The organism is Pseudoxanthomonas sp. 134C1, assembly GCF_057773065.1.
In genome coordinates this window covers 1-112,835 of sequence record NZ_JBYMTH010000011.1, presented here as the reverse complement: position 1 = coordinate 112,835, position 112,835 = coordinate 1, and the positions used below count along the sequence as shown (strand labels likewise).

The 112,835-nt window shown below is 67.1% G+C and carries 103 protein-coding genes, 2 tRNA genes and 1 pseudogene (1 of these 106 running past the window's edge); 52 read left to right on the top strand and 54 right to left on the bottom strand.

The window, feature by feature from the left end; genetic code table 11:
- Window positions 1-708, bottom strand: partial view of an alpha/beta hydrolase gene (locus AC3DEZ_RS17730; RefSeq protein WP_488389415.1) — the 5' portion only. It extends 222 nt beyond the left edge of the window; only the first 708 of its 930 coding nucleotides appear in the window; the start codon lies at window positions 706-708; its stop codon lies off the left edge, out of view.
- A gap of 15 nt (window positions 709-723) precedes the next feature.
- The gene (locus tag AC3DEZ_RS17725) at window positions 724-1,323 is read right to left on the bottom strand and encodes a TetR/AcrR family transcriptional regulator (RefSeq protein ID WP_488389414.1); all 600 of its coding nucleotides are present in this window, start codon (window positions 1,321-1,323) and stop codon (window positions 724-726) included.
- Between the two features lie 222 nt (window positions 1,324-1,545).
- Between AC3DEZ_RS17725 and AC3DEZ_RS17720 the strand changes: the two genes are divergently transcribed.
- The 11 genes from AC3DEZ_RS17720 to AC3DEZ_RS17670 all read left to right on the top strand — a co-directional run bounded on the left by AC3DEZ_RS17720 (window position 1,546) and on the right by AC3DEZ_RS17670 (window position 13,049).
- The gene (locus tag AC3DEZ_RS17720; protein ID WP_488389413.1) at window positions 1,546-2,646 is read left to right on the top strand and encodes a Glu/Leu/Phe/Val dehydrogenase dimerization domain-containing protein; all 1,101 of its coding nucleotides are present in this window, start codon (window positions 1,546-1,548) and stop codon (window positions 2,644-2,646) included.
- Between the two features lie 39 nt (window positions 2,647-2,685).
- Window positions 2,686-3,858, top strand: coding sequence for an acyl-CoA dehydrogenase family protein (locus AC3DEZ_RS17715; protein WP_488389412.1), 1,173 nt, complete (start codon window positions 2,686-2,688; stop codon window positions 3,856-3,858).
- Window positions 3,859-3,974: 116 nt separating this feature from the next.
- Window positions 3,975-5,150, top strand: coding sequence for a thiolase family protein (locus AC3DEZ_RS17710; RefSeq protein ID WP_488389411.1), 1,176 nt, complete (start codon window positions 3,975-3,977; stop codon window positions 5,148-5,150).
- A 195-nt stretch (window positions 5,151-5,345) separates the two neighbouring features.
- Entirely contained in the window at window positions 5,346-5,705 is a 360-nt protein-coding gene (locus AC3DEZ_RS17705) for a hypothetical protein (RefSeq protein WP_447102513.1), read from the top strand.
- A gap of 153 nt (window positions 5,706-5,858) precedes the next feature.
- Window positions 5,859-6,236, top strand: coding sequence for a hypothetical protein (locus AC3DEZ_RS17700; protein ID WP_183637134.1), 378 nt, complete (start codon window positions 5,859-5,861; stop codon window positions 6,234-6,236).
- A gap of 123 nt (window positions 6,237-6,359) precedes the next feature.
- Complete coding sequence (locus AC3DEZ_RS17695) at window positions 6,360-7,967, top strand: carboxyl transferase domain-containing protein (RefSeq protein WP_488389410.1); 1,608 nt, start codon at window positions 6,360-6,362, stop codon at window positions 7,965-7,967.
- Between the two features lie 3 nt (window positions 7,968-7,970).
- On the top strand, window positions 7,971-8,720 hold the full coding sequence (locus AC3DEZ_RS17690) for an SDR family oxidoreductase (protein WP_488389409.1): 750 nt from the start codon (window positions 7,971-7,973) through the stop codon (window positions 8,718-8,720).
- 154 nt (window positions 8,721-8,874) lie between these two features.
- Window positions 8,875-9,408 carry a bactofilin family protein gene (locus AC3DEZ_RS17685; protein ID WP_488389408.1) on the top strand — a complete coding sequence of 178 codons (534 nt, stop codon included), beginning with the start codon at window positions 8,875-8,877 and terminating at the stop codon, window positions 9,406-9,408.
- A gap of 3 nt (window positions 9,409-9,411) precedes the next feature.
- Complete coding sequence (locus AC3DEZ_RS17680) at window positions 9,412-9,777, top strand: hypothetical protein (protein ID WP_447102517.1); 366 nt, start codon at window positions 9,412-9,414, stop codon at window positions 9,775-9,777.
- A gap of 73 nt (window positions 9,778-9,850) precedes the next feature.
- Complete coding sequence (locus tag AC3DEZ_RS17675; protein WP_488389407.1) at window positions 9,851-11,545, top strand: Hsp70 family protein; 1,695 nt, start codon at window positions 9,851-9,853, stop codon at window positions 11,543-11,545.
- Between the two features lies 1 nt (window position 11,546).
- Entirely contained in the window at window positions 11,547-13,049 is a 1,503-nt protein-coding gene (locus tag AC3DEZ_RS17670) for a J domain-containing protein (protein WP_488389406.1), read from the top strand.
- A gap of 5 nt (window positions 13,050-13,054) precedes the next feature.
- Here AC3DEZ_RS17670 and AC3DEZ_RS17665 read toward each other — a convergent pair whose 3' ends face one another.
- From AC3DEZ_RS17665 to AC3DEZ_RS17655, 3 genes are read right to left on the bottom strand one after another with little or no spacing between them, the layout of a single operon-like run.
- Window positions 13,055-13,306, bottom strand: a complete 252-nt coding sequence (locus tag AC3DEZ_RS17665; protein ID WP_488389405.1) for a DUF6587 family protein — start codon at window positions 13,304-13,306, stop codon at window positions 13,055-13,057.
- A gap of 1 nt (window position 13,307) precedes the next feature.
- Window positions 13,308-15,158, bottom strand: a complete 1,851-nt coding sequence (gene feoB / locus AC3DEZ_RS17660) for a ferrous iron transporter B (protein WP_488389404.1) — start codon at window positions 15,156-15,158, stop codon at window positions 13,308-13,310.
- A complete protein-coding gene (locus AC3DEZ_RS17655) occupies window positions 15,155-15,400 on the bottom strand; it encodes a FeoA family protein (RefSeq protein ID WP_447105261.1) in 246 nt (81 codons plus the stop codon). The genes feoB and AC3DEZ_RS17655 overlap by 4 nt, the downstream gene beginning before the upstream one ends.
- Window positions 15,401-15,509: 109 nt before the next feature.
- On the opposite strand from AC3DEZ_RS17655, the gene AC3DEZ_RS17650 reads away from it, so the two are divergent.
- From AC3DEZ_RS17650 to AC3DEZ_RS17610, 9 genes are all read left to right on the top strand, one after another.
- Complete coding sequence (locus AC3DEZ_RS17650; RefSeq protein WP_488389403.1) at window positions 15,510-16,310, top strand: enoyl-CoA hydratase-related protein; 801 nt, start codon at window positions 15,510-15,512, stop codon at window positions 16,308-16,310.
- A 54-nt stretch (window positions 16,311-16,364) separates the two neighbouring features.
- A complete protein-coding gene (locus tag AC3DEZ_RS17645) occupies window positions 16,365-16,757 on the top strand; it encodes a VOC family protein (RefSeq protein WP_488389402.1) in 393 nt (130 codons plus the stop codon).
- A gap of 51 nt (window positions 16,758-16,808) precedes the next feature.
- On the top strand, window positions 16,809-18,800 hold the full coding sequence (locus tag AC3DEZ_RS17640) for an acetyl/propionyl/methylcrotonyl-CoA carboxylase subunit alpha (protein ID WP_488389401.1): 1,992 nt from the start codon (window positions 16,809-16,811) through the stop codon (window positions 18,798-18,800).
- Window positions 18,797-19,414: a hypothetical protein gene (locus AC3DEZ_RS17635; RefSeq protein WP_488389400.1), complete on the top strand. Its 618-nt coding sequence runs from the start codon at window positions 18,797-18,799 to the stop codon at window positions 19,412-19,414. The genes AC3DEZ_RS17640 and AC3DEZ_RS17635 overlap by 4 nt, the downstream gene beginning before the upstream one ends.
- On the top strand, window positions 19,411-20,304 hold the full coding sequence (locus AC3DEZ_RS17630) for a hydroxymethylglutaryl-CoA lyase (RefSeq protein ID WP_488389399.1): 894 nt from the start codon (window positions 19,411-19,413) through the stop codon (window positions 20,302-20,304). The genes AC3DEZ_RS17635 and AC3DEZ_RS17630 overlap by 4 nt, the downstream gene beginning before the upstream one ends.
- Window positions 20,301-22,898, top strand: a complete 2,598-nt coding sequence (locus AC3DEZ_RS17625; RefSeq protein ID WP_488389398.1) for a sensor domain-containing protein — start codon at window positions 20,301-20,303, stop codon at window positions 22,896-22,898. The genes AC3DEZ_RS17630 and AC3DEZ_RS17625 overlap by 4 nt, the downstream gene beginning before the upstream one ends.
- A 67-nt stretch (window positions 22,899-22,965) precedes the next feature.
- Window positions 22,966-23,736, top strand: coding sequence for an SDR family NAD(P)-dependent oxidoreductase (locus AC3DEZ_RS17620; RefSeq protein ID WP_488389397.1), 771 nt, complete (start codon window positions 22,966-22,968; stop codon window positions 23,734-23,736).
- A gap of 111 nt (window positions 23,737-23,847) precedes the next feature.
- Window positions 23,848-24,414, top strand: a complete 567-nt coding sequence (gene yeiP / locus AC3DEZ_RS17615) for an elongation factor P-like protein YeiP (protein WP_447102529.1) — start codon at window positions 23,848-23,850, stop codon at window positions 24,412-24,414.
- A 70-nt stretch (window positions 24,415-24,484) separates the two neighbouring features.
- Window positions 24,485-24,946, top strand: a complete 462-nt coding sequence (locus AC3DEZ_RS17610) for a GNAT family N-acetyltransferase (protein WP_488389396.1) — start codon at window positions 24,485-24,487, stop codon at window positions 24,944-24,946.
- 3 nt (window positions 24,947-24,949) lie between these two features.
- Here the strand turns inward: AC3DEZ_RS17610 and AC3DEZ_RS17605 are convergent, their stop codons facing one another.
- The 3 genes from AC3DEZ_RS17605 to AC3DEZ_RS17595 form a co-directional block, all read right to left on the bottom strand.
- A complete protein-coding gene (locus AC3DEZ_RS17605; RefSeq protein ID WP_488389462.1) occupies window positions 24,950-26,809 on the bottom strand; it encodes a DUF7844 domain-containing protein in 1,860 nt (619 codons plus the stop codon).
- A gap of 47 nt (window positions 26,810-26,856) precedes the next feature.
- Window positions 26,857-27,156, bottom strand: a complete 300-nt coding sequence (locus AC3DEZ_RS17600) for a DUF2388 domain-containing protein (RefSeq protein ID WP_488389395.1) — start codon at window positions 27,154-27,156, stop codon at window positions 26,857-26,859.
- Between the two features lie 120 nt (window positions 27,157-27,276).
- Window positions 27,277-28,665 (bottom strand): FAD-binding oxidoreductase, encoded by a 1,389-nt coding sequence (locus AC3DEZ_RS17595; RefSeq protein WP_488389394.1) that lies wholly within the window; start codon window positions 28,663-28,665, stop codon window positions 27,277-27,279.
- Between the two features lie 192 nt (window positions 28,666-28,857).
- Here AC3DEZ_RS17595 and serA point away from each other — a divergent pair, with 192 nt between their 5' ends.
- Both serA and AC3DEZ_RS17585 read left to right on the top strand, forming a co-directional pair.
- Entirely contained in the window at window positions 28,858-30,099 is a 1,242-nt protein-coding gene (serA, locus tag AC3DEZ_RS17590) for a phosphoglycerate dehydrogenase (RefSeq protein ID WP_488389393.1), read from the top strand.
- An 87-nt stretch (window positions 30,100-30,186) separates the two neighbouring features.
- Window positions 30,187-30,870, top strand: a complete 684-nt coding sequence (locus AC3DEZ_RS17585; RefSeq protein ID WP_488389392.1) for an HAD family hydrolase — start codon at window positions 30,187-30,189, stop codon at window positions 30,868-30,870.
- Window positions 30,871-30,901: 31 nt separating this feature from the next.
- Here the strand turns inward: AC3DEZ_RS17585 and AC3DEZ_RS17580 are convergent, their stop codons facing one another.
- Window positions 30,902-31,426: an NUDIX hydrolase gene (locus AC3DEZ_RS17580; protein ID WP_488389461.1), complete on the bottom strand. Its 525-nt coding sequence runs from the start codon at window positions 31,424-31,426 to the stop codon at window positions 30,902-30,904.
- 209 nt (window positions 31,427-31,635) lie between these two features.
- Between AC3DEZ_RS17580 and AC3DEZ_RS17575 the strand changes: the two genes are divergently transcribed.
- From AC3DEZ_RS17575 to mtnC, 5 genes are all read left to right on the top strand, one after another.
- Complete coding sequence (locus tag AC3DEZ_RS17575) at window positions 31,636-33,108, top strand: amino acid permease (protein WP_488389391.1); 1,473 nt, start codon at window positions 31,636-31,638, stop codon at window positions 33,106-33,108.
- 116 nt (window positions 33,109-33,224) lie between these two features.
- On the top strand, window positions 33,225-34,649 hold the full coding sequence (locus tag AC3DEZ_RS17570; RefSeq protein WP_447102536.1) for an amino acid permease: 1,425 nt from the start codon (window positions 33,225-33,227) through the stop codon (window positions 34,647-34,649).
- Between the two features lie 59 nt (window positions 34,650-34,708).
- Window positions 34,709-35,353 carry a methylthioribulose 1-phosphate dehydratase gene (locus AC3DEZ_RS17565; protein WP_488389390.1) on the top strand — a complete coding sequence of 215 codons (645 nt, stop codon included), beginning with the start codon at window positions 34,709-34,711 and terminating at the stop codon, window positions 35,351-35,353.
- Window positions 35,354-35,446: 93 nt separating this feature from the next.
- The gene (locus tag AC3DEZ_RS17560) at window positions 35,447-36,007 is read left to right on the top strand and encodes a 1,2-dihydroxy-3-keto-5-methylthiopentene dioxygenase (protein WP_488389389.1); all 561 of its coding nucleotides are present in this window, start codon (window positions 35,447-35,449) and stop codon (window positions 36,005-36,007) included.
- 87 nt (window positions 36,008-36,094) lie between these two features.
- On the top strand, window positions 36,095-36,793 hold the full coding sequence (mtnC, locus tag AC3DEZ_RS17555) for an acireductone synthase (RefSeq protein WP_488389388.1): 699 nt from the start codon (window positions 36,095-36,097) through the stop codon (window positions 36,791-36,793).
- Window positions 36,794-36,945: 152 nt separating this feature from the next.
- On the opposite strand, the gene AC3DEZ_RS17550 is transcribed toward mtnC, so the two are convergent.
- The 11 genes from AC3DEZ_RS17550 to AC3DEZ_RS17500 all read right to left on the bottom strand — a co-directional run bounded on the left by AC3DEZ_RS17550 (window position 36,946) and on the right by AC3DEZ_RS17500 (window position 46,823).
- Window positions 36,946-37,542 carry a YdeI/OmpD-associated family protein gene (locus AC3DEZ_RS17550; protein ID WP_488389387.1) on the bottom strand — a complete coding sequence of 199 codons (597 nt, stop codon included), beginning with the start codon at window positions 37,540-37,542 and terminating at the stop codon, window positions 36,946-36,948.
- Window positions 37,543-37,624: 82 nt separating this feature from the next.
- Entirely contained in the window at window positions 37,625-39,292 is a 1,668-nt protein-coding gene (locus AC3DEZ_RS17545; RefSeq protein WP_488389386.1) for a calcineurin-like phosphoesterase C-terminal domain-containing protein, read from the bottom strand.
- A gap of 83 nt (window positions 39,293-39,375) precedes the next feature.
- Window positions 39,376-39,978 (bottom strand): bifunctional phosphoribosyl-AMP cyclohydrolase/phosphoribosyl-ATP diphosphatase HisIE, encoded by a 603-nt coding sequence (gene hisIE, locus AC3DEZ_RS17540; protein WP_488389385.1) that lies wholly within the window; start codon window positions 39,976-39,978, stop codon window positions 39,376-39,378.
- Window positions 39,968-40,744, bottom strand: coding sequence for an imidazole glycerol phosphate synthase subunit HisF (gene hisF / locus AC3DEZ_RS17535; protein WP_488389384.1), 777 nt, complete (start codon window positions 40,742-40,744; stop codon window positions 39,968-39,970). Before hisF ends, hisIE begins: the two co-directional genes overlap by 11 nt.
- Window positions 40,738-41,505 (bottom strand): 1-(5-phosphoribosyl)-5-[(5-phosphoribosylamino)methylideneamino]imidazole-4-carboxamide isomerase, encoded by a 768-nt coding sequence (gene hisA, locus AC3DEZ_RS17530; RefSeq protein WP_488389383.1) that lies wholly within the window; start codon window positions 41,503-41,505, stop codon window positions 40,738-40,740. The genes hisF and hisA overlap by 7 nt, the downstream gene beginning before the upstream one ends.
- On the bottom strand, window positions 41,505-42,104 hold the full coding sequence (hisH, locus tag AC3DEZ_RS17525) for an imidazole glycerol phosphate synthase subunit HisH (protein ID WP_488389382.1): 600 nt from the start codon (window positions 42,102-42,104) through the stop codon (window positions 41,505-41,507). Before hisH ends, hisA begins: the two co-directional genes overlap by 1 nt.
- Window positions 42,101-43,174: a bifunctional histidinol-phosphatase/imidazoleglycerol-phosphate dehydratase HisB gene (gene hisB / locus AC3DEZ_RS17520; RefSeq protein WP_488389381.1), complete on the bottom strand. Its 1,074-nt coding sequence runs from the start codon at window positions 43,172-43,174 to the stop codon at window positions 42,101-42,103. Before hisB ends, hisH begins: the two co-directional genes overlap by 4 nt.
- Window positions 43,171-44,280: a histidinol-phosphate transaminase gene (gene hisC / locus AC3DEZ_RS17515; RefSeq protein ID WP_488389380.1), complete on the bottom strand. Its 1,110-nt coding sequence runs from the start codon at window positions 44,278-44,280 to the stop codon at window positions 43,171-43,173. The genes hisB and hisC overlap by 4 nt, the downstream gene beginning before the upstream one ends.
- On the bottom strand, window positions 44,277-45,569 hold the full coding sequence (gene hisD, locus AC3DEZ_RS17510) for a histidinol dehydrogenase (protein WP_488389379.1): 1,293 nt from the start codon (window positions 45,567-45,569) through the stop codon (window positions 44,277-44,279). Before hisD ends, hisC begins: the two co-directional genes overlap by 4 nt.
- Window positions 45,566-46,480, bottom strand: coding sequence for an ATP phosphoribosyltransferase (hisG, locus tag AC3DEZ_RS17505; RefSeq protein WP_488389378.1), 915 nt, complete (start codon window positions 46,478-46,480; stop codon window positions 45,566-45,568). Before hisG ends, hisD begins: the two co-directional genes overlap by 4 nt.
- A gap of 10 nt (window positions 46,481-46,490) precedes the next feature.
- Window positions 46,491-46,823 (bottom strand): YerC/YecD family TrpR-related protein, encoded by a 333-nt coding sequence (locus tag AC3DEZ_RS17500; protein ID WP_488389377.1) that lies wholly within the window; start codon window positions 46,821-46,823, stop codon window positions 46,491-46,493.
- A gap of 186 nt (window positions 46,824-47,009) precedes the next feature.
- On the opposite strand from AC3DEZ_RS17500, the gene AC3DEZ_RS17495 reads away from it, so the two are divergent.
- On the top strand, window positions 47,010-48,815 hold the full coding sequence (locus AC3DEZ_RS17495; RefSeq protein WP_488389376.1) for a sensor domain-containing diguanylate cyclase: 1,806 nt from the start codon (window positions 47,010-47,012) through the stop codon (window positions 48,813-48,815).
- Between the two features lie 82 nt (window positions 48,816-48,897).
- Here AC3DEZ_RS17495 and hisS read toward each other — a convergent pair whose 3' ends face one another.
- Window positions 48,898-50,292: a histidine--tRNA ligase gene (gene hisS / locus AC3DEZ_RS17490; protein ID WP_488389375.1), complete on the bottom strand. Its 1,395-nt coding sequence runs from the start codon at window positions 50,290-50,292 to the stop codon at window positions 48,898-48,900.
- 125 nt (window positions 50,293-50,417) lie between these two features.
- On the opposite strand from hisS, the gene AC3DEZ_RS17485 reads away from it, so the two are divergent.
- Window positions 50,418-50,494: transfer RNA gene (locus AC3DEZ_RS17485), tRNA-Pro, on the top strand.
- A 228-nt stretch (window positions 50,495-50,722) separates the two neighbouring features.
- Here the strand turns inward: AC3DEZ_RS17485 and AC3DEZ_RS17480 are convergent.
- Window positions 50,723-51,652, bottom strand: coding sequence for a hypothetical protein (locus tag AC3DEZ_RS17480; protein ID WP_488389374.1), 930 nt, complete (start codon window positions 51,650-51,652; stop codon window positions 50,723-50,725).
- A complete protein-coding gene (locus AC3DEZ_RS17475; protein ID WP_488389373.1) occupies window positions 51,649-52,992 on the bottom strand; it encodes a glycosyltransferase family 2 protein in 1,344 nt (447 codons plus the stop codon). The genes AC3DEZ_RS17480 and AC3DEZ_RS17475 overlap by 4 nt, the downstream gene beginning before the upstream one ends.
- A gap of 630 nt (window positions 52,993-53,622) precedes the next feature.
- Between AC3DEZ_RS17475 and pgaA the strand changes: the two genes are divergently transcribed.
- The 5 genes from pgaA (at window position 53,623) to AC3DEZ_RS17450 (ending at window position 60,603) form a co-directional block, all read left to right on the top strand.
- Entirely contained in the window at window positions 53,623-55,647 is a 2,025-nt protein-coding gene (pgaA, locus tag AC3DEZ_RS17470; protein WP_488389372.1) for a poly-beta-1,6 N-acetyl-D-glucosamine export porin PgaA, read from the top strand.
- On the top strand, window positions 55,647-57,518 hold the full coding sequence (gene pgaB / locus AC3DEZ_RS17465; protein WP_488389371.1) for a poly-beta-1,6-N-acetyl-D-glucosamine N-deacetylase PgaB: 1,872 nt from the start codon (window positions 55,647-55,649) through the stop codon (window positions 57,516-57,518). Before pgaA ends, pgaB begins: the two co-directional genes overlap by 1 nt.
- Before the next feature lie 2 nt (window positions 57,519-57,520).
- Window positions 57,521-58,768: a poly-beta-1,6-N-acetyl-D-glucosamine synthase gene (gene pgaC, locus AC3DEZ_RS17460; RefSeq protein WP_488389370.1), complete on the top strand. Its 1,248-nt coding sequence runs from the start codon at window positions 57,521-57,523 to the stop codon at window positions 58,766-58,768.
- On the top strand, window positions 58,765-59,232 hold the full coding sequence (pgaD, locus tag AC3DEZ_RS17455; protein WP_488389369.1) for a poly-beta-1,6-N-acetyl-D-glucosamine biosynthesis protein PgaD: 468 nt from the start codon (window positions 58,765-58,767) through the stop codon (window positions 59,230-59,232). The genes pgaC and pgaD overlap by 4 nt, the downstream gene beginning before the upstream one ends.
- Before the next feature lie 93 nt (window positions 59,233-59,325).
- Window positions 59,326-60,603 carry a CynX/NimT family MFS transporter gene (locus AC3DEZ_RS17450; protein ID WP_488389368.1) on the top strand — a complete coding sequence of 426 codons (1,278 nt, stop codon included), beginning with the start codon at window positions 59,326-59,328 and terminating at the stop codon, window positions 60,601-60,603.
- A gap of 95 nt (window positions 60,604-60,698) precedes the next feature.
- On the opposite strand, the gene AC3DEZ_RS17445 is transcribed toward AC3DEZ_RS17450, so the two are convergent.
- The 11 genes from AC3DEZ_RS17445 to AC3DEZ_RS17395 form a co-directional block, all read right to left on the bottom strand.
- Complete coding sequence (locus tag AC3DEZ_RS17445; protein ID WP_488389367.1) at window positions 60,699-61,958, bottom strand: glutamate-5-semialdehyde dehydrogenase; 1,260 nt, start codon at window positions 61,956-61,958, stop codon at window positions 60,699-60,701.
- 35 nt (window positions 61,959-61,993) lie between these two features.
- A complete protein-coding gene (gene proB / locus AC3DEZ_RS17440) occupies window positions 61,994-63,136 on the bottom strand; it encodes a glutamate 5-kinase (protein WP_488389366.1) in 1,143 nt (380 codons plus the stop codon).
- A gap of 22 nt (window positions 63,137-63,158) precedes the next feature.
- Window positions 63,159-63,419 carry a YciI family protein gene (locus AC3DEZ_RS17435; RefSeq protein ID WP_488389365.1) on the bottom strand — a complete coding sequence of 87 codons (261 nt, stop codon included), beginning with the start codon at window positions 63,417-63,419 and terminating at the stop codon, window positions 63,159-63,161.
- A gap of 32 nt (window positions 63,420-63,451) precedes the next feature.
- Window positions 63,452-64,750, bottom strand: coding sequence for an argininosuccinate lyase (gene argH / locus AC3DEZ_RS17430; RefSeq protein WP_488389364.1), 1,299 nt, complete (start codon window positions 64,748-64,750; stop codon window positions 63,452-63,454).
- The gene (gene argC, locus AC3DEZ_RS17425; RefSeq protein WP_488389363.1) at window positions 64,747-65,724 is read right to left on the bottom strand and encodes an N-acetyl-gamma-glutamyl-phosphate reductase; all 978 of its coding nucleotides are present in this window, start codon (window positions 65,722-65,724) and stop codon (window positions 64,747-64,749) included. Before argC ends, argH begins: the two co-directional genes overlap by 4 nt.
- A complete protein-coding gene (locus AC3DEZ_RS17420) occupies window positions 65,721-66,338 on the bottom strand; it encodes a GNAT family N-acetyltransferase (RefSeq protein ID WP_488389362.1) in 618 nt (205 codons plus the stop codon). Before AC3DEZ_RS17420 ends, argC begins: the two co-directional genes overlap by 4 nt.
- 1 nt (window position 66,339) lies before the next feature.
- Window positions 66,340-67,656: an acetylglutamate kinase gene (locus AC3DEZ_RS17415; RefSeq protein ID WP_488389361.1), complete on the bottom strand. Its 1,317-nt coding sequence runs from the start codon at window positions 67,654-67,656 to the stop codon at window positions 66,340-66,342.
- An 18-nt stretch (window positions 67,657-67,674) separates the two neighbouring features.
- On the bottom strand, window positions 67,675-68,760 hold the full coding sequence (locus tag AC3DEZ_RS17410) for an acetylornithine deacetylase (protein ID WP_488389360.1): 1,086 nt from the start codon (window positions 68,758-68,760) through the stop codon (window positions 67,675-67,677).
- Window positions 68,761-68,983: 223 nt separating this feature from the next.
- A complete protein-coding gene (locus AC3DEZ_RS17405) occupies window positions 68,984-70,225 on the bottom strand; it encodes an argininosuccinate synthase (RefSeq protein WP_488389359.1) in 1,242 nt (413 codons plus the stop codon).
- Between the two features lie 67 nt (window positions 70,226-70,292).
- Window positions 70,293-71,306 carry an N-acetylornithine carbamoyltransferase gene (locus AC3DEZ_RS17400; RefSeq protein WP_488389358.1) on the bottom strand — a complete coding sequence of 338 codons (1,014 nt, stop codon included), beginning with the start codon at window positions 71,304-71,306 and terminating at the stop codon, window positions 70,293-70,295.
- Window positions 71,307-71,548: 242 nt separating this feature from the next.
- Window positions 71,549-72,073 carry a hypothetical protein gene (locus tag AC3DEZ_RS17395; protein ID WP_488389357.1) on the bottom strand — a complete coding sequence of 175 codons (525 nt, stop codon included), beginning with the start codon at window positions 72,071-72,073 and terminating at the stop codon, window positions 71,549-71,551.
- Window positions 72,074-72,216: 143 nt separating this feature from the next.
- Here AC3DEZ_RS17395 and cysS point away from each other — a divergent pair, with 143 nt between their 5' ends.
- The 3 genes from cysS (at window position 72,217) to AC3DEZ_RS17380 (ending at window position 75,366) form a co-directional block, all read left to right on the top strand.
- Window positions 72,217-73,596: a cysteine--tRNA ligase gene (cysS, locus tag AC3DEZ_RS17390; RefSeq protein ID WP_488389356.1), complete on the top strand. Its 1,380-nt coding sequence runs from the start codon at window positions 72,217-72,219 to the stop codon at window positions 73,594-73,596.
- Window positions 73,597-73,690: 94 nt separating this feature from the next.
- Window positions 73,691-74,128, top strand: coding sequence for a SufE family protein (locus AC3DEZ_RS17385; RefSeq protein ID WP_488389355.1), 438 nt, complete (start codon window positions 73,691-73,693; stop codon window positions 74,126-74,128).
- Window positions 74,125-75,366, top strand: a complete 1,242-nt coding sequence (locus AC3DEZ_RS17380; RefSeq protein ID WP_488389354.1) for an MFS transporter — start codon at window positions 74,125-74,127, stop codon at window positions 75,364-75,366. Before AC3DEZ_RS17385 ends, AC3DEZ_RS17380 begins: the two co-directional genes overlap by 4 nt.
- Before the next feature lie 22 nt (window positions 75,367-75,388).
- On the opposite strand, the gene AC3DEZ_RS17375 is transcribed toward AC3DEZ_RS17380, so the two are convergent.
- The 9 genes from AC3DEZ_RS17375 to dksA all read right to left on the bottom strand — a co-directional run bounded on the left by AC3DEZ_RS17375 (window position 75,389) and on the right by dksA (window position 86,444).
- Window positions 75,389-76,354 carry a hypothetical protein gene (locus tag AC3DEZ_RS17375; protein ID WP_488389353.1) on the bottom strand — a complete coding sequence of 322 codons (966 nt, stop codon included), beginning with the start codon at window positions 76,352-76,354 and terminating at the stop codon, window positions 75,389-75,391.
- 52 nt (window positions 76,355-76,406) lie between these two features.
- Window positions 76,407-77,351, bottom strand: coding sequence for a hypothetical protein (locus AC3DEZ_RS17370; protein WP_488389352.1), 945 nt, complete (start codon window positions 77,349-77,351; stop codon window positions 76,407-76,409).
- A 103-nt stretch (window positions 77,352-77,454) separates the two neighbouring features.
- Entirely contained in the window at window positions 77,455-78,369 is a 915-nt protein-coding gene (locus AC3DEZ_RS17365; protein WP_447102587.1) for a hypothetical protein, read from the bottom strand.
- 157 nt (window positions 78,370-78,526) lie between these two features.
- A complete protein-coding gene (locus AC3DEZ_RS17360; protein ID WP_488389351.1) occupies window positions 78,527-79,105 on the bottom strand; it encodes a hypothetical protein in 579 nt (192 codons plus the stop codon).
- A 175-nt stretch (window positions 79,106-79,280) separates the two neighbouring features.
- The gene (locus AC3DEZ_RS17355; protein WP_488389350.1) at window positions 79,281-82,679 is read right to left on the bottom strand and encodes a TonB-dependent receptor; all 3,399 of its coding nucleotides are present in this window, start codon (window positions 82,677-82,679) and stop codon (window positions 79,281-79,283) included.
- A 259-nt stretch (window positions 82,680-82,938) separates the two neighbouring features.
- The gene (locus tag AC3DEZ_RS17350) at window positions 82,939-84,009 is read right to left on the bottom strand and encodes a FecR family protein (RefSeq protein ID WP_488389349.1); all 1,071 of its coding nucleotides are present in this window, start codon (window positions 84,007-84,009) and stop codon (window positions 82,939-82,941) included.
- Window positions 84,010-84,052: 43 nt separating this feature from the next.
- Window positions 84,053-84,625, bottom strand: coding sequence for an RNA polymerase sigma factor (locus tag AC3DEZ_RS17345; protein WP_488389348.1), 573 nt, complete (start codon window positions 84,623-84,625; stop codon window positions 84,053-84,055).
- 234 nt (window positions 84,626-84,859) lie between these two features.
- A complete protein-coding gene (locus AC3DEZ_RS17340; protein WP_488389347.1) occupies window positions 84,860-85,309 on the bottom strand; it encodes a nucleoside deaminase in 450 nt (149 codons plus the stop codon).
- Between the two features lie 79 nt (window positions 85,310-85,388).
- Window positions 85,389-86,444 (bottom strand): RNA polymerase-binding protein DksA, encoded by a 1,056-nt coding sequence (dksA, locus tag AC3DEZ_RS17335; RefSeq protein WP_488389460.1) that lies wholly within the window; start codon window positions 86,442-86,444, stop codon window positions 85,389-85,391.
- 96 nt (window positions 86,445-86,540) lie between these two features.
- Between dksA and yidD the strand changes: the two genes are divergently transcribed.
- Genes yidD through AC3DEZ_RS17315 form a run of 4 tightly spaced genes read left to right on the top strand, consistent with a single transcriptional unit; the run spans window position 86,541 to window position 89,621 of the window.
- A complete protein-coding gene (gene yidD / locus AC3DEZ_RS17330) occupies window positions 86,541-86,801 on the top strand; it encodes a membrane protein insertion efficiency factor YidD (protein WP_488389346.1) in 261 nt (86 codons plus the stop codon).
- Window positions 86,801-88,147 carry a dihydroorotase gene (locus tag AC3DEZ_RS17325; protein WP_488389345.1) on the top strand — a complete coding sequence of 449 codons (1,347 nt, stop codon included), beginning with the start codon at window positions 86,801-86,803 and terminating at the stop codon, window positions 88,145-88,147. The genes yidD and AC3DEZ_RS17325 overlap by 1 nt, the downstream gene beginning before the upstream one ends.
- Window positions 88,147-89,046 carry a M23 family metallopeptidase gene (locus AC3DEZ_RS17320; RefSeq protein ID WP_488389344.1) on the top strand — a complete coding sequence of 300 codons (900 nt, stop codon included), beginning with the start codon at window positions 88,147-88,149 and terminating at the stop codon, window positions 89,044-89,046. Before AC3DEZ_RS17325 ends, AC3DEZ_RS17320 begins: the two co-directional genes overlap by 1 nt.
- A complete protein-coding gene (locus tag AC3DEZ_RS17315; protein ID WP_488389343.1) occupies window positions 89,043-89,621 on the top strand; it encodes a hypothetical protein in 579 nt (192 codons plus the stop codon). Before AC3DEZ_RS17320 ends, AC3DEZ_RS17315 begins: the two co-directional genes overlap by 4 nt.
- 46 nt (window positions 89,622-89,667) lie before the next feature.
- On the opposite strand, the gene folE2 is transcribed toward AC3DEZ_RS17315, so the two are convergent.
- The 6 genes from folE2 to efp all read right to left on the bottom strand — a co-directional run bounded on the left by folE2 (window position 89,668) and on the right by efp (window position 95,217).
- The gene (gene folE2, locus AC3DEZ_RS17310; RefSeq protein WP_488389342.1) at window positions 89,668-90,600 is read right to left on the bottom strand and encodes a GTP cyclohydrolase FolE2; all 933 of its coding nucleotides are present in this window, start codon (window positions 90,598-90,600) and stop codon (window positions 89,668-89,670) included.
- A gap of 149 nt (window positions 90,601-90,749) precedes the next feature.
- The gene (locus tag AC3DEZ_RS17305) at window positions 90,750-91,457 is read right to left on the bottom strand and encodes a phytoene/squalene synthase family protein (RefSeq protein WP_488389341.1); all 708 of its coding nucleotides are present in this window, start codon (window positions 91,455-91,457) and stop codon (window positions 90,750-90,752) included.
- A 31-nt stretch (window positions 91,458-91,488) separates the two neighbouring features.
- Entirely contained in the window at window positions 91,489-92,193 is a 705-nt protein-coding gene (locus AC3DEZ_RS17300; RefSeq protein ID WP_488389459.1) for a phosphoglycolate phosphatase, read from the bottom strand.
- 5 nt (window positions 92,194-92,198) lie between these two features.
- Complete coding sequence (gene ubiG / locus AC3DEZ_RS17295) at window positions 92,199-92,927, bottom strand: bifunctional 2-polyprenyl-6-hydroxyphenol methylase/3-demethylubiquinol 3-O-methyltransferase UbiG (protein WP_488389340.1); 729 nt, start codon at window positions 92,925-92,927, stop codon at window positions 92,199-92,201.
- A gap of 74 nt (window positions 92,928-93,001) precedes the next feature.
- Window positions 93,002-94,345 carry a TRZ/ATZ family hydrolase gene (locus tag AC3DEZ_RS17290; RefSeq protein WP_488389339.1) on the bottom strand — a complete coding sequence of 448 codons (1,344 nt, stop codon included), beginning with the start codon at window positions 94,343-94,345 and terminating at the stop codon, window positions 93,002-93,004.
- 305 nt (window positions 94,346-94,650) lie between these two features.
- Window positions 94,651-95,217 carry an elongation factor P gene (efp, locus tag AC3DEZ_RS17285; protein WP_141452420.1) on the bottom strand — a complete coding sequence of 189 codons (567 nt, stop codon included), beginning with the start codon at window positions 95,215-95,217 and terminating at the stop codon, window positions 94,651-94,653.
- Window positions 95,218-95,320: 103 nt separating this feature from the next.
- Between efp and epmB the strand changes: the two genes are divergently transcribed.
- The 3 genes from epmB (at window position 95,321) to AC3DEZ_RS17270 (ending at window position 99,543) form a co-directional block, all read left to right on the top strand.
- Window positions 95,321-96,340: an EF-P beta-lysylation protein EpmB gene (gene epmB, locus AC3DEZ_RS17280; protein ID WP_488389338.1), complete on the top strand. Its 1,020-nt coding sequence runs from the start codon at window positions 95,321-95,323 to the stop codon at window positions 96,338-96,340.
- A gap of 102 nt (window positions 96,341-96,442) precedes the next feature.
- On the top strand, window positions 96,443-98,515 hold the full coding sequence (locus AC3DEZ_RS17275; RefSeq protein WP_488389337.1) for a GGDEF/EAL domain-containing response regulator: 2,073 nt from the start codon (window positions 96,443-96,445) through the stop codon (window positions 98,513-98,515).
- Window positions 98,516-98,874: 359 nt separating this feature from the next.
- A complete protein-coding gene (locus tag AC3DEZ_RS17270) occupies window positions 98,875-99,543 on the top strand; it encodes a hypothetical protein (protein ID WP_488389336.1) in 669 nt (222 codons plus the stop codon).
- Window positions 99,544-100,455: 912 nt separating this feature from the next.
- On the opposite strand, the pseudogene htpX reads toward AC3DEZ_RS17270, so the two are convergent.
- A pseudogene (gene htpX / locus AC3DEZ_RS17265) lies at window positions 100,456-101,338 on the bottom strand (protease HtpX).
- 112 nt (window positions 101,339-101,450) lie between these two features.
- Here htpX and gluQRS point away from each other — a divergent pair.
- The 5 genes from gluQRS (at window position 101,451) to AC3DEZ_RS17240 (ending at window position 104,889) form a co-directional block, all read left to right on the top strand.
- Complete coding sequence (gluQRS, locus tag AC3DEZ_RS17260; RefSeq protein WP_488389335.1) at window positions 101,451-102,374, top strand: tRNA glutamyl-Q(34) synthetase GluQRS; 924 nt, start codon at window positions 101,451-101,453, stop codon at window positions 102,372-102,374.
- A gap of 50 nt (window positions 102,375-102,424) precedes the next feature.
- A complete protein-coding gene (gene phbB / locus AC3DEZ_RS17255) occupies window positions 102,425-103,165 on the top strand; it encodes an acetoacetyl-CoA reductase (RefSeq protein ID WP_488389334.1) in 741 nt (246 codons plus the stop codon).
- 164 nt (window positions 103,166-103,329) lie between these two features.
- Window positions 103,330-103,836 carry a polyhydroxyalkanoate synthesis repressor PhaR gene (gene phaR, locus AC3DEZ_RS17250; protein WP_295383132.1) on the top strand — a complete coding sequence of 169 codons (507 nt, stop codon included), beginning with the start codon at window positions 103,330-103,332 and terminating at the stop codon, window positions 103,834-103,836.
- An 88-nt stretch (window positions 103,837-103,924) separates the two neighbouring features.
- On the top strand, window positions 103,925-104,665 hold the full coding sequence (phbB, locus tag AC3DEZ_RS17245; RefSeq protein WP_488389333.1) for an acetoacetyl-CoA reductase: 741 nt from the start codon (window positions 103,925-103,927) through the stop codon (window positions 104,663-104,665).
- Window positions 104,666-104,718: 53 nt separating this feature from the next.
- Window positions 104,719-104,889, top strand: coding sequence for a hypothetical protein (locus AC3DEZ_RS17240; RefSeq protein ID WP_183637378.1), 171 nt, complete (start codon window positions 104,719-104,721; stop codon window positions 104,887-104,889).
- Window positions 104,890-105,667: 778 nt separating this feature from the next.
- Here AC3DEZ_RS17240 and AC3DEZ_RS17235 read toward each other — a convergent pair.
- From AC3DEZ_RS17235 to AC3DEZ_RS17225, 3 genes are read right to left on the bottom strand one after another with little or no spacing between them, the layout of a single operon-like run.
- On the bottom strand, window positions 105,668-106,198 hold the full coding sequence (locus AC3DEZ_RS17235) for an SRPBCC family protein (RefSeq protein WP_488389332.1): 531 nt from the start codon (window positions 106,196-106,198) through the stop codon (window positions 105,668-105,670).
- Window positions 106,199-106,200: 2 nt separating this feature from the next.
- Window positions 106,201-107,118, bottom strand: coding sequence for a M48 family metallopeptidase (locus AC3DEZ_RS17230; protein ID WP_488389331.1), 918 nt, complete (start codon window positions 107,116-107,118; stop codon window positions 106,201-106,203).
- 20 nt (window positions 107,119-107,138) lie between these two features.
- On the bottom strand, window positions 107,139-108,974 hold the full coding sequence (locus AC3DEZ_RS17225) for a formylglycine-generating enzyme family protein (RefSeq protein WP_488389330.1): 1,836 nt from the start codon (window positions 108,972-108,974) through the stop codon (window positions 107,139-107,141).
- A gap of 86 nt (window positions 108,975-109,060) precedes the next feature.
- Here AC3DEZ_RS17225 and rnd point away from each other — a divergent pair, with 86 nt between their 5' ends.
- The 3 genes from rnd to AC3DEZ_RS17210 all read left to right on the top strand — a co-directional run bounded on the left by rnd (window position 109,061) and on the right by AC3DEZ_RS17210 (window position 111,691).
- The gene (gene rnd / locus AC3DEZ_RS17220; RefSeq protein ID WP_488389329.1) at window positions 109,061-110,146 is read left to right on the top strand and encodes a ribonuclease D; all 1,086 of its coding nucleotides are present in this window, start codon (window positions 109,061-109,063) and stop codon (window positions 110,144-110,146) included.
- A 102-nt stretch (window positions 110,147-110,248) separates the two neighbouring features.
- A tRNA-Ala gene (locus tag AC3DEZ_RS17215) sits at window positions 110,249-110,324 on the top strand.
- Between the two features lie 146 nt (window positions 110,325-110,470).
- Complete coding sequence (locus tag AC3DEZ_RS17210; RefSeq protein ID WP_488389328.1) at window positions 110,471-111,691, top strand: site-specific integrase; 1,221 nt, start codon at window positions 110,471-110,473, stop codon at window positions 111,689-111,691.
- Here the strand turns inward: AC3DEZ_RS17210 and AC3DEZ_RS17205 are convergent.
- The gene (locus AC3DEZ_RS17205; RefSeq protein ID WP_488389327.1) at window positions 111,688-112,668 is read right to left on the bottom strand and encodes a DUF4238 domain-containing protein; all 981 of its coding nucleotides are present in this window, start codon (window positions 112,666-112,668) and stop codon (window positions 111,688-111,690) included. The two genes, AC3DEZ_RS17210 and AC3DEZ_RS17205, sit on opposite strands and share 4 nt — an antisense overlap.
- Window positions 112,669-112,835 lie beyond the last annotated feature (167 nt).

Here is a 112,835-nt window from a genome sequence, read left to right as displayed (position 1 = left end):
CGCGGGACTGGCGATGCGCGGCGCATTGAGATGGGCCTGGAATCCCTCCACGGCCATGCCGGTCAGCGACTCGAATTCGTCGAACAGGCGCGCAGAAAGATGCGCCGCCAGGCCGACGAAACCGCCGAACCGCTGCGCCGCGGCAATCGGGTCGGCCGCCGGCGCGATCAGGATCGCGCGCTCGGCCTTCAGGCCCCGGGCGAGCGCGATCATGGCGGCCGCGCCACCGAGCGAATGCGCCACCAGTGCCTGCACCGTGCCGAAACGTTCGGCGAAACGGTGCAGGACGTCGGCGAACATCGGCAGAGTCGCCCGGTAACCGCTGCTGCGGCCGTGCGCGATCTGATCCAGCGCGACCACCGCGTAGCCCGCGCGGCGCAACGGTTCGACCCACGGCAGCAGTTGCAGCGCGTAGCCCGACCAGCCGTGCGCGAGCAACGCGACCGGCTGGTGCTGCGGGTCGCCCCAGGCGTACCACGTGAGCCGTTCGCGGCCATGGACGAAGGTGTGGACGCTGGCGCCCCAGGTGTCGCTGCGGCGTGCCCGCTCCCGTCCACCGGGCATCGGCGTGCCGAACAGGCGGAAGGCGCGCTGGAGCGTGGCTTCCGGCATCAACCAGCTGCCCAGGGCGAAGGCGGATCGCAGAGGCAGCAGGCGGACATTTTTACGAACGGTCGTGCTTTTTAGCGGCGAAACGACGGCGGCCATGGGGGACTCTCCGGATCAGGCGGCGTAGGAGGCGAACAGGTGGTCGAGCGCCCGCCGGGCCAGGGTTTCGGCCTGGGCGGGATCGTACATGCGGGCGTTGTGCAGCCCTTCGGTGATGGCGAACAGTTGGAAAGCCACCAGCACGGGATCGGTGTCGGCGGCGAACTCGCCGCTGTCGATGCACATCTGCGTGGCCTTGTCGACGACGGCGCGCCACTCGGTCAGCCAGGCAATGACGCGCTCGCGCATCATCCCGGGCCGCGCGTCGTATTCGTTGGCCGCGCCCAGGATCACGCAGCCGTCGGGGTTGGCCCGCACCCAGGCGAACCAGCCTTCCATGATCGCGCGCAATCGCGCCAATCCGCGCGGCTGCCGTAGCGCCGGCGCCATCACCGCTTCGCCGAAGCGGCGTGCGGTCCAGTCCAGCACGGTCAGTTGCAGGTCCTCGCGGGATCCGAAATGGGCGAACACCCCACTCTTCGACATGCCCGCGGCCTGCGCCAATTCGCCTATCGACAAGCCTTCCAGCCCTTGCCGGCAGGCGATGGCATAGGCCCGCTCGACGATCATCTCGCGGGTGGCGGTGCCCTTGCTGGTGGCGGCGCAGAGGTTCATGGGCGGAAAAATAGCACGATCGTTCGCTTAAGTCAGCCGGGCCAGGAGGGGCTCAAAAGCGGGATCCCGTCCACAAACTGCCTCCGGCAGGCCGTATGGATTAGAATGCCCGCCTGCGACGACCACGGCGAGCCGGAAACGTCGCTTTTTTGTTTTGTGAACAAGCGGTTAGCCAAAGCCACCCGGCGTAGCCCGCGGCCCCACGCCGCACCGGAGCCTTAGATGATCTTCGAAACCCTCGACACGTCCGGCCATGAGCAGGTCGTCTTCTGCCACAACCCCGACGCCGGCCTGAAGGCCATCATCGCGGTTCACAGCACGGTCCTGGGTCCCGCCCTGGGGGGCGTGCGCATGCGCCCCTACGCCGACAGCCAGGCCGCGCTGACCGACGCGCTCCGGCTCAGCCGCACCATGACCTACAAGAATGCACTGGCCGGCCTCAATGTCGGCGGCGGCAAGGCGGTGATCATCGGCGACAGCACCGCCGACAAGACCGAGGTGCTGTTCCGCTCGTTCGGCCGTTATGTCGACTCGCTGGGTGGTCGCTACATCACCGCCGAGGACGTGGGCACCGACGTCAACGACATGGAGAACGTCTACCGCGAGACCGAATACGTGGTCGGCGTGCACCAGGTCCACGGCGGTTCGGGCGACCCCGCCCCATTCACCGCGTACGGCGCGCTGCAGGGCCTGATGGCCACCCTCAACCGCAAGTTCGGCAACGAGGAAATCGGCAAGTACAGCTTCGCCGTGCAGGGCCTTGGCCACATCGGCATGGAGTTCGTCAAACTGCTGAAGGAACGCGGCGCCAAACTGTTCGTCACCGATCTCAATCCCAGGCTGGTGGAGTACGCGGTGGAGGAATACGGCGCCGAGGCGGTCAAGCCGGACGAGATCTACGACCTGCCGGTGGACGTGTTCTCTCCATGCGCGCTGGAATATGCGATCAACGCCGAGACCCTGCCGCGCCTGAAGGCCAAGGTCATCTGCGGCACCGCCAACAACCAGATGTCGCACGTCACCGGCGTGGATGCCGCCAAGCGCGGCATCCTGTACGCGCCGGACTACGCGGTGAACGCCGGCGGCGTCATCAACGTGTCGCTGGAAATCGACGGCTACAACCGCGAACGCGCCATGCGCATGATGCGCACCATCTACCACACCGTCGGCAAGATCTTCGATCTGGCCGAACGCGAGAACCTGGCGCCGCAGTACGCCGCCGACCGCATCGCGGAGGCGCGCATCGCCGCCATCGGCAAGCTCAAGCTGCCACTGGGCCGGACCGCGCCACGCTTCATGGGGCATCTGCGCGGAGAGCGTTGATCGCCAGTACCCACAGGCCGCAATAGGAGGGAGGACCGAATGCGACCCGTTTCAATCGCTGCTTTTCCACTTGGCGAGGACATCGACGCGCTGCGCGATGCGGTGCGCCGGTTCGCGGATGCCGAGATAGCCCCGCGCGCCGCGCAGATCGATCACGACAACGTGTTCCCGCAGGACCTGTGGCCCAAGCTGGGCGAAATGGGCCTGTTGGGCATGACCGTGGACGAGGCCTTCGGCGGCAGCGGCATGAGCTACCTGGCCCACCTGGTGGCGATGGAGGAAATCTCGCGCGCGTCCGGATCGGTCGGCCTGAGCTATGGCGCGCACTCGAACCTGTGCGTGTCCAACCTGTTCCTCAACGGCAATGACGCCCAGCGCGGCAAGTACCTGCCGAAGCTGTGCACCGGTGAATGGAAGGGCGCGCTGGCGATGAGCGAGCCGGGTGCCGGTTCGGACGTGGTCGGTTCGATGGGCTGCCGCGCCGAACTGCGCGACGGCGTGTGGATCGCCAACGGCAACAAGATGTGGATCACCAACGGACCGGAAGCCGACGTGCTGCTGGTCTACATGCGCACCGCCGGCAAGGAAGCGGGCAGCAAGTGCATGACCGCCTTCATCGTCGAACGCGGCATGAAGGGCTTCTCCACGGCGCAGAAGCTGGACAAGCTGGGCATGCGCGGCAGCAACACCTGCGAACTGGTGTTCGAGAACTGCGAGATTCCCGCCGCGAACGTGCTGGGCGAAGTCCACCAGGGCGTGAGGGTGCTGATGAGCGGCCTGAACACCGAACGGCTGGTGCTGACCGGCGGCCCGATCGGGCTGATGCAGGCGGCGCTGGACATCACCCTGCCCTACGTGCGCGAACGCCGCCAGTTCGATTCGCCGATCGGCACCTTCGGCCTGATGCAGGGCAAGCTGGCCGACATGTACACCGCGCTGCAGTCCAGCCGCGCGTTCGCCTACCAGGTCGCCCGCGACTACGACGCCGGCCAGGGCTCGCGCGCCGCCGCGGCCGGTTGCCTGCTGCACGCCTCCGAGGCCGCGGTGCAGGTCACCCTGGAAGCCATCCAGGCGCTGGGCGGCAACGGCTACATCAACGAGTTCGACACCGGCCGCCTGCTCCGCGACGCCAAGCTGTACGCCATCGGCGCCGGCACCAACGAAATCCGCCGCATGCTGATCGGCCGCGAGCTGTTCGACGGCCGCGCCTGAACAGGCACCCCACCGCCGCCCGGTGCCCCGGGCGGCTTCCCCCTGTCCAAAGGACCGATTGCTGCACCGCATCGCGAGCGGGATAATCGGGCCACCCCTACACGAGGTTTCGTTTCATGTCCGATATCGTCATCGCCGCCGCCAAGCGCACCGCCATCGGCTCCTTCATGGGCCAGTTCACCGGCGTGCCGACCCCGACCCTGGGCGCGGCCACCATCCGCGCGGCGCTGGAGCAGGCTGGCGTCCCCGCCGCCGACGTGTCCGAAGTCATCATGGGCTGCGTCCTGCCCGCCAACCTGGGCCAGGCCCCGGCCCGCCAGGCGTCGCTGGCCGCCGGCCTGCCGACCGCGGTCGGCTGCACCACCATCAACAAGGTCTGCGGTTCGGGCATGAAGGCGATCATGCTGGGCCACGATCTGATCAAGGCCGGTTCGGCCAGCATCGTCGTCGCCGGCGGCATGGAGTCGATGACCAACGCCCCGCATCTGATTCCGAACTCGCGCACCGGCAACCGCTTCGGCAACTTCCAGGCAGTCGACCACATGGCGTGGGACGGCCTGACCAATCCGTATGACGGCCAGGCCATGGGCGTGTTCGCCGAGGCCACCGCCGCCAAGTACGGCTTCACTCGCGAGGAGCAGGACGCCTACTCGACCGAATCGGTCAAGCGCGCCCAGGCGGCCCAGCAATCGGGCGCCTTCGACGCCGAAATCGTTCCGGTCAAGGTCGCCACCCGCAAGGGCGAGGTCGAGGTGGGCACCGACGAACAGCCGGGCAAGTCCGACCTGGCCAAGATCCCGACACTGAAGCCGGCCTTCAAGAAGGACGGCACGGTCACCGCCGCCAGTTCGTCCAGCATCTCCGATGGCGCTGCGGCGACCATTCTGCTGACGGCCGAGGAAGCCGCGAAGCGCGGGCTGCAGCCGCTGGCGAAGATCGTCGGCCATGCGACCTTCTCGCAGGAGCCGGAATGGTTCACCACCTCTCCGGTGAGCGCCATGGACAAGCTGCTGAAGCAGATCGGCTGGACGGTGGACCAGGTGGATCTGTTCGAGGTCAACGAAGCCTTCGCCGTGGTCGCGATGGCTCCGATCAAGGACCTCGGCATCCCGCACGCCAAGCTCAACGTCAATGGTGGCGCCTGCGCGCTTGGCCACCCCATCGGTGCCTCCGGTGCCCGTCTGGTGGTCACCCTGATCCATGCCCTGCGCCAGCGCGGCGGCAAGCGCGGCGTGGCTTCGCTGTGCATCGGCGGTGGCGAGGCGACCGCCATCGCGGTGGAGATCGTCTGAGCCTTTGGCTCGGCCCGGGCGGTCGCGGCATCCCTTCCGGATACCCGGCCGCTTGCCATTCTGGCGGTTCGGTGGTTGCTTTAACGAAGGTTTGACAAAAATAACCAGCGGACCGCTTGACAGGCGTAACTGGCTTGTCATCATGTTGCAGGCGCGCAATAGCGCGTTGCCTAACTAACGACGAGGAAATGCAACATGACCATGAACAAGGCTCTGATCGCGCTGGCTCTGGGTTTCGCCCTGGCTGCGTGCTCGAACCAGGAACAGGCTGCCGACGCCGCTGCCGACGCCAACGCTGCTGCGACCGAAGCCCAGGCTGCTGCCGACGCTGCCGCCCAGGCTGGCACCGCGACCGCCGACGCCGCCCAGCAGTCGGCCGACGCCGCTGCCACCGCCGCTGACGCTGCTGCCACCGCCGCGACCGACACCGCCGCTGCCGGCACCGCCGCCGCCGCCGACGCTGCTGCCGACGCCGCTGGCCAGGCTGCCGACGCTGCCGGTCAGGCCGCTGACGCTGCCAAGGACGCTGCTGCTCCGGCCGAAGAAAAGAAGTAATCACTTCTTAGCTTCATAGCGTTAAAATTGAAAAAGCCGCCGGTTGATTGGCGGCTTTTTCTGTACCCGGGCCCGGGCACTGGCGCCGCTGCTCCCAGCGGGCAAGGACGCTCACCCGTTTTGCTCTCAACCAAAACCTCACTGGGGATCCAAATGAAGACCAAGTTCTACATCCTGCTGGCCGCCGCCGTCCTGGCCCTGAGCGCCTGCAACAAGAGCGAAACCACCGACGCCGCCGCGACCGACGCCGCTGCCGCCGCCGACCAGGCTGCCACCGCCGCTGGCGACGCCGCGACCGCCGCTGGTGACGCCGCCGCCGCCGCTGGCGACGCTGCTGCTGCCGCCGCCACCGACGCTGCCGCCGCCACCGCCGACGCCGCTGCCCAGGCTGGCGACGCCGCTGCCGCTGCCACCACCGACGCTGCCGCCACCGCCGCCGGCGCCGTGGCCGACGCTGCACAGGCGACCGCCGACAAGGCTGCCGAAGTGGCCGACAAGGCTGACGCCAAGGCTGAAGAAGCCAAGAAGTAATCGTCCGGCCAACGCCGAACACGACAAGGCCCGCGCAAGCGGGCCTTGTTTTTTGCGGCGCGGAAAGTTTGGCTGGCCTGCGGCTTTGTGTTTACATGCCGCCTTTCCCGTTCCGGTCGCCGCATGTCCGCCATCACTACGCAACTCGATCCGCGTTCGCAGGAATTCCTCGACAACGCCGACTACCACCGGGCGCTGGTCGCCGAACTCGATCGCCGTCTGGCGCGGGCCGCGGACGGTGGCGGCGACAAGGCGCGCCAGCGCCACACCGAGCGCGGCAAGCTGCTGGCGCGTGATCGCATCACCGCGTTGCTCGATCCCGGCTCGCCGTTCCTGGAAATCGCGCCGCTGGCCGCCGAGGACATGTATGACGGCGCCGCGCCCGGGGCCGGCATGGTCTGCGGCATCGGCCGGGTGATGGGACAGGAAGTGGTGGTCGTCGCCAATGACGCCACGGTCAAGGGCGGCACCTACTTCCCGATGACGGTGAAGAAACATCTCCGCGCGCAGGAAATCGCCCGCGAAAACCGTTTGCCCTGCATCTATCTGGTCGATTCGGGTGGCGCCTTCCTGCCCCTGCAGGACGAGGTGTTCCCGGATCGCGAGCACTTCGGCCGCATCTTCTACAACCAGGCGCGGCTGAGCGCGGACAACATTCCGCAGATCGCGGTGGTGATGGGCAGTTGCACCGCCGGCGGCGCGTACGTCCCGGCGATGAGCGACGAATCGATCATCGTCAAGGAACAGGGCACCATCTTCCTCGGCGGGCCGCCGCTGGTGAAGGCGGCGACCGGTGAAGTGGTCGACGCCGAGGCGCTGGGTGGCGCGGACGTGCATACCAGCGTGTCCGGCGTGGCCGATCACTTCGCCGAGGACGATCGCGACGCCCTGCAGATCGCACGCCGCCTGGTCGGCAATCTCAACCGCCGCAAACAGGTACCCGTCGCGATACGTGAATCGCGCGCACCGCTGTATCCGGCCGATGAGCTGTACGGCATCGTGCCGAAGGACACCCGCCGTCCGTTCGACATCCGCGAAATCATCGCGCGCATCACCGACGGCAGTGAACTGGACGAGTTCAAGGCGCGCTACGGCAAGACCCTGGTGACCGGCTTCGCCCACCTGCATGGCTACCCGGTCGGCATCATCGCCAACAACGGCATCCTGTTTTCCGAAAGCGCGCTGAAGGGCGCGCACTTCATCGAACTATGCAACCAGCGCGGGATTCCGCTGGTGTTCCTGCAGAACATCACCGGCTTCATGGTCGGTCGCAAGTACGAGAACGCCGGCATCGCCAAGGACGGCGCCAAGATGGTCACCGCGGTCGCCTGCTCCTCGGTCCCCAAGTTCACCGTCGTCATCGGCGGCAGCTTCGGCGCCGGCAACTACGCGATGTGCGGGCGCGCCTATGGCGCGCGCTTCCTGTGGATGTGGCCGAACGCGCGCATCAGCGTGATGGGCGGCGAGCAGGCGGCCAGCGTGCTGGCCACGGTGCGGCGTGACGGCATCGAGGCTGGCGGCGGCCAGTGGGCCGCCGGGGAAGAAGAAGCGTTCAAGGCACCGATCCGCGAGCAGTACGAAACCCAGGGCAGCCCCTGGTACGCGACCGCGCGCCTGTGGGACGACGGCATCATCGATCCGGCCGATACCCGCCGCGTGCTCGGCCTGGGCCTGTCGGCTTCGCTCAATGCGCCGATCGAGCCGGCCCGCTTCGGCGTGTTCCGGATGTAGTCCGTGACCCTTCCCGTCCTGCTGATCACCGGTGGCGGGCGCGGTATCGGCGCGGCCACCGCCCGCCTGGCCGCCGCACGCGGCTACGCGGTGGCAATCAATTACCGTCGCGACGCCACCGCCGCGCAGGCGGTGGTCGAGCGCATCCGCGCCGATGGCGGGCAGGCCGCCGCGTTTGCCGCCGACATCGGCGAGGAGGCGGAGGTCGTGCGCCTGTTCGCGGAAGTGGACGGGACCCTCGGCCGGCTGTCCGCGCTGGTCAACAACGCCGGCGTGCTGGAAACCCAGATGCGGGTCGAAGCCATGGATGCCGCGCGGGTGCGGCGCATCCTGGCGACGAACGTCATCGGCCCCCTGCTCTGCTGCCGCGAGGCGATCCGGCGCATGTCGGTCCGCCATGGCGGCCAGGGCGGAGCGATCGTCAACGTCTCCTCGGTGGCGGCACGCACCGGGTCGCCCGGCGAGTATGTCGACTACGCCGCGTCGAAGGGCGCGGTGGACACGCTCACCGTCGGCCTGGCCCAGGAGGTCGCCGCCGATGGCATCCGGGTCAATGGGGTGCGTCCCGGCTTCATCCATACCGGCATGCATGCCAGCGGTGGCGAACCGGACCGGGTGGACCGGGTCAAGGCATTCGTGCCGATGAAGCGCGGCGGACAACCCGGGGAAGTGGCGCAGGCCATCCTGTGGCTGCTGTCCGAACAAGCCAGCTATTGCAGCGGCACGATCATCGACGTCGCCGGCGGCCGCTGACACCGCCTCTTCAGCTGCGTGAGGAAGGCCTGCACATCACCGACCGGCGCATGAATCCACGCGGATGCGCCGATCAATGGGCAAAGACGGTCACAACCTTGACGCCGGCGAGGCGCGATAGTCGGGCGTTCACATCGCCCGGAGTTGCCGCTTTATGTCCATCTGGAAAGATCAAGGCCCCGCCAAGAAGGATGCCGTTCCGCCGCCGCCGGAACCTTCGCCCGCGCCTGCGCGCGAAGCCACGGCGGTCGCGGATTTTTCCCCGACCGTCAGCAATCCGCCGGGCATGCGCGCCGCACCGGCGCCGGAGCGCGAAGCCAAGGAATCGCTGATCGCCGCGGACCTGACCATCGAAGGCAAGATCGAAGGCGCCGGGCATATCCGCATCGCCGGCAAGTTCAAGGGCGACGTCAACGTGCAGGGCGACCTGACCATCGAGAACGGCGCCAAGTTGAATGGCGGCGTCCGCGCCAAGAAGGTCATCATCGCCGGCGAACTGGAAGGCAACATCGAATCGGCCTCGCGGGTGGAACTGCTGGCGTCCGGCGTGCTGGTCGGCGACGTCAAGGCCGGCTCGCTGACCGTTGCCGCGGGTTCGCGCATGCGTGGCCAGGCCGACTTCGGCTGGGAAGAGGACAAGACCGCCTCCCGCTCCTCCAAGGCGGCCAACGGTGCAGACGCCGGCTGACGCATGAGCAGCCCGCGCCCGGGGATGGCCGGAGCGACCCGCACCTGCCCGCACTGCAAGGCCACCATCCTGGAGAGCGCCGCGATCTGCCCGGCGTGCCGCCACCACCTGCGCTTCGACGAAGCGTCGCTGGCGGCCGCGCGCACGGCGCAGACGGTGGTGCCGCTGAAGGTGGAGGGCAGCGTCCGCCATCCCGCCGACGGCGGTCCCTGGGAGTATTCGGTGGTCATGAGCATCCGCAATGACCGCGGCGAGGAAGTCACCCGCCAGGTGGTCGGCGTGGGCGCCATGCAGCCCGGCGAGCAGCGTACCTTCACCCTCAGCGTGGAGATGTTCCCGCGGTCCGGCGGCCGCGGCCCGCGCCGCTGAACGATCGCTTGGCGTCCCCGCCGTCCCTGCCCTTACACTGATCGCCGATGCAGGGAAGGATCCAGGGGATTGAATGATTGTCGGCATTGATCTGGGGACCACCCATTCGCTGGTGGGGGTATACGGCGAACAGGGCCCGCAGCTGATCCCGAATGCGCTGGAGAACTGCCTGACCCCCTCGGTGGTCAGCGTGGATGACCAGGACGCCATCCTGGTCGGACAGCCTGCCCGCGACCGCCTGATCACCCATCCACAGCGCAGCGTCGCCCATTTCAAGCGCTGGATGGGCACGGATCGCACCACCCGGCTGGGCAAGCATTCCTTCCGGCCGGAGGAACTGTCGGCACTGGTGCTGCGTTCCCTGATCGCCGATGCGGAAGCCCACCTGGGCCGCAAGGTCACCGAAGCGGTGATCAGCGTGCCGGCCTACTTCGGCGACGCCCAGCGCAAGGCCACCCGGATCGCCGGCGAACTGGCCGGCATCAAGGTCGAGCGGCTGATCAACGAACCCACCGCCGCGGCGCTGGCCTACGGTCTGCAGCAGCGCGAGGGCGGCGGACGCTTCCTGGTTTTCGATCTCGGCGGCGGCACCTTCGACGTGTCGATTCTGGAGATGTTCGAAGGCGTGATGGAAGTGCATGCCAGCGCCGGCGACAATTTCCTCGGTGGCGAGGATTTCCTGCACGCGCTGCGCGACGCATGCCTGCAGGATCTCGGCATCGCCGCCGGCACCCTGCAACCGGCCGAGTCCGCGCAACTGCTGCGCCGGCTGGAAACGCTCAAGCGGGAGCTGTCCCACGCCTCCGCCACGGAACACGGCATCGAACTGACGCTGGCCGGACAGCCCCGCAGCTGGCAACTGGACGAAGCCCGCTTCGCCCGGATCTGCGAACCGCTCGTGCAGCGGCTGCGCGCGCCGCTGGAGCGCGCCATGCGCGACGCACGACTCACGCCCGCGCAACTGGACGACATCGTGCTGGTCGGCGGCGCCTCGCGCATGCCGCTGACCGCGCGGCTTGTGTCGCGCATGTTCGGCCGCCTGCCGCTGCGGCACATCAATCCCGATGAAGCCATCGCCGTGGGCGCGGCCATCGCCGCGGGCATGAAGGCCCGCGACGAGAAGCTGGAGGAAGTGATTCTCACCGACGTCTGCCCGCACACTCTCGGCGTGGGCACCAGCCAGCAGACCGCCAACGGCCAGGTCACCAGTGGCATCTTCTCGCCGATCATCCACCGCAACAGCACGGTACCGGTCAGCCGGGTGGAACGCTACCAGCCCCTGCAGGACTGGCAGCGGCAGGTGGAATTCGAGATCTTCCAGGGCGAGAGCCCACGGGTGGAGCACAACGTGCGGCTGGGCAAGATCGGCGTGGCGGTTCCGGCCAAGGCGTCGCACGAGAACCCGGTCGACATCCGCTTCACCTACGACGTCAACGGCCTGCTCCAGGTCGAGGCCACCGTGGTCGCCACCGGCGAAACCCACGAGGTCATCCTGGAACAGAATCCGGGCATTCTTTCGCCCGCCGAAATCCGCGAACGGCTGGCAGGACTGGCGGCGCTGAAAATCCATCCGCGCGACCAGCAGGAGAACCTGAGCCTGCTCGCCCGCGCCGAGCGCCTGTACGAGGAGTTGCTGTGGGCGCGTGGCGATCTGCAGGATGCGCTGGTGCGTTTCCGTGGCGCCCTGGACAGCCAGGATCCCGATGTCATCCGGGAACACCGCACCCATTTCGCCGCCATGCTCCAGCACATCGAATCGCAGGCCTGAAATGGCGCCGTTCGATCTGCTGGAGATTCCCCCTGACGCGGACGAGGGCACGATCAAGCGGGCCTACGCGCGGCGCCTGAAGGTCACCCGTCCGGATGACGATCCGGAAGGTTTCCAGCGCCTGCACGAGGCCTATCAGCTGGCCTTGCAGCACTGCCGCCAACGGGCGATGGCGGCGGCCTGGGACGACGGGGAAGAAGACGCCGACGAGCGTGGAAACGCCGAAAGCCGGGCCGATGATGACCGCGACCGGGAAGCGCGCGGGACACATGGCCTTGCCGAAGCGGAGGTTCCGGCCGAGGCCGGGACCACCCGCACCGTCCTGCTCGACGCGGAACAGCTGGATGCGCTGATCGGCGGACGGACGACCCAACTGCCATCACCGGCGGCGATCGCGGCCGCCGCCGCCGCCGCCGCCGTCGCGGACACGACCACGCGGCGCTTCGACTTCGATGGCTTCTTCACGGATACCATCGAGCGAGCACGCAGCACGCCTCCCGCCACGCTGGCAGCCTGGCTCGCGGCGCATGACGATCTCTATCAGCTGGACCTGAAGCAATCGGTCGGCGACGCGCTGTTCCAGCGCCTGGGCTACGACGGCATCGCCATCCCGCCCGCCAACCTGTCCACGCTGGAAACCTTCTTCGGCCAGCAGGACTACTGGCTGGCACAGCGGATGGCGGTGCGATGGGCGATCGAACGGGAGCAGACCTCCCGCTACGATGAGCCGCGCCCGCTGGCGATCCGCCAGCTCAAGCGCCCGTTCCGTTGGCCGCAGGCGCTGACCGTCGCCTGCGTGCCGGGGCTGTCCACGCGCATTGCCCGCCTGTCGCAGCGCCTGAGCGAGGACTACGGTGATTTTCCGGATGGCATCGACCCGGGCCAGGATGAATTCTTCCGGCAACTTGCGCGCAACGACTATCTCGGCCTCTGGCGCTGGTTGCCGATGCTGGTACGCGCCGTCCTGCTGGCGCTGTTTGGCTACCTGCTCGCCCCGGTGGTGTTCGCCCAATCACGCCCTGCCCTGCAGACGGCGCTGGTGGTAGGTGGAGGTGCGCTGGCGCTTCAGGTCGGATGGCGTCTGATGGTCTGGCTGCACGCGATCAGCCTTGGCGACAATGGGCCTGCCAACGAGAACCGACGCGCCCTGATACCGGTGTGGCTGGTCTTGCTGGGTATTGTCCTGGCGGTGATCTGTGGCGTGCACTGGCTGGCCTACCCGCTGATCGTTCCCGCCGCGCTGGTGCACTGGCGGCGCAGTTTCGATGCGCTGCGCTTCCTGCTCGGCGGTATCGCGATGCAGCCGCTGTTCCCGGCCTGGCTTTCGGATTCGCTGTCAGCCGTTGCCGTCGGCTTCGCCATGGTCCCGTTGGGTCTGGCGCTGTTCGACGGACTGTACGCGCGCAGCCAGCGGATTCCATTGGCTGCCGCCGCCGGCAACCGCTGGACGACGCTGGCGTCGTACGGCTTTTTCGTCGGTTGGGTGCTGGCGCGGGTGGTGTAAGGCCGTCAGACCTTCGATGACGGTCCGCAGCTGTTGCAGCCCCCGCAGCCGTCGCCACCGGAACCCGCGGGCGTCGGCGCGATCCAGCGTCCCAGCGCGCGCAGCCAGCCGGGACGCCCCTCGCGCAACAACGGCAGCGCCAGCGCCACCCGCGCCTTGCGGACGGTGCCCGGAAACTGCTTCTTCAAGACCACCCAGGCGCTGACCAGCACCAGCAGGCCGATGATCGCGTATTGCAGGGTCAGCGAGCCGTCCATGTCAGCCCGCTCCCAGCGCCTTGGCGATCTGATAGGTCAGCAGCGAGGCCACGTAGGCCATCGCGAACAGGTAGAACGTGGCATAACCCATCTGCTTCCACGAGTTGGTCTCCCGCTTGATGGTCGCCAGCGTGGACAGGCACATCGGCGCATAGATGTACCAGACCAGCAGCGACAGCGCGGTCGCCAGCGACCAGCCGTCGCTGATCAGCGGCGACAGCGCCTGCGCGGCGGCTTCGTCGTCGACGGCCGACAGCGCGTAGACGGTGGCCAACGATGCCACCGCCACTTCGCGCGCGGCCATGCCCGGAATCAACGCGATGCAGATCTGCCAGTTGAAGCCCAGCGGGGCGAAGAACACCGCCATCGCATGGCCGATGCGGCCGGCGAAGCTGTAGTCGATCGCCGGACCCACCGCGCCGACCGGAAGCGCCGGGAAGTTCAGCAACACCCACAACAGGATGGTCATCGCCAGGATGATGCCGCCGACCCGGCGCAGGAAGATCCAGGCGCGTTCCCACAGGCCGATGGCGAGATCGCGCGGATGCGGCACGCGGTAGGAAGGCAGCTCCAGCATCAGCGGATGTTCGCTCTTGTCGCGGCGCCACTTCTTCATCACCCAGGCCACCAGCAGCGCGCTGAGGATGCCCGCCACGTACAGGCCGAACAGGACCAGGCCCTGCTGGTTGAACATGCCGATCTTCTTCTCCGGCACGAAAGCGCCAATCAGCAGCGCATATACCGGCAGGCGCGCCGAACACGTCATCAATGGCGCAACCAGGATGGTTGCGAGCCGGTCGCGTGGATCCTGGATGCTTCTGGTCGCCATGATGCCAGGGATGGCGCAGGCAAAGCTCGACAGCAACGGGATGAAGGAACGGCCCGACAGGCCGGCCGAGGCCATCATCCGATCCAGCAGGAATGCCGCGCGCGGCAGGTAGCCGGATTCCTCCAGCGCCAGGATGAAGGCGAACAGGATCAGGATCTGCGGCAGGAACACGATCACGCCGCCGACGCCGGCGATGATGCCTTTCACCAGCAGGCTGTTGAGCGGGCCTTCCGGCAGCGCGGCGCCCACCCACTCGCCGAGTGCACCGGTCCCCGCCTCGATCAGATCCATCAACGGGGTCGCCCAGGCATACACCGCCTGGAAGATCAGGAACATCACCACGATCAGCGCGACAAAGCCGATCACCGGGTGCAGCAGCCAGCGATCCAGCGCGTCGTCCACCCGCGCGGTGCGCTGCGGCATGTCCACCGCCAGCGACAGCAGCCTGCGCGTTTCCGCGTGCAGATCGGCATCGCCGCCCAGCCGGTGCTTCGGCGGATGCGGCGCATCGGCCATGCGCTCGATCTGCTCGACCAGCGCGCGCGCGCCGTTGTGCTTGACCGCCACCGTCTCCACCACCGGCACGCCCAGTTCGCGCGACAACGCTTCCAGGTCCACGCGGATGCCCCGGCGGCGGGCGGCGTCCATCATGTTGACCGCCAGGATCATCGGCTTGTCGAGTTCACGCACTTCCAGCGCGAAGCGCAGGTGCAGGCGCAGGTTGGTGGCGTCGACCACGCAGACCAGCACATCCGGCGGTGCTTCGCCGGGGAGGAAGCCGCGGCAGAAGTCCCGGGTGACCGCCTCGTCGAGGCTGGCGGCGTGCAGGCTGTAGGCACCGGGCAGATCCAGCAGGGCATAGCTGCGTCCGGACGCGGTGTGCAGGCGGCCTTCCTTGCGCTCGACGGTCACGCCGGCGTAGTTGGCGACCTTCTGGCGACTACCGGTCAGCTGGTTGAACAGCGCGGTCTTGCCGCAGTTCGGGTTGCCGACCAGGGCCAGGCGCAGCGGCTGCGCGCTCATGCCACCGCCCCCGCCGGACGGACCCGGATCCGCGCGGCCTCGCTGCGGCGAAGGGCGAAACGGGTAAAGCCGACCTGCACCAGCAGCGGCTCGGCACCCAGCGGCCCCTTGGCGACGATCTGCACCTCCTCGCCGTCGACAAATCCCAGCTCGCGCAGGCGGCGGGCGATGTTGTCGTTGGGGTGGCTGTCGTCGACCGATTCGACGATGGCCAGGGTCCGGGGAGGCAATTCGGTCAGCATCACGCGGCAACTCTCAAATGCGAACTATTCTCATTGTAGCATCGCCGCAGCGCACGAAGGCCAAACCGGACGCAGCGGCTATCATTTGTGGCTTTGGGAGGGGGCAGACATGACGGAACCGCAGGCGCAGGCGCTCACCCGCCATCTGGACGACGGCGTGCTGCGGCTGCGGCTGAACCGTCCGGAACTGCACAACGCGTTCGATGCCGGCCTGATCGCGCAACTGACCCGCGAGCTGGAAGCAGCTGGAGCCGACTCCAGGGTCCGCGTCGTGGTGGTGGAAGGCGCCGGCGCCTCGTTCTCCGCCGGCGCGGATCTGAACTGGATGCGCGGCATGGCCGCCGCCGGTGAAGCGGAAAACCGCGATGACGCGATGGCGCTGGCGCGGCTGATGCGCACCCTGGACGAACTGCCCCGTCCCACTCTCGCGCGCGTGCACGGCGCGGCGTTCGGCGGTGGCGTGGGGCTGGTCGCGTGCTGCGACATCGCCATCGGCGCGCCGGAAGCGAAGTTCGGGCTGACCGAGAGCAAGCTGGGCCTGTTGCCGGCGGTGATCTCGCCCTACGTCATCGCCGCCATCGGACCGCGCCAGGCGCGGCGCTGGTTCGCCACCGCCGAGATTTTCGACGCCGCCACGGCATTGGACATCGGCCTGCTGCACCAGGTGGTCGAAGCCGACGCGCTCGACGCCGCCGTGCAGCGCCAGATCGATTTCCTGCTCAAGGCCGGACCGCACGCCGCGGCCGCCGCCAAGCAACTGGTGGCGCGGGTGGACGCCGGCAGTGATCGCGATGCGCTGGATGCCGACAACGCGGCCCTGATCGCGCGCCTGCGGGTCTCGGCCGAGGGCCAGGAAGGCCTGTCCGCCTTCCTCGAGAAACGCGCGCCGGCCTGGATGCCGACTCGCTGAATCTCACCGACGCGGTCATTGCGCCGCCTCTCCTTCCCTCATGGGTGTACCGACATGATTGACCACGCTGGTTTTGCAGTCGCCGACTACCCGCGCAGCCGCGCCTTCTACGAACAGGTGCTCGCGCCGTTGGGGTATGCGGTGGTCATGGAAGTGACCGAGCGCGAGACCGGTCCCGGCGGCTACCAGGGCTGCGGTTTCGGTCCGCCGCGCCATCCGGCGTTCTGGGTCGGTACCGGCGCGCGTCCGGGCACCGGTACCCACGTCGCCTTCGTCGCGCCCAGCCGCGGCGCCGTCGATGCCTTCCACGCGACGGCCATGGCCGCGGGCGCGACCGACAACGGCGCGCCGGGCCTGCGCCCGCACTACCATCCCGACTACTACGCGGCGTTCGTGATCGACCCCGACGGCAACAACGTCGAAGCGGTCTGTCACGCGCCGGCCTGATCAGCGCCGCCGCCCGTCTCCCGATACGCCGACACGGAACTCCCGACCCGCATGTTCGACAAGATCCTCATCGCCAACCGCGGCGAAATCGCCTGCCGCGTGATCCGCACCTGCCGTCGCCTCGGCATCCGTACCGTCGCCGTGTATTCGGAAGCCGATGCCGACGCGCAGCACGTGCGCCAGGCCGACGAGGCCTGGCCGATCGGTGGCCCGCGCCCGGCCGACAGCTATCTGCGCGGCGACGCCATCCTGGACGTCGCCCGCCGCACCGGGGCGCAGGCCATCCATCCCGGCTACGGTTTCCTGTCGGAAAACGCCGACTTCGCCGATGCGGTGGAAGCCGCCGGGCTGGTGTTCATCGGCCCCGGCGCGGCGTCGATGCGCAAGATGGGCAGCAAGGCCGGCGCCAAGGAACTGATGGCCGCGGCCGGCGTGCCGGTGGTCCCCGGCTACACCGGCGAGGATCAATCGCCCAACACCCTGTCGCGCGAGGCCGCGCGCATCGGTTTCCCGCTGATGATCAAGGCGGCCCATGGCGGCGGCGGCAAGGGCATGCGCATCGTCCATCGCCTGGACGATTTCATCGCCCAGTTGGAAAGCTGCCAGCGCGAGGCCGCCAACGCCTTCGGTCGCGACCGCGTGCTGCTGGAACGTTACGTGTCCACGCCACGCCACATCGAGATCCAGGTGTTCGCCGACCGCCATGGCCATACCGTGCATCTCAACGAGCGCGAGTGCTCGGCGCAGCGGCGCTACCAGAAGGTGCTGGAGGAAGCGCCGTCGCCGTTCCTGACCCCGGCGCAGCGCGAGGCGATGGGCCAGGCCGCCATCCAGGCGGCGCAGGCCATCGACTATGTCAACGCCGGCACGGTCGAATTCATCGTCGCCCCCGACGGCGAGTTCTTCTTCATGGAGATCAACACCCGCCTGCAAGTCGAGCATCCGGTCACCGAGATGACCACGGGCCTGGATCTGGTCGAGTGGCAGTTGCGGGTGGCCGCGGGCGAACCGCTGCCGCTGGCGCAGGACGCGATTCCGCAGCGGGGCCATGCCATCGAAGTGCGCCTGTACGCCGAGGATCCCGAAGCCGGCTTCCTGCCCGGTTCGGGCCGGCTGGAGCGCCTGCGCCTGCCCTCCGGCGACGCCCACGTGCGCATCGATTCGGGCGTGATCGAGGGGGATACGGTCACCATCTTCTACGATCCGATGATCGCCAAGCTCATCGTCCATGACCGGGACCGCCCGGCCGCGCTGGCGCGCCTGCGCGACGCGCTCGAACAGTGCGATGTGATCGGGCCGAAGTCGAACATCGCGTTCCTGGAGCGGTTGGCCCGGCATCCGGCGGTGCTGGAGGGGCGCATCGACACCGGCTACCTGGACCGGCATCTGGACGAATTCGTCAGCACTGACGCACCCGCGCCGGCCGCCCTGCTGGCCGCCGCCACCGCCACCTTGCTGATGCAGGAGGCCGGCGCCACCGCGGACGCGCGCGCCTCCGCCGATCCCGGTTCGCCCTGGGCCATCGTCGATGGCTGGCGGCTGGGCCATGCCGGCCATCGCCCGTTGAGTTTCATCCACCGCGATCAGACGTTCCCGCTGAAGGCCCAGGGCGCCGAAGGACGCTACCGGATCGAACACGACGGCCGGACCCATCTGATCGAAGGCGCGCGCCTGACCGGCGATCTGCTTGGTTTGCGTATTGATAACGAAGCACGGCGTTTCCGCATCCTGCGGGAAGGCGAGCGCCTCACCGTCCATGACGGCCAGCACCGGGTCGTGCTGGAACAGGTGCCCGCCTATCGCAGGACCGCGACCGCCGATGCCGGGGGAGATCACCGCGTGCGTGCGCCGATGCCGGGCCGCGTGGTGGTGGTCCGCGCCAAGGCTGGCGACAGGGTGACCACGGGCCAGGAACTGCTGGTGATGGAAGCGATGAAGATGGAACTGGCGTTGAAAGCCCCGCGTGATGGCGTGGTCGGCGAACTGCGCGCCGGTGCCGGCGACTTCGTCGAGGCCGATGCCGTCCTGGTGACCCTGGAATGACGATCCGGCGCCGCATGCCCTGGCTGCTGCTGGCCCTCCTGCTGCCGGCCCTGCCCGGTTGCCTCATGTTCGAACGCGCGCCCGCCGAACTGGGTTGCGACCCGGCCCTGGCCGGTCGCTGGCTGCCGCTTCCCGGCGCCGATCCGGAAAAGATGCCGCTGGGTTCCGGCGACTACGCGGAAATCGACGCGCAATGCCAGGTGTCGCTGGTCGAGGGAGGAGGCCCCCCGCGCACCCGCTTCCACGCCCTGGGTTTCGAGCTCGACGGCGCGCGCTACCTGGCGCTCGGCCAGGACGACATGCGCGATCTGTTCAATGACCAGAAGGCGCCGGCCGGCAACAGCAAGCTGCCCGCCGCCAGCGTGCTCCTGCTCAGGTACCGGATCACCGACGATGTGCTGGAAGTGGCGATGCCGCGAGCCAGCCGCGCGCTCGAACGCCTGCATCAGGGCGAGAAGAGCATCCGCGAGGTCGACACCATGGTGTACCTGATGGAGGGTGACGCCGAAGCCCTGCGCACCGCGCTGGCGGAGGATCCGGCGTTGTTCGACAGCTTCGAGCCCGCCTCCCGCAATCCGCGCCTGCGCCGCGCCGGCACGGAGGCCGCGCCATGACCGACTTCGTCCGCATCGTCGAGGTGGGTCCGCGCGACGGATTGCAGAACGAGAAGGCAACGATTGCGACCGCCGACAAGATCGCGCTGATCGATCGCCTTTCCCGCACCGGCCTGCGCACCATCGAGGCCACCAGCTTCGTCAGTCCGCGCTGGGTACCCCAACTGGCCGACGCCGCCGAGGTGTTCACCGGCATCCACCGCGAACCCGGCGTCGCCTATCCGGTGCTGGTGCCCAACGAAACCGGCTATGACCGCGCCCGCGCGGTGGGCGTGGAGGAAATCGCGGTGTTCACCGCCGCCTCCGAGGCGTTCAACCGCAAGAACATCAACGCCGGCATCGATGAATCGATTGAACGCTTCCGTCCGGTGCTGGCCCGCGCCGCGGCCGACGGGGTGCGTGTGCGCGGCTACGTCTCCACGGTGCTGGGCTGCCCCTACCAGGGCGACGTGCCGGTGGCGGACGTGGTCAAGGTCGCCAGCCGGTTGCATGAACTGGGCTGCTACGAGATCTCGCTGGGCGACACCATCGGCGTGGGCACCCCGCTCAAGGCCCGCGCGATGCTGCAGGCGGTCGCCAGCGTGGTGCCGCTGTCGTCGCTGGCGGTGCATTTCCACGACACCTACGGCCAGGCGCTGGCCAACATCCTGGCGTGCCTGGAGGAAGGCGTGCGGGTGGTCGATGCCGCGGTGTCGGGCACCGGCGGCTGCCCCTATGCCAAGGGCGCCAGCGGCAATGTCGCCAGCGAGGACGTGGTCTACATGCTGCACGGCATGGGCATCGCCACCGGCATCGATCTGGAACGCCTGAGCGAAACCGGCCGCTGGCTGGCCGCCCTGCTCGGCCGCGAGACCGGCAGCAAGGCCGGCAAGGCCATGGCGGCCACATGAGCACGGCCGGCGCCCCGGACCCGGGCGATTCCGCCAGAACGGCGGTCGTCCCCGGCGCGTCGGATACCGACGACTCTCTCCAGTCCCTGCAGCGGGCCGCTTCCGATCCGACCCTGCCGGCGGAGACCCGCGAGCTGCTGGCACGCGCCCGCGAGGCGCTGCTGGCGGCCCAGGCCCAGGCCGAGGCCGAACGCCAGCGCTACCGCAACCTGTTCGACGCCGTGCCCGATCCGGTCAGCATCATCGCCGAGGACGGCACGGTGATGGATCTCAACCGCGCCGGCATGCGCGCCTACCGCCGGCCGCGCGAGGAAATCGTCGGCAAGAACATCAACGTGCTCAATCCGGATCTGCCGCGCGACCATCTGGTGCCGGTGTGGGAAACCCTCAACCGCGGTGACACCTACGTCATCGAGGTCACCAACATGCGCGGCGATGGCAGTCGCTTCCCGGTCGAAGTGCATTCGGCCAACATCGCCTTCGACGGACGCAAATGCATCGTCGCGGTGGCGCGCGACATCAGCACCCGCCGGGAAGCCGAGATGCGCTACCGCGAGCTGATGGAAACCATCGACAAGGGCATCGTGGTGCAGGGCCACGACCTGGACATCCACTACTGCAACGGCGCGGCCATGCGGATCTTCGGCATCCGCGAGGATCAACGCGCCGGCGACGAGATGCGGATGGAGCACTGGCGCGTGGTCGGCGCGGACGGACGCGAACTGCGCCGCGACGAGTTCCCCGCCCAGCGCGCGCTCGACTCCGGACACGTGATCGAGAGCGCGCTGCTGGGCATGTACCACCGCCAGCGCCGGCAGATGATCTGGCTGACGGTCACCTCGGTCCCGCAGTTCCTGCCGGGCGGCAACCGTCCCGCCCAGGTGACCTCGCTGTTCAGCGACGTCACCGAACTCAAGCGCGACAGCGCGCTGTTCGATCGCGCCCAGTCGCTCGCCCACATCGGCGGCTGGGAGTGGGACATCGCCCGCGACCGCATGTACCTGACCGAAGAAGCCATCCGGATCCTCGGCGCCCCCCTGCCCCCCGATACCCTGGATGCACTGCTGGCCTGCCTGCGCGAGCCGGATCGGCGGCGCCTGCGCTGCGCGGTGGAACGCGTCTCCACCGGCGGCAGCGGTTTCGATCTGGAACTGCAGGGTCGCCGCCAGGACGGTCAGCCGTTCTGGATCCGGGTGATCGGCGACGCCGAACCCGGCGATCCCGGCAATTCGCGCATCACCGGCACTCTGCAGGACATTTCCATCGACAAGCAGGCCGAGGAAACCCTGCGCATCCAGGCCCGGACCGATCCGCTCACCGGACTGATGAACCGCGACGCCGTGCTGACCGAGATCGCCGAACGCCTGGCCGATCCCGCGCATCCGCAGGCGGCGGTGCTGTACATCGATCTGGATCGCTTCAAGATGATCAACGACGTGCTCGGCCACAACGCCGGTGACGAGTTGCTGGTGCAGGCGGCCAACCGCATCCGCGACGCGGTCGACGAGGACGGCATGATCGCGCGGTTCGGCGGCGACGAATTCCTGGTGGTGTGCGATGCCAGCGACGAGCCGGCGCGGCCGGAGCGCCTGGCCGACGCGATCCTGCGCGCGTTCGCCGAGGCGTTCCGCTTCGACCAGGACGAGTTCTCGATCACCGCCAGCATCGGCATCGCCCGCGCACCCGAAGACGGCCAGCGCCCGCAGCAGTTGATCCAGAACGCCGACATCGCGATGTACGACAGCAAGCATCGCGCCCGCAACGGCTGGCAGGTGTTCTCGCCGGAACTGGCGCAACGCCAGCAGGACCGTCTGCAGATCGAGACCCAGCTGCGGCGCGCGGTGGACAACCAGGAATTCCGGCTGGTCTACCAGCCGCAGGTGGATCTGCGCCAGGGCCGGATCGTCGCCGCCGAGGCGCTGATCCGCTGGCAGAACCACCAGCTCGGCGAGCTGCGCCCCGACTTGTTCATCAGCCACGCCGAGACCACCGGCGACATCGTCAACATCGGCAGCTGGGTACTGCGCGAAGCCTGCCGCCAGGTCGCCGAATGGCGCGATCAGGGCCTGGGCATCGTGCGGGTGGCGGTCAACGTCTCCTATCGCCAGTTCGTCGGCGAGGATCTGGCCGAGAAGGTGCGCCGGCTGCTGGAGGATTACCAGTTGCCGGGCTCGGCGCTGGAACTGGAATTCACCGAGCGGGTGCTGATCGAGGATGCGCCCTCCACTCTGCGTACCTTCGCCGGCCTGAAGGCGCTGGGCGTGGTGCTGACCATCGACGATTTCGGCGAAGGCTACAGCGCGCTCAACTATCTGCGCCGCCTGCCCATCCACGGCCTGAAACTCAGCCAGCTGTTCACCGAGGGCGTGCCGCAGAACCGCTCCGACGTGGCGGTGTGCCAGGCGGTGTCGGCCATCGCCCGCAGCCTGGGACTGGGGCTGGTCGCGGAGGGGGTGGAGTCCGAAGCCCAGCGCCAGTTCCTGCTGCAACTGGGCGTGCCGGTCGGCCAGGGCTTCCTGTTCGCTCCGGGCCTGTCCCCGGACGAGTTCGCGCGCCGCCTGGACCTGCCGCTGGAGCGCGTCTCCAACGGCTGAGCGCGCCGCTGCCGGGGCGAGCGGTCCTTCGCGTAAAATGCCGGTTTTTCCGTCCCAGGTTTCCCGCATGCAACTGTCCGCTACCCGCGCCGTCATCACCGGCGGTGTTTCCGGCCTCGGCTTCTCCGTGGCGCAGCATCTGGTCGCCCAGGGCGGCAAGGTCGCGCTGTTCGACGTCAACGACGACAAGGGCGCGGCCGCCGTGGCGACACTGGGCGAGGCCAATGCACGCTACTTCCGCACCGATGTCACCGATGAAGCGGGCGTGGCCGCGAACATCGCCGCCGCCCGCGAGTTCCTGGGTGGCCTGAACGCCGCCATCAACTGCGCCGGCATCCTCGGCGCGGGCCGCGTGCTGGGCAAGGAAGCGCCGATGCCGCTGTCGACCTTCCAGAGCACGGTGATGGTCAACCTGGTGGGCAGTTTCAACGTCGCCAAGGCCGCCGCCAACCTGATGCAGCACAACGAGGCCGGCGCCGACGGCGAGCGCGGCGTGATCATCAACACCGCCAGCGTGGCTGCCTACGAAGGCCAGATCGGCCAGGCCGCCTACTCCGCCTCCAAGGGCGGCGTGGTCGGCATGACCCTGCCGATGGCGCGCGAGCTGTCACGCTTCGGCATCCGGGTGATGACCATCGCGCCGGGCATCTTCTGGACGCCGATGGTCGACGGCATGCCCGAGGCCGTGCAGCAGTCGTTGAGTGCTTCGATTCCGTTCCCGTCGCGCCTGGGCAAGCCGGACGAGTTCGCCGATCTGGTCGCCTACATCCTCGGCAACGTCTATCTCAACGGCGAAACGATCCGCCTCGATGGCGCCGTACGCCTGGCACCCAAGTAAGCCGGGATTGGGGATTCGGGATTGGAGATTCGCAACGGCACTCCATCCCCTCCCTGCCCCGCTTTTTCCGAATCCCCAATCCCGAACCCCCAATCCCGAATCCCCAATCCCATGAAAGCTTTTGACATCAAGAAAGGAAACGTCGTCGAACACAACGGCGGCGTGTACCAGATCCGCGACATCGACCGCAGCTCGCCGCAGGGCCGGGGCGGCAACGTGCGCTTCCGTTTCACCATGTACAGCGTGCCCGGCGGCAACAAGCTGGACGCCAGCTTCGACGCCGACGACAACCTGACCGAAGTGGAACTGCTGCGCCGCCAGGCGACGTTCTCGTACAAGGATGGCGACGCCTTCGTGTTCATGGATGACGAGGACTACACACCATACATGCTGGACGCGGAGGTGCTGGGCGACGATGCCGGCTACATCACCGAGGGACTGGGCGGCTGCTACGTGCAGGTCATCGACGAGTTGCCGGTGGCCCTGCAACTGCCGCAGCACGTGACCCTGGAAGTCGTGGAAACGCCGCCGGAACTGAAGGGCGGCACGGCCACCAAGCGTCCGAAGCCGGCCAAGCTGAGCACCGGCATCGAGATCATGGTGCCCGAGTACATCACCAACGGCGAGCGCATCCTGGTCAACACCACCACCGGTGAATTCGGCGGTCGCGCCGACTGACGCCACCCGCTGTTCCGGGCGGGTTCGCGAGGACCCGCCCTTTTTGTTTGCCCCATCCCTGGAGCGCGCCATGTCCGAGCCCCGCTTCCGCGCCGCCACCCGCGACGACATCGACACGCTGGTTCCGATCGTGCGTGAGTTCTACGCCGACGAGGGAATTCCGTGGGACGAGGCGATGCTGCGCGAAGCGCTCGACGCGCTGCTCCGCGATCCCGCCAACGGCCGCCTGCTGCTGATCGAACGCGACGGCGTGCTGGCCGGCTACATCGTGATCGGATTCTGTTTCAGCCTGGAATTCGGCGGCCGCTACGGCCTGCTGGATGAGCTGTATGTCCGGCCCGCGCAGCGTGGCGGCGGGTTGGGCAAGTACGCCCTGGCCGAGGTGGAAGCGGTGTGCCGGCGCGAAGGCCTGCGCGCGGTGCGCCTGGAAGTCAGCGACGACAACGAGCATGCGCACGGCATCTACCAACGCAGCGGCTACGATGCGCATCCGCGCCGGCTGATGACCCGCTGGCTGGACGAGAATGCCTGAGCCTCAATCCAGCCGCAGGCCGCCGGCCTCCCGGTGCAGTTCGCGCAGGTGCGCGCCCAGCCATTCGATGTTGGCATCGACCGCCTCGCGATCACGGGCCTGGCCCTGACTCAGCAGTGCCCCGGCCTGCCGGTCCAGTTGTCGTTGCAGATCGCGCAGTCGTTCGCGCCGGACCGCGCTGCCGGCCTGGAGCGCGGTCCGCTCTCCTGCCTGCGGCAAGCCGTAGCCGGCGCCTTCGAGCAGATCCGAGGGACGACTCATCCATGCGGTTTCCCGGAACCATGTCCGCAGGGTGCCGGCGGCCTCGCCCAGATCGCCGCTTTCACCGCCCGATTGCAGATAGCGGCGCTTGAACGCCTCGCGGAGCCGCAGTTCCTGCCGCCGCCGCGCCGCCTGTTCCAGCACCAGCAACGCGGCGGCGGCTTTCAGATCCGTCCGCTCCAGCCAGGGACGCCGTTGCTGCGGGGTCGCGGCCAGCCAGTCCTCGACCTCGCGCTGCGGCAGTCCCGTGTGGGTGCGGGCGACCTCGAACAGGGTCTGGAAGCGTTCGCGCAACGAGTCGAAGCGGTAGCCCTCGCGCAGCGCCCGCTCTGGATCCGCCAGCACGGAGCCGTCTGCGATGCCGGCGCGCTGCAGCCGCCGCGCCAGGCCGGTCGGGGTGATGCCGCCCAGATCCACGGCATCGAGCCGGGGCACGCCGTCACGCAGGAGCTTGTAGGTTTCCACCGCGCAGTTGTTGCCGAGGAAAAAGTAGCGGCCGTCGTAACTCCAGTGAAGCTGCGCGGCACGTTCGACCAGCGTCGCGATCTCCGCCCGTTCCAGCCGCAGCGGCAGCGACCGCAGTCCGCGCAGTTCGACCTTGGTGTACTCGTCGATCACCTGATCCAGTGTCAGCACGAACAGCCGTGACGGATAGCGCCCGGTCAAGCCGCGCCAGCTGGAAATCTGCAGATCGCCCACGAAAGCGCGGAACGACAACACCCGGTGGTGTTCCAGGTCCAGCCGGCAATCCGGACCGCGCGGACGCCCCGGCGCGCAGATCACCAGCCGCAGCATGCTGTGGCCCCAGCGGCTCATCATCACGTCGTTGCCTTCGGCCAGCAGGTAATCCACCTGGTAGATCCGTTCCGGATCCAGCGTGCCCAGGCGTCCCCCCGTCGCCGCCGCCGTGTCCGCGCCGACGCCCACGTCCCCCGCGTCCACGTAGGCGAAATCGCCGGCGCAATCCGCGCCCTCCATCGTGGGCGCTCCCCAGCGTTGTTCGAAGTAGCGGTACAGCGCCGGCCGTCGGCAGGCGTAATCGGCATCCAGCAGGTAGCGTTCCAGATTGACCGCCACGTATTCGCGCGGATTGTCGAGTTCGTAGCGATCCGGACTGCGCTCGCGGAAACCGTTCGCGCGCGTACGTCCCATCCATGTGGTCAGGCCCGGCGTGGCCCGGACCTGCCAGCCCGCCAGATCCAGCAATCGCGGATCCCGCGACATCGGCCGTCCGGGCGTGGCGCGGTCGAGGAAATGCGCCAGTTCGTGCAGCAGCGCGGCCAGGGCGGTCGCTTCGGCCGTCGTCCGCGTTTCACCTGTCGCCAGCAGCCCGGGCAGCAGGCGGCGGTTGAGCAGCAGGACGCCGTCGCGACGGGCTCGACCATGCACGCCTTCGTCGAGCTTCATGGTCCAGCGCACCGGAATGTCGTATGCCAGCCGGTCGCGCATGGCCGGGGTGAGGCGTGCCTCGGCCGCGCTGAACAGAGCATCGGTGGCGGTGATTTCGGCCACCGCCAGGCCGGGAGTTTCCAGATGCAGGCGCGGTGCCGCCCGCGCCACGCCGGACGCGCCCGCGAACAGCGCCAGCGCCAGCGCGGCCATCGCCCGGAAGCCCGCGCCGGCGCGGCGCGGGTCCCGGCAATCGGGGTTCACAGCGCCAGGATGGCCCGCGCCAGGGCCATGTCGGTGGCCTCGTGCGCATCCGCATCGCGTTCGCGCAGGTGGCGCAGCGCGGCTTCCAGGCGCGCGCCGCGGATGCGGCCTTCGCTGGCCACGAAACTGGCCGCGTCGTCGCGGGCCTGCAGCACCACCTTGTCGTCGCCGGAGGAACTGCCGGACGAGGCGGAGGAACCGGCCGAGGAGGCGCCGGCGGAGGAACCGGCGAAGCTGCCGGCGAACGCGGGAATCGAAAGGACCAGCAGCGCGCTGGCAACGAGCAATCGGGACATGGACATTCCGTCTCTTGGTGGACCGTGAAGGCAGGGGGCGCCGCGATTCGCGCGGCGCGCCAAGACTAACCGCAATCGGAACGAACTGGCTGAAGACGCCCCACCCGCGTAAGCCGCCGGTCAGGCGTCCAGCAGCTTGCCCGGATTCATCAGCCCGTTCGGATCCAGCACCCGCTTGATGCCGCGCATCACCGCGATTTCCGCCGCGGTGCGGGTGCTGTCCAGATAGGGTTTCTTGACCAGGCCGATGCCATGCTCGGCGGAAATGCTGCCGGCATGCCGCTGCAGCGACGCCGCCAGCAGTTTGGTGACCTGCTCGCACTGGCGAACGAATTCGGCGTCGTCCAGGTCGTCGGGCTTGAGCACGTTGATGTGCAGGTTGCCGTCGCCGATGTGGCCGAACCAGACCACTTCGAAGTCGGGGTAGGCCTCGCCCAGCAGCGCCTGGGTCTCGGCCAGGAACGCAGGCATCGCCGAGATCCGCACCGACACGTCGTTCTTGTAGGGCTTGTAGCGCGCCAGCGCCTCGGTGATGCCTTCGCGCAACCGCCACAGCTGAGCGGCTTGCGCATCGCTCTGGCTGATCACGCCGTCACCGACCCAGCCCTGCTCCAGGCAGGCCTCGAACGCGGCCATCGCCGCCGCTTCCTTCGCCTCGTCGCCGATCGCGAACTCGGTGACCACGTAGTAGGGATGCACCTCCGCGAACGGCGGCTGGGCGCCGTGCGCCAGCACGTGCTTGAGCGCCCGATCGGTGAAGAACTCGAAGGCTTCCAGTTGCAGACGCGCGCGGAACTCGGCAAACACCCGCATCAGCACCTCGAACGAGGGCAGCGCCAGCAGCATCACGTTGGTCGGCGGCGGCGGGTCGGTCAGGCGCAGGGTGGCCTCGACCACGATGCCCAGGGTGCCCTCCGAGGCAATGACGAGCTGGCGCAGATCGTAGCCGCTGGAGTTCTTGATCAGCCCGCGATTCAGATCCAGCAGTTCACCGCCTCCGGTCACCAGCTTCAGCCCGGCGATCCATTCACGGGTATTGCCGTAGCGGATCACCCGGATACCGCCGGCATTGGTGGCGATGTTGCCGCCGATCGAACAGGAACCGCGCGCGGCGAAATCGACCGGGTAGATCAGTCCGTGTTCGCGGGCGGCGTTGTGCACCGCCTCCAGGGCGATGCCCGGCTGCACGGTGAGGGTCCGATCCGCCGCATCGAAGGCCAGCACCTTGTTCATCCGCTCCAGGCTGAGCACCAGTTCGCCGTTGGCCGCCACGGCGCCGCCGGACAGGCCGGTGCGGCCGCCGGACGGCACCACCGCCACGCCATGCTGGTTGGCCCAGCGCACGATGGCCTGCACTTCCTCCACCGTGGCCGGCAGGGCGATGGCCAGCGGCGCCGGTGTCCAGCGGCGGGTCCAGTCGCGGCCGTAGTGTTCCAGTTCGGCGGCTTCGGTGGTCAGGCGCAACTCGGGCACGGCCCGCCGCAGCGCCTGCAAACGTGGATCGGTCATTGATTCGTACGTGATGGACGGCATCGGGGGAGCGCCAGCGTGCCAGCGATGTTGCGGCGCGTCCAGACGGCACCTTGGTTGCGCCCGAAACCATTTGTGGACCGGTCTCCCGCGGCATGTGGCGATGCAGCAAAGGCGTGCCGCTTCTGGCATAGTGGAAAGCCCTTCCCTGCCCCGTCTCCCGCGCCCGCAATGTCGACCAAGAAGACCTCCTATCCGAAGCAGGACATCCGCGTGCTGTTGCTGGAGGGAGTGAGCCAGACCGCGGTGGAAACCTTCCGCGCCGCCGGTTACACGCAGATCGATTTACACGACAAGTCGCTGCCGGAGGACGAGCTCAAACGCCGTATCGCCGAAGCGCACATCATCGGCATCCGCTCGCGCACGCAGCTGACCGAAGACGTGCTGGGCAACGCGCGCCGGCTGATCGCGATCGGCTGTTTCTGCATCGGCACCAACCAGGTGGATCTGGAAGCGGCGGAACTGGCCGGCATCCCGGTCTTCAACGCGCCCTATTCCAATACCCGCAGCGTGGCCGAACTGGTGATCGCCCAGGCGATCATGCTGATGCGGGGCATCCCCCAGAAGAACGCCGAATGCCATCGCGGCGGTTGGTCCAAGTCGGCCGCCGGCAGCCACGAGGCGCGCGGCAAGACCCTGGGCATCATCGGCTACGGCCACATCGGCACCCAGGTCGGTGTGCTGGCCGAAGCGATCGGCATGAACGTGCTCTTCCACGACATCGAAACCAAGCTGTCGCTGGGCAATGCGCGCTCGGCCACCAGCCTGGACGATCTGCTCGCGCGCAGCGACGTGGTGACGTTGCATGTCCCCGAAACCGCATCGACCCAGGGCATGTTCGGCGCCACGCAGATCGCGAAGATGAAGCGCGGCGCCCACCTGATCAACGCCTCCCGCGGCACCGTGGTGGACATCGAGGCACTGACCACCGCGCTGCAGTCCGGCGCGGTCGGCGGCGCGGCGGTGGATGTGTTCCCGGTGGAGCCCAAGGGCAACGCCGAAGCCTTCGAGTCGCCGCTGCGCGGCATCGACAACGTGATCCTGACCCCGCATGTCGGCGGCAGCACGCTGGAAGCGCAGGACAACATCGGCGTGGAAGTGGCCGCCAAGCTGGTGCGCTACAGCGACAACGGCTCCACCCTGTCGGCGGTCAACTTCCCCGAGGTCACCCTGCCCGGCCACGACGGCAGCCGCCGCATCCTGCACATCCACCGCAATGTGCCGGGCGTGCTGTCGCAGATCAACGAGATCTTCAGCAAGCACAACGTCAACATCGACGGCCAGTTCCTGCGCACCGATCCCAAGGTGGGTTACGTGGTGATCGACGTCACCGCCAACGAGGAACAGAGCGCCGAGTTGAAGGAAGCGCTGTCGGCGATTCCCGGCACCTTGCGGACGCGCATCCTGTACTGAGTTCAATCCGCGGGCGGCCACTGGCCGCCCGCAACGTTTTTTGAAGCGGCCACTGGCCGCCCGCATTGTTTCCGGAGGAGAAAACCCATGCCCCGCGCGGATACCGCATTCCTGTTCGATCTCGATGGCACGCTGGTGGACAGCGTGTACCAGCATGTACTGGCCTGGAAGGAAGCCCTCGATCGCGAAGGGGTGAACCTGTCGGTATGGCGCATCCACCGCAAGATCGGCATGAGCGGCGGCCTGTTCACCCATATCCTGCTGCGCGAGACCGGGATCGACATCACCGAGGAACGGCTGGATCGCCTGCGTCGCTGGCATGCCGAGGCCTACTCGCGGCAGTCGGAACAGCGCGCGGTGCAGCCGCTGCCGGGCGCGCGCGAACTGCTCGCGTTCCTCACTGATCAGGGTATTCCCTGGGGCATCGCCACCAGCGGCCGGATGGAGACCGCCGCGCACAACCTGCATGCGCTGGGCGTGGATCCGGCGCAGGTCCCGGTGATCACCCGCGACCTGGTGCGGCACGCCAAACCGGATCCGGATCTGTTCATCGCCGCGGCCGACCGGCTGGGCGTGGACATCACCCGTTCACTGGTGATCGGCGACAGCATCTGGGACATGCTGGCCGCGCAGCGTGCGCGTGCGCTCGGCGTCGGTCTGCTCTCGGGTGGTTACGGACAGGAGGAACTGGAACGCTCGGGCGCGTTCCGGGTGTACGAGGATCCGGCCGATCTGCTGCGCCACATCGACGAGGTCGTGGCGCGCAGCTGAGGCAGCATCGCCCCGATGGCTTCGACCCCGCCTATGCGTGCCGGGCTTGCCATTTGCGGGCCATCCGGCTGAGCGATTCGTCCGGCTCGTCGACGATCGGCGCGATCTCGCGCCAGGCCAGATCCAGCGACTCCTCGCTGACCACGTAACGTTCGTCCGCACCGGCGCGGATCACGTAACGCACGTCGTAGTGCCAGTGTCCCGGCACATCCTTGCGTTCGGGAATCCAGTGCCGGTCCAGATCGAAGATCGCGGCACCCTCCAGCCGCAGGTCCGGCAGTCCTGATTCCTCCTCGGCTTCCTTCAGGGCAACCTGGCCCATGTCGGTGTCGCCATCGGCGTGGCCGCCCAGTTGCAGCCAGCGCGCCAGCTTGCGGTGGTGGGTCAGCAGGATGCGCCGGCCGTCGGCGCTGACCAGCCAGGCGCCTCCGGTGAAGTGCCCCTCCAGGCGCTCGCGCAGGAACGGGTTCCGCGTATCCGCCAGCAGCGCCAGGAAATCGTCCACGGTCGCGGCCTCCTCCGGCCAGCGCGCCCGATAGGCCTGCAATTGTTCCATCAACGGTGATTCAAACACGCGCCTGCCCTGTTCAGTTGTGCGGGGGATGATGCTCGCCGCCATTATCCCTCTCCGTGCTGCACCCGCGCTTGTGATCCCCCGCCCGGTTTGGCAAGGTACGGCGCTTCCGTACGGGTGACCCACACACCCGTGACCGCCAAATGACAGGCACCGGCCAAGACCGGTCGCCAACTCCGGGGAAGTCGCGAATGCTCAAATCTTTGTTCAGGGTCAAGCCGCTCGAACCGGCCGGCCATGTGGATGCCGGTGAACCCTTTGAAGGCAGTCTCGATGGCGAGGCCACCCTCAAACGGACCCTGACAGCGAAGCATCTGACCATGCTGGGTGTCGGCGCGGTCATCGGCGCCGGCATCTTCGTGCTCACCGGCCAGGCCGCCGCCAACCACGCCGGTCCGGCCATCATGCTGAGTTTCGTGCTGGCCGGTTTCGCCTGCGCCCTGGCCGGCCTGTGCTACGCCGAGTTCGCCGCGCTGATGCCGGTGTCGGGCAGCGCCTATTCGTACTCCTACGCCACCCTGGGCGAATTCGTCGCCTGGTTCATCGGCTGGTGCCTGGTGCTGGAATACCTGTTCGCCTCCTCCACCGTCGCGGTGGGCTGGTCGGGCTATCTGGTCAGCTTCCTCACCACCACGCTGAACCTGCCCTTCCCGATGCAGCTCACCCAGGCGCCGATCGACTGGAACGGCACCGACTTCGTGTCCACCGGCAGCCTGTTCAACCTGCCGGCCATCCTGATCGTCGCCGCCATCAGCGGCCTGTGCTACGTCGGCATCACCCAGTCCGCGTTCGTCAACGCGATCGTGGTGGCGATCAAGGTGACGGTGATCTGCCTGTTCGTCGGATTCGGCCTGCAGTACATCGATTCGGCCAACTGGACCCCCTTCATTCCGCCCAACGAAGGCCCGGGCAAGTTCGGCTTCGAGGGCGTCACCCGTGCCGCGGCGATCGTGTTCTTCGCCTATATCGGCTTCGACGCCGTCTCCACCGCCGCCGGCGAGGCCAAGAACCCGCAGCGCGACATGCCCATCGGCATCCTCGGTTCGCTGGCGATCTGCACGGTCATCTACATCGTGGTCTGCGCAGTGCTGACCGGCATGACTCATTACAGCCTGCTCGGCACGGCCAAGCCGGTGGCCACCGCGCTGGAAGCCTATCCGAAACTGTCCTGGCTCAAGACATGGGTGGAGATCGGCGCCATCGCCGGCCTGTCCTCGGTGATCCTGGTCATGCTGATGGCGCAGCCGCGCATCTTCTACAGCATGTCCAAGGATGGCCTGATGCCCAAGCTGTTCGGCAAGGTCCATCCCAAGTTCCGCACGCCTTACATCGGCACGATCATCGTCGGCGTGCTCGCCGCCATCCTGGCCGGCCTGATGCCGCTCAACGTGCTGGGCGAACTGGTGTCGATGGGCACCCTGCTGGCCTTCGCCACCGTCTGCATCGGCGTGCTGGTGCTGCGCTATACCCGTCCGGAACTGCCGCGGCCGTTCCGGGTGCCGGCGGCCATCGTCATCTGCCCGGTGGGCGCGATGGCCTGTCTCTATCTGTTCTGGCAGCCCTTCGTGGAGCACTGGCCGATCTTCGTCGGCTGGACGGTGTTCGGCCTGCTGATCTATTTCAGCTACGGCTACCACCACAGCAAACTGCGGCAGAAGGCCTGAGGGCCCGAACGGGCCGGCGCCCGGCGCCGGCCTTTTTCATTGCACGCATCATGACGATGGCCGGGATATCGCCCGCCCGTACGTCTTGATGAAGAACGACGATTGGAAGTGGATTGATGTTCGGACAACTCTGGGCCACCAAACACCCCCATGCCAGCCACAACGACGCAGAAGGGCTGAGCCTGCACCGCACCCTCGGTCCCTGGGGCCTGACCGCGCTGGGTATCGGCGCCGTGATTGGTGGCGGCATCTTCGTCATCACCGGCCAGGCGGCCGCCAACCATGCCGGCCCGGCGATCATGCTGAGCTTCGTGCTGGCGGCGATCTGCTGCACCTTCTGCGCGCTGGCCTACGCCGAGTTCGCGGCGATGGTGCCGGTATCCGGCAGCGCCTACACCTACACCTACGCCACCCTGGGCGAATTGTCCGCCTGGTTCATCGGCTGGATGCTGGTACTGGAATACGGCGTCTCCGCGTCCGCGGTGGCGGTGAGCTGGACCGGTTATTTCCTGAGCCTGCTGGATCACTTCAACATCCACCTGCCCGCGGCGTTCGTCAGCGCGCCGCTGGACGCCAAGCTGCAACCCACCGGCGCCATCGCCAACCTGCCGGCGGCGGCCATCGTACTGCTGCTGACCTGGGTCTGCTACATCGGCATCCGCAAGTCCTCGGCGATGAACATGGCGATGGTGCTGCTGAAGACCGGCCTGATCGTGCTGGTCATCGCGGTCGGCTGGAAGTATGTCGACCCGGCCAACTGGGAACCCTTCATCCCCGCCAACGAAGGACCGGGCAAGTTCGGCTGGGAGGGCGTGCTGCGCGGCGCCTCGATGGTGTTCTTCGCCTACATCGGTTTCGAGGCGGTCTCGGTGGCCGCGCAGGAATCGCACCGCCCGCAGCGCGACATGCCGATCGGCATGCTGCTGTCGCTGGCCATCTGCACCGTACTGTACATCGCGATGGCCGCGGTCATGACCGGACTGGTGCCGTACACCCTGCTGGGCACCGATGAACCGGTGGTCACCGCGGTGGCGGCGCATCCGCAGCTGGGCTGGTTGCGCGTCGTGGTGGAAATCGGCGCGCTGGTCGGCCTGTCCTCGGTGGTGCTGGTGATGATCATCGGGCAGCCGCGCATCTTCATGATCATGGCCCGCGACGGCCTGCTGCCACCGGTGTTCACCAAGATCCACCCCGAGTACCGCACCCCGCACATCAACACCGTCATCACCGGCATCGGCATCGCGCTGCTGGCGGCGCTGTTCCCGCTGGACGTACTGGGCGAGCTGACCTCGATGGGCACCCTGATCGCCTTCGCCGCGGTCTGTGCCGGCGTGCTGATCCTGCGCCGGACCCAGCCGGATCTGCCGCGCCCGTTCCGGATTCCGGCCGCCTGGCTGATCTGCACCCTGGGCATCCTGAGCTGCCTGGCGCTGCTGTCCACCATGACGGCGCACAACTGGTTCCTGATGGCGGTGTGGACGGTGGTCGGTTTCGTGATCTACTTCCTGTACGGCCATCGCCACAGCAAGCTGCGCCGCTGAGTCTTCCCGGGGTACCGCGTCTGCCGCTCATCGGCGGCGGCAGGCGCTAAAATGGGGCCATGAACGCCTCCCTGCCCTATGACACCGCCCGCCTGGGCGAACTGGCCCGCCTGCTGATCGACAACATCCGCGAGCTTTCGCAGGCGGGGTGGACGCCGGCCACCAGCAGCAACTTTTCGCACCGCCTGGACGACCGGCACGCGGCCATCACCGTGTCGGGACGTGACAAGGGCCGGCTGGTGGAAGGCGACATCATGGTCGTGGACTTCGACGGCAAGGCGGTCGGCAGCGACCACCGCCCGTCCGCCGAGACCCTGCTGCACACCCAGCTGTATCGCCGCTTCCCGGAAATCGGCTGCGTGCTGCACACCCATTCCCCGGTGCAGACCATCGCTTCGCGGCTGTATGCCGGCGTGGGCCATATCCGGCTGGAAGGCTACGAACTGCTCAAGGCCTTCCATGGCAACACCACCCACGAGACCGAGATCCAGGTTCCGGTGTTCAGCAATACCCAGGACATGCCGACCCTGGCCGCGCAGGTCGATGCGCTGCTGGACCAGCAACCGCTGTGGGGTTATCTGATCGACGGTCACGGCCTGTACGCCTGGGGCCGCGACATGGCCGAGGCGCGTCGCCACCTGGAGGCCTTCGAGTTCCTGTTCCATTGCGAGCTCGAGCTGCGCAAGCTGGGTTGCCGGCGCTGACAACCCCCTTCGCGCACGGGTTTCCGCCAGGTAACTGGACCGGAACCGGACGCCTGCTACCCTTGCCTTCCCCACGCGTCGAGCCATATCGCCATGAGCCGCCTCCGCATCTTCCATGAAAGCGACCCGGTCACTCCCGAGTTCGCCAGCTACGATCCCGACTTCATCGCCACCGAACTGCAGAAGGTCGGCGTGACCTTCGAGCGCTGGAAGGCCAACCAGCCGATCCAGCCCGGCGCGGCGCCGGAGAACGTGATGGAGGCCTATCGCGCCGATATCGACCGGCTGATTGCCGAACGCGGTTTCAAGACCGTGGACGTGGTCAGCATCGCGCCGGACAACCCCAAGCGCGAGGAAATGCGCGCCAAGTTCCTCGACGAGCATTACCACAAGGAAGACGAAGTCCGTTTCTTCGTCGCCGGCTCGGGCCTGTTCACCCTGCACGTGGACGACAAGATCTACGAAGTGGAATGCGTCCAGGACGACCTCATCGCCGTGCCGGACAGCACCCTGCACTGGTTCGACATGGGACCGGAACCGCATTTCGTCGCCATCCGTTTCTTCACCGAGCCGGACGGCTGGGTCGGCCATTTCACCGGCACCACCATCGCCCAGCAGTTCCCGCGCTATCACGGCCCGACCCGGCCCGAGTAAGCCGGCATCACCCCGCGGCACCGGGCGCGAAGCGCAGATCGGTGCCGCGCTCTTTCATTCCCCGTCTTCCCGAATTCGCCATTCCCCATGCTCCGCGCCATCCTGACCGACATCGAAGGCACCACCAGCAGCATCTCCTTCGTCAAGGACGTGTTGTTCCCCTACGCCCGCCGCGCCCTGCCCGGCTTCGTCCGCGATCATGGCCAGAAGCCGGAAGTGCGGCGCTGGCTGGATGCGGTCGCCACCGAACACGGCGCGATCTGCAGCGATGACGTCATCGTCGAGACGCTGCAGGGCTGGATCGACCAGGACCGCAAGCACACCGCGCTGAAGGCCCTGCAGGGCATGATCTGGGATGCGGGCTACCGCGACGCGGACTTCACCGCGCACATCTATCCGGACGCGACGCCAGCGCTCAGGCAGTGGTACGAACGGGGCTATCCCCTGTACGTCTATTCCTCCGGCTCGGTGCCGGCGCAGAAGCTCTTCTTCGGCCACAGCGACGCCGGCGATCTGACCCCGATGATTTCGGGCTGGTTCGACACCGAAATCGGCGGCAAGCGCGATGCCGACAGCTACCGCCGCATCGCCACGCAGATTGGCGCGCCGGCCGGCGAAATCCTGTTCCTGTCCGATGTGGTCGAGGAACTGGATGCCGCCCGCGAGGCCGGCATGCGCACGCAATTGATCGACCGCCCGCAGGATTATCCGCAGCCGCGCCTGGATGCTGCCGCCAACGGCCATCCGCGCGCGACGGCGTTCGACGCCATCGACCTGCCGCACTGATTCTTGTTGCGAGCGATTCGCATTCCCTCATCCGGCGGCGGCAACGGCTAGACTTCGCGCCGTTGCCAGCCAGCCCGCGCTCGCCAGCACGTCCCGCCAGCCAGCTTCCGCCAGCCAGCCGGGATCCGATGACGCCCCTCCCGGGGCGTTTTTCATTTGCGCCGCTGTTTCGCGTGGATCCTCTCGCCGCGCACCAGCATCGCAACCAGCTTCTCGACACGCGCCGCGCGGGTTTCCGCCTTCTTCGCCGTATGCACCCGCCAGCACACCGCATAGCGGTTGGTGCGATCCAGGCTCTCGAAGAAGACCGCGGCCTTGGGTGTCTTCGCCAGCACCGCCGCCAGGTCCGGCGGCACGTCCATCACCGCCGCGCTCGCATAGGCGGCGGCCCAGCGTCCGTCGGCCCGTGCCAGCTCGATTTCCCGCAGGCCACCCTCGCGCATCCGGCCCGCGGCGATCAGCGCTTCGGCCTTGCCGACATTGATCTTCGACCACAGGCTCCGCGGGCGCCTCGGGGTGAAACGCTGCAGGAAACTCCTTTCGTCGAATGTCCGCCGCTGGCCGTCGATCCAGCCGTGGCACAGCGCGACTTCCAGTGCCTCCGCATAGCTCACCGAAACCACCCCCGCGTCCTTCTTCGCGATCCGCAGCCACAGGCCGGGACGGGTCGTATTCGCGCCCAGCCATTTTTCCCAGGCCATGGCGGTACGGAACAGCTTGATCGGCAGGTCGAGCGCATCGGCGGCCATCGGCATGCTTCCTGAAGGCGGGTTTCGGGAGGATCGTCTTCTGAAGACGTGCGCAGCCGCTGGGACGTGCGTCAACGCATTCCTATTCCGCCGCCTGCTGCAGCCGATAGCTCGCCGCGGCGTGCTGTTCGCCCTGCCAGGGATCGAGCGCGCGCACTTCGATCCGATGTTCACCCACCGCCAGGTCGGTCGGCAGCGTGCCGCGCCACAGGTGGGTGGACACATTGGCCTCCGGCGAGCGGTCATAGCCCCGCAGCGCGGGCGCGGCATCGTCTGCGACGTTTTCCGCCAGCAACGCCGGATCGGCCTGCAGCACCCGCCGCATCGGTTTCCATTCGCCCCCGTCGATCCGGTACTCGACCCGCGTATCGGCCTCGCCCATGTAGACGTTGGCGTACACCCCGTAGGCCGGATAGGCGCCCTGCCGCAGCACCTTTGGCGCATGCAGGCCGATTGCCGGATCACCGGCGGCGCGCGCCACCTGGTAGCGCAGCGCATAGCGACCGTCCGCCTGGATCGTCAGCCACGCATGGCCGTTGGGTGTGCCGTCGCTCATCGTGGTGTCGGGGATGCCCTGCGCATCCTTCACCCCCGACCAGAACGCACCGCAGGTCGCGCCGACGTTGTACTCGTGCAGCGGCTGCGCGCCGTGCCAGCCGGTCTCCGCGCCGTGCCGGAAATGGCGCTGGTTGTGGGTGTGCGCGCTGATCAGCAGCACCTGCGCATGGTCCCGCAGCAAGGTGAACAGGCGCTCGCGATCCGCGCGGCGGAAAGTCTCCACGCCCGGCACGGGGTCGAAGAACGGGATATGCGCGGCGATGATCACCCGGCGCTCCTTCGGCAACGTCGCCAGATACCGCCTGAGGAAATCGAACTGCTCTTCGCGCAGACCGCCGATGTAGTCCGGCTTCTGGCCGGGGCGATAGAGCACGTCGTCCAGCACGACGAAGCTGGCCTGCGGTTCCTCCCACGCATAGGTATCGGGCCCGTAGACGTTGCGGAAGCTCAGCAGCGAGTCCTCGTCGGCCTGTGCATCGAAATCCAGATCGTGGTTTCCCGCGACGTGCAGCCAGGGCACGCCGAGTTTCGCGGTGACCCGGTTCATGTCGGCATACAGGCTGAGGTCGTCGTTGACGATGTCGCCCACACTCAGGCCCAGCTTCGCATCGTGGCGCCCCATCAGCGGCGCCACGATGTCACGCTCGTAGTAGTCCACATCGGTCCGCGTCTTGGGCTGCGGATCACCGAACACCAGCATCTCCAGACTGGCGCCGGCCCTGCGGCGCGGAGCGTCCAACAGGCCGAAATCCAACGCGGCGGGGGTGGTGGCCGCCGGAATGCCGCCGTACTTCAGCGCGGGCGATCCCTGCGGGAACAGGTGCTGCCAGAACCGGGGCAAGCCATCGGCGCCGGTCGGCACGGCGTACCCTGCCGGCTTGATCACGAACACGGTGGCACGCTCGCGTCCGGGCAGCCGATAGCCTCCCCGCGCATCACTGATGGCGACATCGCGACCGTTGGATACCTTCACCCCGGCCAGGCCCCGTTCGCGTGGATCGCGGCGACCATCACCGTTGGCGTCCAGGTAGACCACCCCGGTTACATCGGCCAATGCCGGTTCGGCGGGCGCAGCCGCGGCAACGAACTGCGCGACGGCGGCGATATCCGATGCTCGCGACGCCGCCGGTACGTTCGCGCCGGCCAGCAACGCCATGGCGGCGAGCGGCAGCCCTACCACGCGCTTGCTCATATCAATGGATTCCCGGTAACGCCCCGCGGGCAACCCGCCGATTATCGTGCGACGGCGGCGTGCCTCGCCACCGCGACGCGCCATCAGGCGGAATGACGGGCCGCGAGCAATGCCTCGACGTCGGCCAGTCCAAGCCCCCGACTGCGCAGCAGCACCAGCAGGTGATACAGCAGGTCCGCGCTTTCGCCGAGCAGCGCCGCCTCGTCCTGCGCCACCGCGGCCAGCGCCGTCTCCACGCCTTCCTCCCCGACCTTCTGCGCAATCCGGCGCACGCCTTCCCCGAACAGGCGGGTGGTGTAGCTGCCCGACGGACGTTCGCGCTCGCGGCGCGCCACCAGTGCATCCAGTTCGGCCAGGAACGAGCCCGGCGCATCGGCGAAGCAACTGGCGCGCTGGAGGTGGCAGGTCGGCCCGTGCGGCACCGCCCGGACCAGCAGAGTGTCGTTGTCGCAGTCGGCCTCGATGTCCCGCACTTCCAGCACATGGCCGGAACTCTCGCCCTTCATCCACAGGCGCTGCTTGCTGCGGCTGTAGAACGTCACCCGGCCGCTGGCCAGGGTCGCGTCCAGCGCTTCCCGGTTCATGTAGCCGAGCATCAGGACGCGCAGGGTGGCCGCATCCTGCACGATCACCGGGAGCAGGCCATCGCCCTTGCTCCAGTCCAGTTGATCCCGTTCAAGCGACATCACGCACCTCGATGTCCTGCGTGCGCAGGAAATGCTTCAGATCCGGAATGGCGATCCGGCCGCTGTGGAACACGCTGGCGGCCAGCGCGCCATCGACGTCGGTACGCTGGAATACCTCGGCGAAGTGCTCCTGTTCCCCCGCGCCACCCGACGCCACCAGTGGCACCGCGCAGATCGCACGGACAGCGGAAAGCTGTTCGATGTCGTAGCCGCGCCGCACGCCGTCGCTGTCCATGCAGTTGAGCACGATCTCACCGGCACCCAGCCGCTGCGCTTCGATCACCCAGTCCAGCGTACGCACCGGTAGCGCGCGGGTGCGCGTCGGATCGCCGGTGTACTGGCGCACGCGCCATTCGCCGTCGTCCTCGCGCACCGAATCGATGCCGACCACCACGCACTGCACGCCGAACGCCCGCGCCAGTTCGCCGATCAGCACCGGCCGTTCCAGCGCCGGCGTGTTGATCGAAATCTTGTCCGCGCCGGCATGCAGCACCCGCCGCGCGGTGTCCACGTCGCGGATGCCGCCGGCCACGCAGAACGGGATGTCCAGCAGGCGCGAGACCCGCTCCACCCAGGTGTAGTCGACCGATCGCCCTTCCGGACTGGCGCCGATGTCGTAGAACACCAACTCGTCGGCGCCGGCATCGCGATAGCGCAGCGCCAGCTCGGTGATGTCGCCCATGTCGACGTGATCGCGGAAGCGCACGCCCTTGACCACGCGGCCGTCGCGCACGTCCAGGCAGGGAATGATGCGCCGGCTCAGCATGACAGCGCCTCGGCGACACTGAAGCGGCCTTCCAGCAGCGCGCGCCCCAGCACGATGCCCGCGCAACCTTGCGCGCGCGCGGCGGCGATATCGTCCAGCGCACGCACGCCGCCGGACGCCTGCACGCGCAGGCGCGGCGCAACCACGCCCAGATGCCGGTAAAGCTCGAGATTGGGGCCTGACAACATGCCGTCGCGGGCGATGTCGGTACTGAGCGCGTGGACCAGTCCGCCTGCCTCGAACCGGATCGCCATGTCGTCCAGGATGACGCCCGCGTCCTCGGTCCAGCCGTGCACCGGCAATCGCCAGACGCCGGCGTCGTCCTGTCGCGTATCCAGCGCCACAGTGATGCGTTCGGCGCTGAACTCGGCCAGCCACGCCAGCACCGCGTCCGGTTCACGCACCGCCAGCGACCCGATCACCACCCGCGCCGCGCCCGCATCGAGCAGGCGCGCGACGTCCTCGCGCGATCGCACGCCGCCGCCTGTCTGCAGCCGCAGGCCGGTGGTCGCGGCGATATCGCGCAGCAGCGGCGCCAGGGTGTAGCCGCCGGCACGCGCGGCGTCCAGATCCACCAGATGCAGCCAGTCCGCGCCCTGTTCCGCATAACCGCGGATGATTGCCAGCGGATCGTCGCCGTAGCGTGTTTCGCGCGCGTAGTCGCCCTGGGCCAGCCGAACCACCCGGCCATCGCGGATGTCGATGGCGGGATAGGCCTGGAAGGCTGGTTGCGCAGGCGTATCCGCCGAGACCACGGCCATCATTGCAATCCTGTTTCGATGAAGTTGCGGATCAGCCGCGCGCCGATCTCCGCCGAACGTTCCGGATGGAACTGCGCGCCGGCCACGCGGCCGCGCTGCACCACCGCGGCGAACGGCTGTCCGTGTTCGCTGCTCATCAGGCAGTCCGCACCGACCGGTGCGGCATAGCTGTGCACGAAGTACGCATGGCCGCCATCCAGACCGGCGGTCAAGCCGGATTCCCGCCGCGCGTGCAGGGTGTTCCAGCCCATGTGCGGTACCCGGATGCCGGGCCGGGTCGGTAGTCGCGCCACCTTTCCGGGCAACAGGCCCAGACAGGGCGTGTCGTCTTCCTCGGAGTGCTCGAACAGCAGTTGCATGCCCACGCAGACGCCCAGCAGTGGCTGTTCGAGCTCACGCAACACATCCACGAGCGCCTGTTCGCGCAGCCGCGCCATCACCGTGGCGGCGGTGCTCACGCCGGGCAGGATGACCCGGTCGGCGGAACGGATGACCGCCGCGTCCGCGGTGAGCGTGGCCTCCACGCCCAGCCGCTCCAGCGCGTAGCGGACCGAGCCGATGTTGGCGCCACCGGCATCGACCAGTGCCACCTGCATCACAATGCTCCCTTGGTCGACGGCAACTCCGCGCCTTCGCGGCGGATCGCCTGGCGCAATGCGCGCGCCAGCGCCTTGAAGCAGGCTTCGACCTTGTGGTGATCGTTGTCGCCGCGCACGCTCAGATTGAGGTTCAGTCCGGAAGCGTCGCATAGCGAACGGAAGAAATGCGGCACCAGTTCGGTCGGCAGATCGCCGACCTTCTCGCGCCGGAACTCGCCCTCAAAGACGAAATAAGGCCGCCCGCTGAAATCCAGCGCGGCGCTGGCGAGGGTCTCGTCCATTGGCAGCGTGAATCCGTAGCGCCCGATACCGCGCTTGTCGCCCAGTGCCTGTTTCAGCGCCTGCCCAAGCGCCAGCCCGGTGTCCTCCACCGTGTGGTGCTCGTCGATGTGCAGGTCGCCCTCGGTGTCGATGCGCAGGGTGAAGCCGCCATGCTTGCCGATCTGTTCCAGCATGTGATCGAAGAAGGGCAGTCCGGTGTGGATGACCGGATCGGCCACTTGATCCAGGTCCACGTCCACCCGGATGCGGGTTTCCCTGGTATTGCGCTGAACGTTCGCCCGCCGCGGCGCATCGGCCAGTTCGTGGGCGATCGATGGCCAGTCCCACTCGCCGCCGAACTGCGGCGTCTTCAACTGGAACCCGCGGATGCGCAGGTTGTCGGCGAACTGGATGTCGGTGGGCCGATCGCCGACCATCGCCGAACGCGTCCAGTCGATGTCGCGGTTCTGCAGATAGTGCAGCACCAGGCCGATGCCCGGCTTGCGGGTCGGCCGGTTTTCTTCCGGCCAGCTCGGGTCCACCAGCACTTCGCGGAAACGGATGCCCTGGCTTTCGAATATCTGAAGCATCAGGTCATTCGGCCCATCGAACGACGCCTGCGGATAACCCTCGCCACCCAGTCCGTCCTGGTTGCTGACAATGACGAACTGGTAGCCGGCGTCGCGTAGTTTCAGCAGCGCTGGAATGCAGTCGCGTACGAACCGGATCTTCTCGTAGGCATCGATCTGGAAATCGGCCGGCTCCTCGATGAGGGTGCCGTCGCGGTCGATGAACAGGATCGGGGTCATGCCGCCGCCTCCCGAACCGCCAGCGCCGACAGTACCCGATCGTTCTGTTCCGGACTGCCGATACTGATGCGCAGCGCATCGCCCAGTTGCGGCGCCGCACGCTGATCGCGCACGACCACCCCGGTGGACAGCAGCGCCGCGAACGCGTGGTCGGCGTCGTCGAACCGCACCAGCAGATAGTTGCCCTGCGAGGGATAGACACGACGCACGCCCGGTAGCGTCGCCAGCGCGTCGCGCATCCGCGCACGTTCGCGCCGCACGACCGCGACCCGCTCCCGGGTCTGCGCCAGTGCCGCGGGCGCCAGACCCGCGAGCGCCAGTTCCGCGCAGGGCGCGGGTATCGGGTATGGCGCCTGGCATGCGCGCAACACCGTGATCAGTTCTTTCGTGGCGATCGCCACGCCGATCCGCGCGGCGGCCAGCGCATGCGCCTTGGACAAGGTGCGCAACACGACCAGGTTGGAAAACCGCGCAATCAGCGAGGCGGCCGAGGGAACATCGGAGAACTCAACGTAGGCCTCGTCGACCACCAGCAGCGCGCGACCGGCCAGGCGTTCGGCCAGCCCGGCGATTTCCTCCAGCGCGCAGGCGCGTCCGGTGGGGTTGGTGGGCGAGCACAGGAACACGAGCCTGGCGCGGCTCGCCAGTGCGGCGGCGACCAATGCATCCGGATCCGGCTCGAAGCCCCGTTCCGTATCGCGCAACGGCACATCGATGAGCGGCGCGTCCTGCAACCGCGCGGACACCGCATACATGCCGAATACCGGCGAGCTGATGACCACGCCATCGCGTCCCGGCACGCACAGCGCGCGCACCAGCAGGTCAATCGCCTCGTCGCTGCCGCGTCCGATCAGCAACTGCTCCGCGGCACAGCCATACAGATCGGCCAACGCGGCGCGCAATGCCGCCGGTTGCGGCTCCGGATAGCGCTGGCAGAGCGCGCCGGCGTCCGCGGGATTGGACCAGGCCGACTCGTTGGCATTGAGCCAGACATCGCCGCGCAGTATCTCGGTGCGCGCCGATTTGTAGCCTCCGAAACCGCGCAGATCGGGCCTGATCAGATCAAGCACGCTGGAATCCGTCGCATTGGCACGGGACGCGTTCATGCCGCCTCCAGCCGCAGCGCGACCGCGTTGGCATGCGCGTCCAGGCCTTCCGCGCGCGCCAGCGTCAGCGCGCATCCGCCGATACCGCCGATGCCCGCGCGGCTGGCCGCCTGCACGCTGACGAAATTCTGGAAGCTGGCCACGCTCACGCCGCTGTAGGCGCGCGCGGCGCCGCTGGTCGGCAATACATGGTTGGTGCCGCTGCAATAGTCGCCCAAGGCCTCCGGCGTGTAGTCGCCCAGGAACACCGAACCCGCGGCCTCCACCCGGTCCAGCCAGGCGCGCGGGTCGCGCAGCGCCAGGATCAGGTGTTCCGGCGCGTATTCGTTGCTGATGGTGAAGGCATCGTCCAGCCGGTCCACTTCGATCAGGCGCGAGCCGGACAGCGCCTGGCGGGCGATGGCCGCGCGCGGAAGCGCGGCGAGCTGGCGTTCGAGTTCGACCGCGACGCGGTCGATGAGCGTAGGCGCGTCCGACAGCAGCAGCACCTGCGAATCCGGGCCGTGTTCCGCCTGCGACAGCAGATCGGCGGCAACGAACGCGGGATCCGCCCCGGCATCGGCGATCACGAGCACTTCCGACGGACCCGCCGGCATGTCGATGGCGGCCGCACCGGCCTGCGCGACCTGCTGTTTCGCTTCGGTCACATAGCTGTTGCCGGGGCCGAACAGTTTGTCGCAGCGGGGCACGCTGGCGGTGCCGAAGGCCATCGCCGCGATTGCCTGCGCGCCACCGAGCTTGAACACCCGGGTGACGCCAGTCATCCGCGCGGCCACCAGCACGGCGGGATCGGCGCTGCCGTCGGCGCGCGGCGGCGTGCACAACACCACCTCGCGGCAACCGGCCAGGCGCGCGGGCACACCCAGCATCAATGCGGTGGAAGGCAACGGCGCGCTGCCGGCGGGTACGTACAGGCCCACGCGCGGAATCGGGCGGATCATCCGCTCGCAGAGCACGCCGGGCGCGGTTTCGACCGCGTATGGCTGGGCCATGCCCGCGCGGTGGAAGGTGTCGATGCGGGCGACCGCCTCCTCCATCGCCTGTTTCAGCGCGGGCGCCACCGCCACCTCGGCGGCGGCGAATTCCGCCGCGCCCACCTCGAAATCATCCAGCGCCACGCCGTCGAAGCGACTGGTGAATTCACGCAGCGCGGGATCGCCGAGCTGGCGCACTTCCGCCAGCACCGCCGCGACCGCGTCACGGGTACGCTGCGCCACCATCTGCACGGGTCGGCGCAGCGCGCCGCGGCGTTGTTCACCATCCAGTCGGGACCAGATCAGCCGGTTCATGCCAGCGACCTTTCGACCGAAAGCACCATCAATCCCTGCGCGCCGGCGCGCTCCAGCTCCTCCAGCCGCTGCCAGGTGATCACACCGTGGCACATGGTCTGCAATGAAAGCGGGCCTTCGCCGGAACCGGGCAGTTGGACCAATGGTTCCGCATCCGGCAGCAGGCGCGAGAGCTCGGCCACGGTGTCGCGATTGGCGCGGAACATCAGCAACTTGCTGTCCTTCAGCTTGAGTACGCCGTCGACCCGGCGCAGCAGCATCGACGCCAGCCCGGCGCGTTCGTCATCGAATTCGCGGACCGGGCCGGCCAGCACGGCTTCGCTGTCCAGCAGGGTTTCCACCGGCTTGAGCTGGTTGGCCGCCAGCGTGGCGCCGCTGGACACCAGATCGCAGATCAGATCGGCCGTTCCCAGGCGCGGGGCGATTTCGACCGAACCGGACAACTCCACCACCCCCGCTTCCACCCCCTGGCGCTCCAGCCAGTTCGACAGGATCGCGGGATAACTGGTGGCGATGCGCAGGCCCTGCAACTGACCTGCTCCCTGCCATTCCCAGTGGTCCGGTACCGCCAGCATCAGCCGGCATTGGCCGAAGCCGAGCGGACGCAGCGCCTGGTAGGCCGGCGCCAGACCGGCGCGCGCGCGTTCGCCGGCCTGCTCGTCGAGTTCGTTGCGACCGACCACGCCGAAGTCGCACACCCCATCGGCGATCAGGCCCGGGATGTCGTCATCGCGCACCAGCAGCAGATCGATCGGCAGCGATTCGCCGTAGCAGAACAGCTTGTCACGACTCTCTCGCCAGCTCAGCCCGCAGGCAGCGAGCAGCGCGCGCGCGGGCTCGGCCAGGCGGCCACTTTTCTGGATGGCGATGCGCAGGCGATCGCGCGTCGCGGGTACAGCCCTGGGACTCATGGGGAGGGACTCAGTGGGAGGCGCCGTTGGCGCGCGGTTGCTGCTGCTGGAACGCGGTGGCGTAGCCGCCGGTGCCGCGTTCGAGGGTGCGGGCGACCCGCCCGATGGTGGTGACGCTGACCTGGGTCAGTTCATGGATTTCACGGTAGGGCACGCCCTTGAGCAGCAGCGGAACCACCCGCCAGCGATCCGCCATGGCCTCCAGCTCGGCCGGCGTGCACAGGTCTTCCAGGAACGCCCGTACCTGCCCGGCTTCACCCAGGCTCGCCAACGCCTCGGACAGCGCCTGCAGCGAGGTGCTTTCGGTACGGTCGTCGGCGGGAGCGGCAGGGCGGCGTTTCATAGGGGAACCGGAGGAGGACGGGTCGGGGACCGGTAATCGGTCAAATCAATGTACTAATGCGTTAATACATTAATTGAGACATCCAGACCCGTCAAGTCCGCGGCGGCCCTCCGGCGGGTCCCGGTCCCACGGTTAAACTGACGGCCGGTCCGCCAGTCTGGCGGGTGCTCTGGGACGGGGACGGGAATGAGGGAAGCCATCCGCGGACTTCGCTGGCTGCTGGCGGCGCTGCTGCTGTTCTGCGCGTTCGCACAGGCGCAGGCCCCGTTGGTGATGTCGGGAGACACGGCCACCTACGCCCTCGCATCCCACACGACCTATTTCCACGACGCCGATGGCCATGCCGACATCCAGGCGATCGAGGCCCGCCTGCAGGCAGGACGCTTCCAGCCGTTGCCCGGCGACGACGCATCCTTCGGCTTCCAGCCCGGTGCCTACTGGTTCCACGTCAATCTGCTCAACCGCAACCTGCAGGAGCCGCGCTGGCTCCTGGTCCAGCAATACGCGCTGAGTGATCGGCTGGATGTGTACGTGCGTTACCCCGGCGGCGAACTGTTCCACCAGGCCGGCGGCGATCATCTGCACTTCGAACAACGCAGCGTGCGTTACCGCCACCCGAACTTCCAGCTCGATCTTCCGCCAGGGCAGCCTGCCGAGCTGTTCGTGCGGGTGGAAAGCCAGAGCTCGATGCAGGTGCCGCTGGCCCTCTATACGCCCACCGCCTTCGCCGAACTCTCGCGCGACGCGCAGTTCGCGATGGGGATCTACTACGGCATCCTGCTGGCGCTGTTCACCTACAACCTGGTGCTGTGGCTGACCCTGCGCGATGCCAGTTATTTCTGGTACTTGTTCCACATCAGCGCCTTCGGGCTGGTGTTGTTCACCCTGTATGGCCTGGGTTTCGAATACCTGTGGCCGCACTCGCCCTGGCTGGCCGACAAATCCGTGCCGTTGTCGATCTGCCTTGCCCAGATCGGCATGCAACAGTTCGCCCGCAACTTCCTCGGCCTGAGCCGGCGCTGGCCGCTGGGCGATCGCATCGGACTGGGCATGATCGCGTTGTTCGTGGTGCTGGGTATCGCCACCACCTGGATCCCGATCCGCCTGTCGACCCAATTGGCGGTGATTGCGGTGATCCTCAGCGTGGCCTGGATCGCGGTCGAGGCGGTGGTGGCGATGCGCAGCGGCTACAAGCCGGCCAAGCTGTTCCTGCTGGCGTGGTCGATGTTCCTGGCCGGTATCGCGATGGTGGCGATGGTCGCGTTCGGTGCGCTTCCCAAGAACTTCGTCACCGAGTACAGCGTGCAGATCGGTTCGGCCCTGGAAATGCTGCTGCTGTCGGTCGCGCTGGGTTATCGCTATGCGTCACTGCGCAACGAGAACGAGCGGATCGTGCGGGAATCGCGCGACCAACTGGAAATCAAGGTCGAACAGCGCACAGCGGAACTGCGCAGCGCGCTGGATCAACTGGAAGCCGCGCACCTGCGCCTGCGCGAATTCAGCCGGCTGGACGGGCTGACCGAGCTCTACAACCGCGCGCACTTCCGCGAGGCGTTCGAGCACCTGCTGTCGCAGGCACGCAACGCCGAACAGCCGATCTCGCTGCTGATGATCGACCTGGATCACTTCAAGCGCATCAACGACACCTATGGCCATCTGGTCGGCGACGACTGCCTGCGCTGGACCTCGAACACGATGGCTGAAACCCTGCGGCCCCATGGTGCGCTGGTGGCGCGTTTCGGCGGCGAAGAGTTCATCGCCGCCCTGCCCGACATGAATCTGGAGGAAGCCAGCGCGGTGGCGGAGGAGCTGCGCCAGCGCCTGCGCGACCGCCCCTGTCGCAGCGGAGATCTGGATATCCCGATTTCGGCCAGCATCGGCGTCCATTGCGTGGATGCCCACAAGAACAGCATCGACTCCGCGCTGCAGGTTGCCGACCAGGCGCTCTACACCGCCAAGGCCGAAGGACGCGACTGCGTCCGCACCTTGTAGCGCCGGGCTTGCCCGGCTTCGCGGATTCGGCTCACGACCGAAGAGCAGCGGAGCGAACTCCGCTCACCCGTGCGTTGCGGTTTCAGCGGCCCGCCAGCGCGCGGGCCTGCTCCAGTTCCACTTTCAGGCTGCTGGCCAGTTCCTCGCGCTTGACCTCGAACTGCTGCTCGCGCACCAGATCCTTGACGGTGACCGCGCCGCGGGCGCGCTCGTCCTCGCCGGCGAGGACCACGAAACGGATGCCCGCGCGCGAGGCGTACTGGAACTGCTTGGCCAGTTTGCGCGCTTCCATCTGTACTTCGGTGTTGATGCCGGCGGCCCGCAGGCGCCGGGCGATATCCAGCGAATCGGTCAGCGCGCCATCGTCCATCAGCGCCACCATCGCCTGCACACTGCTCTCGTCGCTGCCGGCGATCAATCCGGCCTCGCGCAACTGCCAGAACAACCGGGTCAGGCCGATGGAGATGCCCACGCCGGGCAGCTTCGACTTGGTGTAGTGGCTGGCCAGATCCTCGTAGCGGCCGCCCGAACAGATCGAACCGATCTGCGGATAGTCGTCGAGCTGGGTTTCGTAGACGGTGCCGGTGTAATAGTCCAGGCCGCGGGCGATGGAGAAGTTCAGGCAATAGTCGTCCTCGGGGACGCCCAGCGCATGCACCAGTTCCAGCACTTCACGCAGTTCGGCCACGCCCTGGGCCAGCGTCTCGTTGCCCTGCCCCAGCGCCTCCAGTTTGGCCAGCGCGTCGGCATGACTGGTCGAGCGCATGGCGACGAATGCCAGGATCCGCGCCACCGCGTCGGCCGGCACGTTGAAGTCCGGACCTTCCAGCGTCTCGCGGACGTAGTCGGCGCCACGCTTGTCCAGTTTGTCGACCTCGCGCAGCACCAGCGCCTGCCGTTCGCCATCGGCGATGCCCTGTGCCTCGAAGAAGCCGCGCATCAGCTTGCGGTTGTTGAGCTGGATGGTGAACCGACCGATGCCCAGGTCGCTGAAGACCGCGTGGATGACCGCCAGAATCTCGGCATCGAAGCGGATGCTCAGCGCATCCTTGCCGATGACGTCGATGTCGCACTGGTAGAACTCGCGGAAACGGCCGCGCTGGGCGCGCTCGCCGCGATAGACCCGCTGGATCTGGTAGCGCCGGAACGGGAAGGTCAGCTCATGCTCGTGCTCGGCCACATAGCGGGCCAGCGGCACGGTCAGGTCGAAGCGCAGCGCCAGTTCCGGCACCCCCTCGGCCGAGCCCGTCTCGTTCTTGGCCAGCGCACCGGTGGACTGCACGAAATAGACCTGGCGTTCGGTCTCGCCCCCGGACTTGGTCAGCAGGGTCTCCGAAAGTTCGAACACCGGCGTTTCGACCGGCAGGAAGCCGAACCGCTCGTAATTGCGGCGGATGGTGTCCAGCATGCGCTGGAATGCAATCTGCTCGCGCGGCAGCAGTTCCATCACTCCGGGCGGCGTGCGTGGCTTGATCAAGCGAAAACTCCGGGGAGACAAGCGTTATCGAGGGCCGTCATTCTAAGACTGAACGGCGCGCCGGGGCAGGCATGCAAAAAACTGTTGCCGTACGTCGGCGTCCTGAATAGAATAGCCGGCTCACACGGGGTGTAGCTCAGTCTGGTAGAGCGCTACGTTCGGGACGTAGAGGTCGCAGGTTCGAATCCTGTCTCCCCGACCAAATCGATAGGTCGCAGACAAGCCTGGAAAACGAAACGTTTTTCGGGTTTTTTTGTGCCCCGAATCCGGCTTCCCGGCTTCCGCCGAATGTCCGTACGGGCGGTCGCTCCTGCGCGGCGCGCCAACGGCCAGTCACGGTCGCCCTGACCATGGCTCCTCCCGGACCCGCGACATTGTTGTCCCGCCCGTCAACGAGCCGGCGGGCTCGACATGACGAGCGCGCCCGCTCTCAGAACACCACGAACGCCTGCAGGCGCACATAACGGAAGGCATAGCTGCCGGTGCCGGTGTCGGTCAGCACCGGCGTATCGGTGTAGCCGGCATCCAGGCGCAGCCAGGCGTCCTTCCAGCGCGGGGTTTCGACCCCGAACTCGGCCAGTCGTGCGCGTTTCCAGCCCTCCTCGGAACTGCGCTGCCGCCCCCAGCCTGCCTTCGCGCTCCATTGGTACCCGCCGATGTGGCGGCGCCAGGCCAGCACGCCCAGCGCCTCGCCATACCAGGTCGGCGAGTAGTAATCGGCTTCGAAGGCCTCGCTGTTGCGGTAGTAGCGGGTCCGGAGCTGGACGCTCAGTCCGTGCTCTGGCGCAAACGCATAGACGAGGTTGCCGCGCAGGTGGGCGCGCAGGTTGTCGCCGGTGCCGAAGTCCTGCACGCCGGCGACCATACTGGCGGACCAGCGATCGCTGAACGGCATGTCCAGCGCGGCGCCGGCGAAGGTCTGCACCCAGCCCTCGCGGGCGCCGCGTCGGGTCTCCAGTACATCGCGCTCGACGAAAAACTCCTTGCGCCAGGCATCGGTGCTGTGGACCGAGGCGCGCCCCAGCAGGTCGTCACCGTTGCTGCCGATGTCACCGTCCCAGCGCCAGTTCTTCCCCAGGCTGCCCGCGCCACCCAGGTAGGCACGGTTTTCCGACTCGGACCAGCCACGCCCGGAGAAGCGTGCGCGTTCGACCTTCATGCCCCACCAGTGCTCGATGTCGCGGTGCTGGATGTCCCAACCCAGCGCGATCTTGCGGGTCTCGTTGTCGTCCGCGTCGGAACCGATCCAGATGTCGGTGCGCAGTGCGGGACGCGCGGCGGGCACGTCTTCGGCGGCGGCGGCGATCGAGGGAACCGCCAGCGCCCATCCCAGGGCGACGGCGACGACACACTTGCTCATTTGGTCCCCCAGGTCTTGCGCAGACGCAGGATTTCGGCGGCGTAGCCCATGACGCAGACCGGCTGCAGGATCATGGTGTAGGCCAGAGTGTAGAAAAGGAATCCGCTGATGTTTCGGCGCACGCGCAGGTCCTGGCTTTTGAACATCTTCGCCTGCACGCGGAAGATGATCAGGTTCCATAGCGCCGCCAGCGGCAACACCAGCAGTGTCATGATACCGGCGATCCAGTAATAGCCGAACAGTGCAAGGATCAGGCCGGGAATGAAGGCCAGCGTGTAGACCAGGTCCAGCGGCAGGAACAGCAGGTTCCACCAGATGAAGAGCGTGGTCATGCGCGGCTTGAACAACAGGCTGCCGTGACGTGCGAACGCCTCCATCAAACCGCGCGACCAACGCTGACGCTGTTTCGAGAACTGGCCCAGCTTCTCCGGTACGCGGGTGAACAGGCAGGCTTCCTCGCAGTAACCGATGCGCGCGCCGGTCTTCAGCAGCGCCCACGACAGCACGATGTCCTCGCCCACGCACTCCGGCCAGCCGCCGGCCTGTTCGAGCGCCTCGCGGGTATACAACGAGAACGCCCCCTGGGCGACCAGGGTGCCGTGATACATGCTCTGCATGCGCTTGACCGCGGCGATGCCGTGGAAGTAGTCCCATTCCTGGCTGCGGGTCAGCCAGTTCTCGCGTGAATTGCGCACCAGCACCGCGCCGGCCACCGCCACCGTATCGACGGGATCCGAAAGGAAACGCTCCACCAGTTTGCGCAGCGCGTCCGGACGCAGGTAGGAATCACCGTCGACGGTGACCACGAGATCCTGCCGGGTTTCCGCCAGTCCACGATTCAACGCCCTGGACTTGCCACCGTTCTTCGGTTGCGCCAGCACCCGCACGCGCAGGCCCGGTCGGGTCTGTTCCAGGGCCGCCGCGCGGGCGATGGCCAGGCTGTCGTCGGTGGAGCCGTCATCGATCACCACCACTTCGATTTCGCCCGGATAGTCCTGGCGGGCCAGGCTGGTCAGCGTGTCGGCGATGTTGTCGGCCTCGTTGTAGCAGGCCACCAGGACGCAGACCTCCGGCAACCGGTCGAACTTGCGCAGGCGTGGACGCCGGTCAGCCAGAATGGAGCCGATCAGGAACGCATTCATGAAGCCCGGCACGTAGGCGATGAAGGTGATGACGACCAGCGCCAGCGCAAAACCCACATGCATCGACAGCTCGTGCAACCAGGGTTGCGACAGACGGATGCTCAGCGCCGCCCACGCCAGGGCGACCATCAGCACCAGCAGGTACTTGAGCCGCACCGGAAGATAGAAGCGCCGGTACTCCGGCACCGGGAGCGGCATCGACGCGGGAGGTTCCGGCGGCCGTGCACGGGTGCCATCCCACGGCGGGGCGTCTGAAGGCGAATGGGCGTCATACATGGCGGCGGGCACGGAACTCGGAATGTGCCGTGGATTGAGCAAATCACGTGCCAACGCTTGCGACCCGAAGGCTGCCCCTCTCGCTCACTCTCCCGGCCTCCATTCAAATTTCGTGATTCAAATCACTATTTAGTGACACAAATGGTCACTTTTAGCCCCCGACGCCTGCCTGCACGGTCCCGGGGGAACGTCATTTCCCACCCGCTCCGCGCCTGGCCGGCCGAAACTACCGTGGAGTCCCGAAGATGCCGCAGGCAAGTTCCCCGCAGCTTGGAAGGTTCCGGGAAGTACACCGTTTCGCGACCGTTCCATTGGCGAATCGGGTTCAGAAATGGAGATATTAAGTGATTTACATCACATAAATTTATGGATTATTAACAGAACCATCCCATTTGGTTCCCCCTCCGGACCGCTTCCCAAACTTGGCAGGATTTGTGCTTCTCATCACAAATCATGGACCACCAGCAGGTCTCCCCCCGGAGGCCTTTCTGTTAGCTACAGGGGCGGAACGCTTTGAAAAGAACCACTTTGTCTTGGGCGCTTGCATGCGCCATGGGTGCGACCGGTCTGCCGGTTCTGGCAGCGGCACCTTCGCAGACTTCCACATCATCCCCGGCCAGCGCCTCCGGTGAACCCGACTACGCGGCCTCGCTCGAGGAGGCCGCGCGCCTGCGCGACCAGTCGCGCTGGTTGAACGCGCTGGCCGTATTCGAACGCCTGCAGTCAACTCATCCCGACGACGACCAGCTGTACCGCCTGCGCACCCTGACCCTGGGCGACATCGGCAACAGCTACCAGGCCTGGACGATGTACCGCGCGCGACCGGACCTGTTCGACGCCGGCCAACGCGAGCGGTTCGAAGCCAACTACCTCGCGCGCCTGATCCTGTGGTCGCAGGCGTATCCCGAGAACGAGCGAAACCGCCTGGCGGAAGCACGCGTGGCCGATGCGGCCATCGAGGACTACCTGCGGTTGTCGCCTGCCAACGATCCCGCGCTGCCGACCCGCATCCGCTACGACCGCCTGCTGGTGCTGTCGAAGATGGGGCGCCACCAGCAGGTCGTGGACGAGTATCGGGTGCTGGGCGACACGGTTCCGGCCTATGCCCTCCCCGCGGTGGGCGACTCGCTGATGGCGCTCAAGCGCCCGGTCGACGCCGCGCCGGTGCTGGAAGCCGCGTTGACGGCCGATCCCGACAACAGCGACGTGCGCATGCAGTTGGCCTACGCCTATCTGGAGAGCGAGAAGCCGACGACCGCCATCCGCCAACTGGAGGCCTACCGCGAGACGCAGCCGGCCTGGCTGTACGCGCCGGGCGCCCGTCAGGGCAGCCAGAACTGGCGTCGCGCCGACGCCGACAGCACGCTGGCGATGCTGCGTGCCTTTTCCGAGGACCTGCCGACCGCCGAGCGGGAAATCACCGACATGCTCGGTATCGGGCCCAACAATGCCGGCCTGCAGACCTCGCTCGGCCAGATCTACATGATTCGCGGCTGGCCGGAGCGCGCGCTGGAACGCTTCCGCATGGCCTCCACCCTGGACGATCGCGACGTCAATGCGCGCGTCGGCCAGGTGGAAGCGCTGGTCACCCTGCGTCGCGACGATGAAGCCCGCGATCTGCATGACCTGTTGGTGAAGGAATACGGCGATCAGCCGAACGTGCAGCGCATGGACGAACTCTGGCGCAACCACCGCGGCTGGCAGTGGCGTGCCTACGTGGCCGGCGCGCGCAGCCGTGGCGGCACCGGCAACACGCCTTTCGGCAACCGCGATGGCGAATACGGTGTGGAAGTGCAGTCGCCGCTGATTGACGATCGCTGGCGCCTGACCGCCGCGGTCGACGATCGCTGGGCGGACTTCGATCGTGATCGCATCCACCAGCGCCGCCAGGGCGTGGGCGTGCGCTACGCCTACGACCGACTCGACACGCATCTGGGCGTCTACCATTCCAGCGATCGCGTCGGCGGGACCGGCATCGGCCTGGATGTGGGCTGGCGCTTCAGCGACACGCTCGATGGACGCCTTTCGCTGCGTCGCAAGGACGCCGACGCGTCGCTGCAGGCGCGCGACGCAGGCATCACCGCCGACAGCGCGGCGGTCAGCCTGGTCTACGGACGCAACGAACGCACCGAGTTCCGTGGTGGACTGACCCATTGGCGCTACGAGGACGGCAACCGCCGCACCGCGCTCAACCTGGACGCCCAGCAGCGCCTGTTCACCCGTCCGCATTTCCTGCTCGATGGCCTGGCCGGCGTATCCGCCAGCCGTGCGAGCCGCCAGGACACGCCGTACTTCAATCCCTCGCGCGACGGCACGCTGGAACTGGGCCTGCGCGCGGACCAACTGGTGTGGCGCGAGTACGAGCGCCATTTCCGCCACCGCTTCACCGCGACCGCCGGACGCTACTGGCAGGAAGGCTTCGGCACCGCGTGGGTACCGTCGCTGCGCTACGAGCATGAATGGCAGTTCGGCCTGGGCCGGGTCCTGACCTACGGCATCAACTGGTCACGCCCGGTCTACGACGGCGTCCGTGAAGAGCGCTTCGGCTTCGATGCCGAACTGCGGTGGGGAGAATGATGATGAAATCCATACGTCCGACCTGGCTGCTGCTGGGCCTGTTCGCGCTGGCGCTGCTGGCGCCGGTGTTCGCCGCCCGCGCCGCCGAGCCGCTGCTGGTGCTGAGTTACCACGACATCCGCGACGATGTCGCCAAGAAGGGCGACGCCGACGCCTATGCGGTCAGCACCCAGAACTTCGCCGCGCACCTGGACTGGCTGACCGGCCATGGTTACCACCCGGTATCGCTGTCGCAGGTGGTGGAAGCCTCGCGCGGCGGCAAGCCGCTGCCGTCCAAGCCGGTGCTGCTGACCTTCGACGACGGCCTGCGCAGCCTGTACACGCATGCCTTCCCGCTGCTGCGCGCCTACAACTATCCGGCCCTCGCCGCGATCATCACCGGCTGGGTCGACATGCCCGCCGGGCAGGAGATCGACTACGGCCCGCGCATGTTCAACCGCGACGATTTCGTGACCTGGGATCAGCTGCGTGAAATGCAGGCCAGCGGCCTGGTCGAGATGGCCAGCCACACCAACGCGCTGCACAAGGGCGTGCAGTCCAATCCGCAGGGCAACCAGACGCCGGCCGCGATCACCCGCATCTACGATCCGGCCGCCAGCCGTTACGAAACAGAGGCTGGTTATCGCGAACGCGTGCGTTCGGATCTGGCCACCAGCGCCGAGTTGCTCCGCAAGCACCTGGGCCAGGCGCCGCGCGCCATCGTCTGGCCGTACGCCGCCTACAGCAGCGTGAGCAACGACATCGCCGGAACGCTGGGCATGTCCGTGTCCTTCGATCTGGAAGGTCCCAGCACCCCGGTGACCCGGGATCTGCATGGCCTGGCCCGCCTGCTGGTGATGGACAACCCGACCGTCACCGAGCTCGCCTACGAGTTGCGCCACGACCCCGAGGCCGAGGGCATCCGCGCCCTGCAGATCGATCTGGACGCGGTGTACGACGCGGACCCGCAGCAGCAGGCGCGCAACCTGGACCTGCTGATCGAGCGGGTCAACCGCATCCGTCCATCGCACGTGTTCCTGCAGGCCTTCGCCGATCCCGACGGCGATGGCGCCGCCGACGCGCTTTACTTCCCCAACCGCTTCATGCCGGTGCGCGCGGACCTGTACAACCGGGTCGCCTGGCAGCTGTACACCCGGGCGCATGTCAAGGTGTTCGCGTGGTTGCCGGTGATGGCCTACAAGCTGCCGCAGCAGGCGGCGGACATGGCCATTGCCAGCCGCGAGGCCGACGGCATCCCGCGCCTGGACTTCACCCGCCCGGACGTGCGCAAGGTCATTGCCGGCATCTACGAGGATCTGGCGGTCGCTTCCTATATGGAAGGCCTGCTGTTCCACGACGATGCGTACCTGCGTGATACCGAACTCCCCGCACTCGCTCCCGGCAACACCGAAGCCCGCACGCAGGCGCTGATCGACTTCACCCTCGAATTGCGGAATGCGGCCGAACGCTGGCGTCCGAAGCTCAAGACCGTGCGCAACCTGTACGCGCGTCCGGTGCTGGAACCGCAGAGCCAGGCCTGGTTCGCCCAGCGGCTGGATCTGTTCAACCGCGCCTACGACCACACCGCGCTGATGGCGATGCCATGGATGGAAGGCAGCCGCCATCCGGAGAAATGGCTGGATCAGCTGGTGACCGCCGTGCGCAAGCAGGATCCGCAGCTGTCGCAGACCCTGTTCGAACTGCAGACCGTCGATTGGAACACCCGCACGCCGATTCCCGGCCAGCGCATCAATGCCCTGATCCGGCGCCTGCAGGCGCAGGGCGTTCGCCACCTGGGCTGGTATCCGGATGATTTCATCGGCGACCTTCCCCGCATGCCCGACGCCCGCGCAGGCATTTCCGCCCGCGGCTTCCCGTACGAGGAGCGCTGATCATGGACAAGATCCTCGTCGTACTGTTCGAGTTCGCCTTCCTGTATCCGATTGTCATGTCGTTTTTCTGGATGTCGGGCGGGCTTTACTACTACTTCCGTCGCGAGCGCCACGCGCGCCAGCGCACGGACCCGCCACCGCTGGCAAGCTTCCCGAAAGTCTCGATCCTCATTCCCTGCCACAACGAGGGCCAGAACGCGGAGGAAACCATCGGCAGCGCGCTGCTGCAGAAGTATCCCGATTTCGAGGTCATCGCCATCAACGATGGCAGCCGCGACAACACCGCCGAAATACTCAATGCCATGGCCGAGCGCCATGACAAGCTGCGGGTGATCCATCTGGATCGCAACCTGGGCAAGGCCAACGCGCTGCGCATGGGTGCGCTCGCCGCGCAGTCGGAATACCTGGTCTGCATCGACGGCGACGCGTTGCTGGACGAATACGCCGCGCACTGGATGGTCTGGCACCTGACCTCCGGGCCGCGCGTGGGCGCGGTCACCGGCAACCCGCGCATCCGCAACCGCTCCACCCTGCTGGGCCGGCTGCAGGTCGGCGAGTTCTCCTCGATCATCGGCATGATCAAGCGGGCCCAGCGCGTGTACGGACGCATCTTCACCGTCTCGGGGGTGATCAGCGCGTTCCGCCGCACCGCCCTGCATCGCATCGGCTACTGGGCCGACGACATGGTGACCGAGGACATCGACATCAGCTGGCGCCTGCAGCTGGATCACTGGGACATCCGCTACGAACCCAACGCGCTTTGCTTCATCCTGATGCCGGAGACCCTGAAGGGCCTGTGGCGGCAGCGCCTGCGCTGGGCCCAGGGCGGCGTGGAAGTGCTGCTGCGCCACGGCCGCGATTTCCTCAGCTGGCGCAAGCGACGCATGTGGGGCGTGCTGCTCGAATACCTGCTCAGCGTGCTGTGGGCCTACACCATGCTGATGATCATCGTGCTGTGGGCGCTGGGCAAGTTCATCGCCATGCCGCCGGCGCTCTACGTGCACACCATCCTGCCCTCGTGGCACGGCGTCATCCTGGCGATGGTCTGCATGGCGCAGTTCGCCAGCAGCATCATCATCGACCGCCGTTACGAAACCCAGGTCGGCCGCAATTACTTCTGGATGATCTGGTACCCGATGGCGTACTGGCTGCTGAGCCTGTTCACCACCGTGGTCGCACTTCCCAAGACCCTGTTGAAACGGCGTGGCAAGCGCGCCACGTGGGTCAGTCCTGATCGAGGTATCCGATGAAATACGATTCCCGCCTCATCCGCAAACCCTATGCCCAGCCGCGCCTCAAGCGTGCGGCCTGGGGCTTCGTCACCGCCGCCTTCTGGGGGCTGTACATCTACCTCTGGCTGCCACTCGTCACCCTGGTGCTGTGGCTGCTGGGCGTGCGCACGGCATTCTTCGAGCTGTACACGCGCCAGCATCAGGTGGAGCCGTTCCTGATCATCGCCATTCCCGCCATGGCCGCGCTGTGCGCGCTGCTGCTGATCGGCTGGGCCGAGTACAACCGCTGGCGCTTCGCGCGCCAGGACCGCCGCAGTCCGCAGGAGGATGTCGGTGTGGACGAGGTCGCACAGCGGTTGGGCGCGAGCCAGGCGTTGGCGCAGCAACTTGGCCAGTCGAAGATCACCCTGCTGCACATGAACGAAAAGGCGATCCCGGAATCGATGAGCACGCCGGCGCTGGCCGTCGGCAGCGCCGGCTGATCACCACGACGTCCACGGAAAAGCATGTTTCAGGACGGTGTGTCGCCACGGCGGCACACCGTCGTCCACGCATGATCGGCGATAATGCGCGCGATGAAATCCGCGCAGCACCCCTCCCCCCCTTCCCGCACCCTGGCCGTTCCCGCATCGCTCTGGTCCGGCCGTGGCCTGATCCTGGCCGGCATCGTGCTGTCCGCGTTCAACCTGCGCACGGCGGTGACCTCGCTGACCCCGTTGCTGGATCAACTGGGCCACGTGTTCGGCTTCGGAGCCACCATGACCGGCGTGTTCGGCATGCTGCCGACGGCCGCGTTCGCCCTGTTCGGCGTCCTCACCCCCGGCATCGCGCACCGCATCGGTCTGGAGCGCACCGCGTTGCTGGCGATGTCGCTGGCCGCCATCGGCCTGCTGCTGCGCAGCCTGGCCGGCGGCAGCGGCGCGCTGCTGGCGGCATCGGCGGTGGCGCTGGCCGGCATGGGCATCGGCAACATCGTGTTGCCGCCGCTGGTGAAGCGCTACTTCGCCGATCGGGTGGGGACCGTCAGCACCCTCTACATCACCGTGCTGCAGGCCGGCACGATCCTGCCGGCACTGCTGGCGGTGCCGGTGATGGCGGCGAGCAGCTGGCAGGTCTCCCTGGGCCTGTGGTCGCTGTTCGCGGCCGCCGCGGCGCTGCCGTGGATCGGCGTGCTGTGGATCGAACGGCGCCACGATACGCCGATGGCGCAGGTCCACGATCAGGCCGTCACCACCGCCGACGAGGCACCGGAACTGTCCCCGCCGCCGGTACGCGGCCGGGTCTGGCGTTCGCCGGTGGCCTGGGGCATGGCGCTGATGTTCGGCATGACCTCGCTGGTGACGTATTCGATGTTCACCTGGCTGCCCAAACTGCTGATCGAGGCCGGCGGCAGCGAAGCGCTGGGCGGCACCATGGTCGGCCTGTTCTCCGCGCTCGGGCTGGTCGCATCGTTGACCATGCCCGCGCTGGCGGTGCGGATGCGCAATCCGTACACGGTGGTGCTGGCCTGCGCATTGTTCTACGCCGTCGCCTTCGCCGGCCTGTTGTGGGCGCCGATGGCCGCGCCCGCGCTGTGGGTCGCGCTGCTGGGCATGGGACCCAGTACTTTCCCGCTCGCGTTGACGATGATCAATCTGCGCACCCGCACGCCGGCCGGGTCCGCGTCACTGTCGGGCTTCATGCAGGGCGTGGGCTACTCGCTGTCCTGCCTGGGTCCGCTGATGTTCGGCTTGCTGCATGAGCATACCCACGGCTGGTCGTGGCCGTTCGGTTTCCTGGTGCTGTGCATCGGCGTGCTGCTGGTGGGTGGTTATCTGGCCTGCAAGCCGCGTTTCCTGGAGGATACGTGGTGAGGGGCCGGGATTCGTGATTCGGGATTCGGGATTGGTGAAAGCGTAGAGCCGAGTTTGCTCGGCTGCTCTTTCGATCCGAAGCCCGCGGTTCCGCCTTACAGCAGGTCGGGGTGGCGGACCTGGCCTTCGCCGCGGACAACGAAGCGTTCGACCGTCAGCGACTCGGCGCCCATCGGGCCGTAGGCATGCAGGCGCGTGGTGGAAATGCCGATTTCCGCGCCCAGGCCGAGTTCGCCGCCGTCGCTGAAGCGCGATGAGGCATTGACCATGACTACCGCCGAACGCAGCGCCTGCACGAACCGCTCGGCATGACCGGCGTCGCGGGTCGCGATCACCTCGGTGTGATCGGAGCCGAAACGGCGGATGTGCTCGATCGCCTGCTCCAGATCGTCCACCACCCGCACCGCTAGGACCAGATCCAGGAACTCGGCGGCATAGTCGTCCTCGGTGGCCGCCACCGCTTCCGGCATCCAGCTCCGGGCAGTGTCGTCCGCGCGCAGCTGCACACCGCGTCCGCGCAGCGCTTCCGCCGCGGACGGCAGGAAGGTCGACGCGATGTCACGGTGCACGAGCAGGGTTTCGAGTGCGTTGCAGACGCCGGGCCGCGATGCCTTGCCGTCGAGCAGCAGGCGCAGGGCCAGTCGCGGATCCGCATCGGCGTCCACGAACAGATGGCAGACGCCTTTGTAGTGCTTGATCACCGGTACCCGCGCGTGTTCGGCGACGAACCGGATCAGCCCTTCCCCGCCGCGCGGAATCGCCAGATCGATCACGTCGTTGAGCTGCAGCAGCTCGACCATGGTTTCCCGGCGCAGGTCCTCGACCAGGGTCAGCGCCGCCTCCGGCAGCCCCTGCGCACGCAGGGCCCCGCGCAGCGCCGCCGCGATTGCCGTGTTGGAATGGATGGCCTCGGAACCGCCCCGCAGGATCACGCCATTGCCCGCCTTCAGGCACAGCGCCGCCGCGTCCGCGGTGACGTTGGGGCGCGCCTCGTAGATCATCGCCACCACCCCGAGCGGCACGCGCACGCGCTGGATGCGGATGCCATTGGGACGGGTTTCCTCACGGGTGACCTGACCGACCGGATCCGGCAGTTCCGCCACTTCGCGCACGGCGGCGGCAATCCCGGCAAGGCGTTTGTCGTCCAGCTTCAGCCGGTCCAGCATCGCGCCGGTGGTGCCCTTGGCGGCGGCCGCTTCCATGTCGCGCGCGTTGGCGGCGAGGATGGTTTCACGGCCCGCCTCCAACGCATCGGCCATCGCCCGCAGCAGGGCATTCTTGGAGGCGGTGGAGAGTTGGGCGATGGCCTGCGAAGCATCGCGGCACTGCAGGGCCTGTTGCTGGATGTCGCTCATCGTGTCCTGTTCCGTTCCTGTGTCCGGTTGCGGTTCTACAGCACGACCAGATCGTCGCGATGCACGACGTTCTCGCCGTAGCTGTAGCCGAGTATGGCCTCAATCTCGCGCGAGTGCCGGCGGGCGATGCGGCGGATATCGATGGCCGAATACTGGCTGACGCCGCGTGCGATGCAGTCGTCGCCGCCTTCACGCAGGCGGACTTCAACCATGTCGCCGCGCCGGAAATCGCCCTCGGCGCCGACCACGCCACCCGGCAGCAGCGAAGCGCCACGCTCGCGCACCGCGCCGGCGGCACCCGCATCGACCAGGATCGCGCCGGTTTCCACCGGCACATTGCGCAACCAGTACTTGCGCGCGGCGAGACGGTTCTGGGCCGGGCGGAAGCGGGTGCCGTGCAGGCGCCCGGCCGCCAGCGCGGACAGCGTCTCGGCGCGGGTGCCATTGAACAGGAACGTCTCGATGCCCGCCGCCGCCGCCTTGGCCGCGGCTTCCAGCTTGGTGTGCATGCCACCGGTACCCACGCCGCTGCCGGCGCCGCCGGCCATGGCGAAGAACGCGGGGGTCAGCGCTTCCACGTCGAGGATGGGCCGGGCATCCGCGTGCGTGCGCGGGTTGGCCGAATAGAAACCATCGATGTCGGTGGCGATGAGCAGCGCATCGGCATCGACCAGTGCGGCCACCACCGCGGCCAGGTTGTCGTTGTCGCCCAGTTTCAGTTCGTCCACCGAGACAGTGTCGTTCTCGTTGATCACCGGCAGCGCTCCCAGCGCCAGCAATTCCTGCAGGGTTGCGCGTGCATTGAGATAGCGTCTGCGGTTGCGCAGATCGTCATGGGTCAGCAGCACCTGTGCGACCGGACGTTCGAAAAATCGCTGCCACAGGCCGATCAGCTGCGCCTGCCCGAGCGCGGCCAGCGCCTGCCGCTCGGCCATCGCGACGCCGGCGGAGGGCTTGCGATGCAGCAGTCCGCGTCCCGCGGCGACCGCGCCGGAGGACACGATCACCACTTCGCGCCCGGCCAGCAGGCTGGAAGACACGAACTGCGCGAGGTTGAGCGCATGCCGCGGGCTCAATCCCTCGCCTTCGTTGGCCAGCAGGCTGCTGCCGACCTTGAGCACCGCGCGCTTCCACGTCGGCAGGGTCTGTTCGGCGAAGGGATTGGCGGCGTGGCTCATGTCGGACTCGGCGGCGGCTTCTTCAACGGATGTTCCATTCGTGCACGGTGAGGAGGGAACTGCCGGTGAGGGCCAGCGGATCACGAGCGGTGATCGCACGTGCTTCCTCCAGCGATGCCACGCCCGCCAGCAGATAGGCGCCGCCACTGCGATCGCTGAAACCACCGGTCATTTCGAGCAGGCCCGCTTCGCGCAGGCCGTCGAGGAACGCATGATGGGGTGCGATGACGTCATCACGGAACGCCGGTGTCCGCATCGCCATCACCAGGTAGCGCGTCTTCATGCGGCGTTCTCCGTGTCAGTCGGCCACATGGCTCAGTCCTCCAGCGCATCCAGCCGCTGGCGCAGCATGTCCAGCCGCAGATCGGCGGCGGCTCCCGGCGACACCCGCGCGTCCAGGCTGCCTTCCGGAGTACGTCCCTGCCCGGCGGTGTCCGCCGCCGCCGCCGCGGCCTTGTAGGCCTCACGGAAGGGAATGCCCGCCACGGCGGCTTCCACCGCCACGTCGGTGGCATACATGCCCGAATCGATTGCCGCGCGCAGGCGATCCTCGCGCCACTCCAGGTTCGCCAGCAGCGCGGGCAACAGTTCCAGCGCCGGCAGGCCGCGGCTGAAACCATGGAAGATCGCACCCTTGCTGGCCTGCAGGTCGCGGTGGTAGCCCGACGGCAGCGACAGCAGTTGTTCGATTTCGATGCGTGCCGCCGCCACGCTGGCGTGGGTGGCGCGCATCAGTTCGATCACGTCGGGATTGCGCTTGTTCGGCATGATCGAACTGCCGGTGGTGTACTGCGCCGGCAGCGCGACGAAGCCGAACTCCGCGCTGGTGAACAGCGAAAGGTCCCAGGCAATCCGGCGCAGGTCCAGGGTGGCCGCGCCGAGCGCTTCCAGCGCGGCCATCTCGAACTTTCCGCGCGAGAGCTGCGCGTAGACCGGGCTGACCTGCATGCGCTCGAAGCCGAGCGCGGCGGTGGTGTGTTCGCGGTCCAGCTTCAGGTTCACGCCATAGCCGGCCGCGGTGCCGAGAGGATTGGCATCGACCAGCCTGAGGGTGTCGCGTGCGCGGATGGCGTTGTCGATGAACGCTTCGGTCCAGCCGGCCCACCACATGCCTGCCGACGACACCACCGCCCGCTGGATGTGCGTGTAGCCGGGCAACGGCAGTGATTGCTCGGCCACCGCGCGGTCCAGCGCGACTTTCGCCACTTCGCGACACAGCGAGGCCGTGCGCGCCAGTTTTTCCTTCAGCCACAGGCGGGTGGCGACCAGGATCTGATCGTTGCGGCTGCGGCCGGTGTGGATCTTGCGGCCGGCGTCGCCCAGGCGATCGGTCAGGCGCGCCTCGATGGCGGAATGTCCATCCTCATAGTGTTCGTCCAGGACGAAGCGCCCGGCGCGGAAGTCGTCGGCCAGCACGGCCAGTTCGCGTTTCAGCCCGGCCAGCTCTTCCGCCGACAGGATGCCGATGTGCTGCAGCCCTTCCGCGTGCGCGGTGCTGGCCTGGATGTCGTGCAGGAAGAATTCGCGGTCGAGCAGCACATCATCGCCGGCCAGGAATCGCTGGATCTCGGCGTCGACGGTGACACCCGGTTTCTGCCACAACAGGTCGCTCATGCCACGCCCTCCTCGGAATGCACCGCATCCATCGGGATGCCCTCCAGCTCGTCGAAACCGAACGCCAGGTTGAGGTTCTGCATCGCCTGGGTCGCCGCGCCTTTCAGCAGGTTGTCCAGGGTCGCCACCACCACCATGCGCTTGCCTCCGGGCGCCAGGGTGAACCCGCCGAGCTCCACGCCGTGCCGGCCGGCGATGCGGCTCACCCACGGCGCGTCGTCGATGACGCGGATCAGCGGCTCACCGGCGTAGCGCTGCCGGTACAGGCCGCGCATGTCGTCCAGCCTGACCGCCTGCTGCAGGTACAGATTGACGGTCATGGTGATGCCACGGAAATGCGGCGCCACGTGCGGCATGAACTCAACCGGCACGCCCAGGTGCCGGCTGACCTCGCGCTCATGCATGTGGTCGGTCAGCGCGTACGGCATCAGGTTGTCGCGCAGCAGTTCGACGTTGTTCTTGTCCGACGGGGTGGTGCCGGCGCCGGAGTAGCCGGAAACGCCGAAGCATTGCGGCGGACCGGCCAGTTGGTCCAGTACCGGCGCGATCGCCAGTTGCATGGCGGTGGCGTAGCAGCCGGGATTGCTGATGCGCTTCTGCCCGGCGTAGTCGCCTCGGGTCAGCTCCGGCAGGCCGTAGTACCAGTCGGAATTGAAGCGGTAGTCGGCGGACAGGTCGACCACCACCGTTTCCGGTGCCTGCGCGTCGATGGCGGCGACCAGTTCGGCCGCCTTGCCGTTGGGCAGCGCCAGGATCACCGCGTCGGCGCCCTTGCCGCCCACCTGCTCGTGGCTCAGGTTCTCGTAGCGCAGATCACCGGAGAAACCGGCGATGTGGTCGCTCACTTTCTGTCCGTCCAGCTCGCGCGAGGACACGAAGGCCAGTTCCAGATGCGGGTGGCGATCTATCAGTTTGATCAGTTCGGCGCCGGTGTGTCCGCGCGCGCCGACGATGCCGACGGTTCTGCTGCTCATGGGGAAGACTCGTGCTGGGCCAGGCGCGAAAGCAGGTTGCGTTTCACCGCCGGCCATTCGTTGTCGAGGATGGAGAAGATGACGGTGTCGCGCGGACTGCCGTCGGCGTGGCGTCGATGATTGCGCAGCACACCGTCCTGTTTCGCGCCCAGGCGGGCGATGGCCGCGCGCGAGCGCTGGTTGAACCAGCTGGTCTCGAATATCACGCTGATGCAACCCAGCGTTTCGAAGGCATGGGTCAGCAACAGCAGTTTGGTCTCGGTGTTGAGGCCGGTGCGCTGCACGCGCGGCGCGTACCAGGTGTAGCCGATGCTGACGCGTGGCACGCCCGGTTCCAGATCATAGAAGCGCGTGCTGCCGACAATGTCGCCGGCGGCGTCGCGCACCACGAACGGCAGGATCCGGCCCTGCGCCTGGGTGGCGAACACACCGTCGAGATAGGCGTCCACCTCGTCCGCGCGCGGCACGTTGGTGTACCACAGGCCGGCCAGCACATCACCGTCCAGCGCCGCGCGCAGGCCGTCCGCGTGTTCGCGCTGCAACGGTTCCAGGCAGACATGGCGTCCTTCCAGGCGGGGCACCCGCTGCCAGGGGCCGGTAGCGTCCATCGTCATATCAGTCCACCAGGGTCGGTTGGCGCGTGCGGCAATGCGCCACGCAGCGTTCGATGTCGTCGAAACTCTCGATGCCATACCAGAACACTTTCCACTTCTCCTGCTTGTAGCAGCCGTCGGATTCGGCGTAGTAGAAGATATTGACCGGGTTGCTGTGCCGCGAACGCCAGAACAATTGCGGATTCTCCTCACGCATCACGTGCCAAACCGCGCGCCCCAGGCCTTCACCCTGCGCGTCGTCCAGTACAGCGAACTTGTCCAGGTAGGCGAAGCCATCCTCGTGGGTCAGGATCAACGCGGTGCGGTAGTTCTCGCTGATGTAGACGCGATGCGGCGTGGTGTGCTCGAAGTAGTCGGGCAGCAGACGACGCCCGAAGCTCGATTCGATCAGCTCGCGCAGGCGCTCCCGGTCCACGCCTTCCCAGGAATCGAAGCGCAGCACCCGTTCGCCGCGCCGCACCAGCGTGCCCGATCCGCGGTGGGTGAACAGTTCCTTCGCCAGTTCCGCCGGCTTGGTGATCGATACCGACGAGGTCAGCGGCAGCTTGTCCAGCAGATCCTTGATCTGCTCGATCTTCACCCGCATGCCGCCGTTGATCCACGGCTGCGCCATCAGTTCGTCGTATTCGGTGGACAGGTTGATCGAGTCGATGACCTTGCCGTCGGCGCCCAGCAGGCCGCCGGTGCCGGTCAGGAAGATGATCTTGTAGGGCTGCAGTACCTGCACCAGTTCGTTGGCGGCGAAATCGGCGTTGATGTTGAGGATCTGCCCGCCCATGGTCTCGCCCATGCTGGCGATCACCGGGATGGAGCCGGCGTGCAGGCTGGCCTCGATTGGCGCCAGGTTGATGCGGGTGACCTCGCCGACCAGGCCGTAGGTCGCCTGATCCTTGTACTCGGCCTCGAACACGCCCGAAACGATCGACGTGGCGCGCGCGCCGCCCTGCTGCAGCGCCTCCACCAGCGCCAGGTTCTGCTGCAGGAACACCTTGCGCACGATCGCCAGCACTTCCGGCGTGGTCACCCGCAGGCCGTTGACGGTCTGCTTGACGATGCCGGCGGCGTTCATCTCCTCGTCCAGTTGCGGGCCGGCGCCATGCACGACGATCGGGGTCAGGCCGACTTCCTGCAGGAAGGTCAGCGAGGAGGTCAGCGCCTCCAGATCGTCGCGCAGCACCGCGCCGCCGACCTTGACCACGGCGAAGCGCTTGGCGTCCAGCTGCGAGAAGCGCTTGACGTACTGCGAGATCTCCTTGGCGCTGGCCATGCTGGAGAGCAGCCGGATGATGGTCTGCCGGGTTTGCTTGTTCGATTCCATCGGTTCTGCGGGTCTCGGTTATGCGGTGAAAATCCGCTGCACGGTGGCGGCGTAGTCTTGGAGTTGATCCAGCGCGACCCACTCGTCGGCGGTATGGGCCTGGGCGATATCGCCCGGGCCGTACACCAGCGCGGTCAGGCCCGCCTGGGAGAACAGCGAGGCCTCGGTCCAGAAATCCACCGCGTTGCCGACCGGCAGGCCGAGTTCGTCGGCCAGATCGCGCGCGGCCAGACGGCGCTCCTCGGCGCGGGCGACGTCGCCGGAGGGCAGCGACGGCCCGCGGAAGGTCTCTTCGTATTCGGCCAGCGCATCGGGATTGGCGAACGCGCGGAACTGCGCATGCAGCGCATCCATGTCCTGCGAAGGCAGCGGCCGGAAGCCGAACCGGATCTCGGCGCTGGGCGCGATCATGTTGGCCTTGATGCCGCCCTCGACCCGACCGATGTTGAAGCGGAATCCGGTCAGCCCACCGAAACGCAGGTGGTGCTGGGCCTGCACGTGATCCAGCGCGGTGGTACCCCAGCGCATCGCGTTGTGCAGCGCGCTCAGTGACAGCGCGTTTTCGGCAGAGGCGTGGCCGGCCTGTCCCTTGAACGCCATCCGCACCGCGCTGATGCCCCGGTGCGCGAGTACCGCCTGGCCCTGGGTGGGCTCGGCGATGATGGCTTCGCTGAAACCATGGTCACGGGCGAGGAACGCGGCGATGCAGCGGGGATCGTTGGCTTCCTCGTCGCTGGAAAACAGGAACGCCGCGTCGCCCGAGGTGACCTGCGCGGCGGCGATCAGCGCGGCGGCCGCGCCCTTGATGTCGCAGGCGCCCAGGCCGATGACGCGATCGCCCTCGATCCGCAGCTTCAGCGGATCGGCGGTCCACGCCGGCGACGACGGCACCGTATCCAGGTGCACGTTGAACACCCGCCTCGGCTGGCCGCGCACCGCGAACAGCGATACCGCGCCGGCGCCGTGATCGATCACCTCGACATTGAAGTCCGGCAACTGCGCGCGGATGTAGTCGAAGATGCCACCGGTGGTGATGGCGCGCGGCGGATTGCGGGTGTCATGGGACACCAGCTGTTCCAGATGTTGGAGAACCTTTTCAAGCATGGAGGGTCGCTCTGCAACGGGTCATGGTTCTGGATTCGGGAGAGATCCCTCCCCTGCCACCTCGCTGGCCTTCCCCGTTCGTCATTCCGGCAAAGGCCGGGATCCCTTTGCAATTGCTTCTTCACATGCTGCCAAGAAGCCGATGGGTTCCGGCTTGCGCTGGAATGACGGGAAGGGTTTTACACAAGGTGGATGGGATCGGGTATTCCGGATGGTCAGTGGATCAGCGGTTGATCTCCGCCCACAGCGTGCTGCTCATGCCGAACAGCTTGATGAAGCCTTCCGCCTCCTCCACGCCCCAGTCGGCCGACTGGGCGTAGGTCGCGCCCTTGGCGTTGAGCAGGTGTGGCGACTTCACCGCCACGGCGTCGACGCGGGCGCCACGGGTTTCCAGTACCACCTCGCCATTGACGGTCGCCTGCGAGGACGCCAGGAAAGCTTCCAGGTCGGTCTTGATCGGATCGTGGAAGAAACCTTCGTACACCACTTCCACCCACTTGCGCGCCACTTCCGGCTTGAAGCGGTTCTGCTGCTTGGTCAGCACCGCCTCCTCCAGCGCGCGGTGCGCGGCCAACAGGGCAATCAGGCCCGGGGCTTCATACACGATGCGCCCCTTCAGGCCGATGGTGGTGTCGCCGGTGTACATGCCGCGGCCCACGCCATACGGAGCGAACAGCGTGTTCAACTTCGCCAGCAGCCGGGCGCCATCCAGCGCCTGGCCGTCCAGGCTCACCGCTTCGCCGTGCCTGAAGCCGACCGTCACGCGCAGGGCCTGCTCCGGCCATTCGCCGCGCGGCGCGCACCAGCCGCGCGCGCCCTCGCCCGGGGCTTCCCACTTGTCGATCTCGCCGCCGGACAGGGTCACGCCCAGCAGGTTCTCGTTGATGGTGTAGCTCTTCTGCTTGGCGCGCACGCCGAAGCCGCGCTCTTCCAGGTACTGTTGTTCGTAGGCGCGGGTCTGGGTGTGTTCCTTCTGGATTTCGCGGATCGGCGCGACGATGCGGTAGTCGCCCGACGCCTTGACCGCCAGGTCGAACCGGACCTGGTCGTTGCCCATGCCGGTGCAGCCGTGGGCAATCGCGTTGGTGCCCAACTCGGCGGCGCGCTTGAGCGCGGCGTCGACGATCAGGTAGCGATCGGAAACCAGCAGCGGGTACTGGCCCTGGTAACCCTCGCCCGCCCACACGAACGGCTTGACGAAGCCGTTCCAGATCGCCGGGCCACCATCGACGGTGACGTGGCTGGCCGCGCCCAGTTCGGCGGCGCGCTGCTCGATGTAGGCGCGCTCCTCGGCATCCACGCCACCGGTATCGGCGAACACGGTATGCACGGCCCAGCCGCGCTCCTGCAGGTAGGGAATGCAGAAACTGGTGTCGAGGCCGCCGGAGAAGGCGAGGACGATGTCCTTGGAGCCGGGATTGGGGGATGGGGATTGGGGATTCGTGGAAGCGTTCGGTTGCGACATGGGGGTATCTCTCAGTTGAAGTGGGTCAGGGACGCCGGATTCGCGCTTGCGAATCCCCAATCCCGAATCACGAATCCCGGCCGCCCATCAGGGCGGCCATGATCGCCTTCTGCACATGCAGGCGGTTCTCGGCCTCGTCGATGGCGATGCACTGCGGCGAATCCATCACCGCGTCGGTGGCCTTGACGTTGCGGCGCAGCGGCAGGCAATGCGAGAACACGCCGTTGTTGGTCAGCGCCATCTTGGCTTCGTCGACGATGAAGTGCTTGTACTGGTCGCGGATCGGCTTTTCCGGCTCCCAGTTGCCGAAGAACGGCAACGCGCCCCAGCTCTTGGCGTAGACCACGTCGGCGCCGCGGTAGGCGCTCTCGATGTCGTGGCTGACGGCCAGCGAGCCGCCGCTCTCGGCCACGTTCTGCTCGGCCCAACCCATGTAGCGCTCGTCCAGCACGTAGTCCGGCGTCGGGCACAGCAGGGTGACGTCCATGCCCAGGCGGGTGGCGATGGTCAGCGCCGAATTGGCCACGGCGGTGTTCAGCGGCTTCGGATGGTAGGTCCAGGTCAGCACGAACTTCTTGCCGCGCAGGTCGGTGGTGCCGAAGTGCTCCTGCAGGGCCATCGCATGCGCCAGTTCCTGGCAGGGATGGGTGATCGTTTCCATGTTGATCACCGGCACCGGCGAGTACCTGGCGAACGACTTCAGCACGAGATCCTGGCGGTCATGGGCCCAATCCACGAACTTCGGGAACGCGCGCACGCCGATCAGGTCGACGTAGCGGCCCAGCACCTTCGCCACCTCGGCGATGTGCTCCTCGGTGTCGCCGTCCATCACCGTGCCCAGGTTGAATTCGATCGGCCACGCGTCCTTGCCCGGCTGCAGGACCACCGCGTGTCCGCCCAACTGGAACGCGCCCAGTTCGAAGCTGGTGCGGGTGCGCATCGAGGGATTGAAGAACACCAGCGCGATCGACTTGCCTTTCAGCGCATCGCCCACCTTGTCCTGCTTGTATCGCGCGGCCTGGGCCAGCAGGGCATCCAGTTCGGCGCGGCTCCAGTCCTGCGTGTTCAAGAAGTGCTTCATCAAGGCATCCTGGTTCGGGAATGTTGCGGAAATTCGGGGGCGGAAAACGAAAAAACCCAGCCTCTGGCTGGGTTCCGTCAAGACAGGCGAAAACGTCCGGCGACCCAGCTAGGAGCAGGATTCCGGTCGACGCGCGCGCGAGGTCATGCCCGAGGCCTGGCGGGCCGCGCTGTCAGCATGGGCGTGTGCGTTCATCTTCATAGGGGGCGAATCCTCGCACGTGCTGCGGCGCAGCGCAAGGCTCAGGGCGCGGGGGCTTCGACCGGGGGCACGGTCGGCACGTAGGGCATCACCGAAATCCGGATCCGGAGCCGGTTGCCGGGATCCTCAGCCAGGCGGGAGCGGTACTTGGTGCCCTTGTAAACGTAGTCCACGTCGTAGGCGATGGGGCGGCGGAACTCGCGCTCCACCGGCACGCTGCGGCAATTGAGCCGGGCCGGTTCGGTGGACTGGCCGGCCTGCGCGTCGGCTTCTTCCGCCTTGGCCTCGTCGTCGCCGGAGAACACGCCCTTGATGGAGTCCAGGAACCGCGCCCAGCGGCTCTGTTCCCGGGTCGGATGAACCGTGGTGGTCGGCAGCGTGGGAAGCTCGTCGCAGACTTCCTCGGTCCGGCTGGCGCGCAGGGTCTGGTAGACCGGCTCGACGTTGAGCACCTGGGCGTAGTCGAGCCGAACGTTCTCCGCCTGGACCACACGCTCCTGCGCCATCGCACCCATGGCGACCGGCAACATCAGCAGTGGCAGCAAGCAATGACGGAAACGACCCATGCGACCCGTTGGTGGAAATCCCTGCGCGATAGTGTAGGCGACCAGGCTGGAGAGGGGCTGAACCATCCCCCTGCGCCCGGCCGGCGGCCGTCCCCGGCCCCGTCAGGCTGTAGAATCACCGGGCTTCCCCACGCCCCAGCCTGATGAGCCTGCGCCTCCACAACAACCTCACCCGCCGGGTCGAGGACTTCGTTCCCCTCGACCCCGCCTGCCCCACTCTCTATGTGTGCGGGCCCACGGTCTACAACTACGTCCACATCGGCAACGCCCGCGGTCCGGTCGTGTTCGGGGTGCTGGCGGCCCTGCTGCGGCGGCGCCATGGCGCGCTGCGCTATGCCCGCAACATCACCGACGTGGACGACAAGATCAACGCCGCCGCCCAGGAACAGGGCGTACCGATCAGCGCCATCACCGACCGTTTCGCCGCCGCCTACCGGCAGGACATGGCGCGGCTGGGCGTCGCCCCGCCGGACATCGAACCGGAAGCCACCGCGCACATTCCCCACATCATCACGATGATCATGGAGCTGATCGCCGGTGGACACGCCTACGCGGCCGAGGGCCACGTGTTGTTCGCGGTGTCCTCGTTTCCGGGCTACGGCAAGCTATCGCGCCGGGATCCGGAGGAAATGCTGGCCGGTGCGCGCGTCGATGTGGCGCCCTACAAGCGGGATCCCGGCGATTTCGTCCTGTGGAAACCCTCCAGCGACGAGCTGCCGGGCTGGGAATCCCCCTGGGGCCGCGGCCGGCCAGGCTGGCACATCGAGTGCTCGGCGATGGCCGCCGCGCATCTGGGCCAGACCATCGACATCCATGCCGGCGGCGTGGATCTGCAGTTCCCGCATCATGAGAACGAGATCGCGCAGAGCGAATGCGCCCACGGCGGCAAGACCTTCGCACGATTCTGGCTGCACAACGGCATGCTCAACTTCGGCGGCGCCAAGATGAGCAAGTCGCTGGGCAACATCGAGCGCGTCCATGATCTGCTGGAACAGCATCCGCCGGAGGCGCTGCGCTACGCCCTGCTGTCGGCGCACTACCGGCAGCCGCTGGACTGGTCGGATGCGTTGATCGAACAGTCCGTGCGGACCCTGGATCGCCTGTACGGCACCCTGCGCGATCTGCAGGACGCCGATGCGCCGGCTTCCGCGTCGGAGGCGATTCCGGCCACGATCGAGGCCGCGCTCGACGACGATCTCAATACCCCGTTGGCGCTTGCCGAAATCGCCCGCATCGCCGCCGACGCACGCAAGGCCACCTCGCCTGCCGAGCGGACACGGCTGCGCGCCGAGCTGGTCGGCGCGGGATTCGCGCTGGGACTGCTGCAACAGGACCCGGCCGAATGGTTCGGACGCGGCGCCTCCAACGACGACGATGCGCGCATCCAGGCTCTGATCGAGGAGCGCGCGGCGGCCAAGCAGGCGCGCGACTTCGCCCGTTCCGACGCGATCCGCGATCAGCTCGCCAACGAAGGCATCCTGCTGGAAGATACTCCGCAGGGCGTCCGCTGGAAGCGGGCCTGAGCCCTCCCTCCACCCCGGCGCATGATCGCGCCGGGACAGGCGGCCAATGAGCGCCGCCACCTCCCTTCCCCGGAAGGGCGCATCCCGAACCGCCATGACCGACACCGTCTTCCCGCTCGAACCCACCGCCGCCGAGGCCCAGCAGGCCATCAAGGACGAATTCGCGTTCTTCGGCGACTGGGCCGAACGCTACCAGTACCTGATCGACCTGGGCCGCAAGCTGCCGCCGTTCCCGGAAGAATGGAAGACCGAGGAGCATCGCCTGCTCGGCTGCCAGTCGCTGGTCTGGATCGTGCCGCAGGGAGATGCCGGCCGGCTGAGTTTCCGTGCCGTCAGTGATTCGGCCATCGTGTCGGGCCTGATCTTCCTGGCCCTGCGCGTGTATTCGGGACGGCCGGCGGCCGAAATCCTGGCCACCGAGGCGGATTACATCGCCGACATCGGCCTGGCCAAGCATCTCTCGCCCACCCGCAGCAACGGCCTGGCCTCCTTGCTGGCCTTCATCCGCGAGACTGCCACGGCGGCCCGGTGAGCGCGCCGGACGCCTCCCCGGTCAGGGCGCTGCTGCGCAATCGCGGGTTCACCACGGTACTGGCCTACCGCATCCTGGCATTGCTGTCCTACCAGATCGTCGCGGTGACGGTCGGCTGGCACATCTACGAACTCACCCGCAATCCATTCTCGCTCGGCCTGATCGGCCTGGCCGAGGTGCTGCCTTTTTTCTGCGTCGCGCCATTCGCCGGCTATCTGGTCGACCACCTGCCCCGGCGCAAGCTGGGTGTGGCGGCCTGCGCGGCACTGACCCTGACCGCGGTGATCCTGGTGCTGGCGGCGGCCGGATGGCTGCCGACCACGCGGCTGTGGCCGATCTATGCCGCCATCGCCCTGACTGGCATGGCCCGTTCGTTCCTCAGCCCGATCTACAACGCCCTGTTCGCCAAGGTGTTGGCACGTGAGGAGTTCGTCCGCGGCGCGAGCCTGGGAACGGTGATCTTCCAGGCGGCGATGGTCACCGGCCCCGCCATCGGCGGGCTGCTGGTCGGTTTCGGCGGCAAAGCCCTGTCCTATGGCGTCGCCGCGATACTGGCGGTGCTGGCGGGCGGCGTGCTCGCGCGGCTGCGGGTGGAGGAACCCGGACCACCGGAAACCAGCCTGCCGATCTTCGCGAGCATCGCCCAGGGCGCGCGATTCGTCTGGGGCAACCAGATCATGCTGGGCGCGATGGCGCTGGACATGTTCTCGGTGCTGCTGGGCGGCGTGGTGGCGATGTTGCCGGCCTTCATCCACGACATCCTCCAGCACGGACCGGAAGGCCTGGGCATCCTGCGCGCGGCACCGGCGCTGGGCTCGGTCTGCGTCGGCCTGTGGCTGGCACGCCATCCCCTGCAGCAGCACGCGGGCCGCGTGCTGATGTTCGCGGTGGCCGGATTCGGTCTGTGCGTGATCGCGTTCGGGCTCTCGCGCAGTTTCTGGCTGTCGGCGCTGATCCTGCTGGCCTACGGCATGTGCGACGGCGTGTCGGTGGTCGTGCGCTCGACCATCCTGCAGTTGTCCACGCCGGACGAGATGCGTGGCCGGGTATCCTCGATCAACGGCATCTTCATCAGTTCATCCAATGAACTGGGCGCTTTTTATGCCGGCACCATGGCGCGCGTGCTGGGATTGATTCCGGCGGTGCTGCTCGGCGGCTGCGCGATCCTCGCGGTGGTCGCCACCACCGCCTGGCGCGCGCCACGGTTGCGCCGCCTGGACCTCAAGGACCTGCACTGACCCGCCGGCCGCCTGTTGCCGTTCAGAACGTGCAGGCATCCCACCCTTGCGGCGTCGTGGTGGTCGAGGGGCCATTGAAATTATCCTTGAAGGCCGTCTGCGCCCAGCGGTCGGCTTCGTAGCGCTGTTCCGGCGGCAGGCTGGCCGCGACCGCGGCGATCTGGCGGTCGAGCTGGCTGGCGCGATGGGGTTCCGCGCCCAGTCGATAGAGTTTCAGATAGCGATAGTGCTGCGCCGGGTCGGAGCCCAGCATGCCGGCCAGCAATCCCTGTGCGCCCGGTTCGTACGCCCGCTGCAGCAGGTCGACCACCCGCCAATCGCCCGCGGCGACGCCGCTCTCGATCATCGCGGTGGCGTCGCGGCGATAACCCTGCAGCACGCCCGGGTGTTCGAGCAGGCTGCGCACGTTGTACAGCGGCCCCTGGCCGAGATAACAGGCGCGTGCGTCGGCGTCACCGAGCCGCGCGGCCTGGGCGATGTTCGCCACCAGCGTATCGAGCATCTTGTCATCCACGCCGCCGCACAGTTCCCGGTTCTTGTCCGCGGCCTGCTGGCGCACCTCCATCGCATCCAGCAACGCCTGGTAGGTGCGAAGCTGGGCCGCGTTCATGCCTTCGGTCTTGCGTTCGAGCAGCGTATTGGTGGTGCCGGCGTTGTTCCACTCCGCGGCGCGCAGGCGTCCGCAGCGATCCAGATCATGGACCAGTCGCCGCGCGGCGTCCGCGTCGCCCGCATTCGCGCGCGCCTGCAGATCGGCGAAGGTCGTCCCCAACGGCGCCGTGGGCGGTGGCAATGGGCCTCCCCTGATCCGCCGCGTCGCCGGTGCGGCTGAACCCGACGGCAGGGCGTCGGTTTGCGGCATGCCCGCGTCGCGTGCTTCGGCCGCACGGGAAGAGACTGCCGACGTCGCGCTCCAGCGACCGAGCGCGTAGACGCCGGCGACCGCGACCCACGCGGTGCAGGCCATGATCAGGTGCTTTCGCTTCATCTTCCGTCCCACTCCCTCAGCCATGCCTGCTCGTTCCGATCATGCGCCGCTCTCATTCGTACGGGAACACGCAGGGATCCCGATCCAGGCCGGGCGCACCGACCGAGGATCGTCCATGGAAATCCCGGCGAAAGGTGCTTTCCGCCCACTCCTCGGCTTCGGAACGTTGCTCCGGCGACAGGCGTGCCTCAGCCACCGCCAGTTGCCGGTCCAGCGCGGCAACATCACCCGAACCCGCGCCCAGGCGATACAGCTTGAGATAGCGGAAATGCCGCGCGGGATCCGAACCCAGCACGCCGGCAAGCAATCCTTCCGCATCCGGTTGATAGGCGTTGCGCAGGATGTTCACGACCGTCCAGTCGCCAGCCGCCATGCCGGCGTCGATCAAGCCGGGAACACTGCCGCGGAACTGATCAATCCATTCGGGATGCCGGGCCAGCGCCCGATTGTCCAAGCCCGGCCCCATCGCCAGATAGCAGGCACGCGCGCGGGATTCTCCGAGCTGGGCGGCGCGCCGCAGGCTCGGCACCAGCGCGTCCATCATCGCCGCGTCCGTGTCCGCGCACCGTTCGTTCATCCGCTGTGCGTTCTGCTTGCGCGATTCGATACCATCGAGCTGCGCCCGGTAGCCCTCCAGTTGCGTCGGCGTCATGTCCCGGGTCTCTGCCTCCAGCAGCTCGTTGGCCAGCATCGCGTTGCTCCAGTCCATCGCACGCAGGCGATGGCACAGGCTCAGGCCGCGGTACAGGCGGGTGGATGCGGTGAGGTCGCCGGCGTCCGCGCGTGCCAGGAGGTCGGCGAAGTACCCCCTTGCGCGACCGCCGCCCGGCACGGTCGACAGATCCGCACCTGCTCCTCCCTGCCCCGCGGACGCGGGTGTGTCGGCGTCCATCGCATCCGCGCCGTTCGACGGTGAACGCGGCTGCGAACGTCCCAGCCAATAGGCGCCCGCAAGCGCCAGCAGGATCAGAGGGACGATGATGTGGATCTTGCGCATGGCTCAGCAGGATACGCGCAGGGCGGCCATCCCTGGCCGCCCTCCGCCACCGTTCCCTGGTACTGGCGTCCTGCCCTGCCGGCGTTTCACGCCGCGCATCCGTTTACTGCTCGCTCCCCAGCACGAAGGCCGCCGCCGCGATGGAGGCATCGCTGTTGAGTATCGCGGTGTTCTTGCCGGCGGCCGACGGCAGGCCGACTTTCAGGTTGACCGCACCGGAGACCAGCGATTGCAGAATGGGCGTGAGGATCGGCAGGCCAAGTGCGATGTTGCCGCACCCGGTCGCGGCCGGGACCGCAAACGAGTTGTCGACGAAGGCGGCGTCGGTCACCTGCAGATAACCGATGAAGTTTTCTTCGTCGGTGATGATCGTCTCCACGGTGCCGGGGCTGCCCGCGATCGGCTGGTTTGGCGCTGGCGGCTGGGTGGTGCCGGTCTGCAGCTTGATCAGGATCGGATTCTGCGGCGAACCGATGTAGCAGTTGTTGCCCAGGAACGGGTTCTGCAGGCGCACCCGCACCGCCAGTTGGGCCGCGGTGGGATCGCTGCCGTCGGTCGGCGGAAACAGCGCGTTGCCGAAGTTGGTCTGGGCGGGCGCCACCGGCTCCATGGTGGCGGTCACGTCGTTGACGGTGGCCACGATCGCCCAGAACGCGGTCCACAGCGGACCGGGCCAGTTGGGCGCGGGGTTCATGATGCCCAGCAGACCGCCCGGCACCTTGGCCGGCGGCGATGAGAGCGTCGGCGCGCCGACCGCCTGGTACAGCGGCGACGGTCCCAGGTTCTCCACCCCGCCCTGCAGCACGATGGGCTTGTCGATCGGCAAGGTGGTGTTGCCGATGACGAACACGCCCGAGTGGGTGGTGTTGATCACGCAGGAGCCCACCGCGGGATTGGTATACGGACAGTACTTGAACATCGCATATGGGCCCGAGGGCGTCCCGGCGTCGGCGGCGGGGGTGGCGGCTAGGCCCGCCAGCACCGTGGCGAGCACGAGGGGAAACGAGGCTTTCGACATGGTGAACTCCGGCATGGGCGATCCGGTTCGCATCCGGATCGACGAGGGAATGAAGGAAATGCGCAGGGGGCTGCCTCGATGCGTGTGACCGTGGCGGGAGGGGCGCGCCACGGACGGCATCGCCCCTGGGCAGCCCCCTGGCAGTGAACGCGCTAGATCACGGAATCACCCGCGCCGCCGGATGGCCGGTGGTACGCAGATGGGTGGGAGCGGTCGAAGCGACGGCGCAGCCGCCCAGCGTTCCGCTGAACTGGATGCTCGCGGCCGTGGTGGACGAACCATTGGTCAGCGCCACGTTGGGCAACGGCACACGTCCGCCAAGGCTCGGGCAGTTCGCATTGAGCGGCGCGGGAATGAACACGTTCACGCCGCCGGCCGTCGTCGTCGTGCTGGCGGTATCGCCGATGGTGAGGGTGGCGCCGGAACCGCTGGTCGCGGTGACGCTGACCTTCCACGGCAGGCCGCGCGGCACGATCGCCGCGCAGGCGGCGCTGCCACCGAAACTGACCGCGGTGATGCTGGCGACGCCGCCACTCACCACCACGGTGAAATCCGCCGAGGAACACGGCAGGTTGTTACCGAAGTAGGAGGCCGTGGTGGTGCCCACGAAATGGGTGGTGCCATCGCCCCAGGTGCTCCCGGTCAGGACCTGGAAGGTGGCGGCGGATGCCGATGCGGCGCCGAACATCGCAACGGCGGACATGGCTGCAAGCAAGCTTACCTTGAACTTTGACATGGTGCCTTTCTCCGATGGAGGGTTGCTGGTGTATTTGAATGCGGACGCACCCAAATGGTTTTTCTTCTTTTGTGGTCGGACACGCCGCGCGATCGGAATGCAAAGATGGCCTCGTCGCCGCACGACGTTCCCGCTGGAAGTTTCCTGCCGGCCTGTCGACAGGCCGGCGCTTGATTCAGAAGAATCCCTTGCGAATGCTCAGACCGATGATGCGTGGGTCCTGGATGAATACGTTGGAAGTCAGCCCGGTATCGTCGCTGTTGAGGAAGGTGCCGGTGATGGCTTCCTCGTCCAGCGCGTTCTTCACGTACAACTGCACGGTCAAATCGGTGGCGGGCTTGTACCAGGTCAATGAAAGGTTGACGTTGCCCCACTCCCTGAGCCGGTCGATGCGATCCTGGTAGATCCGCGCCCAGCTCTTGCCCTGGTAATAGAGATCCGCGCGCAGGGTCAGCTCGCTGTCCGCCAGCAGGAAGGTGTACTGCGGGCTCAGGCTGACGGTGATGTGCGGCGCATTCGGCAATTCATTGCCGCCGACGTTCTTGGCGAAGCCGGCACCGCCATTGGGCGCGTCGGTTTCCGGGTTGTAGTAGGCGCCGTTCAACAGATAGGCGTACGGCCCGGGGCCACCATTGAAACCGCGATCCGCCGTGAACCCGCCCATCGCCGTGTAGTAGTTGACGGTGCAGAAGCTGTTGAGGAAGCCCGCATTGCTGTACATCTGGTTGAACGGATCCGCGAAGTAGTTCTCCAGCGCCATCGATACCAACGCGGTCGGCGCGATGCAGTTCGACGCCAGTTGCATCCACGGGCGCACGGTGGTCCATTCGGGATTGCCCGCCGTCCGGTCCATCACGTCAATCGAGTACTGGTTGGCGCCGATCCGGCTGCGCAGCAGGCCCACGTTGCCGCTGATCTGGAAGGCATCGGTCGGCTTCCACACCAGTTCGAACTCCGCGCCCCAGGTGCGCGCGTCGAAGTTCTCGTTGAGAGTGGCACGGTCCTGGATCTGCGAGACCTGGTAGTCCTTGTAGTCGTTGTAGAAGGCCGTGGCGTTGAACATCAGCTGCCCGCCCGCCAGCACATTCTTGGTGCCGACCTCGAACGCGTTGACGTATTCCGGCCGGAAGGCGGGATTGCGCTGCTCGAAACTGAGCGCCTCCGGATTGGCGCCCACGCCGGGTGAATTGGTGCCGCCGGCCTTGTAGCCACGCGACAGGGAGGCGTAGACCAGGGTGCTGTCGGTGAAAGACAGATCCGGAGACCAGTCCAGCACCAGCCGTCCGGTCGGTTCGGTCCAGGTCTGGCGGATGTCCGCACCCGCCGGATAGCCGTAGCCGGTGTAGCCACCGAACAAGGAGGAATTGCCGCCCACCGTCGAATCGCCCAGCAGCGTCTGGCTCAGATACGGCGTGGTCGTCTTGCGGTCCCGGGTGATGCGCACACCGGCGGTCAGCCGCAGCGTATCGGACAGCTGCCAGTAGCCTTCACCGAAGAGCGCCGCCGACCGCGTCTTGGCGACATTGCGGCTGCGGAAGTAATTGTGTCCCTGCCCATTGATGGAACGCAGCGGATTGGGGTCGATGTATACGCAGGGCACGTCGATGCCCTGATTCGGGTCGAACCGTGTCGCGGTTCCCGCAGGGCAATTCCCCGGCGCCGTGCCGCCGCCGTTGCCGTTGAAGAACAACTGCGCCAACGCACTGAACATGTTGCTGAATACGTAATAGCTTTCGTCGACCTCGTATTCCAGGTAGTTGGCGCCCACGCTGAAATTGAACTTGCCATCGAACGCCGATTGCAGGCGGAACTCCTGCGACCACTGCGTGCTGTAGGAATCGACCAGGTCGACATTCAGCAGTCGGTTCGAACAACCCAGTTGCGGGTCGCAGAAGATGCCGCCCGGCGTTGCCGGATAAGCCGGTCCCAGAGTGAAGTCCGGCAGGAACTGCAGGGCGTCGTCGCTGTCGTTGAAAATCGGATTGGATTGGAACCTTCCGTAGTCCTGGGTGGAGTAGTAACGATCACGCGTGTACAACGTCTGCGATACCAGACTCAGCTGATCGGTCAGGCCGAAATCGAGGTTGATCTGCACGACATCGTTCTTCGCCTCGAAACGGGGATCATAGGTCGTGGCGATTTCACGCAGGTCGGTCGATTGCCGTAGCCCGGCATAGGGATCCACGCCGAGCGGAAGCAGCGGCAGCCCGCCAATCGGGAATCCGTTCTCGTCCACCAGCAGGCCGAGACTCACCGGCGACGCACCCAGGATGTAGGGCAGGCTCGCGGCGTTGGGCACGCCGAACGCGTCGTTGCCGTAAAGCGAGCCGTCCTTGCAGGACTGGCTCAGGTAATTGCGCGCATTGCCGAAGGTCGGCTCGTAGCCACCGATGGTCGCCGGCCCCGGATCGTTGTGGCAGATCTGCTTCCCGGTCCGCGCCCGCATGTCGTCTTCCTGGAAATGCTCCCATGCCAGGCTGGCGCTGAACCGATCGCTGGGCCGGATGGTCGCCGACAGGCGCGTGGTCATCAGATCACGGTCATTGACATCCTTGTTGGTGACCGTGTTGTGATCGTAGCCATCACGCTTGGTGTACTGCGCGGCCACGCGGAAGGCGAAGGTTTCGCTCAGCGGGACGTTGACCATCGCGTTGATCCGGCGCGAGTCGAAGTTGCCCAGCTCGGTCTTGACGCTGGCATCGAACGCTTCCGGGTCGGCCAGGTTCGGGATCATGTTGACCACGCCGGCGGTGGCGTTGCGTCCGTACAGCGTTCCCTGCGGTCCGCGCAGCACTTCGACCCGCTCCACGTCCAGGTATTCCTGCTCGAACAGACGGTTGCGGATCATCGGGGTGCTGTTGAAGCTGACCGCGACCGCTGGATCGGTGGTCACCGATAGCGCCTGCGTGCCGATGCCGCGGATCTGGAAGTTGTAGCTGGCGAAATTGGTCTTGGAGAAGGTGACGTTGGGCGTCGCGGTGACCAGGTCGCCACCGGTCTCTATCTTGCGGTCGTTGAGGTCGTCGCCACTGAACGCGCTGATGGCGATGGGAACCTTCTGGATGTTCTCCACCTTCTTCTGCGCGGTGACCACGAGGGTATCCAGCGTGGTTTCGGCGCGTCCCTCAGCAGTCCTTGTCCCGGCTTCGCTTGCAGTCTGCTGGGCCACGATCCCGGAGGTCGTCGCCGACTGCAGGGCGGCGACCTCCTGTCCGTTTCCCTGCGGCCCGCCCGGCTTGTCCCGCTTCGCCGCCGCTTCGCGGGCGGCCTGCGCGGGATCCCTGATCAGGATGGCCCCCGAGGGACTGACCGTATAGGTGAGTCCGGTGCCTTCGAGCAGTTCCTCCAGCGCCTGCGTCGGTGCCTTGCTGCCGACGACCGCGCGCCCGCTTCTTCCCACCGCCAGTTCGGGCGAATACAGCAATTGCTTGCCGCTCTGACGCGCATAGTCGGACAGGGAGGCACTGAGGGTCTGTTGGGGTATCTCGAACCGCGCGGGCGGATCCGCTCCGTCGCGCGCCTGCGCCGCGAGTATCGGCGACAGGGCCAGTGCCAGGGCACACGGCCTGAGCACGTGCTTTGCGAATCGAGACGAACGGACTCCCATGCTTCCTCCCCGAGTTTTCCAGTAACGCGACCGCGGCGTGATGGCGACGCGCTTCCATACAGACGCGCACCCGCGCGAAACCCGAACCATGATCGGAAAAAAAGATCATCGGCCGGAATACTGGACTCATGAGGACTGTTTTGCGACGCAGCAAGAACCATCGTTCCGCCGCCGCGTCATTCCGGATCATTCCGCGTGCGCGACGGCACCCGGAATGCGCGCGCGATCACCGGGATCGCGATTCAAGCACCACGCGTTCGTCCTCGCGCGGATCGCGCTGGATCGGAAAATAACTCGTCAATGCCTCGACGAAGGTATGCGTGTCGCCGGCGTTGAACGCGCCGCTGATCTTCAACGAAGCCAGCTGCGGATCGCCCAGCACCACTTTCCTCCGCGAATAGCGGTTCATCTCGGCGATCGCGGCATCCAGCCGTTCGTTCTCGAACACGATCTGGCCGTCGCGCCAACTGACCACGCGGCCGACATCCGCAACGCGCACCAACGGCCGTGAACCGCCGGTAGCGACGAACTGTTGTCCCGGATGCAGTTCCGCCAGCGTCGTCGCGGCGTCCGCCGATGATGACGCACCAACATGCTCCGGCGAAACACCCACGCGCCCTTCCAGCAGGGTGACTTCGAACAGGCGTTCACCGACCCGCACGTCGAACTCCGTGCCCAGCGCGGTGACCCGCTTTCCACCCGCGGTGACCACGAACGGTCGCGAACGATCCTTGGCGACCTTGAACAGCGCCTGCCCGCGTTCAAGGGTCACCGCGCGCAGATCGCCGCGATAGTGAACGGACAGCCGGCTGTCGGTGTTGAGGGTCACCACCGAACCATCATCCATCGTCACCACGCTGCGCTGGCCCACGCCGGTCTGGTAGACATTGCCGGCCAGCGTATCGCCCGCGCCGGAAAACATCCGACGCGTCGCCTCCGGCCTCAACGCGATGAAGCCGACGCCGACCAGCAGCAATACCGAGGCGGCGATCGACAACCGCCGCCATCGCCGCGAGGCGCGCAACCTGCCCTCGGCGACGCGCGCAAGCGTCTCCCGGCGCAGCGATTGCAGTTCCGGCGAGTCCGACAGCGCACGCACCCAATGATTCGCGGCCTCGATGCGCCGCCAGGCCGCCCCGTTCTCCGGCGAGCGCGCGCACCAGGCCTCGAAAGCCTCGCGCAGGCGCGGCTGATCGGGCGCGTCACGCAGGATCTCGCTCCAGCGCGCGGCCGCTTCGTCGGCGTCGTCCGCCGAGAAGTCCATCGTCCAGCTGGTTGGAGGAGTCCGCGGGTTCATGAATGCGTTTCGTCAGCCTCTGATGTTTCCCTGTCCAGCGAGATCATTCACTCGCCGGGGTCTCGCCCAGCGCACCGCCCAACCGGGCCAGCGCCTTGGCCATGTGCTTCTCGGCCGCCCGGACGGAGATGCCCAGCATGACCGAGATTTCAGTGTATTTTCGCTTTTCCATTGTCCGCAGCACGAAAACGTCGCGGGTCCTTTCGGGCAGGCTCCGCAGGACGGCGGTCATCACCCGGACCGCCTCCTCCCCCAGTAAGACGCGCTCCGGCGAAATATCCGTAGCGGGCTGGTGAAGATCCTCGTCGAACGACTCCTGGACATCCATCGCCCGGACCTTGCGCCGACGGGCCCAGTCGCGCAGGACATTGGCCGCGACCTGGAACACGTACTGCTCCACATGCTCGATGGCGCCGCCGCGGGCACGCCGCAGCAGGTGCAGGAACACTTCCTGGGTCAGATCGTCGAGTTCGCTGGCGTCCCGGACCCGCTTGGCGAAGAAGCCGCGCAAGGGCGCCCGGTAACGGAGCGAAATGGCATGCAGCAACTCGTCGCGTCCGTCGTTGCCCCCGTCGGCGCGGGGGCTGCCCTGGGCGAAAGGCGAAGGATCGGACACCGGCAATCCCCTGTCTGGCGATCGTCCAACGGAAGGAAATTCCGACCGCTCGCCAGGCCACTCAAGCCCTGCCGGGACGCTGCATACGGTCGGGTACGTGCCGAGACTCTAGGCGCAGTCCGCCAACCGGCGCACGTTGCAACGCAATATTCCGGGAGCTTGATGGCTGATGACGGCGCCGCCCGGGGATTGCCGTTCGCGGCCCCGCGGACGGCTTGGGCAGACGGCCCCGCCTTACCGCCGCCACTCTTTATAGAGGCCCGATTCACCGGCCGGACGCAGCGCGGCCAGGCGCAGGCTGGGGTGCGCGGTCGGCGCCCGCGCCATCTCCTGGTAGATCGCGCCGGTGGACAGCCCGTAGGGCTCGCCCTCCTCGTTCGAATAGGCGAACCAGGCTTCCCGGATGCCGCACAGGTGCATCGCCGCCAGGCACATCGGGCACGGATGGCCGCTGGCGTAGACGACGCAGCCCTCCAGGCGCGGGGTTCCCAGCCGCCGGCTGGCCTCGCGGATCGCCAGCAGTTCGGCGTGCGCGGTGGGATCATGGTCGCGATGGATGCCGTTGCCGGCGCGGGCGATCACTTCCCCTTCCCGGACCAGCACGGCCCCGAACGGGCGTCCGCCCTCCGCGATGTTGGCGCGCGCCAGGGCCAGCGCCTCGCGCATGAAATGTTCGTGGTCCATGTCGCCTCCCGTCGCGCGTTCCAGAAAAAGCAAACCCCGCCTGGGCGGGGTTTGCCGGGTTTCCAACAGCCGACGCGAATCAGTCGCCCTGCTGCTTCTGCATGTGTTCCCAGCGTTCCTGCGCGTCGATGGTGCGCTCGGCGGTCAGGCGCGCTTCCAGGCGCTCCAGGCCGATTTCCTCACCGGTGTCGACGCAGTAACCGTAGTCACCGGCGTCCAGGCGCTTGAGCGTGCTGTCGATCTTGCCGATCAGCTTGCGGTAGCGGTCGCGGGTACGCAGTTCCAGCGAGTTCTCGGTTTCACGGGTGGCGCGTTCGGCTTCATCGCCGATGTCGCGGACCTCGTCCTTCAGGTTCTCGATGGTCTGCTTGGATTCCTCGACCAGATCCGTGCGCCACTGCAGCAGGCGCTGGCGGAAATACTCGAGCTGGAGCGGACTCATGTACTCCTCGTCCACCGACGGCTTGTAGCCTTCGGGAATGATCGGACGACCGGTGGCGTCGTCGGTCTTGTACGGCACCACCTTGAATTTTTCCCGGACGACGGGGGCCTGCGGCTTGGCGGCCACGGCCACGGCTACCTTGCCGGTGGAACGGGGCGCGATGGCGGGCTTGCTGGTCACGGGGGCGGGATTGGCGGTCTTGCTGGTTGATTTCGGTGCGGGCACTGGCTTTGCGGGGGATGGAGCCTTGGCCACCGGCGCAGGTGCGGACTTGGCTTCCTGCCGGGGTGCGGCAGGTGCGGTCGAACGCGGCGCGGGGGCCTTCGGGGGAGCAGTCTTGGCCGGAACCGGCTTGGGGGCGGGCTTCGGTGCGGATTTGGTCTTCGGTGCTGCGACGGGAGCGATCTTCTTGGCCACTGCCTTCTTCGCCACCGGCTTGGCGGCCGGTTTGGCCGTCGCCGGCTTCGCCTTGACGGCAGCAGGCTTGGGCGCGGCCTTCTTCGGTGCCGGCTTGGCGGCCGGCTTCTTGGCCACGGCTTTCTTGGCAACAGGCTTGGGGGCCGCCTTCTTGGCCACCGGCTTGGCAGCCGGTTTCTTGGCGACAGCCTTCTTCACGACAGGCTTCTTGGCGACGGGCTTGGCGGTTTTCTTGGCGGCCTTGGCGGCCTTCTTTGCAGGTTTCTTAGCAGCCACGAACAGCGCTTCCTTGTTCTTCCCGAGCATCGGGAAAGCGCGACTTTATAGCCTACCCTGCGGGCAGCGGCAACCCAACACGGTTATCATCCGGACATGATCGGCCGGGTACTCATCGCTCTCCTGCGGATATACAAGCGCTTCATCAGCCCACTGTTGGGTCCGCGCTGCCGTTTCGTGCCGTCCTGCTCGGAATACGCGATGGAAGCCATCGCCCGGTTCGGTCCGATGAAAGGCGGCTGGCTGGCCGTCCGGCGCATCGGCCGCTGCCATCCCCTCCACCCCGGCGGCCACGATCCGGTGCCTCCCGCCCGTGGCGGCTCCCCCTCTTCCACCCCTTGTCCAGGAAAGCACTGATGCCCTCCACCCTCATCGTCAATGCCCGGATGGCCAGCGAAGGCCGTGAATTCGAAGGCGATCTGCGCATCGAGAACGGCAGGATCACCCGCATCGCCAGCGGCCTGTCGGCCGGCGCGGATGAAAAGGTCGTCGACGCCGCCGGCCGCTGGCTGCTGCCGGGCATGATTGACGATCAGGTCCACTTCCGCGAACCGGGCATGCCGCACAAGGGCGACATCGCCACCGAGTCGGCCGCCGCCGTGGCCGGCGGCCTGACGTCCTTCATGGACATGCCCAACACCGTGCCGCCGACCCTCGATTCCGCGGCGCTGGAAGCCAAGTACCAGCGCGCGGCCGGCCGTGCCTGGGGCAACTACGGTTTCTACCTGGGCGCCAGCAACGACAACCTGGAAGCCATCCGCGCCCTGGATCCGAAGACCGCGCCGGGCATCAAGGTGTTCATGGGGGCGTCCACCGGCAACATGCTGGTGGACAACCCGGAGACCCTCGACGCGATCTTCCGCGAGGCCCCCACGCCGATCATCACCCATTGCGAGGACACGCCGACCATCGATGCCAACATGGCGGCGTTCCAGGCCCGCTATGGCGATGCGCTGGGCCCCGAGCACCACCCGGACATCCGCAGCCGCGAAGCCTGCATCAAATCGACCCGGCTGGCGCTGGAACTGGCGCGCCGCCACGACACCCGCCTGCACGTGCTGCACATCTCCACCGCCGACGAACTGGCCCTGTTCACCCCGGGCCCGCTGATCGACGCGTCCGGCAAGCGCAAGCGCATCACCGCCGAAACCTGCATCCACTTCCTGCGCTTCGATCGCGCCGACTACGCGCGCCTGGGCAATTTCATCAAGTGCAACCCGTCCATCAAGGACGCCAGCGACCGCGAGGCGCTGATCAAGGCGCTGGCCGACGACGTCATCGACGTGCTGGCCACCGATCACGCCCCGCACACGCTGGAAGAAAAATCCAAGCCCTACGCACAGGCGCCGTCCGGACTGCCGCTGGTGCAGTACGCGCTGGTGGCGGCGCTGGAACTGGTGCACGAGGGACGCGCCAGCATGACCGAGATCGTGCAGAAGGTGTCGCACGCGCCGGCGCAGTTGTTCGACGTGCGCGAACGCGGCTTCCTGCGCGAAGGCTACTGGGCGGATCTGGTGCTGGTGGACGATGCCGAATTCACCGTGCGCCGCGAGGACGTGCTGTCCAAGTGCGGCTGGTCGCCCTTCGAGGGCACCACCTTCCACTCGCGCATCGGTGCGACCTGGGTCAATGGTCGACTGGTCTGGAACGGCGAACACCTGGTCGGCACGCCCAACGGGCAGCGGCTGGAGTTCGATCGGTGATGCGGCGGGCCGGCGCGGCCACCGCGCTCGGACTGCTCGCCTTGCTGTCTCCCGCACGTCTGCCGGCCCAGGAGGTGCTTGCAGAAGGCACCTATGGCACGCCAGCGCCCACGGCTACCGCCACGCAGGATGAGCGCGTGGTGTTTCCGCCACAGGTTTCGCAGGGCGCGCTGGTGTTCGGCAAGGTGCCGGCGGGCAGCCAGGTGCGCTACGCCGGTCGCGCCCTGCGCACCAGCGGTTACGGCACCGTGGTGTTCGGCGTCGGCCGCGATGAAACGGGCCCGTTGACGGTGGAAGTGACGACACCCTCCGGACGCCGGGAGACCGCGCGCATCGCGGTGACGCCGCGCGACTGGCCGGTGGAACGGATCAACGGCGTGCCACCGAAAACGGTCAACCCGCCGCCGACCATCGCCGAACGGATCCGTCGCGAACAGGCCCAGGTGACCGAGGCGCGCGTGCGCGACGACGATCGCACCGATTTCGCGCAGGCCTTCATCTGGCCGGTGCGGGGCCGCATCAGCGGACGCTTCGGCAACGCGCGCGTGTACAACGGGCAACCCGGCGCCGGCCATTCGGGCATGGACATCGCCGCGCCCAGCGGCACGCCGGTCAAGGCCCCGGCGGCGGGCGTGGTGACGTTCGCCGGCCCGGATCTGTACCTGACCGGCGGCACCCTGCTGCTGGATCACGGCTACGGCGTCAGCTCCAACTTCCTGCACCTGTCACGCCTCGACGTGAAAGCCGGCGACCGGGTCGAACAGGGCCAGGTCATCGGCGCGGTCGGCGCCACCGGCCGCGCCACCGGCCCTCACCTGCACTGGGGCATGAACTGGTTCGATGTACGCATCGATCCGCTGCTGGTGCTGGAGCGCATGGCACCGCGAAGCACACCATGACTCCGCGCATCGCGCTGGCGTGCCGTCATCTGCCCGTCTTCCAGTTCCGTGAATGCCATGGCATCGACGGCGTTCGCGCGTCACCGGAATCCATTCTGGACGCCATCGAAATCTTCGATGCCAGCAACGACCGTGTGTTGGCCGCGATGCTGGCGCTGCGTGAGTTGCCCTCCCGGGCCGTGGCGCGGCTTGGACGTTCCAGCGCCCTCATCGGACGTGGCAAGTTCGGCCTGCATGAGTTCACACGACTGGAACGAACGTCTGACGGGATCGCATTCGGACTGGCAGGACGATTCTGGCGGCCGGATTTCGGACTGGAGCCGGTTCGCGACTCGGCTGGGTTCGCCGCTTTCCGGCAAGCCGGCGCCGCCCGCCTGGTGATGGCATTTCAGGTCAACCGGGATCCGCTCACCGGTACGTGCGCGATCCTGACGGAAACGCGGGTGCATTGTCACGATGCCACCGCACGCCGTTTGTTCACGCTCTATTGGTTCGCGATCCGCCCGGGCAGCGGATTCATCCGCCGCCGCTTGCTGGCTGGCGTCCGGAAAGCCGCGGAATCGGGAGCAAGCTGAGACAGGTCTTCCTTTCGGTACTCGCGCTCGCCCACCTTCGCGCGGCTCAGCCGTTGCTGCCACTGACCCGCGCGACCGCGTCATGCGGATGCAGGCTTTCGAAATGGGCGACGGTGGCATCGAAGCGGGCCACGTGCGCATCCTGCGACAACGCGGCGGCGACCCGGCGCGCGGCGTCCTCGCAGAACATCAGGTTTTCCGCGTTCAGGCGAGCGAACGCCTGTTCGTCGACCCGCTTGACCGCGGTCTGCACCGGCGTGCCCAGAGCCGCCTCGATCGCGTCGATCAGCGCCACCAACGGCAACTCGTCGAACTGAGGGCGCAGTTCCACCCGCACGCTGGCGCGACTGCGCTGGGCATGCGGCGTGGCCGCCAGTCCGCGCTCGGATGCCAGCCAGTCGCGCACCACGCCGACCGACAGCGGATGCGCGGCGGCGAAGTCGCCGGCGAAACGCTCGGCGTTGGCCTGGCGCGACAGCGCCGCCGAGGCCGGACAGGTGCTGGAGTATTCCACCGAGAACGACAGCGCCAGTTGCAGGTGGCCGTCGACCAGGGTGGCGTCGATCTCGACCGGGTAGCGCTTCCAGCCGGAGTGCTCGCTTTCCAGCGCGCGGCGGCGCAACAGCGCGTCATAGCGCAGGCGGATGCGGGCCTGGTCGGCCAGCCCCTGCTGGGACGCCACGCCTTCCTGCAGCAGATGGCGGAGGCCAGCCGGGGTGATGGCTTCGCGCGACAGGCCTTCCTGCAGGTGCAGGTACAGGCGCGACATGTGGATGCCGCGCGCATCCGGGTTGGTCAGGTTGACGAACACATCGATCGTGGCCGGCACCTGCAGGTGTCCGCCTTCGCCGTCGGTGATGCGGACCGGCAGGGCGATGCCTTCCATGCCCACCCAGTCCAGCGCGCGCGCCAGCGGCACGCTCTGATGGGCGACATCGGGGAGATCGGCGCGCGGCGCCACGGGAGGGACGGAAGCCATGTCGATAGGGGAAGGTCGATACGGGGGGAGACAACAGGGCGGCATTGTACCCCCTGCCCCGAATCACCAGATGAAACAGTCCGTTACGGCGGATCGGAACGCCCATCGCGGCGATGGGGCGCATGCATCGTCGACCCCGGCCGCTTCATTCAGCCGCCGCGCGCGGCGCCCCAGGCGGTCAGCAGCAGGCGCAGTCGCGACGGCAGCGCGGTCTCGCCGGCCTTCGCGAAACGGTGCAGGCGCGCGCGGGCGAATGTGGCGACGATGCGGCGCTCGCGGGCCGCGCCGCCGGACCCGGAAGGCCAGCGCCGCGCCAGTGTGGCGGCCCAGGCGCGCAGGCGCGCGCGGTCATCGTTGCCGCGGACATCGCGTGGCAAGGAAGCTGTCGCGGATTCGGCCAGGCGCGTCGCCAGGGTCTGCGCAATCACCGCCGTCGCGGCCGGTGCGCGGCCCAGGACCACCGCTTCCACCGCGGCGACCGCCTCGCCGTAAGCACGCAATCCGGCGAAGGCTTCGTCACTGTCGGCGGCGGCGTCACGGGCGGCGATGAGCGAGGGCAATGCATCGGCCAGCTGCGCCCATGGCGCGGGCATCGGTTCCAGTCGCCGGCCGAGCGGATGGCGCGAGCGGTGATTCGCCCAGCCGCGCAGTTCCTCGCCCCACCAGGCCAGCTTGGCGTCGGCCGGCAAGGAATCACCGGCGATGTTGAGGACGTCGTCGAACTCCTGCAGCAGCGAGAACCACGCTTCCGCCAACGCGCGCCGTTCGGCGGTGACGAAGATCTCGGCCACCTGCCACTCCGGCCAGCGCTGGCGCCATTTGTCGAGGAAGCTGTCGAGGGCGGAGGAATCGGACACGGCGAGCGGCTGCAGGAATCAGAATGACGGGTCAGGCCGCGTCGACGGCCAACGGCCAGGCGTCCGCCACGGCCAGTTCCCCGGGCTCGGCGCACATGCGTTCGGCCCGCCAGCTCCCGGGATCGTCTCCGTCCAGCCGATAGCCCCACAGCGCGGCAATCGACGGCATGCCGGCCGCGCGCGCGGCGACGATGTCGCGTTCGTCGTCACCGACGTAGACGCAGTCGGCGCAGCGGACGCCCAGGCGTTCGGCGGCCACCTGCAACGGCAGCGGATGAGGCTTGCGCTCGGCCAGGGTATCGCCACCGATCAGCACCGCGCAGCGTTCCTGCCAGCCTTCGGCCGGCAGCACGTCGCGCGCCAGGTACTCGGGTTTGTTGGTAACGATGCCCCAGCGCGTGCCGGCGGCTTCCAGCGCGGCCAGCATCGCCTCCACGCCATCGAAGGGGCGGCTGTGGCGACCCAGTTCCTCCTGGTAGATCACCAGGAATTCGGGGACCAGCGCGTCACGCGCGGCGGTGTCCAGATCCGGGAATGCGGCGCCCACCATCGCCCGCGATCCCCTGGACACGTGCGGGCGCAGATCGGCCAGGCTCACCGGCGCACGCCCGCGCGCGGCCAGCATGCGGTTGGCGGTGGCGACGAAGTCCGGCGCGCTGTCCAGCAGCGTGCCGTCGAGATCGAACAGGGCCACCGGCGGGAAGCCGGAACGCGCCGTCGGGTCATCGTGATCCATCAGGCTCATGCCGCCTTCACCGCGCAGGCCAGGTAATTGACGTCTGTGCGGCGCGCCAGCCGCGCGCGTTGCCGCCAGGGCTCATAGGCCAGTCCACTGACGTCCTCCAGTTGCAGATCGGACCGGCGCAGCCAGGCGGCCAGTTCGGACGGCTTGATGAAGTCCTGATAATGATGGGTGCCCGTGGGCAACAGGCGGGCCACGTACTCGGCGCCCACGATCGCCAGCGCGAATGCGGCCGGCGTGCGGTTGAGGGTGGACAGGAACAGCCGGCCACCCGGCTTCAGCAGGCTCGCGCAGGCTTCGATGATCGCCGCCGGGTCCGGCACGTGCTCCAGCATTTCCATGCAGGTGATCACGTCGAAGCTGCCCGGACGCTCTTCGGCGAGCGATTCGACCGAACGCAACTGGTAGTCGACCTGGACGCCCGATTCCAGGCGGTGCAGGCGTGCCACCTTGACGAGCTCGGGCGCCAGGTCGATCGCGGTGACCTGCGCGCCGGCCTTCGCCAGCGCCTCGCTGAGCAGGCCGCCGCCGCAGCCCACGTCCAGCGCCTGCGCGCCGGCCAGCGGCGCACGCTGGCGCACGTAGTCCAGGCGAACCGGATTGAGCGCGTGCAGCGCCTTCTGCGGCCCCTGCTCGTCCCACCAGCGGTTGGCGAGCGCACCGAACTTGTCGAGTTCGGCCTGATCGAAGTTGTCGCCGGAAGGCGCGGAAGAAGCGGTGGAGGTCATGGGGTCACATCGGCAGGGGCCTTGGCCGCCTCGGGGAGGCGGACGCCAGCGCGGGAATCAGTGGAGAACGGACATCATCCGCCATGCAGCGTGCGGATGCGCTCGCGCCATTGGCGCGCGTTGGCGATCAGGCCGGCCGTGTCCATGTCGACCAGTTCGCGCTGTACCAGCCGCGGCTGGCCCGCAATCCAGACGTCGCTGACCTGGTGGCGGCCGGTCGCGTAGATGAGCTGGGACACCACATGATGCAGCGGTTGGGTTTCCAGCGCGCCCAGATCCACGCAGATCAGATCGGCCTGCTTGCCCGGCTCGATCGAGCCGATGCGATCGCCGTAGCCCAGCGCGCGCGCACCGCCCAGGGTGGCGGCATGCAGCGCGGTCGCCGCGTCCAGCGCGGTGGCGTCGTTGGCCACCGCCTTGGCCAGCTGCGCCGCCGTGCGGGTCTCGCTGAACATGTCCAGGTCGTTGTTGCTGGCGCAGCCGTCGGTGCCGATGGCCAGGTTGACGCCCGCGCGTTGCAGTGCGCAGGCCGGACAAAAACCGGAGGCCAGCTTGAGATTGGATTCCGGGCAATGCACCACCGACACGCCGCGCTCGGCGCACAGGTGTATTTCCGCCTCGGTCAACTGGGTCATGTGCACCGCGATCAGGCGATCATTCACCAGGCCCAGCCGATCCAGACGCGCCAGTGGACGCTGGCCATACTGCTTCAGCGAATCGGCGATTTCCTGCGCGGTCTCGTGGGTATGCAGGTGCACCGGCACGTCGAGCTGGTCCGAGAGCATGCGCACGCGCTCGAAGTTGGCATCGCTGACCGTATAGGGCGCATGTGGCGCGAACGCGGTATCCACCAGTGGATCGCCGCGCCACTGGTCATGGACTTCGCCGGCCCGATCGAAATATTCGTCGCTGGTCCTGGCCCAGGCGGTCGGGAAATCGATCACCGGCAGGCCCACCCGGGCGCGGAAACCGTGGCGCTTGTACACCGCGGCCTGCACATCGGGAAAGAAATAGTTCTCGTTGGCGCAGGTCGTCCCGCCGCGCAGCATCTCGGCGATCGCCAGGGTGGTGCCGTCAGCGACGAACTCGGGGCCGATCACCGCCGCTTCCACCGGCCAGATGTGGTTCTGCAGCCACTCCATCAGCGGCAGGTCGTCGGCGATGCCGCGCAGCAGCGTCATCGGATTGTGGGTATGCGCGTTGACCAGACCGGGCAGCAGCGCCGCGTCCGGTCGCGAGACCACCCGTTCCGGCGCGAAGCGCTGGCGGGCGTCGGCGATCGGCAGGATGGCGAGGATGTCGCCGCCCTTCACCGCCACCGCATGGTCTTCCAGCACCACGCCATGTGGCATCACCGGGATGACGAAACCGGCTTCGATGAGGAGATCGCAGGCTTCGGGGCGGGTGTCGTGGGTCATGCGTCCTCGTATCCGTGGTTCCGTGGGGAGCCGGAATCGGAACAGCGATTCACGGCGTCGGTGGTTCCGGTCGGAGGAGGTTCGGCTCGCATCGGTGCGCTCACCTCGCCGCCGCCGGGGATTTTTCATCTCGTCGTCCCTGCGCAGGCGGGACCCATCTTGATGTCGCTCGCGGTTCCGACTTTGGCGTCACGCTTGGGAACAACCGCAACCACGAAAGCAACCGCAACAACAGCAAAATGGATCCCGGTCCGCGCCGGGACGACGCAACGGCAAGGGCGCCCGCGTGCGGGCGCGCCATTGCGTCACTTCACGCGGCTGACGTAGTCGCCGGTGCGGGTGTCGACCTTGATGATTTCTTCCTGGCCGACGAACAGCGGCACGCGCACGACCGCGCCGGTTTCCAGGGTGGCCGGCTTGCCGCCGCCGCCGGAGGTGTCGCCGCGGACGCCCGGGTCGGTCTCGACGATCTTCAGTTCGACGAAGTTGGGCGGGGTCACCTGGATCGGGGTGCCGTTGAACAAGGTGACCACGCACTCTTCCTCGCCCTTCAGCCACTTCTCGGCGCCGGCCATGCCGGCCTTGTCCGCCTGGACCTGCTCGAAGGTTTCCTGCTGCATGAAATGCCAATACTCGCCGTCGGAATACAGGTACTGCATGTCGGTATCCACCACGTCGGCGGCCTCGACCGAGTCGGTGCTTTTCATGGTGACTTCCTGCACGCGGCCGGTGCGGATCTGGCGGTACTTCACGCGGGTGAAGGCCTGGCCCTTGCCCGGCTTGACGTACTCGGTGTCGGTGATGATGGACGGCTCGTTGTTGACCAGGATCTTCATCCCGTTCTTGACGTCGTTCATGCCGTAACTGGCCATGGGGTACTCCTTGGGGTAAGACAAACCCGCCGCGGGAGGCGGCTGGCCGGATAGAATGGGGAACCCGCCGGGACCGGCGGGCGTTTTGTTTTCAGACCCGCACATGATAACCGCAGCCCCCCTCCCCATGCAGCCCGCCCCCCTGCCCCGCGCCCGCTGGCAGGACGCCTGGCGCGACGCCGTGCGCGATCCGCGCGAGCTGCTGGCGATGCTGGGACTGGAGGATCTCGCCGGACGCCTGTCGGACGCCGCCGCCGCCCAGTTCCCGTTGCGGGTGCCACGCGGCTTCGTCGCCCGCATGGCGCCGGGGGATGCGAACGACCCGCTGCTGCGCCAGGTGCTGCCGCTGGACGAGGAAATGCGCCCGGTGCCCGGCTTCGGACTGGACGCGGTGGGCGACGCCGCCGCCCGCACCGCCACCGGCGTATTGCAGAAGTACCGTGGCCGGGCCCTGCTGGTCGCCACCGGCAGCTGCGCGGTGCATTGCCGCTACTGCTTCCGCCGGCATTTCCCCTACGCGGAGGAAACCGCCGCCCGCGACGGATGGCGCGAGGCGCTGGAGGCCATCCGGGCGGATGAAGGCGTCGAGGAAGTGCTGCTGTCCGGCGGCGACCCGCTGTCGCTGGCCACCTCCAAGCTGGCCGAACTGACCACCGCGCTGGCCGGCATCCCGCACCTCCGACGCCTGCGCATCCACAGCCGCCTGCCGGTGGTGCTGCCGGAACGGGTCGACGACGGGCTGGTCCGCTGGCTCGCAGGCCTGCCCTGGCCGGTCGCCTTCGTCATCCACGCGAACCACGCCAACGAGTTCGATGCCGATGTCGATGCCGCGCTGGCGCGACTGCGTGGGGCCGGCGCGCAACTGCTCAACCAGGCCGTGCTGCTGCGCGGGGTCAACGACAGCGTGGACGCGCTGGCCGCCCTCGGCGAGCGCGGCTTCGCCGCCGGGGTCCTGCCCTACTACCTGCACCAATTGGACCGGGTCGCGGGCGTGGCCCATTTCGAGGTGTCCGACGAGCAGGCAATGGCACTGCACGCCGGCCTGCGCGAGCGCCTGTCCGGTTACCTGGTGCCGCGGCTGGTCCGCGAAATCCCTGGCGATACCGGCAAGCGCCCACTTTGAAATGACCGCCGTGACGACCCGGGCGCCCCTTTTTGCGACGCCCGCATTGGACGCTCCCGGCCCCTTCGTGTATTAAACGCCCTCCCAAGGCGGAACCGCTGCATGCAGATCGGCAAAGACTCCACCCTTCGTTTGATGATCGTCGATGACAGCGGCGAGGACGCCGAGGCGATCGTCAGTACGCTGCGGAACGGAGGCATCGCCGTACGCCCGCTGCGGCCGCTGGACGCCGACGAGCTGGCGCGGATGGTGGCCGCGCAGCCCATGGACCTGGTCCTGGCCGCGCGCTCGGCCCGCGGGATTCCCCTGGCCGGCGTCCTGTCCACGGTCGACGCCAGCGGCAAGGACATCCCGGTCATCGTGCTGGCCGACGCCATCAACGAAGCCGACTGGCTGAGCGACCAGGCCGGCGGCGCCCGCGGCATGGTCCTGCGCGGCCGCTCCGAACACCTGCTGCATGTCCTTCGCAGCGAATGGTCGGATCTGGAGACGCGCCGCGCGGTGCGCCGCCTGGACGTGCAGCTGCGTGAGTTCGAGCGGCGCTGCGACGCCCTGATCTCCTCCTCGCGCGATCCGATCGCCTACATCCACGAAGGCATGCACATCCGGGCCAACGAGGCCTATCTGGAGATGCTGGGCTTCGAATCCTTCGACGAGGTCGAAGGCCTGTCGCTGCTGGATCTGGTCGCCCCGCAGTACGTCAACGACTTCAAGCAACTGCTCAAGAACCTGAGCAAGGGCGAGCCGCCGCCGCCGCGCTTCGAGCTGGAGGCGCGCAGCCTTGATGGTGATCAGTTCCCGGCCACGCTCGAATTCGCCACCGCCACCTACGAGGGCGAGCCCTGCGTGCAGGTGGTGTTCCGCCGGCGCGAGGAGTTCGATCCGGAACTGGCGCGCGAGGTCGAGGACCTGCGCCAGCGCGACGTGGTGACCGGCCTGCTCAACCGTCCGACCTTCCTGCAGGCCCTGGAGGAAGCGGTCAGCCAGGTCGCGCGCGGCGAACACTACTCGCTGCTGCTGCTGGAACCCGATCACTACCAGCGCCTGCTGCAGGACATCGGCATCGATTCGGCCGACGCCCTGATCGCGGCGATGGCCAAGCGCCTGGCCGAGAAACTGGATGCCAGCGCCACCGCCGCCCGTTTCGGCGAGCGCACCTTCGCGGTCCTGCTCAAGGGCAACCACGCGCGCACCGCCGCCCTGGCCGAAACCCTGCGCGCGGCGTTCGCGTCGCACGTCTTCAACGCCGGCGAACGTTCGACCGCGGTCACCGCCAGCGTCGGCGGCGTGCAGATCGGCGAGAAGATCGCCAGCATCGGCCTGGTCCTCACCCGCGCCACCGACAGCCTCCAGACCGCCACCAGCCTGGGCGGAAACCGCATCGAGATCTTCGATCCCGGCGCCGTCGATCGCGCCGAGGAAGAGCGCGTGCAGAACTGGATCGCGCGCCTGCAGGACGCCCTGGCCAACGATCACTTCCAACTGCACTATCAGCCGGTGGTCAGCCTGCAGGGCGAAGCCGGCGAGGTCTATGAAGCCCTGCTGCGGCTGGATTCCAACGGCGAGACGGTGATGCCGCTGGCCTTCATGGGCATCGCCGAGGAAAACGGCCTGCTCGACGCCATCGATCGCTGGGTGGTCAACCGTGCCATCGAAGTGCTGGCCGAGCGCCGCCGCAACGGCTACCTGACCCGGATGCTGGTCAAGGTCAGCCCCGGTTCCTTCGGTGACGAACGCCTGCTCCAGCTCATCGCCAAGCAGTTGGCCGCGCACGACGTGCCGGGCGAATGCCTGTGGCTGGAAGCGTCCGAAGCCAAGGTCTTCACCCATCTGCGGCAGGCGCAGGCATTCCAGGCGGGTGCCTCGAAGCTGGGCTGCAAGGTGGGCCTGGAGCATTTCGGCGCCGGTCTGGATTCGTTCCAGCTGCTGGCCCATTTCCAGCCGGCCTTCCTGAAGATCGATCGCGTGTTCAGCGCCGATCTGGCGAAAACGCCGGAACACCAGCAGAAGATCCGCGAGATCGCGGAACGCGCGCAGTCCCAGGGCATCCTGACCATCGCCGATCACGTGGCCGAGGCCGCGACGATGAGCTTTCTGTTCACGGCGATGGTGGACTACGTCGAGGGCGAGTTCCTGGCGCCGCCGGGGCCGCAGATGAGTTACGACTTCTCGTAATTCCGCGAGGGAGCTTCGCTCCCGCCATGCCGGGCTCAATGAAGTCCGCTCAAGGATGCGACGGGCCCCTGCCCTTTGCTGCCTTTGTCATCCCATGTGCGTGGTCCGCCATCCCGGACCATCTGCCGCGTCCATATCGGTGCATCGCTCCTGCCATGGCGATTCGGATCCTTCCTGTGCCGCGCTGCCGCCCTCCATGCACTTCCATCACGCGCTGATCCGTCCATGACTCCGCTCACTCACATGGGCGATTGTCAAAGTTAGTCGATCATGTCGATGAGCCACGCCAGAATTGAGCGGCATCCGGCATCACACATCCCGATTTCTCCACCGGATGCCATCAACCATTGGAAACAGACATGGCAATCCGCAAACCCGTGCTTTTGTTCGCTTCGTTGGGCGTACTTTCCCTGACGGCCTGTGGCGGCAAGACCGAGCCGACCCGGAGCAATTTCGCCGCCGCGATGAATCAGTATTTCGCCGCCAAGGGCGATCTCTGCATCGGTGCCCGACGCTGGCCGGTGGAGGTATCGGACATGGATATCAAACTCGGCGAAAGCCTTGCGTACGGCACCGCGTCGCAGATGGCGGCGCTGGAGGCCGCGGGGCTTGCAGCCGGCAAACATGTCGAAGTCGACATCATGGGCATCATGGGAAGCCCAACCGGCGGCAAGGCTGCCCGCAGGCAATACACGCTCACCGCGCGCGCCAAACCCTTTGAAAAGCCGAGTTCCACGGATACGGCGGGATCCTCGTCCAAGATCGATCTTTGCTGGGGCAGGAAGGCGCTGGACAAAGTGATCAAATGGGAAGGTCCCATGAAACTGGGTGACTACCAGGAAGTCGGCGTCACCTACACGTACAAGATCAATGACGTGGCCGATTGGGCCAAGACTCCCGGAATCCAGGCCGCCTTCCCGCAGATCAAGCGCGCGCTGGACGGTGCCGGGAAAGACGAATCCCGACACGCGCTCAAGCTGACCAGCGAGGGCTGGGAAGCCAAGGGCCTGGACTCCTCCTTCTTCTGAACTGGGCGGGACAGCTAGTCCGCCTGCATCCAATGGCTGAGATTCCGTTGCTGCCTCGATACTCCGGACGGTCGCTGACGCGGGGTTGCTGTCGGTAGTCAACGATGGTGCGCTCGCCGCGGGGCGTCCCTTTCTTTGCTTGTGCAAAGAAAGGAACCAAAGAAACACACCCCTGGCGGCGTGCCCTCCGCGCTACGCGCTCCGGGTGCGCAATCGGTCCGGGAATTTTCGGAAGGGGCCTCCTGCCCCTGCCGAAAACGGCGCACGTCCTGTGCGCCGCCCTGCGGGTTTTACCCGGCCCGCTTGCCACGCCTGAACGGGGCCCCGAAAGGCAAAGGCAAAGGCAAAGGCAAAGGCAAAGGCAAAGGCAAAGGCAAAGGCAAAGGCAAAGGCAAAGGCAAAGGCAAAGGCAAGAACAACAGCAACGGCTCAGCGGACAATTGCCTGCTCCTGCTCTTCGCTTTGGCATTTGCTCTCGGGGCCCCTTCCGCAGCGGTGTCGCAGGTGGGCAAACCCGCAGGGCGACGCACAAGGATGTGCGGCGTTTTGGGTCGGCACAAGGATGTGCCGTCCCAAAATTCCCGCCGGCGACACGAACCCCGGCCGCGCAGCGGCTGGGGCGCGAAGGTCGGGGTGTGCTTTCTTTGGTTACTTTTCTTTGCACAAGCAAAGAAAAGTGACTCCCGCGGAAGGCGCGCCATCCACGACCACCGGTAGCAACAACGCGCCCCAGCGCACCCAAAAAAAGGCGGCGAATTTCGCACCACACGCTCAAACCTGCTCATCGGCCCCAGTGAGTCAAGACCCACCCTGCGGTGAGTTCAGCCCACCATGCCCCCGCCCTCCTCCGCACACCCAAAAAGAAACCCGCCTTGCGGCGGGCTTCCGAAGTCAAAACCGACAACGCGGATGTCAGGCAAATGTCCCCTGTGCCGCCCGCAGCGCGGCGATGCGCTGCTCCAGCGGCAGATGGCTCAGGAACAGACGCTTCAGACCCTGGCCGATACCACCGGCGATACCGAACGCCTCCACCTGCGCCGGCAACGTGCTCTGCGCATGCTGCGCATTGAGTCGTTCCAGCGCGGCGATCATCTTGTTAGCGGCCGGCCAGATTCGCACCACCCGCGTCGGCGCGGAACTCGCGACGGCGCGAGAACCACATCGCGATCATCGTGGCGAACAGGCCGAACACCACTTCCAGCACCATCACGATGATGTAGTAACCGAACCCGCGGCCCTCGCCCTCACGGTTGCCCGACAGGAAACTGTCGACAATCCCGCCGACCACGCGCGCCAGCACGATCACGAAGGTGTTCAACACGCCCTGCAGCAGCGCCATCGTCACCATGTCGCCGTTGGCGACATGGCTGACCTCGTGGCCGAGCACGGCTTCGGCCTCGTCGCGGTTCATCGCCCGCAGGAGTCCCGTGGACACCGCCACCAGCGCGTTGTTGCGGTTGGCGCCGGTGGCGAACGCGTTGATTTCCGGCGCGTCGTAAATCGCCACCTGCGGCATGCCGATGCCGGCACCCTGCGCCTGGCGCTGGACGGTGGCCAGCAGCCATTGCTCGGCCTCGTTGCGCGGCTGTTCGATCACCTGCGCACCGGTCGCGCGCAGGGCCATGGTCTTGGACAGCAGCAGCGAGATCAGCGAGCCGCCGAAACCGAAGATGGCCGCCATGACCAGCAGTCCGGACATCTGGTTCGGATTGACCCCGAGTATCGACATGACGATGCCCGCCAGGACGAGTACGGCCAGATTGGTGGCGAGGAACAGGGCGATACGGCTGAACACGGGAGGCTCCGCAGGGTTTCAATGTGAAATGTGAGGCGAATCTGCGGTCGCGCGTGGTTGAATTCAAGCGCGTAACTGACCGACGATTCAGCTTTGGAGTCACGCCTTCCGCATGTCCGCACATCCCGACATCCCGCCCGTGTATCGCGGCCGTTTCGCGCCCTCGCCCACCGGTCCGCTGCATTTCGGCTCGCTGCTGGCGGCGTTCGGCAGCTGGCTGCTGGCACGCCATGCGGGCGGCGAATGGTGGGTGCGGGTGGAAGATCTGGACCCGCCGCGCGAGGTCGCCGGCGCCGCCGACCGGCAGTTGGCCACGCTGGCCGCGTTCGGCCTGGTGTCCGACGGACCGGTGGTGCGGCAGAGCGAACGCGCCGAACGCTACCGGGCGGCGCTGGACGAACTGCTGACGCGCGGTCAGGCATTCCCCTGCCATTGCAGCCGCAGCGAACTGGCGGCGACCGGCGGCATCCATCACCGCTGCGTGGCGGCTGAAACGCGCACGCGTCCCGCGGTCCGGCTGCGGGTGGAGCCCGGCACCGTGATCGGTTTCAGGGATGCCCTGCAGGGCCATTGCGAACAGGATGTCTATACCGAAGCCGGGGACGTGGTGCTGCGCCGCGCCGACGGCTACTGGGCCTATCAGTTGGCGGTGGTGGTCGACGATGCCGACCAGGGTTTCACCGACATCGTCCGCGGTGCCGACCTGCTGGACTCCACGCCCCGCCAAATCCACCTGCAACACGCACTCGGCCTGCCGACACCGCGCTACCTGCATCTGCCGCTGATCGTGGATGCCGGCGGCCAGAAACTGTCCAAGTCGATGGCCGCGCTGCCCATCGACGCCGGCGATCCGCTTCCACCCCTGCGCGCCGCCTGGACGGCGCTCGGACAGCCGGCGAACCGCCTGCCCGGGTTCGGAGGCGTGACCGCGCTGCTGCACGCGGCGGCCCGGGAGTTCGCGCCGGAACGGCTCCCGCGACGGGCCTCCCTGCCGTTCGCTGCGCCGCACAACACACCTGCCGCGGACGCTGTCTAGAATCCGGGGGAACCGCCTTTTGCGGGCGGTCCCCACAGGAGAAGCCCCACATGAGTTCTCGCGTCGCGCTGGTCACCGGCGGCACCGGCGGCATCGGAACCGCCATCTGCAAGAAGTTGGCCGACATGGGCCATCGCGTAGCCACCAATTACCGCAACGAGGAAAAGGCCAAGGCCTGGCAGCGGCAGATGAAGGCCGAGGGCTACGATGTCGCCCTGTTCCCCGGCGACGTCACGTCCGCCGAGGAAGCCGAGGCGCTGGTGCGCAAGGTCGAGGCCGATCTCGGTCCGGTCGACATCCTGATCAACAACGCCGGCATCACCCGCGACACCACCTTCCATCGCATGAGCGCCCTGCAGTGGAACGAGGTCATCAACACCAACCTCAACTCGGTGTTCAACATGACCCGCCCGGTGATCGAGGGCATGCGTGATCGCAAGTGGGGCCGGATCATCCAGATCAGCTCGATCAACGGCCTCAAGGGCCAATACGGCCAGGCCAACTACGCCGCCGCCAAGGCCGGCATGCACGGCTTCACCATTTCGCTGGCGCGCGAGAACGCCAAGCTCGGCATCACCGTCAATACGGTGTCGCCCGGTTACGTGGCCACCGACATGGTGATGGCGGTGCCGGAGGAAGTGCGCGCCAAGATCGCCGCGGACATCCCGACCGGCCGCCTCGGCAACCCGAACGAGATCGCCTATGCGGTGGGCTTCCTAGTCGCCGACGAGGCGGGCTGGATCACCGGTTCCAACCTGGACATCAACGGCGGACACCACATGGGTTGGTAACCGGTCCACACCGGTGCGGATGGAAAAAATGCTGCGGGTCCTGCCCGCAGCATTTTTTTGTCCGGCCCGTCTTCCTGAACAGGCCCCCCCTGACCTGCGGCCTGTTGCAAGGGCTGCTGCGCTGCGTCATGCTGCCCCACACTGCGTTTTAGAGTGATTGCTTCATGGCTGCGATCCGCATCATCAAGAAGTACCCGAACCGCCGTCTCTACGACACCGAGATTTCCAGTTACATCACCATCGAGGACGTCCGCCAGCTGATTGTCGACGGCGAGGACTTCGAGGTCCGCGACGCCAAGACCGGCGACGACCTGACCCGCACGGTCCTGCTGCAGATCATCAGCGAGCAGGAACAGGACGGCGAGCCGGTGCTTTCCACCCAGTTGCTGAGCCAGATCATCCGCTTCTACGGCGACTCGCTGCAGGGCTTCATGGGCAATTACCTGGAGCGCAGCATGCAGATCTTCATGGAGCAGCAGCAGCAGTTCCGCAGCCAGATGGGCAACCTGCTGGGACAGACGCCCTGGACCATGATGAACCAGCTGACCGAGCGCAACATGGAACTGTGGCAGGAATTCCAGCGCAATCTCAGCGGCGGCGGACTGGGCCGTCCGGCCACTGCCAAGCCCAAGGAAACCCCGCGCGAGACCCCGAAGACCCGCGCCCGCTGATCCCGGCTGTCCCTTCCCGGCCCGCGCCCCTCGGCGCGGGCTTTTTCATGCCACCCGTTTTTTCCAAGAACGTTCCAGGAAATTCTCCATGAGCAAACGCGTCGCGGTCGTCACCGGCGGCATCGGCGGTCTGGGTACCGCCATCTGCAAGCACCTGGCCGGCGCCGGCCATACCGTCATCGCCGCCGACCTGCCCGCGGACAGCCCGCGTCAGGCGTCCTTCGCCGAAGCCACCAGCGGCCTGGACGTGCATTTCATGCCGCTGGACGTCAGCGACTTCGCCGCCTGCGGTGCGTTCGTGCGGGATGTGCAGCAGACGCACGGCCAGTTGGACATCCTGGTCAACAATGCCGGCATCACCCGCGATTCCACCTTGCGCAAGATGGACGAGTCGCAATGGGACGCGGTGATCGAGGTCAATCTGGGCAGCGTGTTCAACCTGTCCCGGCACGCCATCGATGGCATGCAGGCGCGCGGATTCGGCCGGGTCATCAACATCAGTTCGGTCAGCGGCCAGACCGGCAACTTCGGCCAGACCAACTACGCGGCGGCCAAGGCCGGCCTGCATGGCTTCACCATGTCGCTCGCACGCGAAGTCGCGGCCAAGGGCGTCACCGTCAACAGCGTATCGCCCGGCTACATCGAAACACCGATGACCCGCGCGATGCCGCCGGAAGTCCGCGATCGCACCGTCGCCTCGGTGCCGGTGGGCCGCATCGGCGCACCCGACGACATCGCGCGCGCGGTGGCGTTCCTGGCCGACGAGGCCTCGGGCTACATCACGGGCGCCAACCTGCCGGTCAACGGCGGCCTCTTCATGAGCTTCTGATCCGCGGCTATCCTGAGCACTCCGCCACACACCCGTACAACCAAGGAAACCGGATGAAACTCACCCCTCCCACCTTCGGCGTCTGGCTCATCGCGCTGCTGCTCGGCAGCGGCGGCATCGCCGCGCGGTTCGGTTATATCCCGGTGCTGGCGCCACATGCGTTCTGGTTGGTGGTGGCGGGGTTCGGGTTGCTGGTGGCGGCGACGGTTTTCAGCAAGCTCTGATTTCCAGCGGGCTTGTCCCGCTGTTCTAGCGCCTTTCTTTCTACTTGGCGTTTTTCGTCGATGCCTTGATGGGTATGGGGCGCTGACGCGCGTCATTGCTATCGGTTGTCACGGATGGCGCGCTCGCCGCTTTCTTTGGTCCCTTTCTTTGCTTGTGCAAAGAAAGGGACCAAAGAAAGCCCCCCCTGGCGGCGTGCCCTGCGCTGCGCTCCGGGTGCGCAATCAGTCCGGGAATTTTCGGCAGGGGCCTCCTGCCCCTGCCGAAAACGGCGCACGTCCTGTGCGCCGCCTGCGGGTCTTACCCGGCCCGCTTGCCACACCTGAACGTGGCCCCGAAGAGTAAAAGCAAAAGCAAGAGCGACAGCGACAGCTCTGCGTTGAGCAGGCTCGCGCTCTTGCTTTTGCCTCTGCTCTTGGCGCCCCATCCGCAGCGGTGGCGACGGTGGGCAAACCCGCAGGGCGCCGCACAAGGATGTGCGGCGTTTTGGGTCGGCACAGGATGTGCCGTCCCAAAATTCCTGCCGGCGACACGCCCCCCCGCCGCGCAGCGGCTGGGGCGCGAGGAACGGGGTGTGCTTTCTTTGATTCTTTCTTTGCACAAGCAAAGAAAGAAGGCCCCGCGGCGAGCGCGCCATCTACGCTAATCGATAGCAATGACGCGCGCCAGCGCCCAATCGCACGTCCACCCATCAGGCAATCAGAGCAGCGAAACAAGCGCTCTACGTGATTCCACGCAACGACAACGTACCGGCCAACACGACGATGGCCCCATGCACACTCATGGCGTCCTGCGCAGATACGCCGCCAACCCGGCCAACTGCTGCCCCTGCACCCGATCCACAATCGGCGCCAGCGTGCGCAGATCATCCGGCGTATAACCTCCCGCGCGATACCACAGCGTGATCCGGGTCCCGCCGTTTTCTTCCCTCAGACGCCATTCCATCGCGCCCGACAATCCCATCCCCTGCAAAGGCCCCAGACCACCGGTCAGGCGCAGGAGCTTGCCGGGCTCGGCGAACACCACCGTCATGTGCTGCGCCTGGCGCGCGCCATCGACCTCGCAGAAGCAGCCCCCGGCGCGGGGTTCGATGCTCAGGCGCGAAGCGTCGCCCCACCAGGTGTGGTCTTTCGGCCACCAGCGTCCGACCGCGAGCAGTGCGTTCCACGCCGCCTCCGGTTTCGCCGGCACCCATTGGCTGTTTTCGATGGTGAAACCGTTGGCCGCCTGATCCTTGACCTCCGCCCGCGCTCCTGCCGCCAGGCCACAGGCCAATGCGGCCGCCATCGCGAGCCCCGCGAATCGGCGCATGTTCACTGCGCCGCCGCTTCCTTGCAGAAACGGTTGCGGTACTCCATCGCCTTGGGCATCAGCGCGGTCAGGTTCTGGATGCGGGTGCCGGGATTGGGATGGGTGGACGAGAACTCCGGCGGCGCCTGGCCGCCGCTGGCTTCGCTCATCCGCTCCCACAGTGGCACCGCTTCCTGCGGGTTGAAGCAGGCCGCCGCGGCCAGCATCAGACCGACCTCGTCGGCCTGGGTCTCATGGGTGCGCGCATAGGGCAGCAGGTAGCCGTAACCCATTGCCGCCATCACCATCTGCTGCTGCTGCGGATCCATGCCGCTCATCGCGCCGGCCATCTGGCCGATCTGGGTCAGCTTCTGCTGGGACATGCGCTGGGCGCCGTGGCGCAGCAGCGCGTGGGCGATTTCATGTCCCATCACCACGGCCACGGCGTCGGCATTCCTGGCAACCGGGATCAGCCCGGTGTAGACCGCCATCTTGCCGCCGGGCAGACAGAACGCATTGGCCTGGTCGGACTGGATGACGTTCACGTCCCAATCGAAGGTCCGCCAGTTGCCGCTGGCCTGGGTGCCGCGCTCCTGCGCAATGGCCGCCTCGACTTCGGGAATCTTGCTGATCAGGCGCTGCGCGATCGTGCGCACCTGTTGGGCGATCTGCGAGTTCGGATCCACCGGGCGTTCCTGCGAAAGGATTTCCTGGTAGGCCTGCAGCCCCAGCGCCTTTTCCTCTTCCACGCTGATCGAGCTGTCGATCAGCACTTTCTCGCCGGTATACGGGTCGGTCACCCGGTTGGAGAACCAGTAGAACGCGGCGTAGCCCGCGAACCCCAGCAGGACCAGCCAGCGTACGTTGCCCAACAGGCCGCCGCGTCGGCGCGGCGCGCCGCCCTGCTCGTACCGTCCCTGTCCAAACGGATCGTTCCTCATCGCCTTCTCCCAGTCGCCGGCTAGATGCCACGCACCACGCGGAAGCCTACCCGTGCATTAGTCATATCCGAATCCGAGGACGAACGCCATGCCGCCCGGGCCTGCACCGGGGCGCTGGCCCAGGAGCCGCCCCGCACCACCCGCGAGCGGCAGCCGGGGTTGAACCAGGCCGCGCCGTCGGCGGGCGCGCGCCGGTAACTGGCATGCCAGCAATCGGCCACCCATTCGCTGGTGTTGCCGCCCATGTCGTGCAGCCCCCAGGCATTGGGGGGGAAGCTGCCGACCGGCGACGGCCCCCAGTAGCCGTCGCCGTAGCCGACGAAGGCGTTGTTCCAATGGCGGCCGCTGGGCGAGGTGTCGTTGCCGCCGGTCAGGTTCTCCACCTTCGCCGGCGGCACCCCGTTGCCCCACGGATACCGCCCCTGCACGCCCGATCGCAGGGCGTACTCGAATTCCGCCTCGCTGGGCAGCCGATAGCTGTGCCCGGTCTGCCTGGCCAGCCAATCGGCATAGGCTTCGGCGTCATACACGCTGACGTGCAGCACCGGCATGTCGTCGCGCGCCGCCGCCCCGCTGTAGTCGGATTGCCAGTCCACCCCGCTGCGGCGGACGAAATTGCCGCTGCGCTCGTCGTAGACGATGGAATGCCCGCGCCGGGTCGCGCGCGGGCGGTACTGGGTGGCCTGCACGAAGCGACGGAACTCGCCGACCGTCACCGCGTTGCGCGCCATCGCGAATCCGCGATCGAAACGCACGTAGTGGGCCGGCTTCTCGGCGTCGGCGGCCCCCAGTTCGTTCTCGTCCGCGCCCATCCGGAACGCGCCATGCGGCACGATCACCATTTCCGGTCCACGCCCGCCATTGCCCAGGGCGTCGGTGAAGGCCTGGCCGGGACGGAACAGGCCGTAATGGGTGGCCAGCTCGATGCGCTGGCGGAAATCCGCGGCCACCGGATCGCCGGGGGGGGCTATGCGCAGCACTTCGGCGAGCTTTTCACGCGCGGCCTTCAGGCCCAGCGGCGATTGCAGATCCTGCACGCCCGATTCGCGCAGCCCGGCGATGCGCACGGTACGGATGGCCTCGATCCGCTGGCGCGCATCCGCCACCGTGGGCGCGTTGCTGCGGACCTTGCCGGCATGATCCAGCCAGATCCGCGCGGTATCGAAATCCCCGGCCTGGGCGACATCCTCGGCGCGCCGGATGAGCGCGCTTTCCACCGCCGCCACACCCTGCAGCGCGCGCGCCTGCCCGGGCTTCCACTTGAGCACCTCGCGGAAACCCGCCAGCGCGCCCCCGCCCTGTTCACCCAGCCGCCCCTGGTTGAGCGCCCGCTCGCTGGCGAGATTGAGCCGGGTCAGCTGCTCGATTTCGTCGACCCGCGACAGATAGGCCAGCACGGCTTCGTCGTCCGGATCGATGGCGCGCGCCACCGCGGCGATTTCCGCGGCCTCGCGCGCGTCCGCGTCACGGTCCTCGGCGGTCTTCACGACCTTTTCGCCGCGTTCGAGCAGGCGATCCAGGGCCTGATCCAGGCCACGGCGCGCGGCGGCGTCCTCCGGGTCCAGCCGCCGGATCGCCAGGTACAGCGGAATCGCGTCATCGGCGCCGGCGTAGAGGCGTCCTGCCTGCAAAGCCTCCGCCGCGCGCCGGCGCGCCTCGGGAATGCCCTCCCGGGTCAAGGTGACGGCCGGGGGCTGCCAATTGAGGGCCGCGTTGACGCTGTCGTCACCGGTGACGGTGATGCGCGGCATGCGCACCTCGCCGGCGTCGCGCCCGGAACCCCGCGGCGCCGCAGCCTCGCGCGAGCAACCGCACAGCACCAGACCGGTGAGCACCAGCAGGCCAAATGCGCGCAAACCGTCCTCCACCCTCACGAAATCCGTCCGGCGACGGTAGGCTATTGTCTCCCGACTCGGCAACCGATGCATTCAGCGGAGATTTCGTGCCCCATTGGATTCAAACCCCCGACGCCCTGGCCGCGTTCTTCACCACGCCCCCCGCCCGTATCGGGCTGGATACGGAGTTCGTCCGCGAACGCACCTTCTGGCCCCAACTGGCACTGGTCCAGATGGCGGTCGGCGACGAGATCCTGCTGATCGATCCGCTGCAGCCGGGCATGCCGCAGGCACTGGCCACGATTCTCGGTGATACCCGGATCCTCAAGGTGATGCACAGCGCCAGCGAGGATCTGGTGGCGCTGAGCTACACCTGTGGCGTCGCGCCGCAACCGCTGTTCGATACCCAGATCGCCGCTGCGCTGGCCGGCGTCGCCGCCGGCATCGGCTACCAGAAGCTGGTGGAACAGATCACCGGCGTGGTGCTGGCCAAGGGCGAAACCCGCTCCGACTGGCTGCGCCGGCCGCTCAGCGATTCCCAGCTCAAGTACGCCGCCGAGGACGTGCACTACCTGTTCGCGCTGCATGACGCCCTGGCCACGCGACTGCAGGAAAGCGGTCGCACCGAGTGGCTGGCCGAGGACAGCCGGCGCCTGCTGGAGAACGCCACCCAGGAAGAAGGCGAACGCTGGCCGCACCTGTCCATGCGCAGCGCCCAGTTCCTGGACGCGCCCGCGCAACACCGCCTGCTGCGACTGCTGCGCTGGCGCGACATCGCCGCACGGCGCAGCGACAAGCCGCGCAGTTGGATCCTGGACAATGAAATGGCGGTCGCGCTGGCGCGCACGCCACCGACGGATCGCGCCGCGCTGGGCCGCTGGCTGGACACCCAGCCCAAGGCGCCGCGCAAGCTGGCCGACGCGTTGTGGGAGAGCCTGTCGACTCCACTCGCGGATGAAGCCGATGCCCCGCTGGCACGGGCCACCCCGGATCGCGACAAGGCCGCGCTGCGCAAACTGCAGGACGCGGTCGCGCGCCGCAGCGCGGAGCTGGGCCTGCCGGACGGCGTGCTCGCTTCGCGCCGCTACCTGGAAATACTGCTGGAATCCGGCCAGTGGCCAGCCGCCCTGTCCGGCTGGCGCAAAGCCGAACTGGAACCCCTGTTGGGAAGCGAGGCAACCGCCACCGTCTGACGCGCCCTCTTCGCGGAAGCGCGCGCATCCCGGTGGCGACCGCTGCCGAACCCTCCCGGTTGGCAACCGGGGCGCGAGGCGCTAGACTTGTCTCACCCTCGTGGGGGGGTAGCTCAGCTGGGAGAGCGCGTCGTTCGCAATGACGAGGTCGTGGGTTCGATCCCCATCCTCTCCACCACTATTCAAAGCCCCGCTCCGGCGGGGCTTTCTGTTTCAAGGACTTCGCCGTTTCAACAGTGGATGCGGATGGTCCTTGTCCAAACACCGATGCGCGGTTCTTCCTATGTTTTGGCTTAAGCCGAACTTACGGAAAGAGCCCCAGACATGCGTATCCAGCTAACCAAGAAAATCGTTGCTACCACCCTGCCCCGGGATCGCCCCTACGAGGTCAGGGACGCGCTGGTACGCGGTTTGCTGCTTCGGGTGCAGCCCAGTGGGCACCGAGCATGGATCGTCACTTGGGCGCATGGTAAGCATCGTACGCTGGGGTCTGTCGAACACGTGCCCCTAGAGCAAGCCCGGGACATCGCCCGCAAGGTCATCGCCGAGTATATCCAGACAGGACTACCCAGCATCGCCAAGCCCGAACTGCCCAAAATCACCCTTCGGACATACTTGGACAACCACTACGCCCCGTGGGTCCGAACGGAACTGAAGCAAGCCGACGATGCGCTGCGACGCATCGAACAGGCATTTGCAGACTTGCTTCCGATGACAATGAAAGACATCAATGCCAAGGTCATCGAACGCTGGTGGGTCACGCGACTGCAGGACACAGTCCGACCGGGGGCAAAGCAGACAATCAGCAAGGCCACCGCATCGCGCAATCTGGCGACGTTGCGCTCGGCTCTGTCGAAGGCTGTTAAATGGGGAATGCTGGAGACCAACCCAGTTACCAATGCTGCCCTGAAAGTTGCTAAGCCACGCAGCGTGGTCCGGTTTCTGAGCCCCGCTGAAGAATATCGCCTGCGGTCTACCCTTATAGCGCGCGACCACGCCCATGCAGCAGCACGTAGGTCAGCCAATGAGTGGCGCGCAGCCCGTAAGCGCGCGCTGCTTCCAGATGTTCCAGAGGGCGCCTATGCGGACCACCTGACGCCGGTCGTGTTGCTGGCGATGAACACCGGCCTGCGCAGGGGCGAGCTGCTGGCCCTGGACTGGTCGGACATCAACCTGCAGGCAAAAATGTTGACCGTTCGCCCGGAACACGCCAAATCGGGCAAACAGCGTCATGTACCACTGAACGCTGAAGCCATGAACGTGCTGCGTCAGTGGAGTTCGCAATCAACTGGTGCTGGGAGCGTGTTCGGCATCATCGGCATGAAGTCGTCGTGGGAAAAGCTGCTTGTCGAAGCCAAAATCACGGGATTCCGGTTCCACGACCTACGCCATCACTTTGCAAGTAGGCTGGTCATGGCAGGCGTGGACTTGAACACGGTCCGTGAGCTATTGGGTCATGCGGATATCAGCATGACTTTGCGCTATGCGCATTTGGGGCCCGAGCACCTGTCCGCAGCAGTAGAAAAGCTTGCGCGCTCCAACTAATCACTCTTACCTTCGTTCTTCTTTATCCTCCCCATCTGATCGAGAAGACGCTTCGCAGTCGCTTCAGCTGCGGCTTGCTCCGCAGCAGTTGTTGGCGAGCGGCCATACTGGTCCTGGGCATACACACGGCCATCTGGTAGACCCATCAGTATTTCGCCGGTGTTGCGCCATAGGTCGGTCGTTGGCAAAAGATGAGCGCCAAGGTCGGGCCATTGAACCTTCGAACAGTGTTCTTCGGGGAAAAGCCATTCATAGACAGGGGCGGCAATGTACCTTGTTGCCCGCCACTTCAAGATCCTGTTGATCTGAATAACTGCATCCCGCGATATTTGTCGATGAACAATTTGATGGGTCTTGACCATCGTATTCCCGAACAAGCGGGCGTTGGTTCGAGGGCGAGTTAGCTGCGATTTCATTTTTTGGTCGTGGGCGTACTCGGTGTGTGTCAGTACAAAGCATTTCTTGCTATCAAGTGGAAAGATGGTCTGAGTGCCTTTCCAAGCTGCCCCCGGATCGTTTGGGAAGACGCAATCGGATGACCTCGGAAAGCAGGCTTTGTTGTAGAGCGTGATCGGGTGGTCAGTCAGCAAGAACCCAACGTTCTCGTCGTGATAGAGAACGTCCATGAAGGACTCAACCCACATGACACATCGCATATACTGATAGCGGTGCACATGATCAAGTAGGTCTTGCTTGCTTGAGTTGGGGGGCAGTCGCTGCCGAAGCCAAGCCAGACCTTTAGGTGTTCGTAGCGACTGCACTGACAAGTACTGAAAGAAGTTGTTGAAGCCATCCCTGCTGATCGGTGTCCGGCTGCCCGCGTTGGCCACTTCCTCAACGGCAGAAGCACCAGCAGTGTCGGAGCCACCAAAGAAAAGCTTCTCGAACAAGTCCTTTGGATATCCGGCTACTCTGACCGAATATAGGTCAGGCTGCTGGAAGCACTTCCTCGTACCCCATCGTTCGACTTCCCGCATAGGGACTCGCCGATTGTTTACCACCCGCCAAGGTTTCATGGGGTTCTACCCCGCTAACACGGACACTTCAAAGAAGCCTCATCATGGGGCAGGAGGAGTGTCATGGCACAACGAAGAAAGTTCAGCGAAGAGTTCAAGCGTGAGGCGGTTGGCCTGACGCGGCTTCC

Bases quoted from the DNA above. Each gene is read 5' to 3' on its own strand.
- AC3DEZ_RS17240 (WP_183637378.1), top strand. From the start codon at position 104,719: ATGAAACTCACCCCTCCCACCTTCGGCGTCTGGCTCATCGCGCTGCTG.
- AC3DEZ_RS17235 (WP_488389332.1), bottom strand. From the start codon at position 106,198: ATGCGCCGATTCGCGGGGCTCGCGATGGCGGCCGCATTGGCCTGTGGC.
- AC3DEZ_RS17645 (WP_488389402.1), top strand. From the start codon at position 16,365: ATGATTGACCACGCTGGTTTTGCAGTCGCCGACTACCCGCGCAGCCGC.
- AC3DEZ_RS17675 (WP_488389407.1), top strand. From the start codon at position 9,851: ATGATTGTCGGCATTGATCTGGGGACCACCCATTCGCTGGTGGGGGTA.
- AC3DEZ_RS17560 (WP_488389389.1), top strand. From the start codon at position 35,447: ATGAGCCGCCTCCGCATCTTCCATGAAAGCGACCCGGTCACTCCCGAG.
- AC3DEZ_RS17600 (WP_488389395.1), bottom strand. From the start codon at position 27,156: ATGTCCCGATTGCTCGTTGCCAGCGCGCTGCTGGTCCTTTCGATTCCC.
- AC3DEZ_RS17420 (WP_488389362.1), bottom strand. From the start codon at position 66,338: ATGACGATGGACGCTACCGGCCCCTGGCAGCGGGTGCCCCGCCTGGAA.
- epmB (WP_488389338.1), top strand. From the start codon at position 95,321: ATGATAACCGCAGCCCCCCTCCCCATGCAGCCCGCCCCCCTGCCCCGC.
- AC3DEZ_RS17210 (WP_488389328.1), top strand. From the start codon at position 110,471: ATGCGTATCCAGCTAACCAAGAAAATCGTTGCTACCACCCTGCCCCGG.
- pgaD (WP_488389369.1), top strand. From the start codon at position 58,765: ATGAAATACGATTCCCGCCTCATCCGCAAACCCTATGCCCAGCCGCGC.
- AC3DEZ_RS17495 (WP_488389376.1), top strand. From the start codon at position 47,010: ATGAGGGAAGCCATCCGCGGACTTCGCTGGCTGCTGGCGGCGCTGCTG.
- AC3DEZ_RS17300 (WP_488389459.1), bottom strand. From the start codon at position 92,193: ATGGATCACGATGACCCGACGGCGCGTTCCGGCTTCCCGCCGGTGGCC.
- ubiG (WP_488389340.1), bottom strand. From the start codon at position 92,927: ATGACCTCCACCGCTTCTTCCGCGCCTTCCGGCGACAACTTCGATCAG.
- AC3DEZ_RS17360 (WP_488389351.1), bottom strand. From the start codon at position 79,105: ATGTCAAAGTTCAAGGTAAGCTTGCTTGCAGCCATGTCCGCCGTTGCG.
- argC (WP_488389363.1), bottom strand. From the start codon at position 65,724: ATGAGCAGCAGAACCGTCGGCATCGTCGGCGCGCGCGGACACACCGGC.
- AC3DEZ_RS17635 (WP_488389400.1), top strand. From the start codon at position 18,797: ATGACGATCCGGCGCCGCATGCCCTGGCTGCTGCTGGCCCTCCTGCTG.
- AC3DEZ_RS17680 (WP_447102517.1), top strand. From the start codon at position 9,412: ATGAGCAGCCCGCGCCCGGGGATGGCCGGAGCGACCCGCACCTGCCCG.
- AC3DEZ_RS17710 (WP_488389411.1), top strand. From the start codon at position 3,975: ATGTCCGATATCGTCATCGCCGCCGCCAAGCGCACCGCCATCGGCTCC.
- AC3DEZ_RS17620 (WP_488389397.1), top strand. From the start codon at position 22,966: ATGCAACTGTCCGCTACCCGCGCCGTCATCACCGGCGGTGTTTCCGGC.
- AC3DEZ_RS17630 (WP_488389399.1), top strand. From the start codon at position 19,411: ATGACCGACTTCGTCCGCATCGTCGAGGTGGGTCCGCGCGACGGATTG.
- AC3DEZ_RS17655 (WP_447105261.1), bottom strand. From the start codon at position 15,400: ATGCTGACCGAATTGCCTCCCCGGACCCTGGCCATCGTCGAATCGGTC.
- AC3DEZ_RS17585 (WP_488389392.1), top strand. From the start codon at position 30,187: ATGCCCCGCGCGGATACCGCATTCCTGTTCGATCTCGATGGCACGCTG.
- AC3DEZ_RS17385 (WP_488389355.1), top strand. From the start codon at position 73,691: ATGACCGACACCGTCTTCCCGCTCGAACCCACCGCCGCCGAGGCCCAG.
- yidD (WP_488389346.1), top strand. From the start codon at position 86,541: ATGATCGGCCGGGTACTCATCGCTCTCCTGCGGATATACAAGCGCTTC.
- hisD (WP_488389379.1), bottom strand. From the start codon at position 45,569: ATGAACCGGCTGATCTGGTCCCGACTGGATGGTGAACAACGCCGCGGC.
- AC3DEZ_RS17720 (WP_488389413.1), top strand. From the start codon at position 1,546: ATGATCTTCGAAACCCTCGACACGTCCGGCCATGAGCAGGTCGTCTTC.
- AC3DEZ_RS17365 (WP_447102587.1), bottom strand. From the start codon at position 78,369: ATGTCGAAAGCCTCGTTTCCCCTCGTGCTCGCCACGGTGCTGGCGGGC.
- AC3DEZ_RS17610 (WP_488389396.1), top strand. From the start codon at position 24,485: ATGTCCGAGCCCCGCTTCCGCGCCGCCACCCGCGACGACATCGACACG.
- AC3DEZ_RS17415 (WP_488389361.1), bottom strand. From the start codon at position 67,656: ATGGAATCGAACAAGCAAACCCGGCAGACCATCATCCGGCTGCTCTCC.
- AC3DEZ_RS17400 (WP_488389358.1), bottom strand. From the start codon at position 71,306: ATGAAGCACTTCTTGAACACGCAGGACTGGAGCCGCGCCGAACTGGAT.
- AC3DEZ_RS17350 (WP_488389349.1), bottom strand. From the start codon at position 84,009: ATGAACCCGCGGACTCCTCCAACCAGCTGGACGATGGACTTCTCGGCG.
- yeiP (WP_447102529.1), top strand. From the start codon at position 23,848: ATGAAAGCTTTTGACATCAAGAAAGGAAACGTCGTCGAACACAACGGC.
- AC3DEZ_RS17725 (WP_488389414.1), bottom strand. From the start codon at position 1,323: ATGAACCTCTGCGCCGCCACCAGCAAGGGCACCGCCACCCGCGAGATG.
- AC3DEZ_RS17700 (WP_183637134.1), top strand. From the start codon at position 5,859: ATGAAGACCAAGTTCTACATCCTGCTGGCCGCCGCCGTCCTGGCCCTG.
- AC3DEZ_RS17370 (WP_488389352.1), bottom strand. From the start codon at position 77,351: ATGCGCAAGATCCACATCATCGTCCCTCTGATCCTGCTGGCGCTTGCG.
- AC3DEZ_RS17640 (WP_488389401.1), top strand. From the start codon at position 16,809: ATGTTCGACAAGATCCTCATCGCCAACCGCGGCGAAATCGCCTGCCGC.
- AC3DEZ_RS17290 (WP_488389339.1), bottom strand. From the start codon at position 94,345: ATGACCCACGACACCCGCCCCGAAGCCTGCGATCTCCTCATCGAAGCC.
- hisIE (WP_488389385.1), bottom strand. From the start codon at position 39,978: ATGTCGCTTGAACGGGATCAACTGGACTGGAGCAAGGGCGATGGCCTG.
- AC3DEZ_RS17475 (WP_488389373.1), bottom strand. From the start codon at position 52,992: ATGCCGCTCCCGGTGCCGGAGTACCGGCGCTTCTATCTTCCGGTGCGG.
- serA (WP_488389393.1), top strand. From the start codon at position 28,858: ATGTCGACCAAGAAGACCTCCTATCCGAAGCAGGACATCCGCGTGCTG.
- pgaA (WP_488389372.1), top strand. From the start codon at position 53,623: ATGGGTGCGACCGGTCTGCCGGTTCTGGCAGCGGCACCTTCGCAGACT.
- AC3DEZ_RS17670 (WP_488389406.1), top strand. From the start codon at position 11,547: ATGGCGCCGTTCGATCTGCTGGAGATTCCCCCTGACGCGGACGAGGGC.
- phbB (WP_488389334.1), top strand. From the start codon at position 102,425: ATGAGTTCTCGCGTCGCGCTGGTCACCGGCGGCACCGGCGGCATCGGA.
- AC3DEZ_RS17665 (WP_488389405.1), bottom strand. From the start codon at position 13,306: ATGGACGGCTCGCTGACCCTGCAATACGCGATCATCGGCCTGCTGGTG.
- AC3DEZ_RS17340 (WP_488389347.1), bottom strand. From the start codon at position 85,309: ATGGACCACGAACATTTCATGCGCGAGGCGCTGGCCCTGGCGCGCGCC.
- gluQRS (WP_488389335.1), top strand. From the start codon at position 101,451: ATGTCCGCACATCCCGACATCCCGCCCGTGTATCGCGGCCGTTTCGCG.
- mtnC (WP_488389388.1), top strand. From the start codon at position 36,095: ATGCTCCGCGCCATCCTGACCGACATCGAAGGCACCACCAGCAGCATC.
- AC3DEZ_RS17695 (WP_488389410.1), top strand. From the start codon at position 6,360: ATGTCCGCCATCACTACGCAACTCGATCCGCGTTCGCAGGAATTCCTC.
- hisC (WP_488389380.1), bottom strand. From the start codon at position 44,280: ATGAACGCGTCCCGTGCCAATGCGACGGATTCCAGCGTGCTTGATCTG.
- AC3DEZ_RS17715 (WP_488389412.1), top strand. From the start codon at position 2,686: ATGCGACCCGTTTCAATCGCTGCTTTTCCACTTGGCGAGGACATCGAC.
- AC3DEZ_RS17230 (WP_488389331.1), bottom strand. From the start codon at position 107,118: ATGAGGAACGATCCGTTTGGACAGGGACGGTACGAGCAGGGCGGCGCG.
- AC3DEZ_RS17500 (WP_488389377.1), bottom strand. From the start codon at position 46,823: ATGAAACGCCGCCCTGCCGCTCCCGCCGACGACCGTACCGAAAGCACC.
- AC3DEZ_RS17605 (WP_488389462.1), bottom strand. From the start codon at position 26,809: ATGGCCGCGCTGGCGCTGGCGCTGTTCGCGGGCGCGTCCGGCGTGGCG.
- AC3DEZ_RS17565 (WP_488389390.1), top strand. From the start codon at position 34,709: ATGAACGCCTCCCTGCCCTATGACACCGCCCGCCTGGGCGAACTGGCC.
- efp (WP_141452420.1), bottom strand. From the start codon at position 95,217: ATGGCCAGTTACGGCATGAACGACGTCAAGAACGGGATGAAGATCCTG.
- AC3DEZ_RS17315 (WP_488389343.1), top strand. From the start codon at position 89,043: ATGACTCCGCGCATCGCGCTGGCGTGCCGTCATCTGCCCGTCTTCCAG.
- AC3DEZ_RS17320 (WP_488389344.1), top strand. From the start codon at position 88,147: ATGCGGCGGGCCGGCGCGGCCACCGCGCTCGGACTGCTCGCCTTGCTG.
- pgaC (WP_488389370.1), top strand. From the start codon at position 57,521: ATGGACAAGATCCTCGTCGTACTGTTCGAGTTCGCCTTCCTGTATCCG.
- AC3DEZ_RS17570 (WP_447102536.1), top strand. From the start codon at position 33,225: ATGTTCGGACAACTCTGGGCCACCAAACACCCCCATGCCAGCCACAAC.
- hisG (WP_488389378.1), bottom strand. From the start codon at position 46,480: ATGAGTCCCAGGGCTGTACCCGCGACGCGCGATCGCCTGCGCATCGCC.
- folE2 (WP_488389342.1), bottom strand. From the start codon at position 90,600: ATGGCTTCCGTCCCTCCCGTGGCGCCGCGCGCCGATCTCCCCGATGTC.
- AC3DEZ_RS17705 (WP_447102513.1), top strand. From the start codon at position 5,346: ATGACCATGAACAAGGCTCTGATCGCGCTGGCTCTGGGTTTCGCCCTG.
- AC3DEZ_RS17575 (WP_488389391.1), top strand. From the start codon at position 31,636: ATGCTCAAATCTTTGTTCAGGGTCAAGCCGCTCGAACCGGCCGGCCAT.
- AC3DEZ_RS17550 (WP_488389387.1), bottom strand. From the start codon at position 37,542: ATGGCCGCCGATGCGCTCGACCTGCCGATCAAGCTGTTCCGTACCGCC.
- AC3DEZ_RS17595 (WP_488389394.1), bottom strand. From the start codon at position 28,665: ATGACCGATCCACGTTTGCAGGCGCTGCGGCGGGCCGTGCCCGAGTTG.
- AC3DEZ_RS17480 (WP_488389374.1), bottom strand. From the start codon at position 51,652: ATGAGCAAGTGTGTCGTCGCCGTCGCCCTGGGATGGGCGCTGGCGGTT.
- AC3DEZ_RS17325 (WP_488389345.1), top strand. From the start codon at position 86,801: ATGCCCTCCACCCTCATCGTCAATGCCCGGATGGCCAGCGAAGGCCGT.
- AC3DEZ_RS17445 (WP_488389367.1), bottom strand. From the start codon at position 61,958: ATGAGCGACATCCAGCAACAGGCCCTGCAGTGCCGCGATGCTTCGCAG.
- AC3DEZ_RS17205 (WP_488389327.1), bottom strand. From the start codon at position 112,668: ATGCGGGAAGTCGAACGATGGGGTACGAGGAAGTGCTTCCAGCAGCCT.
- AC3DEZ_RS17450 (WP_488389368.1), top strand. From the start codon at position 59,326: ATGAAATCCGCGCAGCACCCCTCCCCCCCTTCCCGCACCCTGGCCGTT.
- proB (WP_488389366.1), bottom strand. From the start codon at position 63,136: ATGAGCCACGCCGCCAATCCCTTCGCCGAACAGACCCTGCCGACGTGG.
- AC3DEZ_RS17375 (WP_488389353.1), bottom strand. From the start codon at position 76,354: ATGAAGCGAAAGCACCTGATCATGGCCTGCACCGCGTGGGTCGCGGTC.
- feoB (WP_488389404.1), bottom strand. From the start codon at position 15,158: ATGAGCGCGCAGCCGCTGCGCCTGGCCCTGGTCGGCAACCCGAACTGC.
- hisB (WP_488389381.1), bottom strand. From the start codon at position 43,174: ATGACCCCGATCCTGTTCATCGACCGCGACGGCACCCTCATCGAGGAG.
- AC3DEZ_RS17275 (WP_488389337.1), top strand. From the start codon at position 96,443: ATGCAGATCGGCAAAGACTCCACCCTTCGTTTGATGATCGTCGATGAC.
- AC3DEZ_RS17545 (WP_488389386.1), bottom strand. From the start codon at position 39,292: ATGAGCAAGCGCGTGGTAGGGCTGCCGCTCGCCGCCATGGCGTTGCTG.
- AC3DEZ_RS17685 (WP_488389408.1), top strand. From the start codon at position 8,875: ATGTCCATCTGGAAAGATCAAGGCCCCGCCAAGAAGGATGCCGTTCCG.
- AC3DEZ_RS17650 (WP_488389403.1), top strand. From the start codon at position 15,510: ATGACGGAACCGCAGGCGCAGGCGCTCACCCGCCATCTGGACGACGGC.
- phaR (WP_295383132.1), top strand. From the start codon at position 103,330: ATGGCTGCGATCCGCATCATCAAGAAGTACCCGAACCGCCGTCTCTAC.
- AC3DEZ_RS17395 (WP_488389357.1), bottom strand. From the start codon at position 72,073: ATGGGTCGTTTCCGTCATTGCTTGCTGCCACTGCTGATGTTGCCGGTC.
- AC3DEZ_RS17410 (WP_488389360.1), bottom strand. From the start codon at position 68,760: ATGCTTGAAAAGGTTCTCCAACATCTGGAACAGCTGGTGTCCCATGAC.
- argH (WP_488389364.1), bottom strand. From the start codon at position 64,750: ATGAGCGACCTGTTGTGGCAGAAACCGGGTGTCACCGTCGACGCCGAG.
- AC3DEZ_RS17405 (WP_488389359.1), bottom strand. From the start codon at position 70,225: ATGTCGCAACCGAACGCTTCCACGAATCCCCAATCCCCATCCCCCAAT.
- cysS (WP_488389356.1), top strand. From the start codon at position 72,217: ATGAGCCTGCGCCTCCACAACAACCTCACCCGCCGGGTCGAGGACTTC.
- phbB (WP_488389333.1), top strand. From the start codon at position 103,925: ATGAGCAAACGCGTCGCGGTCGTCACCGGCGGCATCGGCGGTCTGGGT.
- AC3DEZ_RS17580 (WP_488389461.1), bottom strand. From the start codon at position 31,426: ATGGAACAATTGCAGGCCTATCGGGCGCGCTGGCCGGAGGAGGCCGCG.
- hisA (WP_488389383.1), bottom strand. From the start codon at position 41,505: ATGGCCGTGGTCTCGGCGGATACGCCTGCGCAACCAGCCTTCCAGGCC.
- AC3DEZ_RS17435 (WP_488389365.1), bottom strand. From the start codon at position 63,419: ATGAAGACGCGCTACCTGGTGATGGCGATGCGGACACCGGCGTTCCGT.
- hisF (WP_488389384.1), bottom strand. From the start codon at position 40,744: ATGCTGAGCCGGCGCATCATTCCCTGCCTGGACGTGCGCGACGGCCGC.
- AC3DEZ_RS17625 (WP_488389398.1), top strand. From the start codon at position 20,301: ATGAGCACGGCCGGCGCCCCGGACCCGGGCGATTCCGCCAGAACGGCG.
- pgaB (WP_488389371.1), top strand. From the start codon at position 55,647: ATGATGAAATCCATACGTCCGACCTGGCTGCTGCTGGGCCTGTTCGCG.
- AC3DEZ_RS17270 (WP_488389336.1), top strand. From the start codon at position 98,875: ATGGCAATCCGCAAACCCGTGCTTTTGTTCGCTTCGTTGGGCGTACTT.